The following is a 115,343-nucleotide window of genomic DNA, read 5'->3' on the forward strand; positions in this document are numbered from 1 at the left end:
GAGAGGTGGCTGAGTGGTCTATAGCGCGGGTTTGCTAAACCCGTGACCGGGTTAACCGGTCCGCAGGTTCGAATCCTGTCCTCTCCGCTGAACTACGACATCCGGCTTTGCCGCGATCAAAACCCCTGACAGCTCAGGGGTTTTGTCGTTTGTGGGGCTGGCACAAAGCGAGTTCGGCCAATAGTCTCCAATCGCCGGGCTACGGTTGATGCTTTGCCGGTACCGGCGTTCATCGCTCCGATTTTCTCACTCGCCGCAACATTCAAGCGATCTTTGTGAGTCATCAGCGCCGACAACGAAAGGACCATGCGTGATCCACGACTGCCGCCTGACGTTGCTATTCCTAATACTGCTACTGACGCCGACGTCGGTTCTTGGCGGTGAACCTGAAGTCGTGGATGTGTATGTGCCGAAAGTCGACGGATTTGCGTCGATCCGCATCCCGTCGGTCGTGGTCAGCAAGCAAGGCACGGTTCTCGCCTTGGCTGAAGGGAGGGCCGCCGATGCCGACCAGGCCAAGAACAAAATCATCCTGAAACGCAGCACCGACGGCGGCAAGTCGTGGGGCAAGGTCACGGTCATCGCGGAAGACGGCGACAAAGCGCTCAACAACCCGTGCGCCGTAGTCGAGCGTGAAAGCGGTCAGGTGCTACTCATGTTTCAGTCGTACCCGGCGGGTATTGCCGAGCGCAGCGGCGAGATCATGCCTGGCTACGAAGGGGAGCGGGTCGTGCGTAACTGGCTCATCACCAGCGACGATGACGGCCTGACGTGGACCATGCCGCGCGACATCACGCGAGAGACGAAGCGGGAGCAGATTGTCACGACGATCGCGGGCGGGCCGGGCATCGGCATCCAGCTTCGGCACGGAAAGCACGCCGGCCGCCTTCTGATGCCGTTCAACGAGGGACCCTATGGCCTGTGGAACATCTACGCCGTCTACAGCGACGACCAAGGTAAAACCTGGGCAATGGGCGATGTGGCGCCAGGCGGCCTGATTAACGCTGGCAAGAACAAAAAAACCAGCACCGTGAACGAGGCGCAGTTCGTGGAATTGATCGATGGTTCGATCCGGTTCAACGTCCGCCGCTGGTCGGGTAAGCCGGTGCGGAAGACATGCGTCAGCGGCGATGGCGGCGGTACTTGGTCGAAGGTGGAAGACGTCCCAGGCCTCGCCGATCCAGGCTGCATGGGATCGGTGTTGCGATACACTGACTCGGCGGACGGGGCCAAGAGCCGCATTTTGTTTTCGGGGCCGCAAGGCGCCAAGCGTGAGAATGGCACAGTGTTCGTCAGCTACGACGAGGGCAAGACTTGGCCGGTGAAGCGGGTGCTGTGCCAGGGCGGCTTTGCGTACTCCTGCCTGACGGCGCTGCCAAACGGAGCGATCGGGTGCTTGTACGAAGCGGAAGGAACGAGCAAGATCGTCTTCGCACGCTTCACGCTCGAATGGCTGACCCGCGGCAACGACATTCTGGCGGACGGACAGCGATAACTCGATTCGATCCAGCCTCGCGGAGTTGAGTCGCATTTTGCGGGCAACCAGCACTTCCGGCCATTCGACACTGAGGAATGTCAGCCAGTTTGCATGCCGAACTTTGATGGCACTTCGAATTGCTCCGCTGAGCAGACGATCGCAATCAACATGGATTTAATCACGCCCGCATACCGATCGACGCTCGCGGCCGTGTACCGCGACAGCTTGCTCGACGACGTGATCCCCTTTTGGTTGCGGCACGGCATCGACCAAGAACATGGCGGTTACCTCACTGCCCTCGACCGGGATGGAACGGTGATCGATACCGACAAGTCGATCTGGTTTCAGGGACGCGGGGCATGGATGTTCGCCACCTTTTACAACAGCGTCGAAGAGAATCCAGAGTGGCTCGACGCCGCGCGGAGCGGCATCAATTTTCTGCGGCGTCATGGCGCTGGCCCCGGTGGCAAGTTGTACTTCACCGTCACGCGAGACGGCCGGCCGCTGCGGATGCGGCGGTATGCTTACAGCGAGTCGTTCGCCGCCATCGCCAATGCCGCTTACGCGCGTGCGACTGGCGATGGCCAAGCCGCCGCCGACGCCGTGTCGCACTTTGCTTCTTTTCTGAGCCATTCGTTCGCCGCGAGCACGATGGCGCCGAAGGTCGATCCAGCGACTCGCCCGACAATCGGCATTGGCCCGCTGATGATCTGCATTGCCACCGCGCAAGAACTGCGTGAGAACATCGGCGAGGTGGAGGTGAATGGACGAACATGCACCGAGTGGATCGACTGGGCGATCGAACGAATTGAACGGCTATTCGTGAAGGCCGAGTACGAGGTCGTCATGGAGCAAGTCGGTCCAAACGGTGAGATCATCGACCACTTTGACGGACGGCAACTGAACCCCGGCCATGCGATTGAGTGCGCGTGGTTTATCCTGCACGAAGGCAGCCTGCGCGACGACTCACGCCTAGTGCGGCTGGGGCTGACGATGCTCAACTGGATGTGGAAGCGCGGCTGGGACGCAGAACTTGGCGGAATCTACTACTTCCGCGACCTGCGGGGATTGCCGGTGCAGGAGTACTGGCACGACATGAAATTCTGGTGGCCACACTGCGAGGCGATCATTGCCACTTTGCTCGCCTGGACGCTGACAGGTGATGAGACATATACCCACTGGCACCGGCAGGTCCACGACTGGAGCTTTGCTCACTTCCCCGACCCAGAGTTCGGCGAGTGGTTCGGCTACCTGCACCGTGACGGTCAGGTGTCGGCGCCACTCAAGGGGAACATGTGGAAGGGGCCATTCCACCTGCCGAGGATGCTTTGGTACTGCTGGCGGTTGTTGGAGGCTCGCGAATGAGGGCGCTTCTGATGCTCGCACTGATCGGCGCCAACTCGAACGCCTTCTGCGGCGAATGGACAAAGCTGGCGCCGCTACCAGACAAAGAAGGCTTCGCCGGTTCGTTTGCCGGAGTTAGCAACGGCGCGCTGCTTGTTGCGGGCGGGGCAAACTTTCCCGACAAGAAGCCGTGGGAAGGGGGCGCGAAGGTTTGGCACGACCGCGTTTTCGCGCTGGAGAGCCAGAATGAGGAATGGATCGAGGCCGGCAAACTACCGCGTCCCCTTGGCTATGGCGTCAGCGTGACGCACCGTGGAGGCATGGTGTGTGTTGGTGGAAGTGACAGCCAGCGGCACTACGCCGATGCTTTTCGCTTGGAATGGAACGACGGCAAGCTCGTCACAGCAAAGCTCCCTGAGCTGCCAAAACCATTCGCCAACGGTTGCGGGGCGTTAGTCGGCGACGTGTTGTACGTTGCCGGCGGACAAGAACCGCCAGGCACGGAACTCACTTTGAAAACGGCTTGGCGGATTGACCTGTCGGCGACGGAGCCGAAATGGGAGCGTATCGAAGACTGCCCTGGTAGCGGACGCATGTTGGCGGCCGCTGCCGCCTGCGATGGCTCGTTCTGGTTAATTGGCGGAGTCGAGCTGGTCACTGGCAAGGATGGTAAACCGCAGCGGCGCTATTTATCGGACGCCTACCGCTATACACCAGGAAAAGGCTGGCAGCGCGTTGCCGATCTTCCGCACGCCATCGCTGCTGCTCCGTCTCCCGCTCTGTGCGATGCTACCGGCATTTACCTCCTCGGCGGAGATGACGGCGCGCAAGTTGGCTTGGCCCCTGACAAGCACCGAGGGTTCAGCAAGCAGATCTATCGATACGACGCAATGACAGCCAATTGGGCCGACGCGGGCAAATTGTCCGACCCGCGAGTAACCGCTCCCGCTGTGTGCTGGGATGGGGCATGGCTTGTGCCGAGCGGTGAAGTGCGCCCCGGCGTCCGCTCGCCAGAAGTTTTGGTCTTTCGGCCAGAGATGAAGGAGTAACCGCGGATATGCCCGACTCGACTTCGACGATCGCCCGAACGGCCTGGCTGATCGTGTTGCTGCTCATGCCGGTGGCGATGTTGAATTACCTCGACCGGCAGATGCTCGCGTCGATGCAAACTTCGGTGATGGACTCGATTCCGACGCTTGGTGAAGCGGAGAATCGCGAGGAGCTATGGGGCTTCATGCTCGGCCAGTTCAAGTGGGTCTACGCGGCATTCAGTCTGATCGGTGGATACATTGCCGATCGATTTAGCCGCCGCTACACGATTTGCGGCAGCTTGTTCGTTTGGTCGGCAGTCACGTGGTGGACCGGTCACGTGACGACTTACAACGAACTACTCTGGACACGCTCGCTGATGGGCATTAGCGAGGCATTCTATATCCCGGCGGCGCTTGCGCTCATCACCGATTACCACACTGGCCAAACCCGCTCGCGGGCCGTGAGTTTGCACCAGATGGCCATTTACCTCGGCGTGATCATCGGCGGGTTCGGCGGTTACATCGCCGCCAATCCAAACCTTGGCTGGCGGTTGGCCTTCACGGCCAGCGGCGTTGGCGGAATGCTCTACGCCATCCCGCTGGTATTGTTCCTCCGCGATGCAGAGAACTCGAATGAACGCCAAGCGGCGCCAAAGATCTCCCCGTTCGCTGCCGGCCGCGCGTTGTTCGCCAACGTGTCGTTTCTGCTGTTGATCTTGTACTTCACTCTGCCAGCAATGGCTGGGTGGGTGGTGCGCGATTGGATGCCGGCGATCCTCCAAAAGGAGTTCAAGATCGACCAAGGTCTGGCCGGCGTATCGGCAACGCTCTACTGGCAGGTGGCCGCCATTATCGGTGTTGCGATTGGCGGTTGGTTGGCCGACTACTGGATGCAAACCAACTACCGCGGCCGGATCTACGTGAGCGCGATCGGCATGTGCCTGATCGTGGCGGCGATCTTTGGCGTGGGCAACGCCGGATCGCTGACCGTGGCAATCGCGTTTCTGGTCGTATTCGGCCTCGGCTGGGGCTTTTTTGACTGCAACAACATGCCGATCCTGTCGCAGATCGTCGGCCCGCATTTGCGGGCGACCGGCTATGGCATCATGAACTTTTTCAGCATCAGCATCGGCGGGCTAGCCGACTGGGGCTTCGGTATCCTGCGCGATCGACAAGTGCCGCTGAGCGTCATCTTCGGCGTTTTTGCCAGCCTCGCGATCGTATCCGTATTTCTGGTACTGCTCATTCGACCCCGACCCGAACTCGCTGCCCGAGAGAACGCGTCATGACCATCCGGTTGCACGGCCTCGTCGCCGCCACCCACACCCCGTTCCACTCCGATGGCCAACTCAATCTCGACATTATCGAGCGGCAGGCCGAACACCTGATTCGTAACCGTGTGAAGACCGTGTTCATCGGCGGCAGCACCGGCGAAAGCCATTCTTTGACGATCGACGAGCGACTCGCGCTCGCCCGGCGGTGGAGCGAAGTCGCATGCGACGCCGGGTTGCGTCTGGTGGTTCACGTCGGTTCGAACTGCTTGGCCGACGCTCGCGCGTTGGCGGCACAGGCTCAGCAGCTTCGCGCGGACGCGATCGCCGCCTTGTCGCCTAGCTACTTCAAGCCCAAATCGCTTGACGCGCTCGTCGCCTGCTGCGCCGATATTGCTGGCGCCGCCCCTAGTACGCCATTCTACTTTTACGACATCCCGGCGCTGTCCGGCGTGCAGTTTTCGATGCCAGAGTTTCTGATCGTCGCGGCCGATCGCATTCCGACGCTGGCTGGCATCAAGTTCACGAACCCCGACCTGATGGCCTTTCAGAACTGCCTTCACACGCATGGGGGCCGGTTCGATATACCGTGGGGCGTCGATGAGTACCTGTTGGCGGCGCTGGCGGTTGGCGCGGTCGGCGGCGTTGGCAGCAGTTACAACTTTGCCGCCCCCGTCTACAACCGGATCATCGCCGCCGTCGAGCGCGGTGATCTTGCGGCTGCGCGAGCCGACCAGTACCGATCGGTGCGACTCATCGAACTGCTGGCCAGCTTCGGATATATGGCGGCGGCCAAAGCGGTCATGGGCCTTCTCGGTGTCGAGGTTGGACCTGCACGACTCCCGCACGCGAATCTCTCCGCAGAGCAACAATCGCAGCTACGAGCGAGCCTCGAACGCCTCGATTTCTTTACTTGGATCCGGCCGTGATGCGCGCTGTTTAGCCTTTGGCGTGGGCGCCGGCCATCGCCTCGCGGCGAGTGGGATACGACGGCAAGCGGCCATCGGCCTGGGCCGCTTTGAGCAGCACGCGATTCGCCGGCGACAGGCCGCACAGCCGCAACATGCCGCCGCGCTGCCGCAACCGGTGCGACAAGGCGATCAACTCGCCCAGCAAGTGGTCGCTGAGTGTCTCCACCTGATCGAGTTCAATCACCAGCCGATAGACAAAGTGCCGCTCGAGCGTATGCCACAAAGTGTCGGCCAAGGGGCCGTCTTCGCTCGGCGAGGTGGTCGCGGCATGCAATCGCGCGAACAAGCAATCGGGGCCGCGTTCGATAGTCAGCCCCCAAATCTGGGTCAGATGCGTCATGGCGCCGTTCCTTCGACTGCTGGCATCTACTGAGTTTCTGCCGCACATTACGATAAGCTACCCGCCAGAATTGGCAAAGCCGATTTCGCGCGCCGTATGCTAGCGAACCGAGCGCCGCGCGCAAACCACTTGCACTGGTGACGCAGCCGTTCGAAAATCGCCTCCGCTTGGGCAACTAAAAGGGGAGGACCAAAATGACGGAGAACCCGTACGCCGCGCCACTGCCGTTTTCGCCGAGCCCGGCGATTGGCGTCAAAAGCGGCCAACTCGCCGATTTGCAGGCCGTGGCCCGCTATCAAAAAGGAGTCATGGTTTGCATCCTCCTGTATTTTTGCTCCTTGGTAGGGGCCGCTGCAGTACCACAGGAGTTTGCGTTCCTGTTCGGCCTGGCGATTCTTGCGGTAATCGTCACAGGCGCGGCCTGTGTCGTTTTGTTGGCGCTCAAGGTCTATGGCGCCTTGCAGGGAATCTTGATGGGGGTAATCGCCTTGGTGCCTTGCTTCGGGCTCTTGCCGCTACTGCTCATCAATGCCAAGGCAACCCAGGTGTTGCGGCAAAATGGCGTACACGTGGGATTTTTTGGCGCTGACGCTCGCTCGCTGCCGCAAAACCCCTTTGGTCCGCCATCGTAGAGTACCGCATCGATCGAGTAGAATAAGCAACAGCGGACACGGCGCCGTGGTGTTCGCTGCCCACAATGACTTTGCCGGAGACCTGTGCCGATCATGCTCGAATATCCTTCCATGTTTCGCGTGCGGCAAATCCTCGAGCGCCCGTTGGTCCAGAACCCAGCCGCCGAGACCGAGCGCCAGTTAGCGCGCCTCAATCTGGCTAGTCGCGTCAAGCCCGGCCAATCGGTGGCCGTCACCGCCGGCAGCCGTGGCATCGCCAATATCCAGCACATCACCAAGGCGATCGTTGCCCACCTGTTGGCGCTGGGCGCCAAGCCGTTCATCGTGCCTGCCATGGGGAGCCATGGCGGGGGCACGGCCGAGGGACAGCGCGCGATAGTCGAAGGTTACGGCATGACAGAGGCGTTTCTCGGTTGCCCGATTCGCGCCAGCATGGAGACGGTGACCATCTGTCGCACGGCTGAAGGTTTTCCGGTCCACTTTGATCGGCAGGCCTTTGAGTCCGATCATGTCGTCGTCTGCGGGCGCGTCAAGCCGCATACCAACTTCGTCGGCGAAGTGGAGAGCGGACTGATGAAGATGATGCTGATCGGACTGGGCAAACACGAAGGCGCCAAGATCTATCACCGCGCCATTCAGGATTACAGCTTTCCGCAGATCATCAAGAGCGTGGCGGGCGAGGTGCTGGCGCGCTGCCGCATCTTGTGCGGCGTTGGCATTGTCGAAAATGGCTACGACGAAACCGCCAAGATCGAAGCCGTGCACCCCGATCAACTCGAAGAGCGCGAAAAGGAATTGCTGGTGCAGGCCCGCCAATGGATGCCCAAGCTGCCATTCGATCGCGTCGACCTGTTGATCATCGATCAGATCGGCAAGAACATCTCTGGCTCGGGCATGGACACGAACGTGGTGGGTCGCAAGTTCAACGATCACCGCGCCGCTGAGGACGAATGGCCCAAAGTGAAGAAAATTTGGGTGCGGGGCCTCACCGAGGAAACGCATGGCAACGCCGCCGGCATTGGCATGGCCGACTTTGCCAGCAGCCGCGCCATTGAGGCCACCAACTGGCACATCACCAAGATCAACTGTCTGACGGGCGGTCACATCACCGGCGCCGCCGCGCCGGCCCACTACGACACCGATCGCGAAGTGTTCGACGCGGCGCTGCAATCGATCGGTCTGGTCGAACCGCCGCAGGCCAGGATCTTATGGATCCGCAACACGCTGCATCTGGCCGAGGTGGAATGCTCGGCAATCTATCTCGACGAGGCTCGCCAGCGCGACGACCTGAAGATCAAGAGCGACCCGCGCGAGTTGGAATTCTCGCCCGAGGACAACCTAGTTCACTTCGGCCCGGAACTGGCGCTGCATCACTAGGACGCTTGGCCGGATCGAATTGCGCCGACTCATCGCATTTCCGCGATCTTCTTTAATGACACGGATGATCTTTCATGCTCGTGCTTAGTCATCGCGGATATCACGTCTCGGCGCCGGAGAACACGCTGGAGTCGTTCTCTCAAGCAGTCGCCATGAAGGTTGACGGAATCGAAACCGACCTACGAGTTGCTCGGGACGGCGAGATACTGCTATTTCACGATCGGTTGGCGCCCGACGGTCAAGAGGTGGTCGCGCTCACCCGCGCAGAGTTGAGCGAGCAGGTGGGCTATTCGGTCCCGAACGCTGACGACGCCGTGGCCGCACACGACCGGCTGTTCTGGAACCTGGAGATCAAGACGCCCGACGCGGTCGACGGCGCGCTGGCGATTGTCAAGAAGCATCGGGCGAGCCGGCGCCTCTTTTTGCTCACTTCGTTCTGGCACAGCGCCATCGACGAACTGGCCTGGAAGATCGACGACGACGCGGCGCTACGTGGCGCCGAAGATGTCCGACTTGGCCTACTCACCGCCGACCGACCGTTGAATCTGTTCTCGTTTCTCGGCATCTCCGAAACCAACTCCAAACCTCCGGTGCATGCCATCGTGTGGTACTACGACGTGGTCGATCCCAAATTGCTCGAAGAAGCCAAGCAGCTTGGCCTGGCCAATTGCGTCTATGGCGTGAAAACCGTGGCCGATCACCGGCAATGCCTCGATTGGAAACTAGACGCCGTAATTACTGACCGTCCGGAGTTTGTGGCAGAGGCGCGCCGCAACATATAGCGCTGTTGCTTGCGACTTTTACTTTACGTCGCTAGGTTGTTTGCTCCCGCGCGGCAAGCGAGAGCGAAACACCGCCCAATCCACGGAGTGCCATCGATGAAGCTTTTGCGCCCTCTGGAGAATCTGCGGCGAGTGTACTGCGCGGGGCCGCTGTTCAATGCCGCCGAACGGCGCGAGATGACCGACATTGCCAAGGCATTGGGCGACGGCGGATTCGAGACCTTTGTCCCACATTCCGATGGCCTCGAGTTCTCCCAGGTTCTGCCATATCTCCAGCAGCAAGGCTGCGATCACGGCGCCGCGGGGCGACTATTGCATGAGGCGATCTTTGCCCTCGATGTCTATCACGTGCTGGTCGGCTGCGGCTCGCTTGTCTTCAACATGAACGGCCGCATCCCCGACGAAGGGGGCGTGGCGGAAATGTCGATGGCCTGGATGCTCGGCAAACCGATCGTCATCTATAAGGAAGATGTCCGCTCCAAGATTGCCGGCCGCGATAACCCGCTGGTGGTGGGACAGACTAGTTTCCTCACCATCAGCGATATGTCGCAGCTTGCCCCGGCCCTTTCGGCCAAGATCGGCGCGCTCGAAGCGCCAATGGATTGGCAAACCCCTTGCCCGCCCCACCTGACCGAAGTCCTGCTGGCGGGCGAGACCTTTTGGCGCCGCATTCAAACGCTAGGCGCCGAGCGTCCGGCCGACCAGTTGGGCGACTGGATGCTGGAACTGTTCGCCAGCCGACTCGATGTTTCAGCTTCGCCCGCCCTGTCATAATCGACTTGCGCTGATCTATTCACTTTTGCCGCAACGCATGACCGACCTTCGCCAAATCCCGGAACTGGCCGCGCTCGATTCGAGCGGCGCGCTGGTCCGAATTCCGCCCGAAACCGATGTGCCGCTGACGCCGCGAGTGCGTTCATTGGTCGACACCACCGAGTTCCGCCGCTTGGCGCGGATCAGCCAGCTTGGCTTGGTTTCGCTGGTCTATCCGGCGGCGCATCATATGCGATTCGAACATTCGCTGGGCGTGTATCGGCTGGCCTTGCTCTATCTGCGACGGCTATCGTGCGACGAACGCTTCGCCGCCGTCATTTCGCCAGCGGACGCCGAAATCTTCATCGTCTCCGCCTTGCTGCACGACCTGGGGCACTGGCCCTTTTGCCATCCGATCGAGGACATTCGACTCGACCGCGTGCCCGACCACGAGATGTTCGCCAACAGCTTTTTGCTGGAAGGCGAAATTGCCGACGTGCTCCGCTCTGAGTGGCAGATCAACCCGCGCGACGTGGTGGGCCTGCTCTCCGAGCGCCCGCGCGACGCTCGCGGCCGCATCCTGGCGAGCATGCTGTCAGGTCCCATCGACATCGACAAGATGGACTATCTCGGCCGCGACAGCCTGCACTGCGGCGTGCCGTATGGGCGGCACTTCGACCAGGGACGGCTCATCGCCAGTCTCTGCCTCAACCAAGCGGGGGACGGATTGGCCATTCTTGATAAAGGCAAAACCGCCGCCGAGCTGATGGTCTTTGCCCGTTATGTCATGTTCAGCGAAGTCTACTGGCATCATGCGGTGCGGGCCGCCACCGCCATGCTGCAACGGGCGTTCTTCCTGTTGTATCAATCGCTCGACCTGGACGCGCTTTTTCGCCTGGCCGAGGGCCCCTTTATCGAGGCCTTGATTCAAAAGGCCGATCGCGGGCCGGCGCGCGACCTGCTGTTGGGGCTCTTTGGCCCCACGCGCCGCGTGTACAAGCGGGTGGCGCAGTACAGCATTGTCGAGGAGAGCGAGCTATACGCGCAGCTTGCGCGGCGTCCCTATCCTTGGCTGGTGCGCTGCGCCGAACACTTCGCCACGCTCGCCAGTAGCGAACTCAAGCGGGTGATCGCCCCACACGAAATACTGTTCGACGCGCCTCCGTTGGCCCGCGAGGTGGAGTTCGACGTCGATGTCTACTTCCCCAAGCAGGGGAGCTATCGGCCGCTGGGCGAGGTGTCGCCGGTGGTGCGGACCCTGGCTCGCGAGCAGTTTGACGACTACGTGAAGCGGGTCCGGCTGTTCGCGCACCCTCGCGTGGCCAGCGAACTGCGCGAACTACCCGAGCTGGCCACTGTCTTGCAAGAAGCGATCCAGCGCACGGGGAAAAGTTGAAGTGGCGAAGTCCGAGTCGGTCGAACCCGTGAATCTTGCCAGCAAATCCCAAGATTTCGCACGATTGGGCGGTCAATTCATGGTCGCAATATCGCGCGAAAACGCGGTTGAGATTGCCGTTTGAGAAGCTAGAATTGAGCGATTCCGGCGCGCGGGCGAGGCCCCTCCTCCAACGCGTCGGTTGCGGACGGGTAGCTCAGTTGGTAGAGCAACGGACTGAAAATCCGTGTGTCGGCGGTTCGATCCCGCCCCCGTCCACTTGCTTTCTCTATCGTCGCTTGGCGATCGTCGATCCGATTCCAGCGTAAGCGCCGGGCCGATCAGCAAGTTGGGCACACTTGCGCTCCGACTACGGAGCCAAGATTTCGAGGCTGGCAGACTGAGGCCCAAGATTGAAGTCGCCGGTAAGCGAGCCTAGGTCAACGGCGTCAAAATCGCCGGTGAAGTCCGCGTAGTTGAGCAAAGTGAGCATCGTGCCGGCGGCTGGACTGAAGCCGTCGGTAAACCGGACGCTCAAACTTCCCCCGAGCGTTGCCCCTCCCACAATCTTTAGTCTTGGCGACCTGGAAGATGAATTCACTTCGAGCGTCAAGCTCCCCCCCGGCCGCTGCTCAAACGTGCCAGACAATTCGACGTTTGCAGTCGACCGAAGAATGATCGATCCGGAGTTCTGCCAGGACTTCATGTAGCGAGTGTTTCCCGATATTTCAAGAATACCTTCGTTGATCAGCAGTGTTCTATAACTGAACGAGGTATTGTATTCGGCGATAATGCGCCCTTGGTTCCGGACCACACTGGCGTCGATGTTGCCATATTTGCCGCTGATGATAATTCCGGGGGCAATTCGCAGTTCCCGATTGGCGGCGGTTAAGCTGATCTTATTCGAACCATAGCCGTCAAAAAGTATGACCCCCGATCCGCTCAAGGTTCGGTCTGCGTCATCGTCAAAAATGAGTCCTCCGGACTTGGTGTTCTGACCAAGTCGCGCGACGCCTATGAACTCCAAATCTCCTTTAATATGGAGAGTGAGGTTTGTGTCGGCAGCCAAGTCCAGATCGCAGGCGAGCACGACATGATCGAGCAAGTTATTGGGTTCGCCAGTTTTCATCTCCTGGGCCGTGATTCCATACCCGTCGTGGCCGGTAATTCGACCGTTCTGGATCGTCCCTCCAGCGAGGGTCCAAGAACCAGTCTGGGCATTGAGCTCCAAATCGCCTGAGTAAACCCCTGAAAGTAGAATGGTCGAATTCACATTCTGCAGTTCACCCACTCGCTCACGCGTGAGATTGCCTTTCAGCGTGACGGTCGCGTCTTGAGTCTGAATCAGGCCGAGGTTGGTCCAGTCGCCGTTGAGCAACAATTTGCCGCCGTTTGGCATGCGGATGGCTCCTTCGTTGACGAAGGTCCCTTTGCCATCTCCCAAGATGGTCAACGAATAATAAAACTCCATCGTACCTTGATTAACGATGCCTCGTCCCACCTTCAGAAATCCGCCGCGAACCAACATGGTCGAGGGAATGATCGCTGGAGTGGTCTGTGACCAGCAATTGATCGAGCTGCCATCTTGGTTCGAGAAGTGCAACACTCCTCCCCCGGTCAGCACCGGCACCAGGTTGCCGCTGGAATCCCCGAAAACAACGCCACACGAACCGCCCCCCACACCAAACGCGATCATGGCGTCTAATTGCAGCGCATTGTAGATGCCGAGGCTGGCGCCACCGGGGAACTTGAGGTCATAGGTGACGTGTACATTGTCGAATGCGTACCAACTGTCGCGCTCAAAGTTGAGTTGCGTCGTACCTTGTCGCGTCAGCGTGCTGTTTACGAACTTGGCGCCCGCCTTCACGTTCCACGCCGCCGCAACGTTGTTCACTTCCAAGTCGCCGGTCATGGTTCCCGCCAGGTTGACCACCGCTCCCAGGTAGTCAATTCTGGCGAGCTCTTGCGACGAATATGACCCATTGAGACTCAGTACGGCCGAACGCGCCAGAATTTGTCCTTCGTTCGTCCATGTGCCGCCCAGCGATAAGTTGGCGCTTGGTCGCACTTCCACGATCCCGGCCTGAACTGTGGTTCCATACGCGCCCAGTTGAAAGCTTCCCAACTCGAAAATGGTCGCGCGGCTGCGATTTGTGATGCGCCCTTTGGAAATGAAGCTGAGGATTCCCCCGTTCTCGACTTCCAGACTCACTCCCTCGATGATCAACTCACTCGCCAGATCGGTATTGCCCAGCGTCACGTTGGCTCCGACCAACCTGGCGGTCCCGCTTCCCGACCAGCGTTGCACGGTGTCTCTCGAATCAAACGCTAGAGGGCCTTCCAGCCGCAAATTGCCAACCTGACGCAGGCCATGCCTGACTTGGGCGCCTCCGCGCAGCGTGAAGTCTCCACTCAGCGTCGCATTGTCGAGCGTCAGGCCGCCGATGTCGGAAATCACATCTGATGCGATAGAACGGGTGATGATTCCGTCTTTGAACGTGGCGCGATTCAGTTTCCAAACAGAGGTCGCCGCGTCGAAATCAAAATCCCCTAGCACAACGCCCGACAGTTCGATCGACGCGGCCTGCAACTCGCCGACGTCCTCGCGCCGAAATTCGCCCCCCAGTACGATGGTGGCCTGATCAGCAGTGATTGTGCCCAAATTCTTCCATTTGCCGCCAACAGTCAAACGCGATCCAGGACGCGCCTCAATTATCCCTTGATTGACAAAGGAGCCGTAGTCGACGATCGAGTACTGATCATTGGCAGTCTCCGCGAGAATGCGCCCTTGATTGACGATCGTGCCGCGCGGATCGGAATTGGAAATCGCAAACCTGCGGCCGCGCAGCGTGATGCCTGATTCGATCGTCAACGTCCCTGCGGCGCCTTCACGCTGGCTGGTGTTTTGAATCAATGGTGAGGTTGTAAAGCTCCGCAGATTGGACACCACCTCGCCGCTACCGCGGAGAAATAATCCCGGCGAGTCGCCATCCACAAAGTACAGGAAGTTTCCGTTATCTCCTCCTTCGATCGTGCCGTTCAACGTCAGGCCATTGCGAATCTTCAGAAAACTACTGTTGGGCGCCAACAAGTAACCCTGGATGACGACATTGTCTAGATACGAATACCCTGTTCCAAGGCCCAGTTTTACTTCCGTCGTCAGGTCGATGACGCCGTTTTTGACGGTTCCGCCCTGCAGTATCCAAATTCCGGTGGATTGGTCTAATCGCACGTCGCCATTAAGGACGCCAACAATCTGCACGATGCCGGATTGACGGTCGAAGCTCCCTAGATCCGTCATGGCGAAGTCGCCGCCAAAATTCAATTTGCCGTTCAGCAATTGAATCGTGCCCTGATTACTCCAGTCTCCCCCGAGTCGCAGCTGTCCCCCCTCCTCGATCAGCAACTCCCCTTCGTTGCGGAAATGACCCGTGTCTCCTGCCAGCAGTTCCAATCCGGTTTCCCACCCGCTAGGCGACTGAATCCTCTTCGCCTCGATGCGCCCCCGATTCACGATCGTACCTGTCGCGTACTCGTTCGTTAGTTGGCCGCGCTGCCCACGCAGCACCACGCCGGCGCCGATTTCGAGCGTGCCCGGCGTCTCGGCATCGCCGCAGCGATTGACAATCAACGTGCCCACATTCGCGCCGATTTCCAGCACGCCATTGCCGCTGACTGTGGCCGACGTCCCATTGCCGAACCACAAAAAGCCGACCACAGTGAAGACCGAATTGATCTCTATTCGATCCGTGACGAGCAACCGCGAATCGAAGTTATTGGGATAAGATTTCGCGGCCGTGTTCAAGGTGATATTCGTCAGCGTGCCGCTCAAGAACTCGATCTTGCTGCCCCCCGCCCGCTCGTTAAGCGTGGCGTCGATGAGTGTTCCGCCGTTTACAGTCAAGGCGGCCGTTTCCAATGAATCGGCGACTCGTAATGATCCGCCCAACAACTCGATCGCTTGACCCGATTGAATGCCGCGAACTGAAATCTCGCCCGCGCGAATAATCACCGATGGTCTAGGATACTGTGAGCCCGCGATCAGCACGATATCGGCCGGACCGGGCAGCTTTCCGTTGATCCAGTTCGCGGAGTCGTCCCAGTATCGCGAATGAAGCCCCTCCCAGACGGCAACGCTTTGGTGAAAGTGATCCGACCATACGGTGTAGTCGGCGCCATCGACGACACCATCACCGGTGTAGTCGCCTTGACTATAAACTGCATCATGCGCGCGAAAATGATCGGCCCAATTCACGTAGTCGCCGCCATCAATTGCCAAGTCGCCGTTCGCGTCACCCGGCAGAAACCTTTGCAAATTCAGGATCGGCGGCGAGTAGGGTGATTCAACCCCCTGGGCGTCCGCGATTTTTGAGAAAAGATAAACGCCTTCAGGAAGCACATACGGAAATACCTTTTCAAAATCAGCAGTGCCATCCGCGCTGGCCACGATCGAAAGGGTTCCAAGAGTGACCTCTTGGCTGCTTTCCGTGCTTCCCCGGACCAAAGTGATCGTGTACGAAGCACTTGACAGGCCAGCGCCCATTCGACCCCGAACCGTCATAACTCCATCCATGCTGAGGGCGGAAACCAAACTCACCGATGGTGAAGTCGCGACGGCGCTCGCGATCGCCGAAGGCACGTTCGTAGCCGCGCTGATTCCGGCCTGGAAAGACGACGCTGAAAGTAAGCTGCGCGACTCCAAAATCTCCAATGCAGCGCGTCGCCCGAGCGCTCCCCGCATCGATTGTTGGTTGCAGATCGCAATTTGTGGTCTGCCCCGTCGACTCATCGTAATCACCAAAGCTTGGTCTGCGATGCTCGCCAGATGGCGGAACTAGAATGTCGAAGCGGGGACATTATAAGCTGGCAAATCGCGCGGCGACACATTAGAAGTGCCCTCGAATCGTTGGTTCGATCCCGCCCCCGTCCACTTGCACGTCTTGCAGCGTTTTCGCTCAGTGACATGATCTTCGCCACTGCCCGCGAGTGCGAGGCTGGGTCGAATCGACGGGCTCAATTGACCCGCGACGCTTGCTCAATTGGCTCGTAACGGGTCAGTGATTCGCCCGCGAAGGTTCGGCGTTGAATTCACCCAGGCGACCTTTTTCCGGAAGATGCTCGCTCAAAATGAAGTGAGGGCGGGCATGCTCATTCACAAACGCCGCCACGTCGAGCGCTTCCTGATCGGTCAAATCGGTTTCGTCGAGCGGCATCGAAACCTTCAGCCACGAGGCCAGCTTATTCACATTCGCCAACCCCGCACCGTCATTGTACGACCGATCGCCCCAAACTGGCGGGTTGTCCTCAATGCCTTGGCCGTCTTCGCCATGACAGGAGGCGCATCGCTCCGCGTATAAGACTTGGCCGCGGTCACTATCTGCCTGCTGGGCGTCTAACCGCAGTGGCACGACGGCGTTTGGCCCCGCAGGTCGAATGGCGTTCATGCGGATTGGCTGCTCGGCTGAGAGCCAGGTAATGTAGGCGGTGATCGCGACCGAGGCTTTGCTTCCCAACGGCGGCCGGATCCCGTTGCAGCTACGCATGAAGCAATTCAAGACGCGCTCCTCCAGCGAAATGACGCGGCCCTCGCGCGGCGACCAGGCCGGATAGGCCGTCGCAACGCCGATGAACGACGCAGCCTTGAGGTCCGTGCCATCCTTCAGATGGCACGAGGTGCAGTTAAGCGCGTTGCCGACAAAGGGCCTCGATAATGGATTCTCGGTTGTGTGCTCGATCAGTTCGCGCCCCAGTCGAATCGTATCGCCCAACTCACCCGGTGGCAGCGGCCGCTCAGTCACTGGCGCCCCGGCGCCTCGCGGTTGGGCTGCCGCCAGCAGGCCCGACAACAAACACGCGCCAGCCAGGATGCTCATTCGCCACGCGTACCACTGTGCGGCGAACTGCGTGGTGTTCGGCCGCCTCACGGCGCCACCTTCTCAAACACCACAAAATAATTCTCTTGTAATAGATCGCCTTCTTCGCGCGCCTTGCGAAATCCCGCTTGGGCAATCTCGCTTTCAAAGGTCTCCTGGCCGGCGCGGACATGCGACATGATCCAATCCGAACTCTTGCCTTCGACGCGTTGGAAGTCGATCAGTATCACTCGGCCGTCCGGCTTCAGGGCGCGATGGAGCGACACCATCGTCTTCTGCGGGAATTCAAAGTGGTGATACGCGTCGCAGATAAACGCCACATCGACCGACTCGGGCGGCAACTCGGTGGAATCGGCCTTGCACAGCAACGTGTCGACGTTCCGCCGCTCCGCCGCGCGGCTGTCCTGCGCGATGTGATCGAGAAACTTCTGGGCAATGTCGACGGCAATCACACGTCCTTTGTCACCCACCGCCTCGGAAAGCAGCCGCGTGAAAAGTCCGGTGCCGGCGCCGATGTCGGCCACCGTTTCGCCCGGTTCAATCCGACAGGCCGCGACGATTTCGTTACGCAGGTGGAATACTTCGCGGCTCTCCACCTCGAACTTGCCAATAAAGTCGTGCACGTCCGGGTTTTGGAAGGAGTCGTTGATTCCGGGCCGGACGCTCGTTTCCTGAGCATGCCCGCTCCGCGCTGAGCAGGCGAGGATCAAGCAAATCAAGAGTTTGCTCACTAATCGCATATCGAGGCGCTCCGTGGTTTCGGATTGTTCCGGTACTACGCGACGAGTTGTCGGCTGCACGCGCCATGCCGGACGGCGCGTATTCCCTTGCCGGTTGAATCGCGCCAGTTGTTTCACTCGTTATTCTGACGGCTACAACTGGTTGAATCCAGCGAGTTCGAGTCGTCCACTGGCCATCGCCGTCGATCGGCGATTTCGCGATCCATTAGCCACAACAAGATTTGTTCGCCTGCGTTGCGCAGGCCGTTGAGGAGTTCTCGCCGCCAGCTACCTGATTCCACGGCATCCGGGCAAGCAGCATGCCCATGGCGCAGGTATCGGTGACTCCGGCGAAGACGAGTCCGGCACCAACAAACGCAGCCAAACCAATCCAATACACGCTAACAAACGCGCTGAGCAGCGAAGCTGTCAATACTATTAGCCCTGCCGCAATGCGCACCTGCCGCTCCAGCGAGATCGTCTTCTTGCCGCGCGCGACGGGCAGACCGGCCTGTTCCCACGCCAGCGTGCCGCCATCGATATTCACGATGTTTGAGAATCCGGCGGCTGCGAATTTCTCGCAAGCCTTCCTGCTCCGGGCACCCGATCGACATATGACATAGAGCGGCCGCGCGGCGTCGTGGCTGGCGGCGCACTTCGCCGCATCCAATTGGTCCAACGGGACGTTCCGCGCGAGACCCACATGCGCCTCGCGAAACTCCGCTGGCGTCCGCACGTCGATCAAATCGACCAACGTGCCAGCCTGCGCCAAGTCGAACAGTTGACGTGGGGAAATCGTGTTGATCGTCATGTCGTCCTCCTGAATCATCTCGATGGAGACATCGATAGGCAAGTATTTTACGAACAGCCAGTCGAAAACAATTCAGCGGCTGGCCGCCGCGTCGAACCGCTCCTCGACGCAGCGCATGATGCTCTTCAGATGGGGATCCGCCACACGGTAAAACACCTTGCGTCCCTCCTTTTCGCTGGTGAGAAAGCCACAGCGTTGCATCAGCCGCAAATGTTCGGACGCCATTGCCGTTGGCAGCTCGCACGCCTCGGCCAATTCGCCCACGGAATAATCCCCCGCGAGCAACATTTGGATCATTCGCAACCGATGCGGATGCGCCAGCACGCGCAAGCACTCCGCCGCCTGGCTCAGGGCCTCCAAATCAGTCCAATGTTTCTTGGCCTTGCTCATGCGAACCTCTCTTGGACAATCTAATATATCGGAACATTCCGACTTGTTAACTCAAAGAATCTGGAATCTGGAATTACTTCTGGCGACGAGCATTTCTGAGTCGTCCCGGCGCTGGGTAACCACAACCTGCGGAATTCGGATTTCGGTAGTCGTTGTTTCCAGAGGCGCGGAGACATTTATTCGTCAGGCCGGCATGTCTGGCTCGGTTGATGCTCAAAGAATCAAAATGTTCACGATTTGCGAATTTACGTCAGCAATTATTGAAAATTGACTGCGCCAACTCTTGGCAATGGCTGCCGATGGACAATACTGGAGCGATGCGGTAGCTGACACCCCTTTGGCACGTTCAATGACCGGCCTCACTCAAACTCGGCCGACTTGGCATGACCTGCACGAGGCTCGGCTGGCGCGCCGCCTTCGCGAGGAATGGATCAACACGCTCACGCATGCGATTGGATGCGCGCTAGGGGTGGCTGCGGTTGTCGGACTGACCATCACCGTCGTGCAACACGGCAATGGCGCCCAAATCTTTGCCTGCGTCGTTTACGGCGCCGCCTTGATCTCTGTCTATTTGGCGTCGTCGCTTTCGCATGCGTTGCATCAATCGCGTTGGCGTCAGGCGGCGCGAATGCTCGATCAGGCGTTCATCTTTTTGCTCATCGCCGGCACCTTCATGCCACCGGCCATGACTTACCTGCCGCGAGGACGGTGGTGGATCGTGCCGGCCGTCATGTGGGGGATCGCGCTCGCCGGCTTCGTCTCCAAGGCCTTCTTCGCCCACCGAGTGGAAGCTGTCACGGCACGGTTGCATCTCCTTTTGGGGTGGATGCCCGTGTTGGCCGCCAAGCCATTGATCTTGGTCGCGCCGGTCGGCATGTTTGCGTGGTTTGTCGCGGGCGGAGTTTGCTATACGCTCGGCACCCTATTCCTGCATCGCGACCATCTGCCATATTTTCATGCGGTTTGGCATCTACTGGTCATCGCGGGCAGCATTTGCCACTTTATCGCCATTTGGGTGTACTGCACGGCGCCGCTTGCCTGATTGCCTTGAGTAGTGGAGCGTGAGCCATTTTAGTGACTTTGCCGAGCTTGTGCCGCCTGATTGCGTTACTGTGCGTGACCCAATTGACACTAGCCGGCGCATCAGTTGCGGCCACTGAAGCCGTAGCGGCTCCAGCGCGGTTCTTGTTCACGTCGCAAGGCAAGACCGCGATCGCGAATGCCGATGGAAGCGACTTGCGATACTTGGAATTGGATGCGCCAGGTCAGGCAACCTGGCAGCCCGGACCAAGTTTTGCGGATGGTCGGCACATTGTCCTGCTCAGCATGGAACCTCGCCGCGACGGCATCGGCAAGCCATTCGAAGAGTTCTATACCCAAACGCCGACACACCTATGGCGCTACGATCTGGACTCGGGAGACCTTGCGGAACTTTGCACCAAGAATCGGTTGGCCCCGTTTGTCACCCCGGCCTTGTTGCTATCAGACGATCGCCTGTTGGTGCAAGTAGTGCGCGACAAGGTGGGGCAAATATTCAGTGTTCGGCTCGATGGCAGCGACCCGCGCGAGTTCACCCGCGCGGGCGAGGGTTTGCCATATGGGTTGAGCCTGAGCCCTGATGGCCAGCGGGTGGCGTTCCATCTGGCTAGCCCGCAAGGTTACCAGATTTGGACCAGTGACCTCGACGGCCAGAATCGGATGCAAGTGGCAGGGCATCCAGATCATTTGTACTTTGGCACCAGTTGGTCGCCGGACGGCAAATGGATTCTGTTTGTCGATTGTCTCTACAAGAACGACCCGGGACACGATTGGTGTGATGTGTGCGTTGGCAGAGCAGATGGCGCTGAACTTCGCGTGCTGACGAGTGGGCAAGCGATGTGGTTCGCTGCCACCTATGGCGACCCGACGACTCGCGGCGGTGGATCGAACCTGCCCGCTTGGACGCCGGAGGGCAAGATTCTGTTTCCTCGACGACTGCCAGAATCTAAAGTCGCGTGGGAGTATCAAGCCAACCGCGTCGACGTGGATCATTTCAATCGCGATTTCAAGCCAGAACTAGCGCATGGCGGCACGGAGATTTGCCTTCTCGATCCGAGGAACGGCGAGCAAAAAGCGCTGACGCGGAACGCCCCCTCGATGTGGGACTTTCGAGCCAGCGCATCGCCCGATAGTCGGTGGATTGTGTTTTGCCGCGCGGCAACGGGTGGCGAGCCGAGCATTTGGGTGATGAACGCAAACGGCGAGAACGCGCGCCGAATTACTGGTGGCGTGGACGATCGCGGGGCCGATCATCCTCGCTGGCTGACCAGGTAACTACCTCCCAATCTGCACGTCCGCTAGCTCAAGCAGCGGACGCCAATCATTTTCTTGCAAATGGTGTTGAGCGCCGCAGCGCGGCCATGCAAGATGAATGACCGACGAACAAGACTTTCGCCGTCCGACGAATTCGCGGCTCAATGCTTCAGCTATATTCTCGCAGCAATTGAGGGGGTTCCCATGAGCACGGAAAGCGCAACGGTTCGCGACCTGCGGCGTCTTTGGAAGCCGCACAAGCTGCGATTGAATGGCGTGCAGTCCGACCACCCGACAGCGGTGCGTTTTCATCGCGCGTGCAGTTGGTTGGCGGAAGCCGAAAAAATGGATCCCAATGACCAAAGCGATTTAGTGCTGATCCAACAGTGGGTGGCCTTCAATGCCTTGTATGGACAATGGGACGAGGTGGCGCACGAGCCCGCTCCGGATCGCAGCCGCTGGATGACATTTCTGAAGGAGATCAAGGATCTCGATGAAGAACAGCGTCTGCCTCAGTTGCTGCTTGCCGAGCGCGATTTGGTGATCGAAATTTTGGGTAATTCGTACCTCAATCGGTCGTATTGGCGAGCCGAATGCCCTGAGCAGCAGCAGAAATTCGCGCGCGCAAAATTCGAGGCGCAATCGTGGTATTTTGAGAAACGCTATTTGGTCATTCTCGAACAGGTGCTCGAACGCGTGTATCTGCTGCGTTGCCAGATCATGCACGGCGCCGCCACGTGCGGCAGCCAACTCAACCGCGATGCGCTGGCCATCTGCACGCGCATCTTGCGACTGTTCATGCCAATTGTGCTGCAGGTTTGGATCGATCACGGTTCCGATCGCGATTGGGGAGCGCTCTGCTACCCACCCTTGTCGGCACCAGAGCGGCTGGTGCGCCCGCGATAACTGCTCAGCGGGCGCGGCCAGAATCAGCGCTGATCCGCTGATTCCAGATGGCCACCGCCACCAACATCAAACCGAGTATCACCAACCGTGTTTCCGCCGTCGGCTGCCAGACCGACTGCATGCCGGGAAGTTGAATCGCCAGCGAGCCCACCAACTGCAGCGCGATGTCGAGGTGCGCCACGACAAGCACGCCGATGAGCGTGCGCACCACGCCACCATAACCCCCAGTCACGCTGGTCCCTCCGAGCACTACGCAGGCTATCGCCTCCAGTTCGCGTCCCTGTCCGGCATGTGGGATGGCCGCGCCACTGCGCGCTGTATAAAAAACGGCGACTAGCCCCGCCACGGCGCCGCAGACAATGTAGATCGACGCCTCCAACCGGCGGACGGGCAGCACAGCAAACCGTGCGGCGGTTCGATTGACTCCCATCGCGTAGAGGTAGCGCCCAAAACGAGTGTGGTGGATGAACATGTAGGCCACAACAAACACAGCGGCCAGTAGCCACACCTGATTCGGCAAGCCGATGCCTCCCGATATCACTACGCTATCCTGACTCAACGCGGTAAATTCACTCGGCAAGCCGCCGATCCGTTCGCCACGCGATAGCGCCATCGCCAAACCAGCGTAAAAGGCGAGCGTCGCCAGGGTGGCGATGATCGAAGAGACACCGGCCACGACCAGGACCGCGTTGCCCGCGCCAGCCAACGCCCCAACTAAAACCGCGGCGACGGCCGCGAGTCCAATGGGCCAGTCATGGTGGCGCCAGAGCTGGCCAAGCGTGACGCTAGCCAGCGCCATTGTTGATCCGATCGACAGGTCGATTCCCCCGGTCAAGATGATTGGCGTCAGCGCCAGGGCCAGAGCGCCGGTCTCCAGCCAAGCAGGCCAAAACAACAGCACGGAACTGGGATGCTCCAACTCGCTGCCCAGCAAACCCAGCGCGAGGAGCAGTATCGCCATTGGCAGCGCCCAACTCAGGCGCCGCGTCGTGATAAGCGTTCGTCCAGTAGTCGCCAAAGTAAATCCCATACAACAGCCGCAAGAATCAAGCCACCAATCACCAGATCGCTGTGGTATCGCGACACTTGCCATAGAACGAGGGAGTTGTGAACCAAGCTAATCAAGAGCGCGCCGAGCAGGACGCCAAACGCCGAGCCACGACCACCGGTAATCGCGGCGCCGCCGATCACCGCGGCGGCGATTGCGCGCATCTCGTAGCCGGTGCCCATCGACGACTGCATGGCGCCGGTCTGTGCAAGCTCTAAGATGCCGGCCAGGGCCGCAAGGAGACCTCCAGCGCCAAAGGCAAGGGACCAAACCAGCTTTTGCGATATGCCGACAGTTCGGGCCGCCAGTGGATTTGCCCCGTAGGCGTAAAGAAAGCGTCCCCAAGTCGTGCGATTCTGAATAAACTGCGCGAAAGCCATGACACACAACATGAGCAGAATCGAGCTGTTTACCGCGCCCCATCGATAGGTTGCCAATTGATCGAATTGGCGCGGCAAATCGGTCAGCGCGTCCCCCCCGGTGAGCATGATCAGGCCACCGCGAAGCGCGGTCATCATGGCGAGCGTGACAACGATCGGATGCACTCGTCCCGCCAGCGCGAGTCCGGCGTTCAGCAGTCCGGCGGCCATACCGGCGGCTAGCCCCATTCCGATACCCAACGGAATCGACACAAAATCGGGCAACGACGATTTCATGGTCATGGCGGCCACCGCCGCGCCGAGCGCGAAGATGGCGCCAATCGAAATGTCGATGGCGCCTGCCACGATCACGAGCGACGCGGCCAGCGCCAAAATGGCCCAAACGGCCGTGCTGGCGCCAACTGCCGACAAATTTCCGGACGAAAGAAAATTGGGAGTCGTGACTGCCAGTCCGGCGACAAGTCCGGCGGTAGCCGCTAGCAGTCCCCACTCGCTGGACGGTAGTAGTCGACGAGACGGAGCGCGCGCGGCCTTCGCGCGCTGCGACGACTCGGCAGGCATCGCCATAGCGGCCACTCGATCGGCGGTTGCCTCCGCGGCTGTTAATTCGCCGGCCACACGACCTTCGCGAAAGACAATAATCCGATCGCTGTTTTCGAGAACTTCGGGTAAGTCGGAGCTAATAAGCACTACAGCGCGGCCGCCATCGGCCCACGATCGCAGCAGTTGATGGATCTCCGTCTTGGCTCCTACGTCCACGCCACGCGTCGGCTCATCGAGCAGCATGACGCGAGGCTGGGAAAGCAGCCAACGGCTGAGCACAGTTTTTTGCTGGTTGCCGCCAGACAACTCGCGCACCGGCTGCTCCGTCGAGCGGCAGCGAATCGACAGCGCCGTGATCTGGGCTTGGGTCACCTGCTTTTCGCGGGTTTCATTCGTCAGCGGTCCGTGACCAAGTCGATCCAGCGTCGCCATCACGGTGTTGTCACGCACCGACAGATCAGCGAACAGCCCCTCGGAACGTCGATCCTCAGGCACGTACGCAATACCTGCCCGCATTGCTGCTGCCGCGCTTCCCACTCGAATCGGCTGGCCGTCTACATACACCGAACCATTTTCAGCCTGTCGCAGGCCAACCACCGCCTGGGCGAACTCACTGCGACCAGCGCCAACTAATCCGTAGACGCCCACAACTTCACCGGCGCGCGCGACCAAGTCGACCTCGGAGAATCGACCGGCGGAGTCGGTCAATTGATGTGCCTGGAACAGAGCGGGGCCGGGCGCGGAGCAGTGTGGCAACCGCTCCTGGACAGGCGCAGCGTCGCGCCCCACCATGGCGCGAATCAAACCAGCGGCGTCCATTGATCCGGTCGCGCCCTGCCAGACCATTTTGCCATCGCGTAGCACCATGACCCGATCGGACAACTCGAATACTTCCGCCTGCCGGTGCGAGATGTAGATGATCCCGACACCACGATCCCGTAACGCGCGCACATGGCCAAAGAGCCAGCGCGCCTCCGATTCAGAGAGCGAGCTAGTGGGTTCGTCGAGCAGTAGCACGCGAGCTCCGTGCTGAATGGCTACCGCGATCCGGGCCATCTGTCGCTGCGCCAATTGCAAGCGTCCGGCGGGCGTGCGCGGATCGACGGGCTCATGCAGCGCCGCGACGGCCGAGCATGCGTCGTTGCCAATGCGATTCCAATCGACTAATCCCCAGAGTGAAGTCGGCAAGCCAATCGAAAGCGCCAGATTTTCAGCCAGAGTCAGCGGCGAAAACACTTCGGTCTCTTGATGCACGGCGATCAGGCCACTTTGGCGCGCCGAAACGGGGTTCGGCAAATGCAATTCGCGGCCGTCCAGCGAGATCATTCCTGCATCTGGTTGCAGGATACCGGAAAGAATATTGATCAGCGTGCTCTTGCCAGCGCCATTTTCGCCGACAATTGCCAAGACCTCGCCGCCGCGCAGTGCGAACGAAACGTCTGTGAGCGCGGCAAATTCGCCGAAGTATTTGGTAATGCCGGACAACTCTAGCAACGTCACGCGCACACGCTCAGGCGAGGGCTCTTATTCAGGACTGAGTGCGAGAGTAGCGCAGTTCGTCGGCAACTTCATGTCGCCGGCCATTCGACGAGATCCGCACTCAGTGTAGAGGGGAATAATAACGACAAATCCGTCGTACGGCGAACCTCGCGAGGAACAACGCGCCCAATGCACGATTGCAGTGATCGCGTTTCACGTCTTGGTAGCCAAAACTACAACGGCTGCAACATTGAGGGGCTGGCGGCGGGAGTCGCCGGGCCTTGCGCGCTCGGCAACATCGGAGTGCGAGGCGATTGGCCGGACCCCTCCTTGGATTCTTCCGCCAAATCGGTGAGCTTTACATCGGCAAAGCTATTGCGGAGCCGGTGGCTCAGCGTATCCAATGACCGCTCCAACTCAGAATCTTTGCCAGCGCCGTCGGGAAGCCTGAGTACAAATGGCCCGTCAATGGCTTCGATAATCTCCAAGAGTGTAATGTCGGCTGGGTCGCGTGCCAGACAATAGCCGCCGTACACTCCGCGAACCGAGGTAAGCAAACCGTGGGTCACGAGTGTTCGCAGGATTTGCAGCAGGAAGCGCTCCGGCATGTCACCGCCTTCCGCCAACTGCTTGCAGCAAACTGGCGACTCTTGGGTTTGGCTCGCTAATGCGGCCATGGCCTTAAGCGCATAAGCTACGGTGCGAGAGAGTTTCATCGGCGCACCCAGGTTCTTACTAAGTTCGCTTCTCCCCAGACGGCCCGCCACAATGCGGACTCGATTTGTCTATGTGCGCTATTCTACCCGTGCATAACGTGTGCCGTTACCCAAAAGAGGGGGTAATTCGACAGATTATCGCAAGCTATTGGTGTGATGAGCTTTGCGACTCCAATACCGATTGCGAACGAATGTCCGCATGACAGAATGGTCCATTGAATTGGTCGCAGAACGCCCAAATTCCACGTTCGATGGGTTAGTTTGGGCCAGCCGGGGAAGCCGCCGGCGTTGCAACGCGGTTCTCACCAACCAAAAAGGTGTGCAGTAATAGTACGCCCACGCCAATCACCAAGAGGCTATCGGCAATATTGAAGACGGGAAAATCAAACCAGCCTTCGATCTCAAAATGAATCCAGTCGCGCACGGCATGGATCCGCTCGCCCGCGCGGGAGGTGTACTCCGGCCAGCGGAGCCCTGGCATGCCAATACGGTCCCAGAAATTGCCGAAAATGCCCGCTGTGATCATTCCCAGCGCGATCGTAAGCCACAAGTCGGCTGCCGCGCCAGACCAAAACAACCAAACTAAGATGCCAAGCGCAGCCACTAGCGCCAGCGCGATGAAAATGGGCTGAAATCCCTGTCCCATTCCAAATAGCGCGCCTTCGTTGAGGTTGGTTTCCAGAACCAACACATTACCGAGAATTCGAATCCGTTCCCCGGTAGCGCCTGGCATGCCAAGTCTGGCGAAGACCCAGTGCTTGGTGGCCAAGTCAATGACGAATCCGCCCACCGCGAGCATTGCGAAAATTACATAACGATTGCGCGGAAAGGGGATTCGGTCCATCGAATTAGCCGCGTTCTAGCTGCTCGGCGCACTTCACGCAGGTGGTGGCATACGGAATGGCATTTAATCGCGCCTTGGGAATCTTTACCCCACATTCCTCGCAGGAGCCATAGGAACCGTCTTCAATCCGTTCCAATGCCGATTCAATGGAGCCTAACGTCGACTCCTCTGTCTGCATCAACGACAACGTGAACTCCTGATCGAAGTTCTCTGTGCCAATGTCGGCCATATGAATGGGCATACTCGAGATGTTCCCTGCCTCATTCCCGTTCTTCTTGAGCGCTGCATCGGCAAGCTGGTTCACGTCACCTCGCAGACGTGCGCGCAGGGCTACAAGTCGATCCCGGTACACCTTCATCTCAGGCTTCTTCATCTGCTATCTCCGGCAACCGGCGCCTAGAACGAGAGCACTCGCTCTCGATAGACTCTCGATTCTATTTGCTTAAATTTGGGGTGTCAAACTGGCCAATTTCAGACGCGAAAGAGCGCCTTATTTCGGACAGCGTCGATTGGGCAACGATCGTGCCACGGGGCGTGATCGTTCTGCTTTTTCAAATTCCAACCTGTGCGGTCGTGCGGTGTCCGTCGCAGCTGGTTGCCTTGCTAGCCGGCATGCGGCTGGCGTAGACTGGCCACCAGCCGCACACCCTGTCATTCGGCCGTAAAGGAGCGACGCCATTAGCGTTGCGATGAAAACCGACGTCGCCTTTCAGCGCTGCATTTCGCCCAACTGCGGCGCGACCTATTCGGTCGACGAAGTCCGTGTGGATTGCGGTGTCTGCGGCAATTTGCTCGACGTAGCCTACGACTGGGGGCGGTTATCGCCTCCCAAAACGCTGGCTCATTTTGAAAAAAAATGGAGCTGTCGCTGGGACCCCTTGGCCTTTAGTGGCGTCTGGCGGTTCCACGAGCTGCTCCCTTTCGCCAAGCCCGAGCAGGTGGTCACCATTGGCGAGGGGCAAACTCTATTGCAGCTTTCCAATCACGTGGGCCGTTTTGTAGGCGCTGCGGACGATGCCTTTTATCTGCAATACGAAGGGATGAATCCTTCCGGCAGCTTCAAAGACAATGGCATGTCTGCCGCCTTCACCCATGCGCGCTCGATTGGCGCCAAACGCGCGGCCTGCGCGTCGACTGGCAACACCAGCGCTTCGCTTGCCTTGTACTGTTCCGTGACGCACCTGCTCAAGGCCGTGGTGTTCATCGGCTCGGGCAAGATCTCATACGGCAAGCTGTCGCAGGCGCTCGACTACGGCGCCTTGACCGTGCAGATTGCCGGCGACTTCGACGATGCCATGCAGCGCGTACAACAGGTGTCGCGCGAGTTGGGCATTTACCTGGTCAACAGTGTGAACCCTTTTCGCCTGGAAGGCCAAAAAACGATCATGTATCGGGTGCTCGAGGCCTTGCGCTGGCAGCCGCCCGATTGGATCGTGGTTCCTGGCGGCAACCTCGGCAACTCCAGCGCGTTCGGCAAAGCGTTTGCCGAACTGTACGAACTGGGCCTGATCGATCGCATTCCTCGATTGGCGGTCATCAACGCGGCAGGCGCCAACACCTTGTATGAGTTGTACGAGCGCCGCGGCGTGCGTTGGAACAACGGCGCGCTCGATCCGGCGATTGGGGAATACTACTCCCAGCTCGACGCCGACTCGCGTCGTGCGTCGACCATTGCCAGTGCCATCGAGATCAACCGGCCAGTCAATCTCAACAAGTGCCTGCGAGCACTCGAGCGCTGCGACGGCGTAGTGCGTGAAGTCTCCGATCAAGAGATTTTAGACGCCAAGGCACAAGTGGGCGCGGGGGGCATTGGTTGCGAGCCAGCTAGCGCGGCCAGCGTGGCCGGCGCCAAGTTGCTTCGCACCGAAGGTGTGATTGGTCCTAATGATCGCGTGGTGTGCATTCTCACAGGGCATCAGCTCAAGGATCCCACCGCCACGATGGCTTACCATACCACCGACCAGGACCAATTCAACGATGTGCTCGGTAAACGCGGCGTCAAGCGCGCAACTTACGCCAATCGCGCCGTCGCCGTGTCCAACAACCTAGATGAGATCATCAAGGCCATTCGCCTCTATTCATAAACTCGCCGCGCTTTGGAAAGCAGAATGGAACCGCTTCGTTTAGTCATCAATGGCGCCGCCGGCCGCATGGGACAACGGCTCGTCGCGCTGGCTGCGGCCGATGCGCGATTGCGCGTGGTTGCCGGCCTCGATTCGCCAGCCAATCCGCGTCTGGGGGAAGATGTGGGGGCGTTGGCCGGGATTGGCCCCACAGGAGTCGCGCTGACCGCTCGGCTGGATGTCGACGCCGACGCGATGATCGACTTTTCCACCCCCGCCGGAGCGCTCGCGGCAATTGAGACTTGCGTTGCGCGCCAAGTGCCGTTGGTATTGGCGACCACCGGCTTTGAAAGTGGCGAGCAAAAACGGATTCAGGCGGCCAGCGAGCGGATCGCTCTATTGCACGCTCCTAACATGAGCCTGGCGGTGAATCTGACCATGAAACTGGCCGAGGTCGCGGCGCAAGCGCTCAAGGACCAATCGGCGGGCGTCGATGTCGAAATCATCGAACGTCACCATCGCTTCAAGGAAGACGCGCCCAGCGGAACCGCGCTGAAATTTGGCGAGCTCATCTCGGCCAAGATGGGGCAGTCGCTCGCGGCGCACGGTCGTGAGGGTCGACCTGGCGCCCGATCGCGCGACGAAATCGGATACCACGCTGTGCGCGTTGGCGACAATCCGGGCGAGCATACGATCATTTTTGGATTATTGGGCGAAACGATCGAACTCACCGTCCGCGCCACCAGCCGCGACTGCTATGCCCTGGGAGCGCTGGCCGCAGCCAAGTTCCTGGCTGGTCGCCCAGCAGGCATGTACTCCATACGAGACGTTTTGGGACTCTAACTAGCGTTGGGTCTCGCAACCATGGCCAAATGCGAGCAAGGTTATCTGTGCGAAGTATGCGGCGAGGACGTCGCCGAAATCTCTGACAGCGACCTGTATCTGCGGTATGTCATTGGTTTGGTCGATCCCGAGTCGTTGCATACCACTCCCGAGCGGCATATACGCTGCAATCCCAGCTTGGCGCAGTTCATCGTCGACGACGATTTTCCACCCGTGCGGGTCGATGGTCCCTTTGACAAGCGCCAACTCGACACCACAACCGTGCGCGAACGCGAGTCGCTGGTCAGCCGTGGTTGGCGCCGTTTGCGCGAGGTGTCGCACAGTGAACTGTCGATCATCGACTATCCGCTGGCCGAGGTGCAAGCGCGACTCCAGCGGCGTGCGCTGTGAGAGCGCCGCGTCTCACACCGATCGCTGTGCGACGAGAATCGATGCGCGCTCTTGGCCGCATTGACGCAGCGCTTGCTCAAGTCGACTTGTCAACTTTGCGCTGCTGGAGTTCGAACAGTCGCTCATTGACTCGACGAGGCGGCCTAGACATTCGCCGGCAATAGACCCCTGAGTTCCGGCTACGACAATCAAAACTTGTCCCGCCGCGAGCGATAACGATTCCGCTAAGAAGCTCGTCTCCAGATCACTGCCAATTGGCGGCGACACGCGAGAGAGATTGCGCCATTCGCGCCCTGGTGAAATCGTCATGACTAGCGGCTCGCCAGCACTGGCAATCCGTAACTCGCCGCTGTGTTGCTCGAACGATGCCAGGACCAGTGTGGCATTTCGATCGCCAGGCGATAATTCGCTGAACAAGCGATTGCCCCGTGTGGCGATAACGCCGGCGCAAGCACCGTCGGTGGCCAGTGTGCGGATCAGCGCTCGTAACGTGACCGCGTAAATTGCTGAACCAAGATCTGGGGCCGTCTCGTTACAGATCGCGCTGCCACTAGCCAGCATCAGTCGGCCATCGCCGCAGGAGCACCAGTCATGAAAGGTGATTGGCGGCTCGCCAGAAATCAATGTCGCTCCCGCAACGTCCCAACCGGCTAGTTGTGGCGCGATGTTCGGCAAGTTGCGTTCAACCGCCTGCTGCGCTCGCTGGATGCCTTGCCGCTGATCGGCTAGCGCCGCGGTCTCAGCCAATATCGCGTCGCGTTCCAGTTCGCAGGCCAACCGGCCGGCGATGATCTCCAACAATTCTGTCTCGCGGCTTGATGGATCTCGTTTCTGATCCGAGAAGAACCAAACCGTGCCGAGCGGCATCGACGGGCCCGAAATTGGCAGGCATACTGCCGATGCGCACGGTTCGGGACAGCTCCATTGCATTAATTGGCCTGGTTCGGTGAGCACCACCGCATGTCCCAGCAGAGCTTCGAGATCGGCCAATGAGCCGGATAAGGGGCGCGGAGACTCAGTGAGTTTGGAGCGCGACATACCATAGCAGGCGCGCAGCTTGAGATACGTGGTGTCAACATCCAACAAGTAGAGCGCCGCCGAATTCATGCCGATCGCATCGACCCCGCAGCGCAAGATTCCCTCGAGTCGCTCCGCCAGATGCGCTTCGTTCTCTCGCGCAATCGAAACGGGAACTCCCGTCGCCAGTTCCGCCTCGCGCCGCCAAAGGGCGTCCTGCGCGCGGCAGGTCTCGGTCAGCAGTCCGGCGATGGCCTGGGTCAGTTGAGCGCTCGTCCGGGCCGAACGATTTCCGGCGCGCCCCTCGCAATCAACCGTTAGGTATCCTCGCAATTGGCCAGCGATGCCGAGGATCGGGTAGCCGTCGCCCGCTCGCGATGGTTCGTGGTCGGGAGGCTGCACCGTCAGGCGATGCCCGGTGAGGCGCTCGACGGCATCGGCGACCTGCGCCATGGCGTCTTGTTGTCCAGCGCTGAACGCAAATCCTTCCGGGGCCGGCTCATCGGCCATGAGTCGCAGGTAGGAGGGGCGAGCCTTGGCCACGTTTTGTAGCGACGCCGAAGGGTGCTGTTTGACTTCGCTTCCTGCGCCAATGCAACTGCGCTGCCAGTAACCGCTGCCCAGCCTGAGCATCGCGATGTGCGGCGTAATGTTGCCGGCGAACATCCCTGCCGCCGCTACCAACAGATCGGCCGGCGCCAGCGTTCTGATTGAGCCAAGCTCGCTGCCGCGCGGGGACACGAGTTAATCCACAATTGCGGGCGCGGTCAGCCACCCTGGCGGCGCCGATTCTGGCGCCGATCGCGACTTGCTCGTCGGTCCCCCTTTTCGGGGCCGGCATCGGCCGCGCGAGCGCGGCGTTCTCCCAGGCGGCGCGTTGCGTCGTCGCGCTTCTCGATCAGGAAGTTCAATTCCTCTGGCAATTGCAAAGCGCTGCGGGTTTTAACGGTTTTTCGTTTGCGCGCTTCCACGTGATGATCTCCGGCCCAAATAGCGGGTCTGTTGCTGTGGTTGTTGCAGTGCTTCGTTCGCTGGCAGCACTGTTTCGGCTGGCATGTAGTATTGTTGATTCCCTTCCAACCACTGCGCCTGGTGCTGCTTCTGTTGTTGCAACTTTTGCTGCTCCTTAAAGCGTTTGGCCTGCTTTGGTGTGCAGCCCGGGTTGGTCCAGGGATCGGGCATCTTCGCCTCATAGGGGCGCGGATGCGGCACCAGTGGCCCATCAAGCAATGGCTCTTGGGCCTTGCACACCTCATGCGCGTGCTTCTGCTGATACTCGGGATCGAACGGCACAATCCGCGGCACCAACACAATCACCACTTCCGCGCGACTGCGCTTGATGACTTGTTTTTGGAAAAGCTTGCCCACAATCCAGACATCGCCCAACCAGGGTATCTTCTGCCGATCGTTCTGATCCTGCTCCTGAATCAGGCCGCCGATCAACATACCGCGACCACTGGGCAGCAGCGTATCGGTTTCGACCTGAGTGGTTTCTGATTCTGGCAGACCGCTGTCTTGGTTGACTTTTCCGCTGGACACCTCCGGCTTAACGTGCATCAAAATTTGGTTGTCGCGACTGATCCGCGGCGCGACTTTTAGCACCACGCCCACATCCAAGAAGTTCACACTCTGCAGTGTGCTGGTCTGCGTCGTGGTTGAGACCCGGAAGCCGAGCTGACCGCCCACCTGAAACCGCGCTTCCTGCCCATTGACCACAAGCACCTTGGGTGAAGCCAGTGTCTTGGCGTCAGTGGTTAGTTCCAAGCACTCGATGAGCGTGTCGAGGTTCGAGCCGTCAAAACTGGCGAACATTGCCTGCGACGCAGTGGCGCTGGCAAACCCCACGACCTGAAAGTTCACCGTGTCGCCCAACGGGTTGAAGAGTTGCCGCCAATTGACGCCATTGCGATCTTCGTATTTGAGATCAACCTTGAGAATATGCGCTTCGATCAGCACCTGTCGCGGCGCTTGATCGATTTCCATCAGATATTGCTCGATGCGCGCCAGCACCGACGGGAAATCCTCGACGCAGATCGCCTCTTTTGTTTTGCGATTGTCCGTGACGTCGGTCTCGTTGATGAACGCCCGCCCGACAGGCGACAGTAATCCGGTTATCGTTTTCAAGGCGTCGGACGCCGAAGCGTAGTCGAGATGGTATACCGCCAGTTCGCGGCCTTGCGCCTCTGACGAAATCGTGCCCGACGATTCAATCGAGGTCACCATAATGATGTTGTTGCGACGAGTCCACGTGTAGCCAGCGACCATCAAGACCGAGTTCAGAGCGTCTTCCAACTTCACATCGTTCAGCGTGATCGAAATGTGCGCGGTGATGTTCTCCGCGCACACCAGGTTCATCCCATGCTGTTCCGCCAGCGCCGACAGCACGGTGTTAAGCGCCGCGTCGCGCGCGATGAGCGTCACCAGCCCGTGGTTGGTCTTGACTTCAACTTGCCCCGCGTCGACCGACTCCGCAAAGGGAATACGCAGTTCTTCTGCATCGGAGTTTGGTTCCGTGGTCACCTGCGAGTCGCCACCAGCATTTGGTGTGGCCATCGACTCCTGCTCCGCGGGCGGCAACGCGCCGGAAGCGCCATCGTGACCCAATTCGTCCGGCGGCAGATCGGCTGACTCGTCTCCTTCCGGCAACGGGGCTTCGGGCGGTTCGTCGCCAGGCAATCGCAGATCGTCGCTAGTTGCGCTTGCGCGCCGTACATAGCGATCCTCATGAGGTTGTCGCGACGGCATCGGGAGAGTTCGCTTGATGTTCGCCTTCTTGGGCATCGGGGCGCGCGGCGCGGCTGTCGCCAGGCACGGCCACAGCGTGGCCAGCGCGAGCGCTGCTGCCGCGAGCGTCCGTTTCAGTACTTCGTTCACGATCCGCGACCTCCTTGCGCCCACTATTGCCCCGCTGCCCTTCGCAGCCTGACGCCCCCCTTGTCGATCGTCACTACCTCGAAGCCATCGATTATGTCACCCACTCTCACGATTCGGTCGCCCACGACGGCAGCGGCGCCTTGGCCGCCGCTGACCACCGACTGCACCCGTTCGTTGAGCAAGTCGGACTCCTCCTCGTTCGTCTCCACGGACTGGCCGGGCACCGGACCCGCCGCGACCTTCGCCATCTGGCTTTGATCATTCGCCGAGGATTGCGCGATCTGCTGTTCTGCGAATGGATCGTAGGCCAATGCTTCCTCCAAGCTGACGACAGGCCACGATCGTCTAGTCGACTGCTGTTTGTCCTTGCTGCTGGCGACCGACTTGGCCACCGGCGCGCTCGGTTCTGGCGCAGATCCCTCCTCGTTTGGCAACGTGTGCCGGTTGAACATCAGCACGCCGATCAGCACGATCGCCAGGCCGGCCACCAGCAACCACTGCTTAGTCGATCCTCCCAACTCCAGCCGTTTCGTGTTAGCCATGCTGCGCCACCTCCTGGGCTGTCGGCGGCGCCTGCTGCAACCCGAAGTACAGGACAAGCGTCATCGTGATCGAGTACGCCTCCGCATCCGGCTCGCGCACAACGCTCAATCGTCCCAAATTGGTGAAGCGTGGGAGCGATTGCAGCCCACCCAAGAACTGGCACAGACTGGCGTACGATCCTCGCGACGAAATCAAAACTTCGATCTCCGAATACTGCTCGCGGTCGATGGGAAGCGCCGGTCGATAGTCGACCAACTCGAGACCCACTCGCTCCGCCAGGCCGCTGATTTGCCCTAAGAACTCGGCCTCTTGTGGTTCTTGAGGAATGCGCTGGTAGAGAGAAAGCGCCCGCGCTTCAGCCGCGGTGTTCTGTGCCAACAATTGTTGGTGTTCGTTGCGCGCTGCTTGCGCGCCGCGCAGATAGCGTCGCAAGTGATCCTCGCGCGACACCAGGTCGAACACTTGCTTGTCCAGCGGCCAAAACACCAGGCATAAGAGGCCACCCATGACCGACAGCACCAACGTTGCTCCGGCGGCATGCAGGAGCCAGCCAATGACATGCAGTCGCTGATCGAATTTTTCGGAAAGCAGCGAAGTCATCTTAGAAGCGACAATCCACTTGATAGGTAATTTCGTTGGATTCAGGTTGGGCGCCTAATATCGCGGCTTTCAAATCCACTTGTGCGAACAGGCCCGTGGATCGCAGCGCGAGCACGAACTTGGAGATCGCGATATTGTCGCGGCCAATCCCTTTGAGCGATAACTCGCGCACAATCACAAAGGCCTTAGACGCTTGTGTCTTGCGGTCGGCGCTGTTCACGACAGGCGCTGGTTCACGCCGGCTGACATAGCTCAATTCCTGCAGCCACACGCGACCTTGGCCGCGGCGGGCGCTGGAACTGGTGGCCGCCACCGTGGCTAGTGCCGGCGGCTCCGATTGGAGTCCGCCGAGCACGTTTTCTTGGTTGCCCACGTCGTTCAGGCGAATCCGCATCCGGCGATTGTCGGCCTGCAATTGCACCAACGATGCATACGATTGCTCGAGCGGATCGAGCGATTCGGCGGCGGTTTCAAACTCCGACTGTTTGATCCACCAGGCAGGCAAAAGAATCGTCCAACACACGGCGCACATCACCGCCCATTCGCGCAGCCGCGTCCATAACAGGGATTGAAATCGATATTGTCGGGGAAGCAGATTGATGCGGCTCATGACTCCCACCTCAAAGCCGACAAAGCCGCCGCAACGCCGTACATAGCCTCTGCCCCGCCCTCATCGCTCGGTTGCAGTCGCCAGCATTTCACTGGGACTTGCAACCTGTGGGCCAGAAAGGCGTCGGCGTTGCGTATCATCGCGCCGCCGCCAAATAGCCAGAAACGCGCAGGCAGCAAGTGAGGCCGTTGCACGCGCAAGTAAGCGAGCGTCTTGTTCAATTGTTCCAGCAAGCTCTGTAACGTCGAGATCGCCAGTTCCGCAGCGATCTCTTGAACGTCCGCCGACTCGTCGGCTCCGCCATTTGCGCTCGGCAAGCCAATGCGAGACAGCACTTCGATCGCCTCGCCATGCGTCAAACCCAGGCCAGCGGCGACAGCGTTCACCATCGGGCCAAATCCGCAATCGCGCAGATAACGCGTGAACAAAGGCTCGCCTCCGCGGACCACACACAGCGTCGCGCCAGTGTAGCCCCAATCGATGGCGCCAACGGACTGTGTGTCCCCGCCGCGTTCGACCAGATCGACGGCGCGACCCAGCGACTTAGGCAAGCCGTCCAACACCTCACACTGCAGTCCCGCTGTGCGCGCGCAATCGATCACTCCCTGCACCGTGTCGCAGCGCGCCGATAACACCATGATGTTGTCGATCTGAAACTGCGCGGAGTCGCCCGCATCTCGTGTTTCCCAAAAGTCGAATTCGCGTGGCTCATCGTCTTGAAACACAGTGGCCAGCTCGTTCTCGATGATCGCACGCCGCTCGTTGTCGCCAACCGCCGGAATCTTCATCGAACGCAAGTCAACCCATGGCATCGGCAAGGCAATCGCGATCCGGCGCCCCTCAAAGTCGCTGTCCTCCAAGAGCGCGCGCACCCGCTGCCCCAGCGCGCGGCCGGCGATGCCTGGCCGGCCCAACGCGGTAGTCAGAAATTCGGGATCGAGCTCAAACGTGGCGTGGTTTAGCCGTAGTTCGTCACCAGCGCGAGCAATCTGCGCCAGCTTCACGGCCTGAACTCCCAGGTCGATCCCGATCCAACCTCTGGAACCTGCGGTCAACAAACTCATGGCCTCCGTGCGTTGTTCTCGTCGTTGCGACCACGCGACCGATTGGCGATCTCGGCGAGCCGCTGTTCGATGCGTCCGGTCTTGGTGTCCATTTGCTTGAGCGTGGGAATAATTTCGCGCTTGTAGAGATCTTGTATCTCGCGCAGCACGATCTCGCTGCGTTCGCCACCTGCCAGAAACGCCTTGTCGGGCGTGATCGTGCGGACATCGGCGCGGGCCGCGGGAGGAAACTGAACGGTCCCGCTTCCCCACAAAGCGCCGGCGCCGAAGATCGCCGCCGCGATCAGACCACGCTCGAACCGTTGCCGCAGCGGCGCTGGTTGTTCTGACATAAGACACCTCATTTCTGATGTTGCGCGAATGTGGCAAAATCGAACATCGGGATCATGACCGCCAGCACAATGCACGCCACGATCACGCCAAGAACTACGATGATGAGCGGCTCCATCACGGTCATCATGGCCTTCAGGCGACTCTCCCCTTCTTCCTCATAAAACTCACCCATGATTTGTGACACCGAGGCCAGGTTGCCAGTGCGCTCTCCGGTGGCGAGCATGTGCGCCGCCGCGCTCGGGACAAAGGAGTGCTCGGCAACGGTGGGGCTCATGTCCTGCCCCCCCAGCACCGCCTCTTCCAAACGTACGAACAATTCGCGGTACATCAGGTTTTGGACCGAAGTGCGCGTGAGCCGGAGCGCCTCAAGCAGCGGCACTCCACTCTCAAGCATCATTCCCAGCAGCCGGAAGCTACGTCCGGTGAGCAGTGCCCGTGTAATCTTGTTGATCAACGGATTGTTCAATTGCAGACCATCGATCCAGGCGCGGCCGCGTTGGCTGGAGCGAAACGACAATACGCCAACCACCAGCGCCGCCGCCAAAGCGATCCATAAGATCAGATAGTGGCGCAACTCGCCGGCAAACGCCAGCAAGGCCCGGGTGATCATGGGTAGAGGCATGTCAGCGTCGGCGAACACTTCGGCGAAACGCGGCAGCACGAAGAACAATAGCGCGCCGATCACAATCAGCGAAACACTGCTTAGCACCACGGGATACGCTAATTGGGCTCGCAGCGCGCCCGATCGCTTGAGCTCCGTATTCAACATTTCGGTCAATCGGGCTAACACCTCTGGCAATCGTCCCGATGCCTCGCCGGCCGCCACGATCGCCACATAGGCCCCGCCGAACACGTGGCCTTGCGCGGCCAATGCCGCCGACACCGGCTTGCCTGCGGAGACGTCGCCATGCACTTTTTGCAGTGCGTCGCGCAACACCGGCTGACTCACCTGCGACGAAAGCGTTTGCAGCGCGGTGGCCAAGTCAGTGCCAGAGCGCGCCATCACTGCTAGTTGCGAGGTGAAGGTGAGCAACTCGCGCTTTGGCACGCGCTTGCGGAGCCATGGCATTCCTTTGGCAGCGACGATCGCCGGCGCTCGCTTGGTCGAGGCGGTCACTTCGACTGCAAACAGGCCTTTTTCGCGCAGCAGCTTCCTTACGTGCGCAACTGAATCGGCCGCCAGCACCCCACGGGTGAGCTCGCCTGACATCGATCTGGCCGAATAAAGGTAGTTCATAGGTTTTACTCAAAGAACGCCACGCGCATCGCTTCATCGAGACTGGTCTTGCCCTTCTCGGCCAACCGAATCCCCTCTTCAAGCAAGGTATGTCCGCCGTGTTCTCGATAATGTTTGCGGATCGTGGTGGCGCCAGGATCACGAGCGATCAACTCGCGCAGCTCTGGAGTGCAGTTCAATACTTCATAGATGCCCAATCGCCCGTGAAACCCCGTGTCGTGGCACTTGGGACAGCCCTGGCCACGCACGAACGGCCGACGATGATCTCCTTGGTAGTGCAAGGTTTGCAACAAGTGAGCCGGCGGATAATAGGTGGTAGCGCAATCGTGACAAACAGTGCGCACCAAGCGCTGCGCCACCACTCCGACTAGCGCCGAGGCCAGCTTGAACGGCTCCACGCCCATATCCACCAGGCGAGTGACCGCGCCGGAGCTGTCGTTGGTGTGGATGGTGCTTAGCACCAGATGTCCGGTGAGCGCCGCCTGCACGGCGACTTGAGCGGTTTCGGCATCGCGGATTTCGCCCACCATGATGATATCTGGGTCTTGCCGCAGGATCGACCGCAGTGCGCCCGCAAAGCCGAGAGAAGTGGCCTCCTCGACTTGCACCTGATTAATGGTGTCGAGTTGATATTCCACCGGGTCTTCGACTGTGACGATGTTCCGCTGCGCGGACTTCACCAGATCAAGCGCCGAATAGAGGGTCGTCGTTTTGCCGCTTCCTGTTGGGCCGCTCACCAGCAATAGGCCATACGGCTTGGCGAGCATGGACTTCACTGTGCCGAGCAGGTCGACGGGGAAGCCGAGCAAGTCGAGGTTGAAGTTCACTCGCCGTTTGTCCAGCACGCGCAACACGGCTTTCTCGCCCAGCACCGTGGGCAGAGTCGACACACGCAAGTCGATTTCGCGTCCTTCGATCACCACGTGCATGCGGCCATCTTGCGGCAGGCGATGTTCGGCGATGTCCATTTTGGCCATCACCTTGATGCGCGAAATGATCGCCGGATGAAAATCGTTGCGCGGCCGCAGCACTTCTCGCAGCATGCCATCGACGCGAAATCGCACTGTGGAATTGCGGCGGCCGGCCTCGATGTGGATGTCGCTCGCCCCTTGGCGAATCGCATGCACCAACAAGTAATTGACCAGCTTGATGATGGGGCTCCCCTCCATCATCGTTTCGACGCTTTCCAAATCGACGTCGACTGTATCGGCGTCCAGTTCCACGGCCGACTCATCGAGATCGGCGGTTACCGTGTCGACCTGGAAGCCGTCTTCGTAGCAGCGTTCAGTCATCCGCTGAATATTGCTGCTGATCGCGAAGACGGGCCGAATCTTCAAACCGGTGATGCGCTCCAGTTCATCGACTTGCTGCAAGTTCTGCGGCTCGGCCATCGCTACAGTCAATACGCCGCGCACGCGAAACAACGCCAAGGCGCGCAACTGTTCCGCCATGACCCGCGGCACGAGCTTCACCACGGCCGGGTCGACAAGCCCCTCGCGCAAGCGCACCGCCGCCACTCCCAACTGGTGTTGGATGTACGGCAGAATCTGTTCTTCGCTCAGGAATCCCAGTTCGATCAGCGCCTCGCCCAGCCGAACCTGCTTTTCGGATTGCCGATGTAGCGCCGTTTCCAACTCTTCGGGCGTAATCAGATCGGCGCCCAGTAGCTGCTCGCCCAGCGAAGCGAACGAGAACGATGAGCGCTCGCCGTGCGGGGCGCTTTTGGATCGCGGGGGAGTGGCGGCAGGAGGTGTGTGCAGAGTGGCCGTCATTCGGCGAAACTCCCGACGGCCGTGACCGCTTCTGTGAAGATCTCAAAGTGACGATCGACGCCAGTGACCATCAGAATATCGCGGCATAGCGGGTTGGGCGCCGCCAGTTTTAGCGCGCCGCCACGCTGTTGAAACGAGTCTTGGTAGTTGAGCAGCAGTTCCAAGCCCACGCTGTCCACCAAGGGCACGCGCGACAGATCGACCACTGCCCGTGGCTGTCCGGCGGCCAGGCACTCGTCAAACAAGCGCGCGACAAACGGCGACTGGTCCACCGTGATGGCATCATCACCGCGAATCAGGTCCACTGCGCCTTGTCTGGCTCGTTCGAACGCCATGTTGAACTATCCCACGGGCAACGACATGGTGAATTTGCTCCCTTTGTCGAGCTCGCTATGCACTGTGAGTCGACCGCCGTGCAATCGCACCACTTCATGCGCGAGCGACAACCCCAGTCCGCTCCCGGTCTCCTCTTGCACGCGCGGGTCGGAGCTGCGAAAGAACTTGTCAAAAATCTTGTTGAGCTCCTCAACCGCGATGCCGTAACCGGAGTCCTCCACATGGACGTGGACCTGATTACCCCCGACTTCCAAACTCAGGCCCACTCGGCCGCCGGCGGGTGTGTATTTGGCCGCGTTGCCCAACAGGTTGACCAGGGTGACGGTGATTTTGTCCTTGTCGATCTTGAGATCGGGGATCTTCTCGGGCAGCGCACGTTCGAAAGTGATTCCCTTTTGATCCATTTGGGGACGGACATGTTCAATCGTCTCGTTGAGCAGTCGTTCGAAATCCGTTGGCTGGCGATCGAGCGCAAGCGACCCCGCTTGCATGCGGCTGATGCTCAAAAGGTCGTCAATGAACCGGGCGAGTCGCGTCGCCTCGTTGTTGATGATGTTGCAGAATTCCTTTTGCTTCTCCACATCCAGATCGGTCATGCGACCTAGCGTTTCGGCGTAGGCCTTGATGTTCGCCAACGGCGTGCGCAGTTCATGTGTTGCCGAGTAGACGAACTGATTGCGCATCTGATCTGCGAGCTTCTGCTGCGTCACATCGCGCAGCGCCCAGATGTGTCCCCCAGACAACCCGCTGTCGGCCACTCGCAAAGGGTAACGCGCGACGCGCAATACGCCTTGAGACATATCGCCTGAACGCCCCAACTCCGCTACAACGTCGCGCAGCAGCGCGTCGGAGGCGAGCAAGGACTGATCGGCCTTGCGAGTCGCGTCGAGTCCGAGACACTCCGACATCTGACGCCCCTCGATGGCGTGGTCCTTCCAGCCGATCAAGGCACGCAGCGCGGGGTTGGCAAAGGTGATTTTTCCTTCGGCGTCGGTCACACCCACTCCGTCGGGCAGGCCGTTGAGAATTTGCTCCGCCTTGCGATTTCGAAAGCCATCTAGCACTTGATGCAGACGATTCTCCAGCGAATTGTCGGCTGGGGCTTCTTTCCGAGTGGTCAGCAATTTGTTCCAGCCGTTCGCCAACGCTCCGCCCGCGCGAATTGCGTCAAACTTCAGCGAGTGGCCGTCTCGCGTTGTCGCCGCCTGCCTCAACTGACGCTCGACTTCGGCCAGGGGCCGCGCCAGTCGTTGCAATCGCATGGCGCCCGCCGCGATGACCACAGCCGGCGCAATGATTGCCAGCGGGACAAACTCCGCCGCGGCGTGAATCGCCGACTGAATGCCATTGTCCAGCACGGCGATGCATACCTCGCCGACGGGCTCGTCTTGACGCACCAACGGGCTGCGATACTCGCGCACCGCGAGTTGATCGGCGTCCACGTAGCGCGCACAAATCACTTCTCCCCAATGTTGATTCGCAATTTCATGACTCGGGGCCACCTGGCCAATCTGTTCACGAGTTGAATGCGCAAGGTAGCGACCATTCTTGTCAATGACCGCGCAGTACAGTAGCGCGCCGTCAGCGCGCAGCTTTTCAACGGTAGGCTGTAGCGCCGCTTCTCCATGTCGCGAATACGCCGACAGGACTGCTGTGTTGACGCGACCCAACCGGTTAATGCATGCCACGTCGGTTTGCGAAGTCACCAGGGCGCGCACAAGCAGTGGCAAACCCACAATCAGGCACAACACCGCGGCCAAGCCAAACAACAGGTACGACGCCACAACGCGGCGCGTGAAGTTGAGATGACGTGGCTTGTTCGACATGATCGAATGCGCCTTTAGGAAGTGGTCGGCGCAGCCGACAATGCCAGGTGCTTTTCGATCACCGAAACCAGCGATTGTGGGCTGAACGGCTTGACCATCACTTCACGCACGCCCAAGTCGGAGTAAAGCGCCGCCAGGTCCAACTCGTAGCCCTTGGCGGTCAACATGATGATTGGCATATCCGCGTGCTGACCGTCGTGTCGCAAATGCGCGCACAACTCACAGCCGGTCATTTCCGGCATCTGATGGTCAGTCACGAGGATGTCGAAATCGCGCTGTGCAAACAATTCAAGCGCCTCTTTGCCGTGTCGGGCGGCGCTCACCTGGTAACCAGCTAGCTCCAGATTGAAGCGCACAACTTCACGGAGCGCCACATTGTCTTCCGCGACGAGCACTCTTTGTTTCATGACCCACTCACCCCAGTTCGACTGAGTTCCGGTCGCAGGCGCGCCAATCCGACACAGCGGTACCGTTTATCGGCGGCGCCAACGAAAAAGTTCGCTCAATCGGAAGAGTTTCGCTAGATTTACAGCTCTTACGCTAGCTGCTCAGCGCAAGCATAGGTCTGAATCATGTGATGCGGATTACAGGTACGCTAGCACAGCGTTGGTCGCCGCCGAGTCACTCGTTGCACTTTGGCGTTTCCCCCCGCATGGGCCGGCCGCAAGGCGCCGCATTCGTTTGAATACGCGGTCACGATTGTGCCGCCTCTAGCGAAACCACTGAATCTGCGACTCACGCATGCCGCGCGGCCGCGTCATGGTGAGATGCGCGCCGGGTTTGAGTGGGTTGCTCAGCGGACGATGAGAGCTACGCTTGCCGTGAGCTTGCAATGTCCAGCGCAGCTTGCGGATTTGACAATCGGGTAGTCCGCGCGCGAGGCAACGACGGTGAATCGACAATGGCCGAGGCAAATGCTGACGAATCGCTAGCCACACTTCGCGCCGCGCTGCGCGACACCTTTAATTGTGATTTTGAATTCTGGCGCGAGTCGTCTCACGGCTGGGAGCGACTGCCCGCTGGCCACGGAGTCAACACGAGCGGAATCACAACGGCGCCGTTGACCGAAGCACCACGCGAGCCCATGTTACGGAAGACGAAACACGCGGATCAGACCGAACTTGCGATTCCGCTGCGATTGTCCAATGGCTCGCGCGCTGTCGCCATCGGTGAACTGCCTACGTCCGAGGCCGACCTGGCGCTACGTTGCGCGCGACTGTTCACTGGCGACTGGTCAAAACGAGCGCAATTGGCCGAACGCGATGAGGAGTTGCGCGCGTTCGTTGGCCAAATCAGTTGCGACTTTGAAGAACTGACCTATTTGCGTTGCCTGGCCGACCACCTTGAAATCGCCGAGATAAGCGACGACGATTGGCAGGTCGCCCGCGCCATCCTGCCGATGCTCCGTCGACTGATCCGCGCAGAATACTTGGCGCTAGTTGCCAGCGGTGCGGAAGGAGACGACTCCCTGACTTGCCAAGTGGTGGTTCGCGACGGCGCGCAGTGCGTGCCCGACGAGACATTGCTCGGCATGATCGCGGAGTATAGCGGCGCGTGCAATGGCCAGCCGATTGTCAAGAATCATATTTCGGAGCGCGAAGTAGAGGGGCACTTTCCCGGCATCGATGCGTTCGTCCTTCAATCGGTCGCGCGCGGCGAGTTTCGATTGGGTTGGATCCTGGCTGTGAATCGTCAGCCACTTTCTTCGTTGGCGCTGGCCAACCTCGATCCTGCCAATGAGTTCGGCACTGTGGAAGCCAGTCTGTTATCGTCGAGCGCCGCGATGCTCGCCACCCATGGCCGCAACGTGCAGTTGTTCAAGGAGAAAGCCGCCCTGTTAGTCTCGGTGGTTCGCGCCCTTGTTTCCGCTTTGGACGCTAAAGATCCTTACACTTGCGGGCACAGCGAACGCGTTGCCTTGATTTCACAATGCCTTGGACGCAATTTGAATCTGATCGACACCGCGTGCGAACGGCTCTACCTCACCGGCCTGTTGCACGATATTGGCAAGATTGGCGTGCGCGACGTCGTCCTACGCAAACCGGGTTCGTTGGATAGCGATGAGCTCACTGAAATGCGGCAGCACCCGCTCGATGGTTGGGCGATTTTGCAGGACCTCGATCAGCTCAAGTATGTATTGCCTGGCGTCTTGCATCACCATGAACATTTCGACGGCAGTGGCTATCCGGATGGACTGGCCGGTGAACAAATCCCGCTCGATGCGCGCATTCTGGCTGTGGCCGATTCCTTCGACGCCATGACCAGTGACCGTCCTTATCGAAAGGGCATGTCCCACGAAGTCGTCGACGACATCCTTCGCTCTGGCGCTGAGCGACAATGGGATCCGCAGGTCGTCGACGCCTTTTTTCGCGCGAAAGCCGACATTATCGACATCTGCCGGAGCTACCAGCCCCATGCGCGCAAAGAGCGTGAATCCGCATGTCTGCCAATCGCGTAGCCGTCGCGCGGTGTCGCTCGTCGAATTGATGATCGCCGTAGCGGCGTCATCGATGTTGATGGCGGGGCTGGCGTCCACGATGTTCATTGCGCGGCAGTCAATTAACGTGGCTGCGGTGAATCCATCGATCGTCCGCGCGACAGCGGCCATGGAGGATCTGACGCACGATCTCATGTTCGCCGACGGCTTCAACGTGCGCACAACCACCGCCGTGGAATTCACCGTTCCTGACCGCACCGGTGATTCGAACGCAGAAACCATCCGTTACGAATGGTCGGGCAGTCCGGGCGCCCCGCTTTTGCGCCGCATCAACGGTGGTGACTGGGTCGAGACGGCCACTGCGCTCGAACTGCTGCAGCTCAGCTATCAACTGCGAACGGTCTCCACCTCCACAGGCGCTTCAAACCAATCGGCGGAAATGCGCTATGCGGAGGCCAACGCTCAGCAAAACCTGGTCAGCCATAATCTGACCAGCACCACGCCGGTCGGCAATTATTTGATTCCCGTCTTGCCCGCCAACACCACCAGTTGGCGCATCAGCCGCGTGCAACTGCGACTCAAATCCGCCGGCGCGATCGACGGTGTGGCGATGTTGCAGGTGCGCACCGCGATGGGAGGAGTAATGACGCCGACCAGCGTAGTGTTGGCCGACGCGACGATTTACGAGTCGCGGTTGACTAACAATTACCTATGGCACGAATTTGTCTTTCGCGATAGCCCGGAAGTCGGCGCCGTGGTGTCGCAGTGTATCGTGATTGTCTGGGCCAAAGGAGCGACGGCCTGTTCATTGGAATATCGCAGTTCAGGCTGCAACAATCCCAATACCGGACTGTTGAAGAGCAGCGCCAACGGCTTGGTCTGGACCGCGCGAGCCGTCGACTCGCTACAGATTCGAGTTTTTGGAACGGTGACCACTTCGACTCCCGCGGCCGCCAATAGCTTGTATCGGGTTAACCAGGTGGGAGTGCAGCTTCAGGTCGATGGCGCCGACACGCGAGTCGAATCAACCATTCCGATTCTCAACGCGCCGGAGGTCCAGGGGACATGACGCGACGACGGGAAGGCCAGCGATCTGGCTTCAGCCTGGTGGAAGTCTGCTTCTCCACGGTGATCACCGGTGTGCTGCTGGTGTCGGCGCTTGAGGTCTTTCGATCCTCAGTCTTGACGGGCGTTCAGACTGCGCGACGCGGGCGTGCCGACGCGCTCGCCAACGATCTCTTAAGCGAGATACTGTCACAGCCATATGTCGACACAGCCGGAACCGGCCCGCTGGGCTGCGACAGCGGCGAATCCTCAGTCAATCGCGGCGACTTCGACGATGTGGACGACTACCACAATTGGGACGAGTCGCCCCCGCAGTACAAAAATGGAACTACGCTGACCTATTTGGAAGGCTGGCGCCGGCAGGTCTCAGTTCAATATGCTTCCGCCACCGATCCCAACGTTAACGTTGGTTCCGATCAAGGGCTGAAGCGTGTGACGGTGACCATCAGCCGCCAGGGAGCCGTCCTCGCGACGGCCGTGGGTGTGCGCGCCAATATATGATGCCATCTACGCATACAACTTGGCTCGGCTCGTCAATGCGCCGCAGGGGTGTCACGTATATCGCCGTGATGGGCACGGCCGTGCTCGTATCGCTGCTCACTGTCACGGGTTTGTCGGTGGCGCGACTAAAGAACCGCGCATTCCGCTCTGCCAATGAGGCATACGAAGCGCGCAGGTATGCGCAAGCCGGATTGCAAATGGGGCTCTTGAAGATCAAGCAAGACTCCAATTGGCGAACGCTCGTTCCCAATGGAGACTGGGCCGTCAATCGCGAGATTGGCGCCGGCACGGTCACACTCTCCGGCGCCGATCCGGTCGATAACAACATTGCCAACTCGCAACTCAATCCACTGGTGCTCACCGCCAGTGGGCAAAAGGGAAGTGCGACGCAGAAACTGAAGATCACTCTTGTGCCGAATATGGTCCCCCTTGCCGCGCTCAACACTGCGCTGCATGCCGCTGGCACAGTTACGATCGACAATGGCGATTCAGCCGATCCCGACAACGGTCCGATCTCCACCAACGGGCAAATTGACAACAACGGCGCGATTTATGGCGACGCTCATTGCCAAAGCTTCCTGAACGCCGGCTCGGTGTATGGCCAGCGCGTCACCGGCGCGCCGGCCAAGCCCATGCCAGACTCGACTGTGATACCAGCCTATATCGCTATGGCCACCGCAATCGGCAATCCGGGTGTCATCGAGCACCTGACACTCGCGCCGGGTCGCAACCCGATCTCAGGTTCGCTCAACTCCGATGGCGTCTATTACATTAACGCCAGTTCGGGCGACTTGACGATCCGCAACTGCCGCATCAACGGCACGCTGATCGTTCGGCTAGGCATCGGACGCAAGTTGAAAATCGACAACGCCGTGTTAATGCACAACTATCGCCCCGACTTTCCCGTGCTGATTGTCGACGGCGACCAAGGTCTGGTTGAGATCTCGCTTGGCAGCACTCTCTTTGGCCTGTCAGAATTGTTGAACTTCACCAACTTCAATCCCAGCGGCGCCCCCTACAACGGCTACACCGATGGCCTGACGGACGACTTTTACCCCAACGAGATACAAGGGCTAGTACACAGTCGCAGCCCGATCACGTTCAAGGACTCGCCACGCATCAAGGGCGTGGTGCTTTGCGAAAGTTCCGTGAGCTTCGAGAGCTCCTGCAGCCTCATCCAAAACAGCGCCATCTATCGCAATCCGCCGTATCTCTATTGGACCATCGACGGCATGAAAGCCTTGCCGGGCGAGATCCGCCAATTGGTGGACTAGCGGCCGCTATCTGCTTCGGCGGTTGTTTATCGGTGAGGTCGAACTACACGCGCTTGCTTAGCTTGTCGGCCAATCGATCGAGCGCCTTGCTGCGGTCTTCGACACCGATGTGCGCTTGAATCAAACTCATCCCCTTGCGATCGGCGAGCGCCGCGACCAGCGCTTGCTCAAACTCGTCCTCTGTGCGCACATCGTAGCCCGTTCCTCCCCCCAGTACTTCCGGCAGGCGGTGGTATCGCCAGGGGTGAATGTCGTTGAAATCGCCGGGGTGCAAGAACCGCTCGGTGCCATATCCCTTGTTGTCGAGCACGATCACGATCGGATCGAAACCGTAGCGCACAATGGTCGATAGTTCCATGCCGGTCATCTGAAAAGCGCCGTCTCCCACGATGCAAATCACGCGCGTCGAGGAGCGCGCAAAACTGGCGCCCAGCGTCGCCGGCACAGCAAACCCCATCGACGTGTAGTAGGCTGGGCTAATGAACTCTGTTCGCTGCCGAATCACCAGGTCGCTTGCGCCAAACAGCGCGTCGCCCACATCGGCGATGACAATCGTGTTGTCGTCCAAGGCGTCGTTCAACCGCCGGAACAAATTCGCGATTGTCAGCGCCGCCCCTGCTTGAGGCGCAAACGGCTTGCTGCTTGCGCCCGCGCGCGCCGGCAACCCGCGCTGCCCGGGCGCGGGTTTACGGGCCGTTAGCTCGCGAATGAAATCGCCTAGCAACACGTTGTCGAAGCGGTGATGTCGGATTTGCAGGGTCTCGCTGTTCGCGAGTATGCATCGATTCGGATCGAGCTTGGCAGTGAAGATTCCCAGGTTGATGTCGGTCATGAACTCGCCGAGCAAAATCACGCAGTCGCTGTCCTCCACGAACTGCGTCACTTCGTCGCGGCTCATGGCCCCTTCGTAAAGTCCCACGTACAGCGGATGCGTCTCGCTCACCGCGCTCTTGCCCAGCAAGGTGGCGGCAATCGGTATCTTCGACTGTTCCGCAAAGCCAGTCAGTCGATCGGCCAGCCCAAAGCGATGAATCTCCACCCCCGCGATAATCACGGGCCGCTCCGCGCGCGAGATCATCTGTGCCGCTTCGTCCACGGCTTCCGCCAGGGCCGCCGGTTCACTAGTGAGCGCGGGAAAGGCGTAACGGTAAGGAGTCTCCGGCACGGCGCGAACCATGTCGCGCGGAATCTCGATGTAGCCCGGCCGCTTGTAACGCGCCACGGCGTTGAGTACCCGGTCGATTTCACGAAAGGCCGTAAACGGATCGTTCAGTTCCGTGGCTGCAACACAAATCTTTTCAAACACTTCGTACTGCGTGCGAAAATCGCGGACCCGATGGTGCAAAAGCGGGTTGTTCACCCGCTCCGCCAGGCCGGGCGATCCGGTGATCATCACCACCGGCGATTTCTCCGCGTAAGCGCCCGCGATCGAATTGCAAACACTCAACCCGCCGACGCAATAGGTCACGCAGACGGCGCCCATGCCATGCACACGCGCATAGGCGTCGGCGGCAAAGCCCGCGTTGTCCTCCCGTGTGCAGCCAATCACCTGAATCGGGCTTTGACTCAACTGTGCGTAGAACGCCAGGATATAGTCTCCCGGTATCCCGAAGACATGGCCGATGCCGTAATCTTGCAGCCGACGAATTAGATAGTCGGCGATAGTCACGCCCGATACGAATGGAACAGGAACGCCTCCGGCCGCCGCTTCAATCGTCATGTCGGCTCCCGAAAATCCAAGTGGATATTGTACGCCGATGCTCCGGATCGGCTCGCCACAAATGAATTATCGCCAAAGGAGCAGTTGGGACAATGCGAAGCTCCAAGGGCAGCGGCATCTGACCATTGTGGTTCATGCATGAAAATCACGACCGCCGGCAGTATCATGCAGACCCGCTTAAAATAGAATCGCCTACCAACCCACTTTGCGGATGGCTCAATGTACTCCTCTGCTATTCTCCAACAGCGAGCTTGGTTCGTTCTCGCAGCGCTGGCCACGTTTTGTCTTCAGTTTCATTTGGCAATGGCTGTTCAATTCCGCGCGGGCTGCGCGGCGATTGATGTGTCGCCTCGCGTCTTGCCGGCGATTCGGAACGGCGGATTTCTGGAGGCCACCAGCAACCGGGTGGACGATCCACTGTATGCTCGTTGCCTCGTGCTGGCCGATGACCATTTGACGCTGGCAATCGTCGTGGTCGATTCTTGTATGATTCCGCGCGACATCTGCGACAAGATCAAAATTCGCGCTGAAGCGGCGACCGGCATACCCGCGAATCGCATCTTGATTGCGGCCACGCACACTCACAGCGCTCCGAGCTTGATGGATTTCTGTTTAGGCGCGCGTCAGGACGCCGCGTATGTCGAGTACTTTGTCCCTCGCGTGGCGGAAGGAATCACCCAGGCGCACGCGCTGCTCGCGCCCGCCCAAGCGGGTTGGTCAAAAACTACGGCGCCCGAGCACACGCACTGCCGCCGCTGGCTCGTGCGGCCGGAACACACCGCGGTCGATCCGTTTGGCGACAAGACAGTTCGCGCGATGATGCATCCCGGTTATCAGAACCCCACATATCTGTCCCCCGCCGGCCCGGTGGACGCCGATCTCACGCTGTTCAGCATCCAAACGATGGATAGTCGGCCATTGGCCGTGCTGGCGAACTTTTCGATGCACTATTTTGGCCACGGCGACGGGTTCTCGGCCGACTACTTTGGGGAGTTCGCTGGCTATCTCGAAGGCAAATTGCGGCGCGACGGCGCGATGCCGTTCGTCGGCATCATGTCGCAAGGAACCAGCGGCGATTTGCATTGGATGGATTATTCGCGTCCTCAGCGAATCGGCTATTCGCGCCAACAGTACGCCCAAGAACTCGGCGATCTGGCCCTGACCGCCTTGGGCCAAATCGCTTATCGCTCTGATGTCTCGCTGGCAATGGCAGAATCGAAGCTGACACTCGCGCGTCGCCTGCCCTCGCCAGAGCGAATCGAGCGGGCCGCAGCGATCAATCGTCAACGCGGCGAGCGACGCCCACAAGACTTGCCCGAGGTCTACGCCGAACAGGCGATCTGGATGCGCGATCATCCCAATACTGAACTGGTGCTGCAGGCCGTTCGCCTTGGCGAGTTGGGAATCGCGGCGATTCCCAACGAGGTCTTTTCGATTACCGGGTTGCGGCTCAAGGCGCAGTCGCCTTTCCAACCGCTCATGAACATGGAACTGGCCAATGGCGCCGAAGGCTACATTCCGCCACGCGAGCAGCATTTTTTGGGTGGCTACACCACCTGGCCTGCGCGCAGCGCCGGTCTGGAGGTCGACGCCGAATCGAAGATAATTGCCGCCCTGCTCGACCTGCTGGAACAAGTTTCGGGCGGCACACGGCGGCCCGCTCCTGCCGATGAAGACCTCTACACCGGGGATCAATTGGCGGCGCAAAGGAAGGCGGAGGCCGACGACAACAATCGCGAGAATCGCGGCGCCGCGAACGTAACCAATTAGGCGCCGCCGCAACTTTCGTCGGCCTTCTCCTCGGCGGCGCTGCGACGATAGTAGTTCGGGGCAAGAGCCCACAGGTCATCGCGTCGGCCAGCCATCCAATCGCGCGCCGCCAACTGTCCCACCGTGCTGGCCCGTGGATGCCACGTCCGGGGATCGGCCGGCGCGGAATGCGCGGGTAGTTGCTGACCGATCCGCTCCAGCATCGGCCCACTCACTCGCATTCCCGGCGCCAGCAACTGCAGCCAATCGTCGACGTTGATGATTGTCACGGGCGACAACTCTTGCAAGATCGCATCCGGCCGCCTCTCGTAACAAGAGCTAAACAATTGTTTTCGCTGCGCGTCGAAGACCACGGTCACGCAGCCCGGCTCAGTCAACGATTGCTCGGCGATCGCCTCTAGGGTGTTCACACCGAGCACGGCGCCTCCCGTAGCGTAGGCCCACGTCTTGGCGGTCATCACTCCCACGCGCAATCCGGTGAATGATCCGGGGCCAATAGCGACCGCAGTCAACTGCACGTCCGCCGAACGCCAGCCGACCTCGGCCAGCAACTGCTGGATCGCTGGCGCGAGCGATTGCGCGCTGCGCTGTCGAGGATCAAGCGCAGCTTCGTGCAGCAACTTTTTACCGGAAAGCGCCGCCACACTGCCGGCCGTGCCGGTCGTCTCCAGCGCCAAGATCCGCAGGTCGCCACTCATGGCGACCGCGCCTTCACAAACTCTGGCAGCAACTGCGCCAGCAGCGCGTCGTGCGGGTAGGGATGTCCCACGTGCTGACGAAACGCCTCGGCATGTACCGCACCACATTCCGTGCCGCGCGCGCGCGACCAGCGCTCCTGGCTCTCCAGATATTCGTCGACGCCATGCTGAGCCCGCAACCAACCGCGCTGGCTATCGTGGCAGGCCAGCATTTGGCGCTTGGTGTCGAACACACTCGTGACATCCACATAGAAGTCGGGCACGATGGCGTTGCCAAACAGGTCTTCGCCCTGCAACGGATCCACGTAATACAGGTGAGGAATCTTTGCTGTGGCAGCCGCCGGTTCCCATTGACGAGTCGCGTAGTTTGGGCAGCTTGCGTTGAATGCGGCGTCACGCACCAGGCGGCTGGTCGCTTCGTGGTCATCCATGTAGTCGACGGGGGGCGCAGTCAAGATGACATCTGGTCGCAAGCGCCGAACGAGTTCTGTGACTCGCCGTTTGGAGTCGTTGTCGATCACAATCGAAAGATCACGAAACTCCAAACAGCGGTATTCCGCGCCGATCAGTTCCGCCGCGCGACGCGCTTCCGCGCGTCGCACCGCCGCGATCTTATCCGGACCCAACTCGCGGCTACCACAATCGCCCGGCGTCATGGTGCCGATCGTTATCTGGTGGCCACGTGCGGCCAATAGCGCCAACGTGCCTGCGCATTGAAATTCCACATCGTCCGGATGGGCATGGATCGCTAGTACGCTCAAGGTTGTCAAATCGCGACTCCGCTTTTGAGCCGATAGTGCCCCGGCTGAGTTTAGTGGGGAGAATGGAAATTCGCGACTACTACCACCCAGGACGCTATGATGGCCACAAGTTCGCCCAGCAGCACGGCGGCGCCCAGCGGCATGGACAGGCGAAATGCCGTCACTGCCAATCGCGCCGCCCAGAAAATGGCGACTACTAACGCCGCTACTCCGCCAATACCCCCTCGCGATACCCATAGCCCGCCAGCCACCAACAATGGCGGACCGGGTAGCGAGGCGGCCATTACCGCTGCCTTGAGATAACTTGGCAACGAACTATTCGTGTCCCCGACTGGCGCTAAATACGGATTGTCGTCGCTTCCGGGATGCATGACAGGCTTTGCTGTAAGGTTGCCAACCTCAACTCTGCATGGAAATATTGGACCAACAATGCCATACTATCCAGTTCTGTCTTCGGCACGAACCATTCGAGAGGACAACTGTCACCAGGCATGGCGACCACACTTTCTAGCACGGCCGCACAGCCGGCCGCCCGCCCCGTTTCCGGCACCCACATTCCCTCCTACGTATTCGACTCGCACGGCGATCTGGCCCGGCTTGTCGCCCAAACCATTTCGCGGTTGATTCGCGAACGCAATGGCTTTGGTCAGGCAGCCGTGCTGGGACTGCCGACTGGTTCCACCCCAGTCGGCGTCTACCGCGAGTTGATCCGCATGCACCGCGAAGAAGGGCTCGACTTCTCCCATGTCGTCACCTTCAATCTCGATGAATACTTCGGGCTCGATCGCGATCAACTGCAAAGCTACCACCGCTGGATGTTCGAGCACTTCTTCGATCATGTGAACATCCCGCGCGAGAACATCCACATTCCGGACGGCACGATTCCCCCTGACCGCGTGGACGATCATTGCCGCAGGTACGAAGAACTGATCGAGCGCGCCGGTGGCATCGACTTGCAACTACTCGGCATCGGTCGCAATGGACATATCGGTTTCAACGAACCCTTTAGCCCGCGGCATAGCCGGACACGGCTTGCGACGCTGGACCCGATCACTCGCAAAGACGCCGCCAGCGACTTTTTCAGCGAGGAGAATGTGCCCACCAGCGCCATCACCATGGGCATCGGCACCATTCTCGATGCGCGCAAGATCATTTTGATGGCGCTGGGCGAACATAAATCTACAATCGTTCGCGAGGCGGTCGAAGGGCCACTCACAGATCGTGTGCCCGCCAGTTATCTGCGCGAGCATCCAGACGCCGCGTTTCTGCTCGATCGGGCCGCTTCGGCCAAGCTGACGGGCGTAGCCACGCCGTGGCTCTTGGGGGGCGTCAACTGGACCGACGCGCTCATCAAGCGAGCGGTGCTCTGGCTGGCCGAGCGCACTGGCAAGGCGCTGCTGAAGCTCGACGACAACGATTTTCGCAACCACAACTTGCATCAATTGCTGCGGCATCACGGCCCGGCGCAAACGGTGGCGCATCGCGTGTTTCGCTGGATGATGGACACCATCGAATACCATCCCGCCGGTCGTGAACAAAAGCGCACACTCTGCTTTAGCCCCCATCCTGATGACGACGTGATCAGCATGGGCGGCACCTTAATCCGCCTGGTCGAAGACGGACATGACGTGCATATCGCCTACATGACCAGCGGCAACATTGCGGTCTTTGATCACGACGCCCGCTGGCTCGCCGATTTGGCAGCCGAGTACAACCGAATATTCAGCATCGATCAGTCGCGCTCGCAACAGTTGGAGGACGAAGTGGGGCAGTCGCTCAGGGACAAGAAACCTGGCCAGCCCGATTCTGAGACCGTGCTCCGCATCAAGGCCCTGATTCGCTGGGGCGAGGCCAAGGCGGGCGCCACTTCGATCAACGTGCGCGAGGAGAACCTGCACTTCCTCGATTTGCCGTTTTATCGCACCGGCACCATCGCCAAACGGCCCATTGGTGACGACGATGTGCGATTGATCCGCGAGTTGATCGAGCGTGTCGATCCGGGCCAAGTGTATGTCGCGGGCGACCTTTCCGATCCGCACGGCACCCATCGCGTCTGCGCCGAAGCGATCTTCCGCGCGGTAAAGCAGATCGAATCCGATCGCGGCAGCCGTCCCGATGTGCTCCTCTATCGTGGCGCTTGGCAAGAGTGGGCCCCACACGAAATCGAAATTGCGGTTCCGCTCAGTCCGCGCGATCTGGAACAAAAGAAACTCGCCATCTTCCGCCACGAATCGCAAAAGGACACAGCACTCTTTCCTGGCCCGGACGATCCGCGCGAGTTCTGGCAGCGGGCCGAAGATCGCAATCGCGGCACTGCCGATGTCTACAATCGATTCGGACTGCCCGAGTACTACGCCATGGAAGGATTTGTGCGCTGGAAGGGCGAGCCCATTTGACGTGCGCGCATTACTGACGTTGGCGACTGTCTTTTTCCAGATTCGCCATTCTTCCTGATCGCGCGTTCTAGCGGCGTTAAATTTTTCTCTTTCTTGCTATTTTCACGGCAGCCCCCTGTTGCTGGCGGGAGGTGTCTGCTCACATGGTCGGACCCTACCTAACACATCAACAAATTCGCATACAACGATTTGAATTGATGGCTCGCTTGAACCTACCCAACCGAATGGGGCATGTCTCTCGCCCTAATTTGCGACTCTCTCGTCGCGCGCGTCGCACGACTGTGTGACGGCTGCCATTGGTTTTCTGTTTTTCTCACCCCTCGCGTACGGAGGCGACCTCGATGAACCCCCTTTGGATGCTCTGTCTGACTCTCGCGAGTCTTGAGAAACAAGGAAGTTTCGAAAAGCCGACTATGGAACAACCGGCCGTCAAGCTCATGAACACCGCCACGGAAACGCTCTATCGGCGGCTGCTGCCAAAGGTCGACGATCCGCATATTCAAAGCGTGCTCGACGATCCGCAACTCATCATCTACACCGATTCTGAGATGCCGAAGGCGTATCAGTTTTGGGACGGCGCATTCCCCGGAGTGCATAGCGCCACCTACAACATCTCGGCAAATGACAGCGAGCCGTTTGGCAACGGCAACGTGGAATTTCCGTGGGGCACACCAGCAGGCGCTCATCGCGCTGCGAGTGTCAAGCCGTTTCGCTTTCTGCTTCTGCCCAAGGATCAACAGGGGCGCCGTTTGCCAATTGTTTGGTATCAAAAGCCAGGCAGAACCGATGGCGCCACTGGCTATGGATGGACCTATCCGGTCGGAACCATCTTTGGAGAAATCCTTACGCTGCGTGGCCCCGACGGTTACGACTACGCGTTTGAACTGCGTGTTCGTACGCGCGAATCAGGCGACTGGGCCGTAGATGTCTTTCGTCCCTTCCCCACAGCCGACGATCTGGCGAAACGCATCACCGAGTTGAAGCCGAACTGGCAGCAGCAGCCTCAACTGGCACAGCTCATGAATCACTTATCACAGCCATTGCCGGCGCGTCGGTTTTCGCTGACCGACTATCAGCCAGGTCGCCGCGTGTTTCAGCAATCGATGGGGCAGGACGTGCTGCCCGCAGTCGGCGACGATCAACTTGTCGCCACACTGTTGGAAACCACCACCTTTCGCTCGGCGCACAGCACTGCATGGCGCGTGGGGGCGGGTGGTGTATCGACCGCCGCGCCCACCACGACGGCGGCGTTCCACATTGTCCCCGCCAACTACGACGCCGGCTTTGTGGAAGTTGATCGTCAATCGTGCCGCCGCTGCCATGAGACGACCAACCAGAACGTTGATCGCTTCAACGCGGGGCGCGACTGGTACGGACGAATTCGTGGCTCGGATGGCATCTTCTCGTTCCATCCCTTCTCGCGCGAGTCGATTAGCGGCAACGGTTACTCCGTCGGCGTGCGGATTCGGTACGATCTGCAGCAAGCGGGCGTCATCGCCAAATACGATCCCGCCCGCCATCCGCAATCGATCTATAGCTCGATTCCCTATTTGGTCGAGTAACGCGGGCGCATTGGATGCTGCTGACTGACTTATCAGCGTAGCGACGCGATGAATTGGGCAGCGCGGCCGTGACGAACAGCCACGCCGCGCTGCTCTTTGCTTGTCGAGAATTCGCGCAGGCGCTTGGCAGATGGACTTTCCGCTCGCCGGGCAACCTTAACGGCCAGCAGAACCACGAGGACTCAGGGCTTTTCTGCGTCTTGCTTGTGGTCGTGACCGATCGGGATGGCGAAATCGCCCTGCATGTCGCGCCAGACCGAATGAATATGATTGGCGGGGTTGCCTGCTGAATCAGGCTGGGTGTTGACGAACTCGATCAGGAAGGTCGGCCCCTGCACTCGGTAGTAGTGACCGATGCCGGGCTGGAGCGCGCCGGCCCAGGCGAAATGGATTTTTTCGAAGCCCGCATTTCCGATTTCTTCGATTCGCGCGGCGGCGACCGCTTGCGGCATGTTGGCGGCGTACGCGGCGATGAGTTTGCGGAGGGTTTCTTGCTGCTCGACAGAGAGGTTCGCCGCAGAGATGCCTTCGGGCGCCGTTTGCGGAGGCTGGGGCTCGCCGGCCGCGCGCAGGTCGTGCGGAGCCTTTTCGCCAATGATGGCCTGCTTGCGTGAATCGTCTCCCAGCGAGTTGATCAGTTCGAAGGCGAGCAATTCTTCTTGGGCCAAGACGCGCGTGCCCCGTTTGGGACCAACGCCGACCTCGGCTTGCACAACGGCCGGGTTGGCGCCGAAGAACGCAGGCGTGTGCGAGACGATGCGATTCTTATCAACCACGAAGTTGAGCGACAGATGGTGGCCTTCGACGCTGAGGCCCCATTTCGACTCCAGTCCAGGTTCGCCAAAAATGGTGAAATAGTAGCGCTCGGGGTCGCGGATGGGACTGTCTTTGCGGTCATGCTCCAGCGCGCGCAAGATCGACTCAAGCTCCATGATGGTCTGGGCCTTGCCGTAGCCTGCCTCGCTGAGCGCTGCGGACAGAAGCGCGTGCGCCGCCTTGCGCTGGGCGTCGGCCATTTCCTTGATTTGCAACCCCTTGCGGGTGGGCATGGGAATGAAGTGCCAGGCCACGCGCCGCTGATCGTCGAAGGGCGCTTGCGCCTTGGCCTTACCGGCATCGTCGAGAGAGGACAAGAACTGCTGGGCGGCCTCTGTCATCTTCGGTCCGGGCGAAGCCAGATAGATGGCCCCGGCGACCAGGCCAACCACAGCCAAGGCAAGAGTCAAAGCAGCAAAATCTCGTCCAGTGCCATAGCGGCAGAGTGATTGCGAACTTGTCACGCGGGTCACCTGTCTTGCGAGTACCGTGGGAGTCCGCGGCCAGCATAACGACCCGGTAGGGCCGAGGCCAACTTCATAGTGCAAGTGTCGCGACAACCGCTTTTATCACAGGGCGCGCTTTGTTAGGTTTCTAGCAGTAGCCTACGAGTCTCGGTGAACTAAACCCAACAAAGTAGCACATGCCCACGCTTCCCACCTTTACGCCCATTCGCAGCGAAATTGCCGGAATCAACATCGTTGAGTTGGCGCGGCGGCATGGCACGCCGACGTATGTGTATGACGCGGCAAAGATTATTGAGCGGATCGAGGATCTACGCGAATTTGACGTGATTCGCTATGCCCAAAAGGCGTGTTCGAACATCGCGATTCTCGATCTGGCGCGGCGGCATGGGGTGTTGGTCGACGCCGTGAGCGAAGGGGAAGTTCATCGCGCATTGGCAGCGGGCTACTCGACGGCTGGCGATCCGCCGCCGATCGTCTACACCGCCGACATTTTTGACCGCGGCGCGCTCGACTTGGTGATCGACAAGCGGATTCACGTGAATTGCGGATCGCCCGACATGATCGACCAACTTGGCGCCCACGCGCCGGGGCGCGACATCACGCTACGGATCAATCCGGGGTTTGGCCATGGGCACAGCCAGAAAACGAACACCGGCGGCGAACAGTCGAAGCATGGCATCTGGCACGAACAACTAGCCGACTGCCTCTTGCGCGCCGATCGGCACGGGCTATCGATCAGCGGCCTGCACATGCACATTGGCTCGGGGACTGATCTGGAGCACTTGTCGCAAGTGTGCCAGGCGATGGAACGAGCCGTGGCGGAAGTGGGGCGAGTTGTGCGTACGATCAGCGTCGGCGGCGGTCTGCCGATTCCATACCGCGAAGGACAGAGTTATGTCGACCTAGACGCATACTACCAATTGTGGAACGCGACACGGCAGCGGATCGAGCAGCAGGTGGGACATAAGATCACGCTGGAGATCGAGCCGGGCCGTTACTTGGTGGCAGAGAGTGGCTACCTGGTGTGCGAGATTCGGGCCGTGAAGCAGTCTGGACGCAACACCTTTTATTTGCTTGACGCCGGATTCAACAACTTGGCGCGGCCGATACTGTACGGGGCTTACCATCCCATGTCGATCGTGGCTGTGGATGGGCGCGGCGAGGAGCGGCCGCTGCGAGATGTGGTGGTGGGAGGCCCCTTGTGCGAGTCGGGAGACATCTTTACGCAGGAGGAAGGGGGCTTCGTCTGCACGCGCGAACTGCCCGCTGCAGGGGTGGGTGACTACCTCGTGATCGAGTGCGCCGGGGCCTACGGATTTGTTATGGCGTCGAACTACAACTCCAAGCCGCTGCCAGCGGAAGTGCTGGTCGTGGACGGCAAGAGCCATGTGGTTCGAGAGCGGCAGACGTTCGCCGACTTGGTGCGCGGCGAGTCGGTGCCAGGCGGTTAATGCCAATGGGCCATGTGTGGTGGCGCTATCACGCCGGAGATGCTTTTGGCGATATCTATCACTGGTTCAATCTGGCCGAGGGCGTGATTTGGATGGCGCTTGCCGCGCTCGCTGCGGCTCGCTTTGTCCGTTACAATCGATCACCGATTGAATTGGTGTACGCCGCAAGGCAAGCTATTTCACTTTCGGCGTGACCGACTTTATCGAGTCGCAGCTTGTGCCAACATGGTTAATTGCCTTGAAGGCAATCAACCTGGCAGCAATCCTGACGCTGCGGCGATTTGTTTTGAAGCACTACCGTCCGGCCTCGCGAACCTTCTGAGCAATCTTCGTTCGTGAGCTGGATACTGCACATTTTTTCAGTCAGTGCTACATGTGCCCTGGAGGGCGTTGGCGAACCTGCTGAGGGCGCCATGCGTCGTAAGCGGCAGGCCGCCTGGCTCTTATCGCGGTTGAAACGGGGCGCTGGTCCCAATATCCTGAAGAGTTCGCAATCCGGGTGATTAGTTCGCACCCAGATGGATGGCAAACGAGCGATTCAACCTCCCCACCCTGGAAAGGCATTCTCGTGGCAACTATCGCTGCTCCAACAACTTCCGCCTCGACCTCTGGAGAATTGGTCAATGGGGCCGATATTCTGGTGCAGTCGCTGGTGAACCACGGAGTTGAGGTGATCTTTGCCTATCCGGGCGGAGCCAGCATGCCGCTACACCAAGCGCTGACCAAGTTTCGGGACTCGATACGGACAATTTTGCCGCGACATGAGCAGGGCGGTGGCTTTTCAGCCCAAGGATACGCCCGCACTACCGGCCGGCCGGGGGTGTGCATGGCGACCAGCGGACCGGGCGCGACCAACCTGGTGACGGCGATTGCCGACGCCAAGATGGACTCGATTCCGCTGATTGCGATTACCGGTCAGGTGCCGACGCCGGTAATTGGGACCGACGCGTTTCAGGAGACGCCGATCGTCGAGGTGTGTCGCGGGATCACCAAGCATCACTATCTGGTGACCGACGTGGCCGACTTGGCGCGGGTGATGCGAGAGGCGTTTCATGTGGCCACCACCGGTCGGCCAGGGCCGGTGCTAGTGGACGTGCCAAAGAACGTGCAGATTTCGAAGATCGTGCCCGACTACGACGAGCCGTTGCAATTGCCGGGTTATCGGGTGGAAGTGCGGCGAGCGCGGCCGGAGCAGATTGCGCAGGTGGCGGCGGCGATCAAGCGCTCGAAGCGCCCCGTGATTTACGCCGGCGGCGGGGTGATCGCGTCGGAGGCGTCGCCGGAGTTAAACGATTTGGTGCGGCGGACGGGGATTCCGACCACTATGACGTTGATGGGGCTCGGCGCTTTTCCTGGAGATGAGGCGCTATCGCTCGACATGCTGGGGATGCACGGCAGCGTGTACGCCAACTACGCGGTGGATCAGTGCGATTTGCTGATCGCCTTGGGTGTGCGATTCGACGACCGCGTGACGGGCAAGGTGGCGGAGTTCGCCAAGGGAGCGAAAATTGTCCATATCGACGTCGATCCCTCGGAGATCAACAAGAACAAGGCGGCGCACATTCCGATCATCAGCGATGTGAAGTACGCGCTGACTGAGTTGAACAAGATCGTTGAAAAGCCGGACGATATTTCGGCCTGGGTCAAACAAGTCGCCCAGTGGAAGCGCGACGAACCGTTTAGCTACGACCGCGAGTTTGCGGGCATTGTGCCGCAACACGCCATTGAGGTCTTATCTCGGTTGTGCGCCCAGCGCGACACGATTGTGACGGTGGGTGTGGGGCAGCATCAGATGTGGGCGGCGCAGCACTTCAAGTTCCGCAAGCCGCGCACATGGCTATCTAGTTCGGGGTTGGGGACGATGGGGTTTGGTCTGCCCGCGGCGCTAGGCGCGCAGGCGGCGCACCCCGAGAGTCTGGTGATCGACATCGATGGCGACGGCAGCTTCTTGATGAACGTGCAAGAGATGGCGACCGCCACCTGCGAGAAGTTGCCGGTCAAAGTGTTGTTGCTCAACAACCAACACCTGGGGATGGTGATGCAGTGGGAAGATCGATTCCATGCCGGCAATCGGGCGCACACTTATCTGGGGCCGATCGACAATCCGGAGGCGATCGGCCAGGGAAACGGCATTGGCCCGCAGTCGCGGTATCCCGACTTTGTAACCATCGCCAAAGGGTTTGGGTGGCAGGCGCGCTTCGTGAGCGAGAAAAAAGAGTTGGAGCGGGCGCTGACGGAGATGATCGACTCCGACGGCCCCTACTTGCTCGACGTGCAGGTGCCGTATCAGGAGCATGTGCTGCCGATGATACCGTCGGGCATGACCGTGAAGGACATGATTAAGTAGATCCAGGCACTAGCCGGGTTGTGGCTGTTTGCGCTAGGGAACGCCCGCTGTGGCGGCGGCGGTTTGCACCACGGGAGGCGGATCCGCCTTCTCGTCGGAAGAGGTGTTTGAAGTATCGGCGGCAGTGGCTCGGTCTCGCCGGGCCAAGAGCGGTCCGCGTTGGCGCTGACGCTTCTTCCACCGGAGTAGGCGCGAGTCGGCCATGACCTCCTGACCTTCGATCACATGCACGCTTTCGACGTAGTAATTGGCGTCGTAAGAGACTTCAACCTTGACAGGTGTGCCGTCGGCCATGATCTCGATAGGGGTGCCGGCCGCTTCCCAAAGGCCCGCTGTTAGAAAATCTGCGGTGGCGTGCCCCATGGCACGTAACGCCTTGGCGCCTTTGGAATAGCCTTGCTTGAAGGCGAAAACGTCAGTGGTGCCGCCGTCACGTTCTTCGGTCCAAACTGGCGCGCCGAGTTCGGCAATGACATGCGTGCGCGGTACACCATCGGTGAGCACGGAGAGGTCACGCTTCGATGGCTGATGCGCCGCCTTCATGACGGCGCAGCCTGAACCCGCGGCAAGTAGCCAACAGCAAGTGGCCCAGACGCCTAAGACCCGGACCAGCGACAAACGACCCATCCGTGGCGGCATGCGCTACCCGCTAACGACGCCGAGACACCTTCGAGAGCGCGGCAGATTACAAAACCGCGCCGATGCAATCCAGTGCGCGCGGACGTTTTCCGCCCTTAGTTATCGGTTGATCTAATAGCGGTAGTTGAACACCGCTAGCACGACAACTGGCGGGAATCCGACGCGTCGGCAAGCCAGGCAATTAGGGCAAACACTACGGCGCGGGACGAGCCCAGTCGGGTAATCCGTGCAGGCTAACACCAAGGGCCGGGACGCCAATTACAAATACAAACAGCACAATCGCCAACACGCAGACCAGATCGAGCCACAGGCCAGCCCACAGCATTTGGCGGGCGGAGATACGGCCCGTGCCGTAGGCAATGGCGTTGGGCGCGGTAGCCACCGGCAGCATAAAGCCGCAACTGGCGGCCAGCGCGGCCGGCAGCATCAAGAGGCGCGGATCGCATTCGATGCTCTGCGCCAACGAGGCCATGACGGGCAAGGTGATGTTCACGCAGGCGATGTTGCTGGTGAGTTCCGACAGCAATGTGACCCCAAGCGCGAGCACGATCGCGATGACGACCGGCGACATGCCAACGAGTCGGTCGCCGATGGCGCCGCCCAGGTATTTGTCGAGCCCGGTGTGGGCCATGCCTTGCGCTAGCGCCAACCCACCTCCAAATAGGAGCAACACACCCCAAGGAACATCGGTTGCGCGCCTCCATTCCAAAAGGGGGCGACCGACTAGTCGATCGCGCGGAATGATGAAACAGACGAGCGCCATGAAGACGGCGATGGTGGCGTCGTCGACCGGTTCGGCGCCGCTGGAAGACTTGCCCCAGCCGATCAAGGGCGCCCAGCCCCAGCCGGCGAGCGGTTCGCGAAAGACCCATAACAGCGCGGTGATCACGAAGATGGCGCCGGCGCGCCATTCGACGGGGCGCAGCGGGCCGAGCCGAGCGCGTTCGATGGCAATCATTTCGTGGCCGCCGACACTTTCGTTGCCGACAGGGAACAGCAGCTTGGCCAAGAGCGCCCAGCAAAGGACGAGCAAGGTGAGCGACAATGGTGCGGCCATGAGCATCCAGCCGCCAAAGGTAATGGGCGGGGCGCGCTCTCCCAGGGTGGCGATATATAGTTCCTTGAACAGCACGTTGGTAGGGGTGCCGATCAGAGTGGCCATACCGCCGAGGCTAGCGGCGTAGGCCACACCAAGCATGAGCGCCGTGCCAAAGCGGCGGCGCAGCGCTTCGTCGGCGACACAAGCGTCGACATGGGTCATCAGACTGGTGGCGATGGGGAGCATCAGGATGGTGGTGGCGGTGTTCGACATCCACATCGATAAAAGGCCCGTCGCGAGGATCATGCCAAGGATCAATCTCGATGCGCCGCCGCCAACCCAGGCTATGACGGCTAGCGCCAAGCGGCGGTGGAGACCGCTTTCCTCCACCGCCAACGCGATGAGAAAGCCGCCCAGAAATAGAAACAAAAGTCGATTGCCGTAAGCGGCCGCCACATCGCGGGCTGGCGCAAGATCGAGCAGTGGAAACAACACGAGCGGCAACAGGCCGGTAACTGCCACGGGAATCGCTTCTGTGACCCACCAAAGCGCCATGAGTGCCGTGACAGCGGCCACAGCGTTGAGCGCCGGGCGAGCGGGATCGAGCAGCCAGCCCGAACGTTGCCCCCAGAGAAGCGCCACGCAAAGCATTGGACCCGTAAAGAGGCCAAACCAGCCCAGCGGCGTGCGATGGTCAGGAGCGCCTTCGGACACAAGCGGCACTCCGCGTTTAGTGATCTGTCGGCGGCGTCGAACCGCGCCCGCGCGTGTTCAGCAAACTTTCATCAATTACGAGATCGTCCAGCACACGACCGCCGATCAATGTTTCTTCCACGATCCGAGGCACGTCGGCGGGTGTGACGTGACCATACCAAATCCCTTGTGGATAAATAACCACGGTCGGCCCCAGTTCACATTGTTCCAGGCAGCCCGACTTGCAGGCTCGCACCAGCGGCCCGAGACTGCGGCGCTTGATCTCGCTTTGAAAGGCGTTTCGCAGAGCATCGGACGCGTCGGGGTTGCAGCAGCCGCGTGGATGACTGGTTTCGCGCGTGTTGCAGCAGACGAACAAGAGACTCTGAAAACGCGGCATCAGAGCCACCGAGCGACGAGGTATAGCAAGACGAACAAGAGCGACAGAAAGAAGATCGTCCACCAAGCCATCCGAGCGGCGCGCGGCAGGATGTCTTCCATGTGCTCCAAGCGCGTGCCGGCGTAGACGAGGCTGATGCTGACGATCAGCGGCAACGCGTACCAGAGATCGGCGACATGACTAGCCAATAGTGGCGTGACCATTTCGAACGGCTCCTAAGACCCCTTGCCGGCGCTCGGCGCGTCTTGCTCAGAATCTGCATCCGGTTGCTTACGGCGGAGGGCGAAAGCGGGACCTGCCCAGGCGTCGTAGATGACAAGCATATTCAAGAGGCCCGCGATCATGGTATAGACCGAGCCCAGCTCGAAATAGCGATTCAAGTTTTTGTGCAGCAGATGCAGTTCGTTGGAGCCGTCGGCGTTATACGAAGGAGGCGCCATGAAGCGAGAATCGCCGAATAGCGGTTTCTTGCCGGCGCGTACTCGCTGCCATTGAATTACGGCCGGCGCGGCGGGTAGCCCCACGCCAACTTGCGAGAGAAAATGCCAGCGATTCTCTTGGGGACCCCAAGCAGCGTAGACGACACGCCCTTGTCCCAAGACAAGGCCAAATATGAAGATCGACAAGATACAGACGGAAAACATCACCCCCTTGGCGGGACGGCCTTGATAGATGTGCCCCAGGCCAGGGATGAGCCAAGCCAGCAGGGCGGCGGTTGCCGGATTGCGCAGGGCAATTGCTTGCCGCAGGTCGGCGCCGTCTGATGTTGAATCGGTCGATGCGGTGCTGGTGGCCGATGGAATCGCCAAGTTTCGCTCACAGATTGAGTAATGCCGCAATAACTACGTTCTGCCGTGCAAGCCATCGATTGTATGCGACGCCGGCGGCTTGGCCAGTCTTTGGTGGCGTATCACGAATTATTCGCTATTACCGCTCGGATCTTGGCGATTTCAAAGTAGCCGCATGACGCACAATTTCGAGAAACTTCGGCGACCACTCTGACCAGCGATACCTTTGGGCACGCTGGCGGCCGAGACCAATTAATCGCTCGCGCAACTCCGGCTCTTCGAGTCGCTTGACGGCCGCGGCCAACTCTTCTGCGTGGCCAGGCGAAAATAGCAAGGCGGCGTCGCCTGCGTATTCTTCAAACGCGCCGATCCGTGTGGCGACCACTGGACAGCCAACGGCCATCGCTTCGATCAGGGTGAGGCCGCTCGATTCCAGTCGACTGCTGGCCACGAGGCAAAAAGCGGCGCGCAAACGCGCGTTCAATTGGTGGCGATCGAGAAATCCCAGCCAGTCGATGTGCGCGGCGACTCCAAGTTGCTCGGCCAGTTGCCGGACCGGCGCCCAATCGGCACGACCGGCGCTGCCGGCGAACTCGAGCCGCCAATCGAACATTGGAGCGGCGCCGCGAAGCTGAGCCAGCGCACAGACCAAGGTGAGGTTGTCTTTGTGTGGATTGGCGCTTTGCACCGCCAGCAGCGTGCGTGTATCACTGGTCGGAGCCGAACTTACTGGGGCGCCCACTCTGACGTCGTCCAGGCAGTTGGGAACTACGTGATAGCGCGACGAGGAATCCGGAACGAACTGCTCGGCCTGCGTGCGTAGAAATTGCGAGACAAAGACATTCGCCGCGGCGCGATGAAGCGCGCGACGCGCGGCGCGATCGCGCAGCCGATCGCGCCAACCTCGGCCCGCTGCAATGCCGAGTTCGGGGGTCATGAATCGCCACAGGTTGTGATGATGCACCACCTGCGGGCAGGATACTCCCGACAGGTAGTGATTGTTGTTGATGAGCACGTCGACGTGATGGTCGCGCAGCCAGAATCCTGTGAAGAATCGCTGCCAGACGGCACGCGAAATGGGGCCGCGCCGCGCTGCGTTTGATTCAACATGGATGTCAAGCTGGAGATCGTGAAGTGTTTGAATGGTCTGCGGCACACTGGCGAGCACCATCAACTCCACGTCATCCGCGCGGCGCCACGCCCGGAGCAATCCAGCGAGCACCGTGAGGGCGCCGCCGGGCCTGGTGGTCATTGCATTGATCGCGATCCGCATATTGATTTTCAGCCAAGCTAGCCGGAGAGAGATTCAATGAGAACTCATGCCGGCAATTCGCCAAGCTCCTGCAGCACGCGCCGCAATTCAAAAACATGGCTGCCCGACTCAGCCGTCGGATTGAGAACTGCATAGCGCAGTCCAGAGCGATAGACGAGCTTCAGCACTTGGACCAGCTCAGCGCGAGGGGGGCGCGACGCGCGCCATTGTTCGCCGCCCGCCGCCGCTGAACAATGCTGATTGGCCGCAGTTTCGGTGAGAAACATCGCCAACGCACCGGCGCCGTCGGGCAATGTCCACAACGCGCACTCGATCGCCGATGCGCCCACTCGATACAAGAGATAGGGTTCGAACTCGTCGTTACTAGCCATGGCGTTCTCGTGGTCGCAGTTAAGCAAGGCATGAGAAGACGGTCGATTATTCGGCATCAGCGTCGAACGCGTCGATCCGCGACATCACTTCATCGTATGTCAGCGGAATTTGCGAGAACATGCGAGATCCGGAATGTGCCACGTTGCCGGACTCACGTTGCGCGATCGCTTGCCCTGCCTCGCGTTCCAAGGCGTGAAGCCACGAGGGAAGCTCGAGCCCCGATCCGGTGGGGTCCTGGGTGAACCGTTCGAGTTCCTGTTCCAGGCTGGCAAAAGCAGCGGACCGTTCCGATGGATCCTCGGCCGTAGCGGAAACCCGCAGCAACGCTCGCATACGATCAAGCACTAGCGGAGCGACAAACCGTTCGGCGATGCGATCGGCAACGCTGGGCAAGCGAATGCCAAATTTGCGCTCTAATTCGGCCAAGCGGCGAAGATGCCAGTCAGCGGCTTGCTCGGTCTTGCCGCGGAATCCGCGTTGCCATATTTCAGCGGCTTCGTGCAGCTGCGAGCCAACGAGCACCTCGTGCGTAAAAAGCACCGGGCGCAGGTTCCAAAGGACACGTTCGTAACGGACTTTGAGGCGGAGAAAATCGAGCAGGATGTACAGCAATCCCCCCTTGTCGGACTGAGTGGCGATGTGGTTGTAGTCCTTGTACTCGCCATAGTGCTCCAGGATCGCCTCGCAGATCAACTCGATGTGCTCCGCCGCCTCGCTGCGTGGCATACGCCCGTCGAGGTCGTCGAGAATCGCCCAGCGATCGTCGTCGTCGCGGTCCTGCTGCGCGACAAGCCAGCTTTCGACCCCTTGCTGTAAAATGCCGCGCAGGTTACCCACATGAAAAAACGACTGTGTGAACAAGTCGTCGCCGTAGCGCTGAATGAACTCGACCAGCCGATCCCATTGTTTGGGCTCTGCCACTTTTTCCAGCACGGACAGACGGAGCGAACGGCTATGCAGCAGCCAACGTTTGAGCAGCTTTTCGGTTAACGGTTCGAGACACTCGACGAGTCGCTCGGCACGTTCGGCGCCGACGGCCCATAGTTGCGAGGCGTCGACCACGCTCTGCACGAGTGCGCAGAGCCCCAGGCGAAACAGGCGATCGAACTCGCTCACCGCGCCCCGGCCCACGGGGTGGCGCATCTCCATATTCTGGCTGGTCTTGAGCAGATCGCACGTTTCTTGAATCAGTCCGAGACGCGGCAATGCAGTCACGACATCGGCCACAGAGCGCTGCAACTGCTGTGAGCGCAACACCTGATCTGGCGCGCCGCCCGTGGCCAATGGGCGATATAGCAATGGTAGTTGTCCCAACTGTCGGCAAAGCATTTGCGCCTCCGGCCGGGCAGCGACTGCGTCACGCCGCAAGATGTGCCCCAAAAGGGCGCCCAGAGAATCTTGCCAGCATTCTCGCGGCATCGTCGTGCCGCCAGCGCTCAGCCGGGCAGTTAGCCAACGACGAGCATCGCTCCAGTCAATCACCACTCCGGCAACTCGATCCATCAAGGAAAGTTGCGCCATTCGCAGGCGATCGAAGTCGAGCAGCGATTCGCGAGAGCTTTCAGGAGAGGGAATGGATCGAGAATAAACCGATTGCAATAAGCGCGTAAGCGCCTGTTCGGTGGCCAGGGCATGCTCGTGCCAAGCGGCCAACACTTCGCGCGATTCAGCGTTGGCGGCGAACGAGGAATCGAGTCGCTCGCTGGCGGCCAAAGCGCGCCACAACCTGGCAATCATGGATAAGTACGCGAGATGATCGCCGAGGCGTTCCGTCTCGGCATTGAACTCGGATTCGCTGGCGCCTCCCTGCGACTCGATCAGCGAACCCTCATTGCCGTCGGCGGCGCTATCGCGGTAGACCATGCCTTCGTAGGCCGCTTGAAAAGTCGGTCCATCGGCTTCGACTTCTTCGTCTTCCACATCGACCACTTCGACCCGCTGCTCCGGCGCGGCACTGGTTGGCGCATTCCATAAATCCTCGGCGTTGGCTTCCAAAAAGTCGAAAAATCGCTGAATAAGTCGCCAGCGATCGAGTGATTCCAGATCGTCTTGGCCGAGCACATCCTGTACCCATCGTGTGGCTGGGATGGCGAACGCGTGATCGCGCTCAGCGAGCGGCGCCCGCGCATGTTGACTGGCCCACTGCACCAATAGCGCCATGGCGGGCATCCGCCGTCCGCCGTCGATAAGCGATTCGGCCAGCAATGCGTAAGCCTTGGCTGATTGTGCTTGCACGAGGTGCTCGCGCCACCAAGCCACCTGATTTGCCGCTTCGCCCGCGGCGCGAGCGGCGGCCAAGGCGCCGGCCACTTGCTGGGTAGATTGCCAGCCGGCACGACCGGCTATGTGCTCCAGACCGCTGATATCGAGGGTGGCGAAACGGTCCCACCATTCGGCCAAGTCGCGATGCTGCGTTGAAAGTCGCTCATTCGCTTCATTGTCGCCGGCGATTGCCGCGCGACATTGCAGGCGAGCATAGAGCTGAAACATCTGACGCACCAATTCGAGCAAGTCATCGACCCGATGATCGTGAATGGTGTTTTCAAGCGCGGAGAAGATGCTGAAATTACCTTGAAATCCGAGTATGTTCCAAGGATCGATCAACGCGCCGCAAGCGATGCCGCGAGAGAGCAAATCGCGAGCCGCCGAGAGGTTGTCGCCCGCGGCTGATAATTCGCCGCGCGCCACTTCTGCTTGCGCCGCGATCAGGCGAATTTGAATCTCGCAGCGCAGGCGAGCGGACGCCACGGGTACGGCCTGCGCCTGCCGACGAGCCGCTTCTGGATATCCGATACGCGAGAACAACATCGCCAGATGGACGTGCTGTAACTGCTGAGCGCGGCAACGCGCAAGCTGGTAGTTAAGGTGTTGCCGGACGGCGCCAAAGGGTTGGCGCAGTCGCGCCGCCTCCGCTTGCAGACGTTCGCCATGCGCTCCTTCAACGCATGCGAGTAGCGACTTGTAGAAGACATCACGATTGCGAGCGATTCGTGGAAGCAGCGTAGCCAAAGTGACTGAGGAGTCGTGCGCGTCGGGGCGGCCGCCGCTCACAGCCGACGCCATGAGGATGATTCCGGCGAGCGCAACCGCCGCCTCGAACAGCCGCTGTGTTCGCTGTTCGTCAGGGGACGAGTTTACCCAGGCCAACAGCGCGTCGAGCGCGACCTGTTGTACTACGAAGCGGCGATACCGCCCTGCGTTGTCGAGGTGATGCGGATCCCAAAGTCCGAATTGATAGTTTGGTCGTTTGCTTGCTGGGTGATCGAAATCGAAGGCACGAGGATCGAACGCCAGTTCGTCGAGCAAGTCGGGATTGAAGCCAGCCTCGCGTAGTAGCGATTCGTCGGCGGCGCGCAACAGTGCCAACGTTTGCTCGATCAGCTTGAGGTAGCGTCCGGTATCGACACCGGCGCCAGCGACAAACAGCGGAACGGGGCGCACGCGTTCGTGGGGATAGGGCTCCATCGGCCCGGAATGGAGAATGGCGACCGGACGATAACCGACATAATCGTTTAGCTGCCGCAGTGCGCCGGCGACGATACGGTCGGATTCTTCCCAAGGCGCGGCCTGGGCCAGAATGGCCTCCATGGCCCGGCCAATGAAAAAGGGACGGAACAGTTCTTCCGCTGGCAGATGTCCCAGCAGGTCGCAGTGAAAGGATTGATATTCGATCAGCAAACGATTGACGAGTGACAGGACGGCCGCCGCCTGGGAGATGTCGTTAAAGGCAGCGGAAGTGCCTTTGAGCCGGGTAAGCTCATCGGAGAGCAACTGTCCCAATTGCCGCCAGGTTGGTTGGTCTGCGGGCCGGTGAACGCAATGCTCGAACAACAGGTTCAGATTGGCGAGAAACTTGGGATCGCTGGCGCCGGACGAAAAGTTGAGATACCCGAGCACCTCCGAAATGGCGCGTGTGAGGCGATCTTGGGCCGTCATTCGCAGTCCTGGGCCTGGCGGGCATCGGTTTTCGATCCGTGACGCCGCCCATCCTACGCCGCGTTGTGGCGAATGGTCTAGGGCGTCGCGGCAGGGGCTGGTTCGCTGCGACTCGTCTTTGCAGGGGGGTACCCGGCCAACTAAGATAGCCAACGCCGTAAATCGTTGTGGAGCCGTACTGTGTCGCGTTGGTTGACGCTCGTCATCATGTTGTTGGTGGTTGGCGCCATTGGCGTTGCCGCATGGCGTTATCGCGCTGGTCGCGACATCTCGCCAGAGAACCAGGCGGCGCGCGAGGCAGCCGTGCAAGGCATGCCTACCAAGCGAGATTCGATCGCCGCGCTGGGTCGACTGCTCCCCAAGGGAGGCGTGATCGACGTCGGCGCGCTGGCCGGTTCACGCGTGGGCCAAATCTTAGTCGCCGAGGGTCAAACCGTCGCCTCCGGCGATCCACTGGCGCATATGCAAGAGCATGCGCTGCGGGAGACAGAATTGGCCTTTGCACGGACGCAGCTTGCCGAGGCGGAAGAGAAGCTCAAGGCGGAACTTGCCTACGCTGAGTCGGTGGTGCGCGAATCGCAGATTGGTTTAGAGCAGTCCAAGCTGCAGGTGAACCAGGTAGCGATGCAGCAAAAGAAGGTGGAGCAGTTGGCCGCCAGCGCCGAATTGGCCAACAAGAATCTCGAACGCTTGACGGGCTTGAGTGAACGTGTCGTGTCTGCACAGCAACACGAGGAAGCTGAGTTGCGAGCGCAGCAGGCGCGCATGGAACTTGCCGCAGCGAAGGAACAGCTTGAGCAATCGCACACGTCTCAGCAATTGGCGGTGGTAGGCGCCAAAGCTCGTTTGGCGGCAGCGCAGGTCAAACTCGACCGCACGCCCGCGGCTGCGCCGCTGGAATCACTGCGGCAGGGAGTGAAACTGGCGGAGCTGAAATTGGAACAATCGATCGTTCGCGCGCCGATCGACGGCCGCGTGCTGCGGATCTTGCTGCAACCGGGCGAAGTGGTCGGACAACAACCAATCATGCAGTTGGGCGCCGTGCAGCAGATGGAGGTGGTAGCGGAAGTTTACGAAACCGACATTGGCCTGATTCGATCGGGCCAGCGGGCGCTCATCACGAGCCCCGCGCTACCCGAAAAGCTTGACGGCACAGTCGAGCAGATTGGCACAATGGTCGCGCAGAACGAGGTCATGAGCCTTGATCCGGCGTCCCGGGCCGATGTTCGCGTGGTGCCGGTGCATATTCGATTGGAGAACAGCGAAGCAGCCGCGCGGCTGGTGAATCTGCAGGTGGACGTGTTGATCCAGGTCGAAGCGACGCCTGCCAGTGGCAACGAACGCGTGGGGTCGGCACTTCATACGCCATCGTCCGAATCTCAATACGCACGCGCGCCCGTCGAGTGAAAACGCCGCTTGCCTGGCACAACTTGATCCACGATTGGCTGCGAACGCTGGTGGCACTGGCGGGCGTGGGATTTGCGGTGGTGCTGATCTTTTTGCAGCTTGGCTTCTACGGTTCAGTGCTGGAGACCGCCACGCTGATCTATTCGCGATTGAATTACGACTTGCTGCTTCGCTCGCGCGAGTATCTGCATGTATCGCGACCAGGCGCATTTCCGCGGGTGCGGCTGTATCAAGCGTTGGGGCTTGTAGAGGTGTCGTCGGTGGCGACGCTGGAAGTGGGATATGTTGCCTGGCGTAACCCGGATACAAATCAGCGCCGCGCGATCTTGGTGATGGCGTTTCCGCCGGACGAGCGCGTGTTCACGTTGCCCCAGATTGAACGGCAACAATCGGCGCTACAAGAGACGGGCAATGTGTTGCTCGATCGGCGCAGCCGTCCAGAATTTGGGCCGCAGTCGATTGGCGTGTCGACCGATGTGGGACGGCAGCGGCTACGAATTGCCGGCCTATTCGACATGGGGACTGGTTTTGCAGCCGATGGAGCGATTCTGACGGGAGAGGGAACCTACCGGCGATTGTTTCCGGGGCGCCCGACGACCGATACGAGTCTGGGACTGATTCGACTGCGCAGCGGCGACGACCCTGTCGCCGTGCGAAACCAGCTTGCCGCGATTCTTCCGCCCGATGTGGAAGCGCTGACTCGGGCCGAAATTGAGCGGCAGGAGCAGCGACATTGGACGACGCAAACCTCAGTGGGAGTGGTGCTGGGCACGGGGGTGGTCGTGGCGGTGATCGTGGGAGTGGCGATCGTCTATCAAGTGCTAGCGAGCAGCATCTCGGCGCATATGGCGGAGTACGCCACGCTGAAGGCGATTGGCTACAGTTCACCGTCCATGTCGTGGATGGTGATACAGCAGGCGTTGATCCTGGCGGTGATTGGGTTTGTGCCGGGGTTGGTGGTGGCGCAGATCTTGTATTGGGTCACGCGAGCTTGGGCGCATATTCCGGTGGATATGACATGGAGCCGGATTGCGGCCGTGCTGTGCGGATCGCTAGCCATGTGTTCGTTGGCGGCGGTGTTGTCGCTGCGCAAAGTGTATTCGGCCGACCCGGCGGAGCTGTTCTGAACCCTTGCGCCGCGCGAGCGCGATTCGCGGAGCCAACGCTTGAAGAGACCTCGAACCAATCTGGCTTGGAGCAATCTGACACATAGTTGGCGTACGTTGGCGTTGGCCGTTTTCGGCATTGGCTTCGCCGTGCTGCTGATGACCATGCAGATTGGCTTTCGCAACGCAATGCTCGATAGCACGGTAGCCGCCATCGAGCAGTTGAACGCCGATCTCGTGATCACCAGCACCGCGCGTTACGCGTTCGGCGTGCCAGAGCGATTTTCGCGACGCCGATTGCAGCAATCGTTGGCCATGGAGGGCGTGGCGGCTGCTTATCCCCTGTATGTCGAGACGAGAACGGCGATGTTGGAGAACAGCGCTACTGGCATCGGACATCCAATTAGGGTGTTCGCGTTCGAGCCGAACGATCCGGTGTTTCGTTTGCCAGAGATTCGCGAGCAACAAAGCGCGCTCGCCACGCTCAACACAGCGCTGTTCGACATCAAATCGAAGCGCGAATACGGCGCCATGGACACGGGAACTCAAACGGATTTGAGCGGTCGAACGATTCGAATTGTGGGCACATTCGCGCTCGGCACCGACTTTGCCAACGACGGCAACTTGATGATTGGCGCCAGGTCCATGGCGGCGATTTTTCGCCGTCCCCGCGCAGGTCAGGATGGGATGGGAGAAGTCGACATTGGGTTGATACGATTGAAAGAGCCAGGGCAAGCCCATGTGTTACAGGCACGCTTGTTGGAGGTTCTGCCCGACGACGTCAATGTGCTGACTCGGGCCGGCTTTGGCCGGCAAGAGCGCCAGTTCTGGCAACGAAGCACTCCGGTGGGGTTTGTCTTTGGCTTGGGGACCGTGATGGGCTTTTTGGTGGGAATCATCTTCTGCTATCAAATTCTGTATTCCGATATTTCAGACCATCTGGCGGAGTTCGCCACCTTGAAGGCAATGGGGTATTCGAAGGGTTACTTCGTCGGAGTGGTGTTTCAAGAGGCGCTGCTCTTGGCACTATTTGGGTTTGCGCCGGGAATCGCGGTGGCCGGAATATTGTATTGGATCTTGGGAAGTATGACGGGGCTATTGTTGGATTTAACCGTGCCGCGTGCGCTGCTCATTCTCGCACTGACCTTGGGCATGTGCCTGGCGTCGGCGGCGCTGGCGGTGCGAAAGGTGCTCTCCAGCGACCCCGCGGAGTTGTTTTGATGGCAGTGTCATTCAATGAATCGTTTATTGTGCCGTCAGCGACCACCGGCGCAGCTTCCCGAGCTTTGCGGCCGAGCGAGGCGCCAAGCGTCGCTGTGCGCGGGCTGAATCACAGCTATGGCGACGGCGAGCTTGCCAAGCAAGTGCTGTTTGACAATCAGTTGGAGCTTTTGCCGGGTGAGATCGTCATCATGACGGGGCCTTCGGGTTCGGGAAAAACCACCTTGCTCACGTTGATTGGCGGACTGCGGAGCGTGCAGCAAGGTTCGTTGCTAGTGCTTGGATCGGAAATGCGAGACCTGGACGAGGCGGATCTGACGCGAGTGCGGCGCAAAATCGGCTTCATCTTTCAGGCGCATAATTTGTTCGAGTCGCTGACCGCATTTCAGAATGTGCGGATGGCGCTGGAACTGGAGCCGCGCACGGCGGAGGAAATGAAGCGCCGCTGCATTGAGCTGCTGACGCAATTGGGGTTGGGACAGCGGCTCGATCACAAGCCGGCGGCGCTCTCTGGCGGACAGCGGCAGCGCGTGGCCATAGCGCGGGCGCTGGCGAGCTCACCTCGCTTGATCTTGGCCGACGAACCGACAGCCGCACTGGATCGTCAATCGGGGCGCGACGTGATTCAACTGTTTCAGGACGTGGCTGAGCGGCTAAAGACCACGATCTTAATCGTGACGCACGACAATCGCATACTAGACGCCGCGCATCGCATCGTGAATATGGTCGATGGCCGCATTATCTCGAACGTGCATGTGAAAGAATCGGCGGAGATTGTGGCGTTCTTGCGGCGCTGCCCTTTGTTCAACACGCTGACGCCGGGACAGATCGGCACCATGGCCGACGAAGTGGCCTACGAGCGGCATCCGGCAGGAACGACCATTGTGCGCAAGGGAGATCCTGGGGACAAATTTTATGTAATCAAGAGCGGCACAATCAAAATCGTGGACCGAGAAAAGCTCGGCGCCGAGCAGGAACCGCACCTCAAGAGCGGAGAGTTTTTTGGCGAAGTGGCGCTCATGACGGGCGAGCCACGCAATGCGACCGTAATCGCCGAAACCGACGCGGAGTTGTACTCGCTGGGCAAGTCGGAGTTCGCCGCGGTGCTTAAGGGGAGCGAAACGTTCGAAGAGGAGTTTCGCAAGGTCGTCTTTGAACGACAGTGATGACGCGCTGCGGGTGTTTACGGCAGTTTTTGGGCCAGCAGCCAGTTTTCCAGGTTCACCTGTTCAACAAACGGCGCTCGCAGTAGGACGGCGCGGCTCGATAAGACCTTGTTCAGCCATTGCCGGCGCACAATGCGCGAGATGGCGCGGCGGCCTAGCCGCGCGGGCGAGCGGCCACGGAGTTGCAGGCTGACGTTATCGCTCAACCGCTGAAATGTCGCAGGCACCAGATTAGGATCGGGGCCGACGTGAATGACGGTTTCGACGCCGGCGGCGAGTGTCTCGCAGACCACGTCCCAGAGCCGCTGGGGATGATCGATCCACTTGTTGAGGATCTCGCGGCTGTTGTAGTCGTTGTAACTGGCCTTGCCGGTGACCATGGAAATGACGGGGGGCTTGGGTTCAACAAACCCGCCGGGCATGGTGTGCTGGATGACGGCCGCTCGGTTTGGCAAGCCAGCCTGCCAGAGGATCGGCGTGTGCAAAGGCGGCCAACGATGATCGTTCTTGCGAAGGTGCACCTGATCGGAGACCTTTTCTTTCATACGTTGTTTGAACCGGTCGACAGTGGAACCTTGGCCGAGCAATAGCAATGTGTTGGGAGAGAGCAAGGCCGAAATGCCGATAATACCTTGCCCTTCGGTATTGATTTCAAGGCAGAGCCGTTGCACCGCGTCGTAACTGAGCTCGGCGCCGCGCGAGAAGAGCACGCCCATGGTGCAATCTCTAGCCAGTTCGACGCATTCGCGGGCCAACGACAGCGGCGGCTCAAGAATGTGCTGAGCCTTGTAAACACCGCAGGCAATCAATGCGGCGACTTCGCCAAGGCTGTAGCCGAAGCTGACTTTGGCTTTTGTCCAGTGGACGTCGAAGAACCGCTCCAGTATTTCAAGCTGGGCCAACTCCATCGCCACAATCAGGCCGATATCCTCGCCAAACGATTCGAGGGTTGATTCGCGTTGATCACGAACGCGGGCGACAAGGTCGAGCTTTTCGTGCGTCGATTCGCTGGTGATATCCGACAGCTCACGCAAATGACGTTCGACGATCGGACCATATGCCGCATGATTGAGGAACTCAGTGCTGCGGCCGAGGTTGGTGACATTGTATCCGCGAAAGGCGATGGCGCCGGTTTTCAAGCGGTCGCGCAAGTCGTTCGGCGTTACCCAGTTGATGCGGTCCAAGGCAGCGGCTGTCCCTTGCTGGCAAAATATGAAGTCGGTGAGCCGGTCCAGTATTTCTAGAAAGATAGCAGACGAAAAGCCGTCTTGCGGGAATAAACTGGCCGGTTGAGCAGCGACACGCTGGGGAGTAGAACACGAAGGCTGCTAAATCTCGATGTTTTTGGGCGCCTTGGTCGATGGGGCCATTGTTCGGCGCTTGGCCGGAAATCCACAACTGGGCAGCGGATGGTCCATGGAATTACTTGGCAGAATCGCGGTCGTTACAGGTTCAAGCAGCGGCATTGGGCGGGCAGTCGCGTTGGAACTGGCCCGCGCCGGAGCGGATGTTTTGATTCACGCCCGTGAGTCATGGGAGGCGGCCGAGGAGACTGCCCGTTCCGTGGCAGCGTTGGGGCGCCAAGCAACCGTGGTCTTAGCGGACCTGGCTCGCCACGGCGACCAAGACGCATTGGTGGAGGCGGCTTATCAGTGGCGCGGCGAAGTCGATGCGTGGGTGAACAATGCGGGCGCCGATGTGTTGACCGGCGACGGCGCCGGATGGGGCTTTGAACAGAAGCTGGAAGCGGTTTGGCAGGTCGACGTGACGGCGACAATGCGCCTGACGCGAGCCATTGGCGAGCGGATGAAGACGCGCGGGCATGGCGCAATCATCAACATCGGCTGGGACCAGGCGACCCAAGGCATGGCGGGGGACAGTGGTGAGTTGTTCGCTGCCAGCAAAGGGGCCATTATGGCGTTTTCGAAAAGCGCTGCCCTATCGTTGGCGCCTCAAGTGCGTGTGAATTGCGTGGCGCCGGGCTGGGTCAAGACAGCCTGGGGAGAACAAGCCAGCGAGGCGTGGCAGAAGCGCGCGGTTCGCGAGTCGCAACTTGGCCGCTGGGGGTCGCCAGAGGACGTGGCAAGGGCAGCTCGCTTTTTGGCGTCACCAGAGTCGAGCTTTCTCACCGGGCAGGTAATCAACGTGAACGGCGGCTTCAGGCCGCGCTAGCCGGCCGAGACTGCAGCTTGGTTCGCGGTTTGCGGTGATCCTTCCAACGGCGGTGCAACCACCAGTATTGCTCGGGCGCCTCCCGAATCATGGATTCGAGCTGTGTGCTGTACCATTGAGTCAGTGGCCGCACGCCGACAATCTCGCTTTCAGCCTGAGGATCGAGCCAGGAATGAATCGTGAGCTCGTAATGCAGCGGCCGGCCTAGTCGCCGCGCGCAGCCAACAACGAGATGTGCGTTGTGCTCCATCGCCAAGAGCGCAATGGCCTTATGCGCCGAGGCGGGTCGGCCGAAGAATTCGATCCAGCAGCCCTTGGTTCCGGCATATTGATCGGCCAGAAAATTCATCGTGCCACCGGCCTGGAGAACCGTGAGGATTTGATCGTAGCCTCCTTTCTTGGGAACGATAAACTGACCTGTGAGTCCGCGAAAACGATTCAGGAAGTCGTCGAGATAGGGATTGTCGAGGGTGCGGGCGACCGAATAGGTGGGGAATCCGAGCACCCCCAGGATATAGCCGGCGAGCTCGAAGTTGCCGTGATGCGCTGTGACCATCATCACCGGGCGATCGGAGAGCAGCCGCTGGACTGCGGGTCGAGAGTTGCGCAATTGGGCGAACTCGCGCCAATTGGTATCGTGGATCTTGCGCGGAATGTGGGCGATTTCGGCGACAAACAAAAACAAGTGCCGCCACATGAGGCGGGAGACTCGCTTGCGGCGATCCGGAGACCAGTTTGGGTAGGCGTGCGCCAAGTTCTCGTCGATGAGCTTAGCCCGCATTCGGAAGACGCCACCCACCAACCAACCTAGCCAATCAGCGGCCTGCGCGCAGGATTCCAAAGGCAGGGCCTGTACCAAGCAAATCGCCAGCCGCACGGCGACGTAACCGAGCCATTGCAGCCAAGTGCCTCGCGGCATCGTGTCCCTCCCTGGAACCAGTGCGGATCGTCAGAACGAGATTTTCGCAGGGAAGGCCCGATGCTCAAAGAGCGGTTTCGAAACGCTATTTGGCCTTGATTTTCCGCGCCTTGAGCGATGGATCGGATGCGAGCGGCAACTTTACCGGTCGACCGAGTTCGGCTGATTTGTAGATTGCCAGGATGATCTCAACAGACCGGCGGCCTTCGGGACCATCAACCTCCGGTCGTGTGCCTTTGTCGATCGCGGCGCAGACGTCCCGAAACTGCAGGGCATGGCCGTGATGGCCGATGGCCGTGGGGTCGCTGGCGCCGCCACCTGTGCTGTGCGACTCTTCCATGCGCCGGCGCACTTGGGCGTCGCGCCGCCCAGCCTTGGCGAAGTCCCATTTGACAATGTCTTCTTCTTCCATCACCGCGGATCCGGCGGAGCCGTGTATCTCGATCCGCTTGAGATACCCCGGATAGGCTGCGGTGCTCGCCTCAATAACGCCCAGCGCGCCATTGGCAAAGCGCACCGTGGCCACGGCAGCGTCTTCGACCGCAATGCGCTCATGAGCTAACGTGCCGGTCATCGCGCTGACTTCGATCACCGGCCCCATGAACCAAGTGAGCAGATCGACGCTGTGAATGGCCTGATTCATCAGCGCGCCGCCGCCATCCAATTCCCAAGTGCCGCGCCAAGCTCCGCTGTCGTAATACGACTGAGGACGAAACCATTTGACATAGGCGTCGCCAAGCGTAAGCCGTCCGAAACGTTGCTCGGAGATGGCGCGCTTGATTTCGATACATGATTCATGGAAGCGCGAGGGAAACACCGTGGAGACGTGTACGCCCGCCTTGTCGCAAGCGTTGATGATTTGATCGCAGCGCTTGAGAGTGATTTCGAGCGGCTTTTCGACGATGACATGCTTGCCCGCCTTGGCTGCGGCGACGGCGGGCTCTAAATGCGCTCCACTAGGCGTGCCAATCGTGACGATCGTGACCGCCGGATCAGCAAGCATTTCATCGAGTCGATGGTAAGCGCGGCAACCGGTGGCTTGAGCCAGCCGATCCGCGGCGGCAGGGACGGCGTCGAAACACGCAACCAATTTGGCGCCGCGAATATCGCGAATCGCCTTGGCATGAAAGTTTGAGATCATGCCACAGCCAATTACGCCAAAGCCATGTGCCATTGCAACTCTTCTCCCATACCGATATGTCCAAGACGCGGATTATAGGCATTCGCGGCAGCCGGGTGAACATCGCAAGGCGCGCCGCGAATGGCATGTGTCGAGTTAGCTCGGCAATTCGCCCGATTGCAAAATGATCCAAAGCGTCAAGAGACTGGCGCCGTTGAAGCACATGTGCATGACCATTCCAGGCCAAAGCCGATGAGTTTGGCGATAGAGGTAGCCCAGTCCTAACGCCAGTGGGAAGAGCGCGATCGGATCGGGACCTTGTGAACTGTGCAATAGCGCGAATAGCGCTGCGCTAGCGGAAACGGGGAGCACACCACGGGGTACAGCGGCCAGAAAGGAGTGATCTGCATACCACTCGTCTTCTTTGCTTTCGAGCCAGCCTTGCAAGATCACGCGAAAGAAGAATTCTTCGACGACGGGCGCCACGAACACGGCGAGCAATAGCGCGATGGCGAGCATGTCGCTGTCTGGTCGCTCTTCGAGCGATTTGAGCAGCGGATGTTCGGAAGGAGCCAAATATCTAGTGACTAAGCCGTGTATTGCATAGACCGGGATGCTGGCCAGCATGCCGGCGACGCCGAGCGTGATGTCGTTGAGTGGGCGTGCGGGCAGGATCCCCAGGTCGCGCCATGATGCGCCGGCGAAATGTCGAAAACCCAACGCAACCACTATGCAGGCCCCCAGAGATGCCATCGCCTGTGTGAGCCCGACAAGCGGTGAGATGCGAAGCGGCGGCGGATCGATTTTGGACTGGTCGGTTGCGCTGGTGGTGACTTGCGGTTGAGTGATTGAATTCTTCTCCAACAGCGCCACAATTGGCGCGAGGGAGTAGGCGCAGAACAGCAAGAGGGCCACCGCGATCAGATCGGGGCCTGTCCAAGGAACCGGGAAGCGTGACCCATAGGGGACGACTGGCTTGCCGGCGCTGCGGCGCGAAAAAATAACGCCCCAAGTCGCCAAGCAGCCGAAGACACAGGTCGTCGCCAAGAGACCAAATAGATTGGCGGGCTGCATGTCGGCTCTTGATACGCGAACTTCAGAACTTGCAGTTTCTCTGGCAGCAGCGTTCTACCGGCGAATCAGGCTAATTGCGGCGATGACGTACACCGCTCCAGAATAGATCGTCAGCACCACCGCGGACCAGACCGAAGCTAGCACGAGATACCAGAGCCATGCAGGCGCCACAACGCCAATGGCATCGTACGAGAGATAAAACAATGACATGCCAACCGCCACACACTGCAGCACCATCTTGAGTTTGCCCGACATCGCGGCGGAAAAGTTCACCCCCTCTCCTTCGAGATGACCGCGCAGCGCGGTAACGAGCAGCTCGCGGGCGACGACAACCACGGCCATCCAGGCCTTGACGCCGGAGTTGGCCTCGGCGACCAGAAAGATGAACGCGCCGCAAATAATGACTTTGTCGACGAATGGATCGAGAATCCGCCCCAGCACTGTCACCAAGTTGTATTTGCGGGCAAAGTAGCCATCGAGCCAATCGGTTGATGCTGCGATGATGAAGACAATGGTGCTGGTGAGATGGTAGCGAAAGGCCATCAAAGCAAAGAGAACGACTGACAGGATTAGCCGCAGCACGGTAAGTTGGTTCGGCAGGTTGAACACCGCAGCGCCCGCTGTGTTCTTTGCAGAGACCGACATGGCAACCTCCTGTCTAACCGCCTGGAAAAGCAAACCGTCGTGGTCTCCTTCCCCGTCGCCGCGAGCGCAGCTACGCTGCTGCGAATCGCGCAAGCCCGGCGAATGCTACCCCGGACTGCTAGCTCGGACGACCGACTGCAGCCCCCACTAGATCATAGCCGCTGGCGGCGACGATTTCACAGCGCGATAGTTTGCCGGGCTGGAGATTTCGTCCGGTCACGTAGACCACTTGATCGATGTCGGGCGCGTCGGCATGGCCACGGGCGATCCAGGCATGGCGTTCGCCTTCTACTGGACGGTCGATAATCACCTCAATCTGCTTGCCGAGCTGCCGCTCGTTCCACTCGAACGCCACTTGCTGCTGAATGGCCATCAGCTCGTCGCGCCGGGCCGATTTGACTTCTTCGGAGACATGCTCCGGCAATCGGGCGCTGGGTGTGTCGGCCTCGAACGAATAGGTGAAGACGCCGGCGCGCTCGAACTTTTGCTCGCGCACGAAATCAGCGAGTTCGGCAAAATGCTCGTCGGTTTCGCCAGGAAATCCGGTAATGAAGGTGGTGCGCAGCGTCAAATTGGGGATGTCTGAGCGCAGGCGCTTCAAGAGCGCCTCGGTCTCGGCGCGATTGACGCGGCGCTGCATGCGTTTGAGCATCACATCGTTGATGTGTTGCAGTGGAATATCGAGATACGGCACGACCTTTTTGCTGTCGGCGATGCGGCGAACCAACGGATCGTCGATGTACATGGGATAAAAGTACATTAAGCGGATCCAATCAATCCCGTCGACCTGCTCCAGTTCTGCCAACAACTCGGTGAGCCGCGGCTGGCCATAGAGGTCCATGCCGTAATAGGTGGTGTCTTGCGCTACGATGATCAACTCGCGCACGCCACTGGCGGCCAGCTCGCGCGCCTCGGCCACAACGTCTTCCATCGCCTTGGTGGCGTGTTTGCCACGCATCTTCGGGATAGCGCAAAAGGTGCAAAGCCGGTCGCAGCCTTCGGAGATTTTGAGATACGCGAAATGGCGCGGCGTGATGCGCAAGCGATCGCGATCGGAAAGTGCCCGAGCCGGAGCCGGTTGAAACACGGTGCGCTGCTCGACCAACCCGCCCAGCAGGCGATCGGCGACCTTGGTCACCTGATCGCGGCCGAAAACTCCGACCAAATGATCGATCTCGGGGCACTGCTCCAGGAGTTTCGCTTTTTCACGTTCTGCCAAGCACCCGGAGACAATCACTCCCTTGATCGCGCCCGCGCGCTTGAGGGCGAGCATCTCCTCAATCGCGGCGAACGACTCGTTGCGTGCTTGTTCGATGAAGCCGCACGTGTTGATCACGACAAAATCGGCCTTCTGCGGCTCGAATACCAGTTCGTAGCCATCGAGTTGCAGGAGGCCGAGCATCCGCTCGCTGTCGACCAAGTTCTTGGGACAGCCGAGGCTGACAAAGGCGTAGCTGCCCTTTGTCGCGGTGGGAGCAGCTGGTTCAAAAGCGATGGACAATGGTGGAGACGCCTATAAGCAACGAGGAAATATGAACCATGAATGGTACTCGCTCGTGGCCAACCGGGTAAGGACGCTCGCGATTCACCGCATCGAGAAATCGACTTGCGATAGCAGCAAGGTGCATATACAAATATACACCATCCAGGGAGCGAGCCGAACGATGCAACGCACTGCGACGACGCAAGAACGCCTTGATGTGTTTGTTGAGGAGTTTTTGGGAACTTTTGGAATGGAGGAGCCCCCCATCAACGCTTTTGCTTGCGCTGAGAGGCTGGGATTGACGGTAGCTCGCGACGTTTCGCAAGCATCGCGCGGCCGAATCGCTAAAGCGGGCTCGACAGGAATGGCCGTATTACTGGCAGACGAACCGCGCCCGGAACGGCAACAATGGACGGTGGCGCACGAGATTGGCGAACACTTGGCGCCCGATTTGTTGGCGCTTTGCGAATTGAGCGCAGCCGATCACCCACGAATGCGCGAGGATTTGGCGAACCAGTTCGCCAGCCGGTTGCTGCTACCCGCAGTTCGATTCCAGGAAATTGGCGGCCAATGGGATTGGGATTTATTGCGGCTCAAGGGCGTTTTCAGCACCGCCAGCCATGAATTGATCGCCCGGCGAATGCTCGATTTTGGTCCGGTATGCGTGATCACGATTTTCGATCACGGCCGGCTGAGCTGGCGTTTGGGGCGGCAGGGGCGATGCTGTCCCTTGTCGCACGAGGAACGTGAGACGCAGGCGGACGTTCATCGTTTGTCATTGGCGCGCGCATGGCGGGGAGAGTCATTGCGCGTGCGCGGCTGGCCGGTCCATGAGCCGGCCTGGAAGCGGGAGATATTGCGGACCGAATCCGCATCTTGGGACGACTGACGAAGATTTAAGCGCCGACTACTCCTCGAAGCGTATTTCGCGAATTTCAAACCGCAACTTGCCGGCGGGGACGTCGATTTCGACCTTGTCGCCGATTTTGTGACCCACCAGACCTTGCGCGAGCGGGCTGCTGAAGAGGATTTTGCCTGAGTCGTAGTCTTCTTCACCGGCGCCGACGAGGATGAAAGTTTCCTCATCGCCAAATTCCAGGTCTTTGACGACGACGGTGGCGCCGAAGGAGACCTCGCTCTTGTTGACATTTGCGGTATCGATGATCTGCGCGCGATTGAGCTTGTCGCGCAGTAGATTGATCTTGGCTTGCAGCATGCCTTGCGTTTCGCGGGCGCCGTGATATTCGGCGTTTTCGCGCAAGTCACCCTCGGCGCGAGCAGTGGCGATTCGTTCGGCGGCCTTGGGCATTTCCACCTGCTCCAGATGGTCGAGCTCGGCCTTGAGCTTGTCGTAGCCCTTGCGGGTCATGTAGATCGCTTCGGACATGCGGGGCACCCTTGAGCGGAACGAGCGAGCGCGAAAAAAATGCGGCCTCCCCCGGGGAGGCCGCACAACTATTTTGCCCTGACGAGAGGAAATGTAAAGAGATTTTCACCTAATGGCCGGCCACAGTGCGATCTTCCGGCAGGTACAGCAATCGGCCGCAACTCTTGCAGAACACCACATGGCTGAGGCACAGCGAGTTATACATATTTGGAGTGATCTGTCGGTGGCAGCCCGTGCAAAACTCGCCTTCGACTTGCGCCATTCCTTCTGACCCCTTAGAGCGAATGATGCGATCGTAGTCGGCGCGGACATCGGGAGGCAAGCGATCCTCGGCGAGCTTGAGCTCGGCTTCCAAGCGATGGACCTCGCTGATGAGGCCATCTTGCTTGGCTTGCACCGATTGCTTGGAGCCTGCAAGGTCTTCGCGGCCCTTGGTCAGATTCTGCTTCGCTTCGGCAATTGAGGCTTCGATCTGATCGCACTTTTCCAGTGCGTCGAGGATTTCATCGGCCAGTACGCTGTTCGCCATTTCGGAAGCGGCGATCTGTTCCTTGAGCAATTGATACTCTTTGTTGGACTTGGCCTGATTCTGTTTGATTTGGAGATCGCGGATCTTGGCTTCGTCGGACTTGAGTTGCAGTTGCTTTTGATCGGCGGCGACGCGCGCGGCTTTGGCGTCGGCCTGGACCTGTGCCAAGGCTTGTTCGAGTTTGATGACCGTGGCATCGCGAGCTTTTACTTGTCGCGGTCCACGTTCGACGCGATCTTTCAGATCGCTGAGTTGCTGGTGCAGGCGGTGCAGTTCCCGCAACGTGTCGGCTGTAACGCTCATCGGATTGGAATGGTTCCTCTTGGAAGTGCCTAGCGTGTCGCCATCTGACTCCATTCTACCGACTGGGAGAAATCTTGCTTGAGAATTGCCAGGAACACACAGAGCCGCCCAACTCGCGTTGGGCGGCTCTATACGGATTGATCCACCGACCATGCCGAACTGCCGGTAGAAGGCGTAATTGGCGAGTACGCGGGACGTTAGCTGGCAATTCCCTCCAAGAAGCCTTCGAGCTGCTTGCTCCGCACTGGGTGCTGGAGCTTGCGCACCGCCTTGGCCTCGATCTGACGAACGCGTTCACGGGTAACCCGGAAGATGCGGCCCACCTCCTCCAAAGTGTAGGTGTAACCGTCTCCCAAACCATACCGTAGGCGAATGATTTCTCGCTCACGGAAGGTGAGGGTCTTGAGCATGGCCTCGATCTTCTCGCGAAGCATGCCTTGCGCGGCCGAACTGAGGGGGCTTTGACTGCCGGAATCCTCAATGAACTCGCCAAAGGAGCTGTCTTCGCTTTCGCCAACTGGCCGATCGAGACTGACCGGATGGCGGCCAATGTTCATCACGCGGCGGACTTCATCCAAGGTGAGCCCGGCGGCAATCGCCGTCTCCTCGGTGGTGGGTTCGCGTCCCAACTCCTGCAACAAACGCTTCGAAACGTTGCGCAAGCGAGAGAGGACCTCGATCATATGCACCGGAATGCGGATGGTGCGAGCTTGATCGGCGATCGCGCGAGTGATCGCCTGGCGAATCCACCAGGTGGCATAAGTGGAGAATTTGAAACCGCGCCGGAATTCGTACTTGTCCACGGCTCGCATGAGTCCCGTGTTGCCTTCTTGGATGAGATCCAAAAAGCTGAGGCCGCGGTTGCGATATTTCTTGGCGATCGACACAACAAGGCGAAGATTGCCGCCGGAGAGGTCGCGCTTGGCTTGCTCGTAATCACGGAACAACTCGCGCATCGTCTGGCAGCGGCGGCGGAGACTGGCGGGACTCTCTTGGGTGATAAGCACGAGGTCTCGCAGTTCCTTGCGAAGATTAGCTCGCTCATCCTTTGCCGAGGGCTGGTCGGACAAGCGGGCCAACTTGGACTTGATCAACTCCATGCGCTGCGCGATTTCGTCCAGTTTACGGATCAAGGGCTGCACACGGCGCGTGCGGAGACTGAGTTCCTCGACCAACGTGAGCGCCTTGAGGCGTCGGCTGAAGAAGCGAGCCAGTGCGGCCACACGTTCCGCGCGCGGCAACTTACGACTGATGATTTGATGGAAGTCGCGGGCGTTCGCATCCAGTAGATGCCGCAGCGTCTTCAGATTGTGCGGCATTCGGGCGCTAATCTGCTCCTTGGTGAGCTGCTCGGTAAGCGACACTTTAATAGTGCGATCGAACGGCAAGAGGCCTTGATGAACCTTTTCCAAGGTTTCGACCGTAGCCTGCATGGCAAAGTTGCACGACAACACCGCGCGGCGGAAGCGACGGCGCGTCTTTTCGATGCGGGTGGCCAGCGCGATCTCCTGACTGCGTTCGAGCAGCGGGATCTCGGCCATTTGGGTCAAGTAGAGGCGAACCGGGTCGTCGCTCCATTTTTCCACTTCGCCGACGAACGCGGGAGCAGCCTCCTCAGCGGCCAGTTCCTCTTCAACTTCACGGCTCTCGACGCGATCGGGGCGCGACTCGTCGCCCAACGGAGCATCAACCGCTTCGGCGACGATTTCGATGCTTTGCTCGTCCAGCGCGGCGAGCACCGCCTCGAGCTTGTCGGGATGGATCACATCGTCGGGGAGGAAATCGTTGACCTGATCGAACGTCAGGTAACCTTGCGATTTCCCGAGCGTGATTAATTCTTGCAGGTCTTTTTCAGACAGTTCCACCTGCGTCTCCTTAGAGCGCGTGCGCGCTACCCTGTCCTGATTATGGTCTGGCCGAGCAGCGCGCGGCAACGCGCGACCAAGCCAATCCACGGCCCGCATCCTCATCCATCCGTGGAGTCGGAAATGCAGTGCCGGGCGCGTCCCTGCTCGATGGCATCTAGCAAAAAACGCACCCCTTCCTGATCGTCGACGCGCCGCTCCCGCAAGGCGGTGAGCCGCTCGCGACGCTGATCATCCTCTAGACGTCGGCCCACCCTTTGGAGCACCTGCTCCAAACGTTCGCCGCCGCCCCCTGGGGTCTTTGACTGGCCCGCTTCGTCCAAGTCGACCAGCAGGCTTTTTATTTCCGGCTCATCGAATTCGAGAAGCAGTCGTTGAAAATCGATCTGCCCTTCTGTCTCCAAGACATCGTGGCAGACTTGCACAATTTCTCGGCACGTGGCCGATTCAAAATGATCGGGACCAATCACTTGCAACACACGCGGGGCCTCGAACGGTTGTCCGACTAACAACTCAAGCAACTCGCGCTCCCACGCCGCCAGCGGCTGGAGCGATGGCGTATCGGCTTGGGTCTTCGTCAGCCGCGATGACGCATGGCCAGCGCCGCGGAGCGTGGCCAAGCGCTGTCGCAAAACGTCTTCTGGCAATTCGAAGACGCGCGCCAAGCGATGAACCACTTGTTCTTCACGCAGCCGCCGGGCGGTCGCGCTGTTGCTGGTCAATCGCGGTGCTTTTGCAAGTGTGCCCAGGATTTCCTCCACAGCTTGGTGGGCCGCATGCGCCCCGCGCGCGGCGCCGAGTCGCGTAACGTGCGAAAGTTGATGTTCCAGCGCGTCGGCGGCCCTCTCCAGCAGTTCGCTAAAAGGCTCCGCGCCGCGCTGCTGTAGAAAATCGCATGGATCGAGCGATTGAGGCAAGGCCAAAACTCGCACATTCACTTCGTTGGCGACAAAAAGCTCTAGCACTTCGTTGGTGCGGCGTTGGCCGGCTTCGTCGCCGTCGAGCACTAGCACGATTTCTTCCGCATAACGCCGGAGCAGGCGAATGTGCCGCTCGCCGAGCGCCGTGCCCAACACGGCCACCGTATTGGCAAAACCGCATTGATGGGCCACGATCGTGTCGGTATAGCCCTCCATCACCAGCACACGCTTCGATTTCGCGATCGCGTCGCGAGCCACGTCGAGTCCGTAAACCAAACTGCTTTTGGAAAACAGGGGGGTCTCGGGAGAGTTGATGTATTTGGCGGGCGCATTTTCGGCGAATTCGGGCAAGATCCTGCCGCCGAGCGCCACGGGGCGCCCTTGAGGATCGCGAATGGTGAACAGGACTCGACCACGGAACCGATCGTAAAAACCGCTGGCGCCGTCGCGGCGCACCGCCAACCCGACCGCTTCCAAATATTTGTGCTGCACCGAGTTGGCCGATGCGCGATCGAGCAGCCAGCTCCAACGATCGGGAGCGAATCCGAGTTGATATTTACGGATACTTTCGGGCTGGATTCCGCGCTCTTCGAGGTAAGCCCTGGCCGCGGCCGCTTCGGGAGATTCCAAGAGATATCGATGATATTGCTCGGCAGCCCAGGCCATCACTTGGTAGAGGCGCCGCTTAGTGTCTTGTTCTTCGGCTGGCGCACCGGGCATGGCGCCGCGTTTGGGAAGCGTGATGCCAGCACGATCGGCCAAGAGCTGCAGCGCTTCGGGAAACGGGACATTCTCCATCTTCATGATGAAGCTGAAGGCGTCGCCTCCGATATCGCAAACCCAGCATTTGAACGATTGCCGCTCGGGATTCACTTGTAGGCTGGGGCGAGAATCGTCATGCCAGGGGCAGAGCGCGACGTAGTTGCGACCACTGCGGCGCAATTGCAGATATTGCCCGACAAGATCGACAATGTCGACCGCACGGCGCACTGCGTCCTTGGCATCAAACGAATAGTCGTGTGACACCGACTGCTCCGAGAATTGAGAAGGATGTACGAGCGGCTCGTAGAAGGGACAGCGAGCCCGCGCGATAAGCACCCCTCCGTGGGTCGACCTGTTCCGGGGGCATCGGAGGAGCCGATGCCGTAAGACGCGCGGATTATAAGAGTGCCGGAAAAATGGGTCAAGCGCGCATGATGCGGCGGCCAACACAAGCTACCACGTTGAATAAATTGCGGCGCTAGCACGATAAAAATCGGCTTGACTTTCCGCCCAGCGGTGCGCTATTTGAGCTGTGGTAGTTGCGTGGGCCGGGTGCCAACTTTGATTTCGACCTTCTGTTCCTCGCGACCGCGGATGATCAGCGCGGTGACGCTGGTGTGGATCGCCGTGCCGGCCACCTTGAGGGTTAGGTCGCTGGCGTCTCGCACCGGCGCGCCGTCCCACTTAATGATGACATCGCCATCCTTGAGTCCTGCCTGATCGGCGGGCGAATCTGGGACGACGCGGGCAATGACCGCGCCAGTTGTCCCGCGTACGCCAAGCTGGTCGGCTAACTCGGGCGTCAGATCTTGTGGCTGGACGCCCAGCCAGCCACGCGCCACGCTGCCCGATTTGCGCAACTGATCAAACACTTCTCGCGCCATGCGACTTGGGATAGCGAAGCTGATCCCTTGATACGCTTCCCCTACAATGGCGGTGTTAATGCCCACAATCTCGCCGGCGAGATTCACCAAGGGGCCGCCGCTGTTGCCAGGGTTCACTGCGGCGTCGGTTTGCAGAAAGTCTTGATAGAGGTTTTGCCCGATGCCGTGGCGGCCTTTGGCGCTGATGATGCCCGCAGTGACCGTACGGTCGAGTCCGTAGGGATTGCCGATGGCGAGCACCCAGTCGCCGACTTGCACCTGGTCGCTGTCTCCCCAGACGGCGGGGATCAAGCTGTCGGCATCGATCTTGAGCACGGCCAGATCGGTGGCGGCATCGGTGCCTATGATAGTGACTTCGCGAATTTCGCGCCCATCACTGAGACGCACACGCAGCCCGCTGGTCTGAGCGATGACATGAAAGTTGGTGAGGATATAGCCTGACTTGTCGATGATCACCCCAGAACCCTGGCCGCTGAGGCGGCGCGGCGCGAAGAAATAGGCCATTTCATCGCCGATGGGTCGCGCGCCGCGGATGATTTGCTCGGTATCAATGTGCACCACGCTGGGACCAATGCTTTGCGCAACCAATCGAAATGACTCGGTGGTGTTTTTGAATTCCCCAATGGCTTTGCGGGCAACTTCGACATCGGCCTGCTGACGTCCGAGCGTGGCGCGATACATGATTTGTTGGGTAAGGTACGGAGAGGCAATCGCCAGCACTAATAGTGTCAGCAAGAACAACAACCCCGAGCAGCCAAAGCGGGTTGGCGGAGGGTCGCGAAACGGGTCGTACGCATTACCAGCCATGGATCCCAACCTGCATCAGCCAACCAAACGCCCGAGCTTTCCGTGCTGCTAGTATAGATGGCAGTCAACTGCGCGAGTAGCAAACGGGCAACTTGGTTTCAGCGGAAATGGCCTCTACACTTTGAAATCGCAAGCTCGCACTGCCCTCCAACACCGCGCCGCGATGATTCGCACTGGACCGTCACGATATTTTCCGCCGGCGGCTTCGGCCGGTAGTGATGGCCTGTTGCTGATCGGCGGCAGCCTGAGCGCGGATTGGCTGATCGACGCGTACACACACGGCATCTTTCCCTGGCCAAGCGGCACGGTGCTGGCGTGGTGGTCGCCTGACCCTCGCGCAATTCTAGAGCCGGCGGAACTGCACGTACCGCGCCGGCTTGAGCGGACAATTCGCAGTGGGCGATTTCGCGTCACAATGAACCAGGAGTTCTCACAAGTGATCGGCGGTTGCGCTACCGCGCAATGCCGCGCGCGGCACACTTGGATCACGCGCCCCTTGCGTCTAGCCTACGAGCATCTTCATAAATTGGGACACGCGCATAGCGTGGAGGTTTTTCGCGAAGACCAATTGGTAGGCGGGGTCTATGGGGTCGCCATTGGCGGGATGTTCTCCGCTGAGTCGATGTTTCATCGCGAGACCGACGCCTCGAAAGTCGCCTTAGTTGCCTTGGTTCGGCACTTGCGAGATCAGGGCTTTGGCCTAATCGACATCCAGCAACTCAATGCCCATACGGCGCGGTTTGGCGCCAAGACCATTCGACGCTCCGAGTATCTGGGAAGACTGCAACTGGCGCTTCGGCTGCCGGTGGCTTTTGCCGGCGTCGACTCCTCAAGGGGGTGAGTTTGGCTTTGTGAAGTTTGCTCGTGCTACGCAGTTTGGTCTCTCGATTGCTATCGACTCGCGATATTGGCACGGATACCCACGATTGAGCCGGTTTTTCCGGCTTGCGGGCGATTGTAAGGATTGCCGGCCATTGTCCGTAAATGGTCTAGCTGCCCAATAGTGGCACGTACCAATTGCGGCTTCTATCCTATTAGGTAAACCCCTCATAAGAAGGGCTTGTGGACCATGAGACTTATTTCGCGTGATCTTCTCTTGAGCGGGGCAATTGGCCTCACAGTGCTTTCGATCGCCCTTTTGAAGGCGCCGTTTAGTTGGGCACAGCCGCCTGCCGCGCCGCCCGCCGGCGGAGGGCAAGGCGCGCAGGACGAAGCACCGGCGCCCGAGGCGCCAACGGCCGACCCGTCCACCGCGCCAGCGCAACAGCCAGCGCCGACCGGCGCACCGGACCTTCAGGCGACGGCACAAAATCAGCAGCCGGCGTTTTTTGTACATGCCGAATTGACGCGTCCGACAAACGATTTTCGCGAGGGCGATAGCTTGTCGGTGCGCGTGCGCTGCGAGATCGACGCGTATCTGTATGTGTTGTACCAGCAGGCCGATGGCGAGGTGTTTCAAATCTTCCCGAACAAGATTCAACAGCAAAACAAGATTGTCGCCAAACAAGAGGTGGTGATTCCCGCCAGCGACGATTTGTTTCGCTGGAAGGTGGGACCGCCGTTCGGCAAGGAGGTAGTAAAGGTTGTGGCCTGCAAAGTCCCGGTGGACGAGCTAGCGGAGCCAACGACGCGCGCCAAGAACTTTAACCCAATCACAAAGAGGCAACTCAAAGACGCCGCGGGACAGATCGCGCAGATGCAACCGAGCGATTGGGCCGAAGTCGACCTGGAGCTCTACACCTACGCCGCTAGCGCCGCGCCAGCGCCCCAAGGGGCCAAGCGGATCGGCGTCTTCTTTGGGGTTTCGGAACATCAATTCGACGCGCAACAACGCGCGGGGACCAAAAAACGTGGCAAGGAACGCGGCCTCAACCTGCGGGCGGCCGCGAAGGACGCTCAAGCGCTGGGCACGATTCTGCGCGAAATAGGCGGGCTGAATCAAGCGAGAATCTTCATGAACGAGCAAGTGACGCGCGCCACCGTTGAAGAAGTGATTACTCGCTGGTTGCCGTCGGTGTCCAAGCCGGGAGACACGGTGATCATTCACTACTCGGGGCACGGTAGCCAGATTGCCGATGACAATGGCGACGAAACGCGCGATCAGCAGGACGAGGTGCTGGTGCCGTATGACCTGGTCAATCCGCTCATATTGGAAGAACTGCTGACAAGCGAGGGACAACTTGATGGCCCCACCGCGCAGCGCGCCGCGGAGTTGCTGCAACTCGCCCGGCAGAATCCCAACAAGGAGTGGGACGCGCTGGTGCGGGCTACTGGCATATCAGACGATCTGTTTGGCCGCTGGCTGCAGAATTTGAATGGCCGTCAGGTCGTGGTGATCCTTGACACCTGCCACAGTGGCGGCTTCGCGACGGCGGAAAAAGGACTCCCCACGCGGGGCGGCGCTGGATTCGATTTTTTGGAAGGCGAGTTGACGCGACTCAAGGACATTGGCGCTCAAGATCAGGCAATGCTATCTGCGGCGATGACCGATGAGCTTGCGATGGAGCATTACTCGGGGGAGTTTGGTCTGCTCACAGGCTATCTCTTAAAGAGCTTGGTGGACATCAAGGGGCCGGTGAAGTTGGAAGACTGTCACGCGTACTGCGAGCGCGAGTTTCCCAAGTACTTTGAGATGGTCAATCAGGCGCTGGAGCAGGAAGGAAGCAGCGAACGAGTGAAACCGCATCACGCGTTCCTCACAAACAGTTGCTCGCGTCCGGTGTTCCTCAAGCCGTGATTTCGAAATGGGCGTATCGACCATGCGCTATCAGAAAGCGACGCGCACTTGGGGGCTTGTCATCTGGGCGCTCGTCTCGCCGCTGGCGGCCCGCGCGCAAACCACCGACAACCTGAAAACCGAACTGGATGAATTCAGTCGCCTGTTGGCGGCTAAACAATGGGTGGATGTCGAACGGCAAGCGCACCACCTGGTGCGCACCGCCGATCGAGTGCTGGCCGGACAACCAGAAAAGTTGGCTGGCTACTACGACCTGATTGGCGCGCTCTACGCGCAACACGAGGTGTACGACAACGCGGAAGAATTCTATCTGCGCGGCGTGCAGTTGCATCACGCGGCCAACTCCTATTGGCAAACGGTGACCGCCGATGCCTATTCGGGATTAGGCGATGCGCGCTACTATCAGGCCAAGTACCTGCCGGCGATCGAAGCGTATGAACGGACATTGCAGATCCGCGAACGCCTGCTGGGAAAGCAGGATTTGACAACGGCGACCAGTTATCGCGATATCGCCTGGTGTTGGTACAAAGCGGACGACAATGCCAAGGCAGCGCAGAATTTTCAGCAGTGTTTTCAGATTCGCGCCCAGGTCTTGGGCGCCGAGCACCCCAGCACTCTGAATATTCTGAGCGAATTGGCCGACGCGCGCTACTTCGAGGGCCAATATGATGTGGCCCTGCAACTATATGGAAAGGCGCGCGCCGGCTACGAAAAGCAGTCGGACAGTTGCCGCGCGGAATTGGCCAAGTCGTTGCGCGACGAAGGGCTTACGCTAGAACAACTGCGCCGCATGGAGGAGGCGGAAGAAAAATATCGCCAGGCGATCGAACAGCAAAGCGCGGTGGAAGAACCCGATCCGGCAAGGACGTCCGGGATGATGCGCTGCTTGGCCGATCTGCTAGAAGACAAACTCCAATTCGCCGAATCAGAAAAGTGGTATCGCGCGGCGCTGTCGATCGCCGAGAATGAACTGGGCGACGATCACATCGACACCGCAACTTGCCTCAATGGCCTGGCCGGTTCCTGGTACGAGCAAGGACGCTACGCCGAAGCCGAGCCGCTTTATCGGCGCTCGCTCGAGATCCGCGAGGCGCAGGACGAGCCCGATTCATTGTCTATCGCGTTGGCCTGCACCAACCTGGCGGGGGTCTATTTTCAGCAGAGCCGCTACCAACTGGCGCATCCCCTTTTTCGACGAGCGCTGGAGTTGCGACAGGAAAACCTGCCCGAAGACGATCCGCTGATTGCCGAGGCCCTCAACAACCTGGGAGTCGTGTTGCGTACGCAACGGCGCGTCGAGGAGGCGTTGCCGCTGTATGAGCAAGCGCTGGCGATCCGGCAGGCCAAACTTGCTGCCGATGATCCTCTGGTGGCGGGCAGTCTCGAGAACCTGGCCAACTTGCAGAGCGAACTGGGGCACAACGACGCGGCGGAAAAATACTTCGTGCAAGCGCTGGCGATCTACCGCCAAGCGCACGGCGAGACGCATCCCGATGTTGCCGGATGCTTGGCTCGATTAGCCGATCTGCGCTATAACCAAGGACAACCAATCGAGGCCGAAGCGCTGTCGAAACAAAGCCTGACGATTTTCGAGCAGACGCTCGGACAGGCGCATCCGCGGCTGGCAAGTTCGCTATACGATCTGGCCTGGTTTCAACTGGAGGGAGACCGCGCCTCCGAGGCGCTCGCCACGCTGGATCGCGCGGTGGATATCACGCGGCAGGCGGCTGTGTCCGCGCACGACGCCTTTACCATCTATTCGCTCCGCGGGAAGTGTCATTGGACGCTCGATCAACGCCCTGACGCAGTGCGCGACTTACAACACGCCATGGAATTGGCCGAACAACAGCGCGAGCAAACCTCCGGCGGGGAGCTAGAGCGGGCAAGTTTTTTCGCTCGGTTCTCCAGTGTGTTCGATTTGATGGTCGAGTGGCAGTCGGAATTGGGAGACCTCGAACTCGCGCTTAATGCGATTGAAAGATCGCGCTCGCGGTCGCTGCTCGACGAAATTGGCCTCTTGGGCGCCGACCTGACCGCCGGGCAAACCGGCAGTAGCCAGCAACAAATGCGCGAAGCGGCGGATCAATTGCGCGAGCAATTGAGGTCTCTCGAAGCCCAATTAGCGGCGGTGCTCAAGCAGCCTGCGAACGACGAAACTGCGGCGGAGCGAACCAGAATCGGGGCGGCCATTCAGCGGACCCAAGAATCGCTGTATCGCAATTATCGCGATGCGCGAACATCGAGCGAGGTATATCGCAACAAACTAGCAGACAGCGCGCGGCTGTCCGAACCGCTCTCGCTGCGCGACGTGCAACGCAAATTGCTGGGGCCGAAGACGCTGCTCTTGGTGTACCACATTGGCAGCGATGCCGGCTATCTGCTCACGGCCCGCGCCAACTCGGCCCGGCTCGACGCGTTGTCGCTCGACGACGCCGCAGCGCAATCGCTGGGCGTGGAGGCGGGACCACTAAACTATGATCGCGTGCAGCAAATACTACTTTCCGATAACGGCGTGATGCAGGCACTGGCCAGGCCCAAGACAGCAGTGGGGGCCGTGCCCTATTTGTCGGCGCTGTGGGGAGTATTGATCGGCGATGCGGAGCGCCAATCAATTGTAGCTGGCGAGATTGAACGACTAATCGTGGCGCCGAGCGGACCTCTGTCGCTACTGCCGTTCGAAGCGCTGGTGACGGCGCCAGGGGGGACGCCAAAGTATTTGCTCGACGTGGGGCCGCCGATTTCGTACGCACCCAGCGTGACGGTGCTCGACGCATTGCGGATTCGACCAGCCGTGGACCTGGAGGCCGAATGGGAGCCGGTGCTGACGCTGGGGGATCCGTCCTACGCAGCGGAGGGGGCCGATATCACTGCCGAAGAAGCGTCGCGGGCAGTGCTGCTGCGCAATCGGTTGACGCCGCTTCCGCATTCCGGAGTCGAGTCGCAATGGGTGAGCGAGGTGTTCCAGAAGTCGGGCATGACGGCGGTGCAATTGCGCGGCGCGGAAGCGACCGAAGGATACTTGCGAGAGTATGGCCCGGGGCGGCGCATCCTGCATCTGGCGTGTCACGGTTTTGCCGACCAGTCGTATGGCAACGTGTTCGGCGCTTTGGCTTTGGCGCGTCCGGCGGAAGGAGAGTTCGATCCGTCGGACGATGGCATGTTGACTTTGGGGGAGTTGTACGAACTGGACCTGCGGGGGTGCGAGTTGGCGATCTTGAGCGCGTGCCAGACGAATTTCGGTCCACAGCAACAAGGGGAAGGGGTGTGGGCGCTTTCGCGGGGGTTCTTGGTGTCTGGAGCGCGGCGCGTGGTGGCCAGCAACTGGGTGGTCGACGACGAGGCAGCGGCCAGCCTGGTGAGCTATTACTGCGGCGCACTGGCCAAATCGGCGGTGGAACAGCGGCCGCACGACTATGATTTGGCGCTGCGCGATGCAAAACGTTGGATTCGGAGTCAGAAACGCTGGGAGTCGCCGTATTACTGGGCGTCGCTGGTGCTCGTCGGCCCGCCGTGATCCGCCGTGGTTCGCGACGAACAGGGCTAGTTATCGGTCGCCAGCTTGAACTCATAACGAAAAAGGCACAGTTATGTCTCAAATCTTTACCAAACGCTTTGGGCGGCTGCTTACCAGTCTCGGCGCCACCGTGTTAGCGCTGGCCACGGCCACGGTTGCCTGCGGCCAAACCTCGCTACCGTATCCGGAATACAACCCCAACAACGATCCACCACGCGAAGACGCGCACCTACACGCAATCTTGATCGGCTGCGAGCGGTACCAGAACTTTCCCGAGTTGCGCTTTTGCGTGAACGACTGCACACAATTGGCGAAGACGCTCAATGAACGCGGCGGTTACTCCGCCTACAACGTGACTCTAGTTGTTGATAACGCCCAGTTTCCAACGGAAGGACCAGTCCGCGCGACGGTTATGCGCTCGCTGGAACAGAAATTCAGCGAGCTCAAGGCTGACGATCAGGTGCTGGTGTTTTTCAGCGGCCACGGCTATCGCGACCCCGATGGCAGCCTCTATTTGTGCACGCTAGATTTTGACGCCGAACGTCCCGCCGAGACGGGAGTGCCGGTGTCTTGGCTGCGCGATCAATTGGCCGCCTGCCCAGCTAAGTTAAAGCTGCTGGTGCTCGATGCCTGCCACGCGGGCTCGGAGAAGGGCGCCAGCGAGAAGAGCGTGCCGTCGAAGGACCTGGGCGAGCCATTCCGCGATATTGCGGGAGTGGTGACGCTGGCCAGCAGCGCCGCGGAGGAAAAGAGCCAGTTGTGGGAGGAGAAAGAGCAATCGCTGTTCACTTACTGGCTCAATCAAGGATTGAAGGGGCACGCCGACGAGAACGGCGACAGCGAAGTGGATATTGACGAACTGAACAAATACGTGCATCGCAACGTGACGCATGTGGCGAAGGAGAAGTTCAATCGCGTGCAGACGCCGGTGCGCATTTTACGATCGACGCCGGGTTCGCCCGTGGTGCTGCGGCTCAGCGCGTTGTCGCTCAAACAAATGTTGTCCGACATCGCCGACCAGCTTTCTTGGGCGATCGAGGACCAGAAGCTGGAGAAGGTGGCGGTTTTCGACTTCACCACCGAGACGAGTTTGGGCGAGGTGTTGGGCGCTAATTTTGGCATGTTGGGCAAGCGCTGCGCCTCGGATCTGGAGCAATTGTTGATTCAGCGCGGACGTGGCGCCTTCAGCGTGATCGATCAGCGGCGACTGCAAGCAGTGCTCAAGGAGCGCAAGTTCCAGGTGGCCGATCTTGGGTCGGATAAGGCGATGCAAGACCTTTCCAGGACGCTCGGCGACCTACCCGCCACCGCGTTGGGGATGCTCCGCAACCGCAATGGCCGAGAGATCACGCTGCAATGTCGCGTGGTGAACACGCAGGATGGCTCGATCATCGCCTCGGCCGGCGGCGTGGCCATGCTGACGCCAAGCCAATGGGCTGAGCTAGGGCACAGCGCGAATATCATCCATGAGCAACAGGAAGAGCTTGCCCCGTCGCCAGACAACCAGCAGCAGGAGGAGCGCACGCAGGCGGAGCAGATAGTGTACGACCTGGACAAGAAGTCGAAGCAGGAGCATCCACTTGCCGATCCAAACACGCCGTTTCGGGTGAAGTTCATGGTTGGCGGAAAAGAACGCAAGGGGAAGTTTCACGGCAACGATTATCTGATCCCGGTAAAGAAGGGGGAAGTGTATGAATTGGAAGTTGAGACCCGCTACGAATACCCGGTGATCATGCGACTGTTGGTCGACGGCTTGAACACGCTGCCGGAGGCCGAAACCGGCGAAAAGGGAGTGAAAACCTACGCGGTGGCGAAACGAGTGGACCTGGAAGAAGCTCGCTGGTGGCTGCTTGATCCGGCGGTGTCCAAGCGATTCTCAGTGCGCGGATTCGTGACCGAAACTGGTACTCAAGGCAAGATGCGGCGATTCACGGTGGTGGACGGGGAAGAGTCGGTCGCAGCGCGACAGAACTTCACAGAGCAATTGGGCTACATCACCGTGGCGTTCTACGCGGCGGACAGTGGGCCCCGCGCGGCCGGCAGTTCGATTGGCAGCGCGGGCACTGGCTTTGGCGAAGAGATTCAACAAGACCTTGCGGAGGCCAGCAACTTTTCCCTTGGCAAGTTGCTGGCAGTGATGAATCTACGATACGCCAGCCCCGAGGCAATCGAGGTGGCAGTGAACCAACCGCCCGACGCGCCGGCGCCCGCCCCGCAGAACTAAAGCGACGACTGAGGCCCCGATCAACCAACCGGCCCACTTCATCGAATGCAGATGGGGTGGGCCTTTGTTGTTTCACGGCAGCAGATTGCGCGGGAAGGGGCGCGTGAATCGCGCCAACCGGCGCCTGAGTTCTGCCAGATCTTGGGCGGCGTCGACCACGGCAATCAGCTTGGGACTGGCGGCCTGCAATCGCGCAAACTGCTGAATAGTGGCCAGTGGAGTGTTTGTCGGCAAATCGGGCGCGATTCGAGGCCTGAGCCATGTTTCACCAAGACGGGTGAGGCGCAATTGGCCGGCGACGAAAACTGGCTCGACAAGCGCCCAATCGAGTGGCGACAGGCCGGCCGCTTCGATCGCTAGGGCTGCATCGGCATAGTGCAGTATGTATTGCGCGCAAGTTCGTTGGTTGCGATTCTCGTTCTTCAATTCTCCTTGCATTGTGGCGGGAACAAACGCCTCGACGACGAAGGGCTGTCGACCGAAGAAATCGAAATCGAGCACACGTTCAACCGCCGGATGGTTGAACTGCACCAGCGCTCGCGCCGCCTGCGATAGCAATTTGGGGTCGTCGTCGAATTGCGCCTTGGAGAGCGCGACCGATACCTCTTGAAACAGCACGGCGTGCGCGCCGCGATACACGATGTGCCAGTCGTCGTCTCGCAGCACTCCAGCGATGAAGTAGCGGCCAATGAACGCGGGGCGACCGGCGCCAGAACCGCTCGTCGCAACCGGCCTGCCAGCCGGCAGCACCAATCGCAGGGTGGAGACCTCCGCCTTGAGCGCGGCCAGCGCGCGCTGACAATCGGAGCATTGATCGACGTGAGCCCGCAGCTCAGCCGGGGCAACATCGTCGCTGGCCAGCGCCAAGAGATCGGACTCGTTGAGACAGTCAGCGTTCATTCGGCTACCGCCTCCTCGTACTGTTCCAGGCAACGACTACGCACTTCTTTCAGCACCCGCGCGGAGTTTTGATAGACCAGATTGGCGTTGACGCCAAGTTCGGCTGCGACCTCCGCGGCCGGTTTGCCCAGCAGTCCGTGCCGCTCGAATGAGGCCCACTTGTTGGGGTTAGTGGCCTCAATCTCGGCGCGAATTTCCTCGAGCACACGATTGAGGATCGCTTGCCGGTAGGCGGTGATCCAATCGTCGTCCTCTTCGCTGGCGGCGGCGATCTGGCGCAGGTCGACCTGGCCTTCATCATGCACTTTGGGCCGCTTGGAAGGCGTGGACTTGCCAAGATCGCTTTCGCCGGCCTGTCCGCTGGCGAATGCCTTGCGGCCGGGGACGCGATCCAGAATGGCATTGGTCGTGATTCGCCATAGCCAGGTGCGAAAGCGGCCACGGGCGTGATCGAGCCGAAAGCCCGGCAGCGTGCGGTAGAGTTTAATGAAGATGTCTTGGACAACCTCTTGGGCCTCGGCGTCGCCGTAGCCGAGACCACGGCGGCGACTGGAGCTTTTGACGTAACTCAACAGCAGAGGCTCGTAGACAGCGAAGAACTCTCCCCAGGCGTCGTTGTTCGCCGAATCACGAACTCGCTCGAGCAGGGTTTGCCGTGTCGTCGACATGGGTCGGAAACGCGTGTATCGGAAGCGATTGGGGAGGAGCAATGCGGAGCGATTGAGTTCATAATGTACTCGCCCCAATGAGGGGTTGGCACGATTTTCTTGCTGGCCGCTATCAGAAAATGTCAGAGGCTACGGGGACCAGCCGTATCAACAGGGGGCGGACAGGCGCGCAGCATCCACAGAACGAGTCTTGGCCATGACTTCCGATCGACACAGCGACGAAACGGCACTACTTGCTGGCGCGGGGGGCACGGCAGCGGCGATGAGCGGTGCGCCTGACGATGGGGCAAACGCCACCACCTTGCGGCCCGACGGGGCAGCCACTCATCGGGCGGCACAAACCGAACCGGGTGAAGCCATTCCGCCAGAAATCTCCGGATATCGACTGTTGGAGCGATTGGGCGAAGGGGGAATGGGGGTCGTCTACAAGGCCGAACACCTGGCGCTGCGGCGGTTGGTGGCGATCAAGATGATTCGCTCGGGCGCGCTAGCGTCGAGCGATGAGTTGATGCGCTTTCAGATCGAGGGGGAGGCAGTCGCGCGGCTGCAGCACGCCAACATCGTGCAAATCTTCGACGTGGGGCAACAGCAAGGACTGCGGTACCTGTCGCTGGAGTTTGTCGAGGGGGGGACGCTGGCGCACAAAATCGGCGGTCGCGCGCAGCCGCCGCGCGAAGCCGCGACGATGGTCGCGCACTTGGCGCGTGCGGTCCACGCGGCACACTTGCGGGGCATCATTCATCGCGACCTCAAGCCGCACAATGTGCTGGTTACCACAGACGGCGTGCCAAAGATCAGCGACTTTGGCCTGGCTAAACTGGCCGGCGACACAAGCGCCGCCGACAGCTACATGATGGTTGGCACCGCGGGATACATGGCCCCCGAGCAAGCCTGGGGGAGCGGCGCGGCGAACGAAATCGGGCCCGAGTCGGACGTGTACGGCCTCGGCGTGATTCTTTATGAAATGTTGGCCGGGCGAGTGCCCTTTGTCGGCTCCACGCCGCGCGAGACGCTCGAACAGGTGTGGACGAAAGATCCCCCGCCGCTGCGCCATTTGCGGCCCAATGTGCCAATCGATCTGGAGACGATCTGCCTGAAATGTTTGGAGAAACTGCCGCATCGACGCTATGCCAGCGCCGAGGCATTGGCCGACGACTTGTCGCGATTTTTGGCTGGCGAGCCGATACACGCCCGACCGGTCGGCGCGCTCGAACGCGCGGTGAAGTGGGCCCGACGACGACCGGCGATTGCGTCGCTGGCCGGAGTGGTACTGCTAGCCTCTGCGATGCTGATCGCAGTCGCGACATGGTACCAGATTCGCGTGAACGCCAATTATCGCCGGGCAAAGAGCAACCTGGAGCAAGCGCAGAACGCGATCGACCAGCTTATTAACCGCGTCAGCGTGGAAGGACTCAGCCCAATTCCGCAGACCGAGGGGCTGCGGCGTAACCTGCTGGAAACGGCGCTCGACCTGTGCCAGAAGCTGCAACTTGCCAATCCCGACGATCCTGATCTGGCGTGGCAGACCGCTCGCGCGCAGCGACAGGCCGCCGACCTGTACCAACTGCTGGGACAGACCCAGCGCGCCAAGGACGCGTATCGCCAATCCGCCGCTGATTTCGCCGCGCTGATTGAAACTGATCCGGCGCCACGCAATCGCCGTGAACTGGCGGTAACGTGGAATAATCTTGGCAATCTGTATGCAGCGCGCGGACAAGCGGCGGCAGCAATTGGCGCATTGGAGGAGTCCGCATCGCTTTGGGAGAAGCTGGCGGCCGAGTCGCCGGACAAGAATCGACTACAACAAGGTCGGGCAGCCGCGCAAAACAATCTGGGATTAGCGCGGCTAGCGGCGGGAGAAACAGAGAAAGCAGTCGCCGCATTGCAAGCTGCGCTGACCGTTCGCGAGAAGCTGGTAGCCGCGCAGCCGACCAACGCCGACTATCCCTTGGAACTAGCGGCGACGCTCAGCAATCTAGCCGACATCGATCGCCGCCGAGGGGAACGTACTCTCGCCGAGGAACGACTGCGCCGCGCGCTCGACGTCACCCAGCCGCTTGCCGCGACACCTGAATCTCGCTATATCCGCGCCTCTTTGGCGAACAACCTCGGCGCCATCCTCATTGGAAATGAGGAGAGTGAAACATCCGCCGCGATGTGCCGAGCGGCGGTCACCGGCTTTGAGACGCTCGTGGAACAGTACCCCGGCATACTGCAGTATCGGCGAGGACTGGCCGACTCGCTGTCGAACTTGGGCGGAGCGTTGATCGCGCGCCGCGAGTTGGATGATGCGGAGCGGCAGCTTGCTCGGTCGAAATCGGAGTTCGATCAACTGATCGCGAAATCGGGAACGATGACAAACCGGTTAGGGCTAATGTCGACACTTCAGCGACAGTCGCAATTGGCCAGAGAGCAAGAGCGCGAGCAGGATGCGCAAGAATTGAGCCTGGCGGCAGCGCGGTTGGGAGAGAGTCTGGTTGCCGAGGCGCCCGACAATCTGGCGGCGGCGGAAGCGCAAGCGGTGGCGCTGCTGACCTTGTCGGAACTGTTGACGGAGCGCCAGCGCCATGGCGAGGCACAGCGCCAGCTAGCCGATGCGTTGGCGCTGGCGCAGCGGGTACAGGCGCGAGCAACGACGTTGGCAACCACCACCACTTTGCGAAGAATTCTCCGGCAGTTGGGCGCGACGGCGCTCGAGAACGGCGACCCTGAGCAAGCGGCCGATGCCGCGGAGCAATTGGCCGCGCTCACCGGCGGGGCTGACGAGTCGTTCGCGGCGGCGCAACTCTTGGCGCAGTGCATTCCACTGGCCACGGGGCTCAAGGGATCCAAGGGGAATCAGGCTGCAGCCGACCTGGAGAGTCGCTGGGCGTCGCGCACAGCGGTGCTGCTGGAAGGGTTGCGGCAACAGGGCAAATTGAGCGAAGAACAGCTCAAAGAGGCGGCTTTTTCCGCATTTCGCGAGCGCCCCGAAGGTCGAGCGCTGCTGCAAGCCCCCTGATTCGGCGGTCGCCAAAAAAATTCCAGGCGATGCTGTCAGGACTGGCCGGGTCGGCCCGTATCTGCCGGTGAACAGCAGTCGAACGGACGTCAAACGTTGACCCTCCGAACGACAAACACACCTCCGCCGAATGGGAGACCCAGTCATGACCGTGTCCAAAAAGTTCTTCGCCTTGGCAACCGCCGCTGCCCTGGGAATTGGCGCCGCCACGCATGTCGTCGCGGCCGATCCGCCCGCCCAAGACTCGCAAGCAATCATCAACTCGTTGATTCAGAACCTGAATCAACTGCAAACCGCGCAGGCCAGTACGACACAGCAAACTCCGACTAACAGCAACACACAGGTCGCCCAGGCGCCGACTCAGCCGGTCGATCCCGTGGCGAACCCCAATCAGCAACCGGTCGCTTCGGCGCCGCCGGCGGTCAACAGCCAACCGCAGGTCAACTCGGGCACGGCTCCGAGCAGTGCCGGTGTGCTGACGAACGACAACATGATGAGCTTTTTACAGTCGCTTGGCTACGACCAGGTGGAGAAAATCGCCGACAACAAGTTCAAGCTCACTATGGTCCGCAGCGGTTGGTACTTGTACAGCAACGTGTTGATCGACACTTACGCCAACAAGGTGTGGTTGTTCAGCTACATGCGAGAGATCAAGGATGCAAGCAACGTGTCTGCCGACAAGTTCGTAAAGATATTGGAAGCGAACAATCTGATCGGACCGTCGCACTTCTACATGCTCAACGGCTCCCTATACCTGGGCCGCGCCTTTGAGAACAGCGGTGTCACTCCGGCCCGCTTCCGCGCCGAACTGGATCAGTTCTATGCCGATGCCCAGCGGACTGAAGAACTGTGGACGGCCAGTGCTTGGGAGACCACCAATCCGGCCCAAGTGACGACCACCTCCCCGCCCGCGGCGCCTGCCCCCACCCCGTAAGCTCAAATGAACTTGAATCGGCTGGGCAGACCGGCGGCTTGCGAAAGCGAGTCGCCGGTTTTCTGCGCGCGCCTCGGTTTATCACCAAGACTGTGAGTCGCGACTGGACGTGGCCAGCGCTCTAGACCGCGGCGGTTGCTGGCTTCCCTCGCGCGGCGGACGGTTGATGCTGCGGTTCGATGGTGACGAGCACGCATTTGAACGCGGGAGTGCGCGACGCCGGGTCAACACTGCGCGGGACCAGCGCATTCGCCTCGGGATAATACATCAAGGCGTTGCCGGCTTTGATCTCGGGGAATTCACGCGCCAAGATGTTTTCCAACACACCGATGGCGGATCGTACGGAGACTCGTTGGTTGTGGGCCAAACCAAGCGCGCGAAGATCGTCGGGATGGAGCAGAATGACGTCGCGGCGATCCTGTGCACGATACAGGTCGTAATCTTCGTAGACGACGGTATTGAATTGCCCTTCGCTGCGAACGGTCATCAGTCGCAGTTGGCCAGGGCCACCAGCAAGTTCTGGCAGTGGATGCGTGTGCAGACGAGCTCGCCCTGAGGGTGTGGAAAACCGCGGCTGATGAAAGGTGCGCCCCGCGATTTGAAACTCGCCGCGAGTCTGATCGATCTCGCCAATTTTTTCGAAGCCGGGGATGATCTTGGCAATCGCTTCGCGGATGCGGCGATGATCTGCCAGGCCGCGCCAATCGATCGGCCCATTGCTGGCAAGCACGCGATCAGCGATGGTCGAAACGACTTCCACTTCGCTCTTTGGTCCCGGGTGGCGAGCTGGGCCGCCGTCGCTGTAGCGCACGTGGTTGAACATCGACTCTTGCGTGGTGGGCTGCGGCTCCTCATCTCTGGCGAGTACGGGCAGAATCAACGTCTCTTTCGCCAAACCATGCGCATGGCCGGTATTGAGAGTGGTGTTGAGATAGCACACCATTTCGAGACCGGCTAGCGCCCGCACGGCGAAATGCGCATCGGGGTTGGAGCCGTAGAGGTTGCCGCCCAGGCAGAAACCTAGTTTCAGTTGGCCATTGGCGGCGCCTTCCATACAGCCCAAGGTGTCCAGCCCGACCGTAGTGGGCAGTTCGACGCCGAAATGTCCTTGCAAGCGATCAAAGATGGCGTCGCGCAAGCGTGGCGTCACCCCCACGGATCCGATGCCCTGCACGTTGGAATGCCCACGGATGGGCAGCACGCCGGCGCCCGCGCGACCGATCATGCCGCGCAGCGCCGCCAAGTTGACGATAGCCTGCACATTCTGCACGCCATGCGCATGGTGCGTGATGCCCATCGTCCAAGCAAAGACGACGCGTTGAGCTTGAACGTAGCGTTTGGCGATATCGTCAATCACCTCCATGTCGACACCGGATCGGGCGACAATGTCCTCCCAACTGAGGCTCGACAGGTGCGCGGCGAGGTCGGGCCAATCTTCGCAGTGCTGCTGGAGAAACGGTTGATCGACGGCGCCAAGTTCCAGCACGCGCTTGGCGATGCCGGACAATAAGGCCAGGTCGCCGCCGATGTGAGGCTGCACATAGAGGCTGGCGATCTCGCTCCCTAGGAGCATGCTGCGTACATCACTAGGGACACGAAAGTTGACTAGCCCGGTCTCGATCACCGGATTGATGACGATGACTTGCCCGCCACGGCGCCGGCAGCGCATGAGCGTGGTCATGAGGCGGGGATGATTGCTGGCCGGGTTGCCGCCGATGACAAAGATGAGGTCTGAGTGTTCGAGGTCGTTGAGTTCGATCGTCGCCGTGCCAGTGCCAAGGGCGCTGGCCAGCCCAACTCCACTTGCCTGATGACAGTAGTAGCTACAGTTATTGACGTTGTTGGTGCCGTACATACGGGCGAAAAGCTGCAACAAGAACGCCGCTTCGTTGGAGCTGCGCCCGCTGAAGTACCAAAAGGTCTCATTCGGGGAGGCGGACTTGAGGTGGTTGACAACGCGATCGAAGGCTTCGCTCCATTCGATGGCGCGATAGTACGAAGCGCCGCGCTCCAAGAGCATTGGCTGGACGATCCGCCCGCACGATTCCAGCTCTCGTGGCGAGAACGCCTGGAGCTGCGACACGGAGTAGGTGGACCAGAAGTCGGGACGGATGGCGCCTTGCATGTCGGCCGCCATGGCCTGGAGCGATTTCTTGCAGACCTCGGGAAAGTGCCCTTGCTCGTTGACCATGCCGCCCCGCTGGCCGCCCATGCCGACCGCACAGGTCTTACAGGCGTTCTTGGAGCGCATAGCGCGCCACAAATTCCAATAGCCGACCTCGCGCCCTTTGCGCAGCGTGTAGGCGATGGCCTGCCAACCGCCACCGGAAGAGAGCTTTTTCATGGCGGTTCGCCTCGCGACTCGGCTGATGGCCCCATTCGACGCGGCTTAATCATACCGTGCGGCGCGCGCTGACGAGCGGTTAGAGCGCCGATTCGGCGGCTGCGGGCTCGATCAGGTCGGCATTTCCGAGCACCAAACTTTTCTGCCACTGCGCGGCGAGCATGAGCACGTTGATGCCCGAGCCAATGCCCAACAACGCCACTTGATCGTCGGTTACCAGCCAACCACGCTCGGCGGCCATCGCCAAGGTGATGGGCAGCGCCACCGAGCCGGTGTTGCCAAGCTGCTCGACCGTCGTGAAGTCGATCGCTGGATCAAGCCGCAAGGCGTCGAACAGCAACTTGCGATGCGCGAGCCCGACCTGGTGGCAGATGGTCTTGTCGATGGCGCCGCGCGTCCAATCGGCCGCATGTAAGAACTGATCAAAGGCGCCTCGCGCCAGCTCGACTCCGGCGGTCATCATCCGTTCGGAATCTGTGGACATGAGAGGCCGCATTTCGCCGGCCACGGCCTCGTCGCGCCCACTGTGACATAATGTGGAAAGGCTGGTGTCGGTGGCGAAGATTCCGCCCAGTAGGCGGTTGTTGGCACGCGTCAACTCTTCGTCCACTACAACGGCCGCCACGCTGCCCGAGCCGATTGTGAGCGAAGCGACCGCGAGTTTGACGCTTTGGCGAGTGAGCGACTCGTCGGCGTTGAGCGTGGCGATGGTGTTTTCGACCAGCTCGCGGCTTCCTTCGCTGGCGACCACCAGTCCGGCCTTGATCTGGCCAAGTTCGATCATGTTGGCCAGATGAACGATGCCGTTGAGAAATCCCAGACAGGCGTTGCTTAGATCATAGATGAAGCAATTGGGCGAGAGGCCGAGTCTATGATGCACGACCGTCGCGGTGGCCGGTTCCAGGTAGTCGCGGCAGACCGACGCGTGAACCAAGGCACCGATATCGCGGCGATCGATGTCGGCTGCTTCGATGGCGCGCTCGGCGCTGGCCACGCTCTTTTCGCTCGGCAGTGTGCCAGGCGCCCAGAATCGGCGCTCGCGAATACCGGTCATTAGTTCCAAGCGGCCGACGGGGAGCTTCAAGCGGCGATACAACGGTTCGAGTCGGGCCTCGATCTCGTCGGAGGTGACCACATTCTCGGGCAACGTGTAGCCAAACGCTTCGAGACAGACGCGGTGATAACGCATGGAGGGGTAGCGCCAGCGATAGAAATAGGTGCAAGTGTGTTGGTCGCTTCAACATACGGCTCCGAAGGATTGTCGTAAAGCCGCGCTGGCCTGGCGTAAGGCACTTTTGAACGAATGATAAAGTCGCTGCTGGCATAGCACTGCTGCTATACCGAATATCGTGGTTCGCGGCGACAGCGACGCAAAATAAGCGATTTGCTTGAAGACGTATTTGCAGACCGATACATTTCGCCCCCGTGGTTGTGATTCATGCCGCGTGGGCATGCACAAGCTCAAGAGGCCAGTACTTAGGGAGGCACTCACAGCGTCCAGGGACGGATGCCGCAAGTGCAGGCATCTCGCGCTGCTCTTTGAGTGAGTCACGGATGACAACTACCCCCGCCGCACAACACGCCGCACCACGTCATCTCGGCTCGCACGTTGTAGCCCTTGCCATGATGGGCAAGGTTTGTCGACAGCGACATTCGTCCTGATAGCGCCAGCCTTTCGGTTCGCCTCACATTTCTCCACTGTTGCGTGAAGCACACGATGTGCTTCCAGGAGGCCAAGATGATCGCCAAGCCGCTTATCGGACTCAACGCCGACTTCCGCAGTGCACAGAAGGACACTCCGGCATTCAGCTATATTCAGTCAGGGTACTACGACGCCATTGTGCGGGCCGGCGGCTTGCCGGTGATCTTGCCGCCACTGGAAGAAGAATCGGACCTGATCGCAATTCTCGAGCGACTCGACGGTATGGTGATGGTCGGAGGCGCCGACATCGATCCGCGACGTGACGGCTTTATGCTACATCCGTCGCTGCGACTCTTGGATCCGCGGCGTGAGACGTTCGATCGCATGCTGATCGACACGATCGCCCGCCGAAGGATGCCTGTGCTGTGCATTGGCGCGGCGATGCAACTATTGAACGTGTCGCAAGGGGGCAACTTATTCTTGCACATCGCCGAAGACCTGCCGAAGGCGCTACCACACCGCGATCCGCTCGATCCGGCCCACCGGCACGCGCTGGAGGTAACGCCGGGTTCGCTGATGGAGCGAGTGTACGGCGAAGGCGAAATTCGGGTGAACAGCTTCCACCACATGGCCATCGACGAAGTGGCGCCGGGCTTTGCAGCTACGGCGCGCTGTCCCGACGGCGTAGTCGAGGCGATCGAGAGCGAGATCCCCGGTTGGATGGCCGTGGGGACGCAATTCCATCCAGAAGCGGATACCGCATCCGCGCTGGACCAGCGGATCTTTGAGGAATTCTTGGCCGGCCTTGGCGCCGAGACGTTGCCAATGAGGTTGGTGGCGTAACGACCCGCTGTACGCCGCAGCCTAGTGAGCGGCCGAGGGATTGCCCCCGCAGCGATCCCTCGGCCATTTTCTTTTTGAACGGCGCGCTATTCGTTGAGCAGATACGCGAAGATCAAGGGCGCGACGATTGCCGCATCGGAATTGATCATGAATCGCGGCGTGTCGGCGTCGAGCTTGTTCCAGGTGATCTTTTCGTTGGGCACGGCGCCGGAGTAGCCGCCGTAGGAGGTGACCGCGTCGGAGATTTGCGCGAAATAGCCCCAATAGGAGATGTCTTTTTCCAAGTCTTGAATGATGAGCGGCACGGCGCAGATGGCGAAGTCGCCAGCGATGCCGCCACCGATCTGAAAGAAGCCGATCTTGGACTTCTTTTCGGTTTCGAGATACCACTCGACCAGCCGCTGCATTTGCATCGTGCCCGACTTGACGACGTGATGCGAGGAGACTTTCTTTTCCATCACACGAGCGGTGAAGATGTTGCCGAGCGTGGAGTCTTCCCAACCCGGAGAATAGACGGTGAGCCCCTTCTCCTTGGCGGCGAGTATCCAGGAGTGCTCTTTGGGAATCTGGTAGTGCTGCTCGAAGGTGGGATCGTCGAGCAGTCGATAGAAGTACTCATACGGAAAGTACGATTCACCCTTTTTCGCTGCGTCTTGCCAATAGCTGAGCAGGCGCCCTTCGATGTGGCGAATGACCGTTTCGGGAATACAGGTGTCGGCCACTCGATTGAAGCCACGATCGCGCAGATCGACTTCATCTTGCACAGACAACTCGCGGTAGTTGGGCACGACACAGTATTCGCGATTAGCCACCAGATTGAAGATGTCCTCTTCGAGATTAGCGGCGGTGCAGCAGACGGCATGCACCTTACCGGCGCGGATCATCTTGGCCAGCGAAATACCCAGTTCGGCGGTGCTCATGGCGCCAGCCATGGCGAGCAGCATTTGGCCGCCGTCGTCAACGAATTTTTCCCAGGCTTGGGCAGCCGCGACCATTTCGCGGGCATTGAAGTGCCGGTAATTGAATTCCATGAACTGGCGGATCGACATGATCTAGCTGGCTCCCGAAGTAGCGATGACTCGATCGATTGCGGTCGATTAACCGCGGCCCCCTTCGCAGCACGTTTCACAGATGCGGTGGCACATGCTGCATTGCAGCTTGCCGCGCAATTCCATCAATTTGCCGCCGCAGGCGGGGCAGGCCGGCGCACATTGCGCCGTCCGATCGACATCGAATGGCGCCTGTGCGGGCGCGAATTGTTCTGGCGACGGGTTCGACATGCTGCAGTTAGCTCAGGCGAATCGACTGGAAATAATGGCGGGCGATCGAAAAACCCAAAGGATTCGCGCGATTGTAGAGTTCTGATCCTCAGGCGGCAACGGCCTGTAATAGCCGCAGTCCTCCGACGCTCACCACCAGCGCCAGCGAAGCCATGTGCGAAGCAAACCGGCGACTCGTGGCGTGAGACGCGTGCGGTTGAATGCGTCGGCCAGTTTGCGAACCGCCTCTGCCTGCGTGGGATAGGGGAGAATTGTGCGAGCGACGGATTTGAACCCCAGTCCGGCCGTCATCGCCAAGCTAATCGGCGCCATCAAGTCACCGGCGCGCGAGGCCACGATCGTAGCGCCAACCATTTGGTCGGTTCCCGCGCGTACCAGCACGCATGCCTGGCCAATGGCTTGATCGTCGAGCAGCGCGCGATGGACGTCGCTCAGCGGCAAGTCGAAGCGGTCGACGCGGATGCCTTGCTCAGCGGCTTGGCGCTCGGTAAGCCCGATATGCGCCAACTCGGGATCGGTGTAGGTACACCACGGGATCACCAGTTGGCTGGCCCGCGCTCGGCCCAGGAATAGCGCGTTCTGAATGACAATTCGGGCCATTGCATCGGCGACATGAGTGAATTTGTAACGCGAACAGACATCGCCCGCGGCGTAGACTTGGCGATTCGATGTGCGCAGATAGTCGTCGACGTGAACCCCATTCTGGGCATCAAAGTCGATGCCGGCCGCTTCGAGATTCAAATCGACATTCGGCGCCCGGCCCGTCGCGACCAGAACGGCATCGACCTCGATGGACAACGGACCGGCGTCGCTTTGCAGATAGAGACGCTTCGCGGCGCCGGTCGATTCGATCTGCGAAAGCTCAGCCAACCGGTGGAACCGCACGCCATCGGCCGCCAGGGAATTGGCGACCAATGTGGACGCCCAGGGCTCATCACGCGGCAATATACTCGGGCCGCGTTGGATTAGATGAGTTTCGGCGCCCAACCGAGCGAACGCCTGCGCTAGCTCGCAGCCAACTGGACCGGCGCCAAGCACCGCCAGCCGACGCGGCAACTCCGTCAGTTCAAAGATCGTCTCGTTGGTAAAGCAACCAGCATCGGACAGGCCGGGAATCTCTGGCACGCGAGCACCGGCGCCCGTGGCGACCATTGCGCGGTGAAAGCGCAACCGCTGCTCGTCTACAGTTAAGGAGTCTTTGTCGGCAAACTCAGCTCGGCCAAAAAAGAGATCGACGCCAAGTCCTTGGAAGCGGGTCGCGGAATCGTCGCGGCTGATTTCTGCGCGGATGCGGCGCAAACGCCGCATCACCTCTGGAAAGTTGGCGTTGGCGGCGGACGGAACGTCGAGCCCAAATTGCGCGGCTTGATGGACAGCGCGCATGGCGCGAGCGGCGCGGAGCAGGGCCTTGGACGGCACGCAGCCAAAATTGAGGCAATCGCCGCCCAGCAGTTTGCGTTCGACTAGCGCTACGCGAGCGCCGAGGCCAGCGGCTCCCGCTGCGGCAACCAGGCCGGCTGTGCCGGCGCCAATAACCACCAGGTCGTAGCGTGCGGCAGGAGTACGGGGCCGCCAATCGTCCGGGCGCACATTGGCGATCAGTTGGCGGTTGAATTCGTCAGCTGGCGGTATCTTGATGGGGTGCTGAGTTGGCACGAATGTTGGCGGTGGCTAGAGCGGCGGGTTCGTCGATCGCTTGGCGAATTGCGCGCCGAGCAATCTGCGCCAAGACAAGGGTGACCAAGATCGTAGCAGCGAGTCCCACCGCAAGCAGCACGTATTTCACCGTCGCGTCCTCGCGCTCGCCAGACATCAACTCGCGCAGACTCTCGGCCGCGGTGCCGAGATAGACATACATGATCGTGCCCGGCAGCATGCCGAGCCACGAGCCAAGAATGTATCGGCTGGCGGGAATGCGCGTGACGCCGAGCGCGTAATTAAGCACGTTATAGGGAAAGACCGGCGAAAGCCGCATGAGAAAGACAATGCGCAGTCCGGAACGGGCCACCGCGCGATCAATGGCGGCGAATTTCGGGCCACTCAGCACACGCGCGGCCACGGCGTCGCGAAACAGGGTGCGGCCCAGCAGAAAGGCGATTGTCGCCCCCAGCGTGCTGCCAATCGAAACCGCGACAACTCCGACGGGTACTCCAAATAGAAATCCGGCGCCAACCGTCAGGGGCCAGGAGGGGAGCGCCAACACGCAAGCGGGAATGTAGGCGGCGCTGAGGATGACCGGCCCCCAGGGACCAAGATCGCGAACCCAGGCAAGAAAGCGAGTGAACGGTTCCTGGACCGGAAGGACAAGCAGCGCGACCAATAGCGCCAGAAGCGCCGCGCCAATCAACATTCGACGCCAGGGCCAGCTTCGCGTCGAGTTGCTCATGCGCGGGTGAGCCGATGGAACTGCTCACGCAGCTTGATCGAAATCGATCCGGGGACGCCATCGCCGATCTGACGGCCATCCACCTTGACGACCGGGATCACCTCCGCCGCGGTGCCGGTCAAGAAGCACTCGTCTGCAATGTAGACATCGTGACGTGTGAGGGGGTCTTGGTGGACCTGGATGCCGGCGGCCAATGCGAGTTCGATCACCGCATCGCGCGTGATGCCTTCCAAGATTCCGGCGTCGAGCGGCGGCGTGTAAAGCTCGCCATTCTTGACCAGGAAGATATTGTCGCCGGTGCACTCGGCGACTTCGCCCTTGGTGTTGAGCATCAGGGCTTCGATGCAGCCGGCCTGCAATCCTTCGATTTTCGCCAGAATGTTGTTGAGGTAATTGAGCGACTTGATGCGGGGACTGAGGGCCGCGGGATGGTTGCGCAGCGTGCTGGCGGTGACAATTTCCAAGCCGCGCTCGTACAACTCCTGGGGGTAGAGCGCTATGTGATCGGTGATGATGATCACTTGCGGGTCGCTGGTGCGATTGGGGTCGAGGCCCAGGCTGCCGGCGCCACGTGACACGACCAGGCGGATGTAACCATCGTCAATCTGATTGGCGCGCAAAGTGTCGTTGACGCCCTTGGCCATCACTTCGCGAGAAATGGGAATCTCCAGCCAAATGGCTTTGGCTGATTTCCACAAACGGTCAAGATGCTGATCTAGCCGGAAGACGCGACCACCGTAGCTACGCAGGCCCTCAAAGACACCGTCGCCATATAGAAAGCCGTGATCGTAGACGCTGACCTTGGCGTTCTCTTTGTCGTAGAGCTTGCCGTTGATATAGACCTGAAGCGACATCGATCTCGCATGGGAATAGGGTTCGCCAGCGCGCGACCCGAGAAGCAAAATGCTATCTTGCGAGACGGATCGCGGCCGCCATTGCATCGAACATGGCACACCATGACGCGCGGACCGGCGGGCTCGCCACACCGCGAAATGTCGAGGCGGTTAGGCGGCGGTCTGCACCCGGCCGTCGGCCAGGCGTACAATCCGGTCGGCCTTGGCGGCGATCGCTTCGTCGTGCGTCACCATGACTATAGTGAGACTCTCCTGGCGATTCAAGGTTCGCAGCAGGGCCACAATTTCACGCCCAGTGGCGTGATCGAGATTGCCCGTCGGCTCGTCGGCCAACAGCGCCTCGGGCCGGTTTATCAGGGCGCGGGCAATCGCGGTGCGCTGCATTTCGCCGCCCGAAAGCTCACGCGGCCGATGCTCCAAGCGGTGCGACAGCCCCACCAGATTCAACAACTCTTTTGCCCGGGCGTGATGCTGGCGGCGCTCGCGCATGTAACGCCAAAAGCTCTGTTCGATCATCTTGGGGGAGAGGACATTCTCGAGCGTGGTGAGTTCGGGCAGCAGGTGATAGAACTGAAAGATCATGCCGATCTTCTGGTTGCGCAGGGCGTCGCGCTCGCGAACCGGCAGATTGTCGATGCGGCGGCCCGCAAAGTGAATCTCGCCGCGCGCCGGAGCGTCTAGCAGCCCCAGCAGGTGCAGCAGGGTGCTCTTGCCGGAGCCGCTTTGCCCGATGATCGCCAGAAACTCGCCGCGCCGCACAGCAAGATCAACGCCGCGCAGCACGGGAATTTGATGCTTGCCTTTGGTGTAAGTGCGCTCCAATCCGATGGCGGAGAGCTGCGCGCCTTTGATCGCGGCTGCCGCGGCAGGCAGCGCGATGTGTGGGCGGCCCGGCGAACTGGCAGAGGCGATGCTGGTAGTGGTCGCGCTATTCATAGCGAAGGGCCTCCACGGGATGCAGCCGCGCCGCGCGGCGGGC

The 115,343-nt window shown here is 60.1% G+C and carries 95 protein-coding genes and 2 tRNA genes (1 of these 97 running past the window's edge); 41 read left to right on the forward strand and 56 right to left on the reverse strand.

Annotation, left to right across the window (positions count from 1 at the left end; all coding sequences use genetic code 11):
- The 6 genes from K1X71_03575 (at window position 1) to K1X71_03600 (ending at window position 6,052) form a co-directional block, all read left to right on the forward strand.
- A tRNA-Ser gene (locus tag K1X71_03575) sits at window positions 1-87 on the forward strand.
- Window positions 88-310: 223 nt separating this feature from the next.
- Complete coding sequence (locus tag K1X71_03580) at window positions 311-1,495, forward strand: glycoside hydrolase (GenBank protein MBX7072204.1); 1,185 nt, start codon at window positions 311-313, stop codon at window positions 1,493-1,495.
- Between the two features lie 159 nt (window positions 1,496-1,654).
- On the forward strand, window positions 1,655-2,842 hold the full coding sequence (locus K1X71_03585; protein ID MBX7072205.1) for an AGE family epimerase/isomerase: 1,188 nt from the start codon (window positions 1,655-1,657) through the stop codon (window positions 2,840-2,842).
- 11 nt (window positions 2,843-2,853) lie between these two features.
- Window positions 2,854-3,870: a hypothetical protein gene (locus tag K1X71_03590; GenBank protein MBX7072206.1), complete on the forward strand. Its 1,017-nt coding sequence runs from the start codon at window positions 2,854-2,856 to the stop codon at window positions 3,868-3,870.
- A gap of 8 nt (window positions 3,871-3,878) precedes the next feature.
- The gene (locus tag K1X71_03595; GenBank protein ID MBX7072207.1) at window positions 3,879-5,141 is read left to right on the forward strand and encodes an MFS transporter; all 1,263 of its coding nucleotides are present in this window, start codon (window positions 3,879-3,881) and stop codon (window positions 5,139-5,141) included.
- Window positions 5,138-6,052: a dihydrodipicolinate synthase family protein gene (locus K1X71_03600; GenBank protein ID MBX7072208.1), complete on the forward strand. Its 915-nt coding sequence runs from the start codon at window positions 5,138-5,140 to the stop codon at window positions 6,050-6,052. The genes K1X71_03595 and K1X71_03600 overlap by 4 nt, the downstream gene beginning before the upstream one ends.
- A 10-nt stretch (window positions 6,053-6,062) precedes the next feature.
- Here K1X71_03600 and K1X71_03605 read toward each other — a convergent pair whose 3' ends face one another.
- Window positions 6,063-6,434, reverse strand: a complete 372-nt coding sequence (locus K1X71_03605) for a hypothetical protein (GenBank protein ID MBX7072209.1) — start codon at window positions 6,432-6,434, stop codon at window positions 6,063-6,065.
- 194 nt (window positions 6,435-6,628) lie between these two features.
- Between K1X71_03605 and K1X71_03610 the strand changes: the two genes are divergently transcribed.
- The 6 genes from K1X71_03610 (at window position 6,629) to K1X71_03635 (ending at window position 11,632) form a co-directional block, all read left to right on the forward strand.
- A complete protein-coding gene (locus tag K1X71_03610; GenBank protein MBX7072210.1) occupies window positions 6,629-7,066 on the forward strand; it encodes a hypothetical protein in 438 nt (145 codons plus the stop codon).
- Window positions 7,067-7,156: 90 nt separating this feature from the next.
- Entirely contained in the window at window positions 7,157-8,443 is a 1,287-nt protein-coding gene (locus tag K1X71_03615; protein ID MBX7072211.1) for a DUF362 domain-containing protein, read from the forward strand.
- Between the two features lie 74 nt (window positions 8,444-8,517).
- A complete protein-coding gene (locus tag K1X71_03620; GenBank protein MBX7072212.1) occupies window positions 8,518-9,225 on the forward strand; it encodes a glycerophosphodiester phosphodiesterase in 708 nt (235 codons plus the stop codon).
- A 96-nt stretch (window positions 9,226-9,321) separates the two neighbouring features.
- On the forward strand, window positions 9,322-9,999 hold the full coding sequence (locus tag K1X71_03625) for a nucleoside 2-deoxyribosyltransferase (GenBank protein MBX7072213.1): 678 nt from the start codon (window positions 9,322-9,324) through the stop codon (window positions 9,997-9,999).
- Between the two features lie 37 nt (window positions 10,000-10,036).
- Window positions 10,037-11,374: an HD domain-containing protein gene (locus K1X71_03630; protein ID MBX7072214.1), complete on the forward strand. Its 1,338-nt coding sequence runs from the start codon at window positions 10,037-10,039 to the stop codon at window positions 11,372-11,374.
- Between the two features lie 185 nt (window positions 11,375-11,559).
- A tRNA-Phe gene (locus K1X71_03635) sits at window positions 11,560-11,632 on the forward strand.
- 91 nt (window positions 11,633-11,723) lie between these two features.
- Here K1X71_03635 and K1X71_03640 read toward each other — a convergent pair.
- Window positions 11,724-15,800, reverse strand: coding sequence for a hypothetical protein (locus K1X71_03640; GenBank protein ID MBX7072215.1), 4,077 nt, complete (start codon window positions 15,798-15,800; stop codon window positions 11,724-11,726).
- Between the two features lie 124 nt (window positions 15,801-15,924).
- Between K1X71_03640 and K1X71_03645 the strand changes: the two genes are divergently transcribed.
- The gene (locus K1X71_03645) at window positions 15,925-16,191 is read left to right on the forward strand and encodes a hypothetical protein (GenBank protein MBX7072216.1); all 267 of its coding nucleotides are present in this window, start codon (window positions 15,925-15,927) and stop codon (window positions 16,189-16,191) included.
- Between the two features lie 216 nt (window positions 16,192-16,407).
- Here K1X71_03645 and K1X71_03650 read toward each other — a convergent pair whose 3' ends face one another.
- The 4 genes from K1X71_03650 to K1X71_03665 form a co-directional block, all read right to left on the reverse strand.
- Entirely contained in the window at window positions 16,408-17,226 is an 819-nt protein-coding gene (locus K1X71_03650) for a c-type cytochrome (protein MBX7072217.1), read from the reverse strand.
- 47 nt (window positions 17,227-17,273) lie between these two features.
- Window positions 17,274-17,966, reverse strand: coding sequence for a methyltransferase domain-containing protein (locus K1X71_03655; protein MBX7072218.1), 693 nt, complete (start codon window positions 17,964-17,966; stop codon window positions 17,274-17,276).
- A gap of 205 nt (window positions 17,967-18,171) precedes the next feature.
- The gene (locus K1X71_03660; protein ID MBX7072219.1) at window positions 18,172-18,750 is read right to left on the reverse strand and encodes a DUF2892 domain-containing protein; all 579 of its coding nucleotides are present in this window, start codon (window positions 18,748-18,750) and stop codon (window positions 18,172-18,174) included.
- Window positions 18,751-18,828: 78 nt separating this feature from the next.
- Entirely contained in the window at window positions 18,829-19,146 is a 318-nt protein-coding gene (locus K1X71_03665; GenBank protein MBX7072220.1) for a metalloregulator ArsR/SmtB family transcription factor, read from the reverse strand.
- A 349-nt stretch (window positions 19,147-19,495) separates the two neighbouring features.
- On the opposite strand from K1X71_03665, the gene K1X71_03670 reads away from it, so the two are divergent.
- The 3 genes from K1X71_03670 (at window position 19,496) to K1X71_03680 (ending at window position 22,344) form a co-directional block, all read left to right on the forward strand.
- Window positions 19,496-20,188, forward strand: a complete 693-nt coding sequence (locus K1X71_03670; GenBank protein ID MBX7072221.1) for a hemolysin III family protein — start codon at window positions 19,496-19,498, stop codon at window positions 20,186-20,188.
- Between the two features lie 284 nt (window positions 20,189-20,472).
- Window positions 20,473-21,459, forward strand: a complete 987-nt coding sequence (locus tag K1X71_03675) for a hypothetical protein (protein ID MBX7072222.1) — start codon at window positions 20,473-20,475, stop codon at window positions 21,457-21,459.
- A 183-nt stretch (window positions 21,460-21,642) separates the two neighbouring features.
- The gene (locus K1X71_03680) at window positions 21,643-22,344 is read left to right on the forward strand and encodes a hypothetical protein (protein ID MBX7072223.1); all 702 of its coding nucleotides are present in this window, start codon (window positions 21,643-21,645) and stop codon (window positions 22,342-22,344) included.
- A 4-nt stretch (window positions 22,345-22,348) separates the two neighbouring features.
- Here K1X71_03680 and K1X71_03685 read toward each other — a convergent pair whose 3' ends face one another.
- The 5 genes from K1X71_03685 to K1X71_03705 form a co-directional block, all read right to left on the reverse strand.
- The gene (locus K1X71_03685; protein ID MBX7072224.1) at window positions 22,349-23,305 is read right to left on the reverse strand and encodes an ABC transporter permease; all 957 of its coding nucleotides are present in this window, start codon (window positions 23,303-23,305) and stop codon (window positions 22,349-22,351) included.
- Window positions 23,306-23,319: 14 nt separating this feature from the next.
- A complete protein-coding gene (locus K1X71_03690; GenBank protein MBX7072225.1) occupies window positions 23,320-25,815 on the reverse strand; it encodes an ATP-binding cassette domain-containing protein in 2,496 nt (831 codons plus the stop codon).
- Between the two features lie 212 nt (window positions 25,816-26,027).
- Window positions 26,028-26,510: an Rrf2 family transcriptional regulator gene (locus K1X71_03695; protein ID MBX7072226.1), complete on the reverse strand. Its 483-nt coding sequence runs from the start codon at window positions 26,508-26,510 to the stop codon at window positions 26,028-26,030.
- Window positions 26,511-26,766: 256 nt separating this feature from the next.
- Window positions 26,767-27,354, reverse strand: a complete 588-nt coding sequence (locus tag K1X71_03700; GenBank protein ID MBX7072227.1) for a signal peptidase II — start codon at window positions 27,352-27,354, stop codon at window positions 26,767-26,769.
- Between the two features lie 4 nt (window positions 27,355-27,358).
- The gene (locus tag K1X71_03705) at window positions 27,359-27,727 is read right to left on the reverse strand and encodes a TraR/DksA family transcriptional regulator (protein ID MBX7072228.1); all 369 of its coding nucleotides are present in this window, start codon (window positions 27,725-27,727) and stop codon (window positions 27,359-27,361) included.
- Between the two features lie 316 nt (window positions 27,728-28,043).
- Here K1X71_03705 and thrC point away from each other — a divergent pair, with 316 nt between their 5' ends.
- Genes thrC through K1X71_03720 form a run of 3 tightly spaced genes read left to right on the forward strand, consistent with a single transcriptional unit; the run spans window position 28,044 to window position 30,650 of the window.
- Entirely contained in the window at window positions 28,044-29,438 is a 1,395-nt protein-coding gene (thrC, locus tag K1X71_03710) for a threonine synthase (GenBank protein ID MBX7072229.1), read from the forward strand.
- A 24-nt stretch (window positions 29,439-29,462) separates the two neighbouring features.
- Window positions 29,463-30,260 (forward strand): 4-hydroxy-tetrahydrodipicolinate reductase, encoded by a 798-nt coding sequence (dapB, locus tag K1X71_03715; protein MBX7072230.1) that lies wholly within the window; start codon window positions 29,463-29,465, stop codon window positions 30,258-30,260.
- Between the two features lie 21 nt (window positions 30,261-30,281).
- Window positions 30,282-30,650, forward strand: a complete 369-nt coding sequence (locus tag K1X71_03720; GenBank protein MBX7072231.1) for a hypothetical protein — start codon at window positions 30,282-30,284, stop codon at window positions 30,648-30,650.
- Window positions 30,651-30,662: 12 nt separating this feature from the next.
- On the opposite strand, the gene K1X71_03725 is transcribed toward K1X71_03720, so the two are convergent.
- The 12 genes from K1X71_03725 to K1X71_03780 all read right to left on the reverse strand — a co-directional run bounded on the left by K1X71_03725 (window position 30,663) and on the right by K1X71_03780 (window position 43,269).
- On the reverse strand, window positions 30,663-32,408 hold the full coding sequence (locus tag K1X71_03725) for a SpoIIE family protein phosphatase (GenBank protein MBX7072232.1): 1,746 nt from the start codon (window positions 32,406-32,408) through the stop codon (window positions 30,663-30,665).
- 201 nt (window positions 32,409-32,609) lie between these two features.
- A complete protein-coding gene (locus K1X71_03730) occupies window positions 32,610-34,541 on the reverse strand; it encodes a hypothetical protein (protein ID MBX7072233.1) in 1,932 nt (643 codons plus the stop codon).
- 23 nt (window positions 34,542-34,564) lie between these two features.
- The gene (locus tag K1X71_03735) at window positions 34,565-35,083 is read right to left on the reverse strand and encodes a hypothetical protein (GenBank protein ID MBX7072234.1); all 519 of its coding nucleotides are present in this window, start codon (window positions 35,081-35,083) and stop codon (window positions 34,565-34,567) included.
- Window positions 35,076-35,684, reverse strand: a complete 609-nt coding sequence (locus K1X71_03740; protein MBX7072235.1) for a type 4a pilus biogenesis protein PilO — start codon at window positions 35,682-35,684, stop codon at window positions 35,076-35,078. Before K1X71_03740 ends, K1X71_03735 begins: the two co-directional genes overlap by 8 nt.
- A gap of 1 nt (window position 35,685) precedes the next feature.
- Entirely contained in the window at window positions 35,686-36,294 is a 609-nt protein-coding gene (locus K1X71_03745) for a PilN domain-containing protein (GenBank protein ID MBX7072236.1), read from the reverse strand.
- Window positions 36,291-37,358, reverse strand: a complete 1,068-nt coding sequence (gene pilM / locus K1X71_03750) for a pilus assembly protein PilM (protein MBX7072237.1) — start codon at window positions 37,356-37,358, stop codon at window positions 36,291-36,293. Before pilM ends, K1X71_03745 begins: the two co-directional genes overlap by 4 nt.
- Window positions 37,355-37,690, reverse strand: a complete 336-nt coding sequence (locus K1X71_03755) for a hypothetical protein (GenBank protein ID MBX7072238.1) — start codon at window positions 37,688-37,690, stop codon at window positions 37,355-37,357. The genes pilM and K1X71_03755 overlap by 4 nt, the downstream gene beginning before the upstream one ends.
- A gap of 8 nt (window positions 37,691-37,698) precedes the next feature.
- Complete coding sequence (locus K1X71_03760) at window positions 37,699-38,928, reverse strand: type II secretion system F family protein (protein MBX7072239.1); 1,230 nt, start codon at window positions 38,926-38,928, stop codon at window positions 37,699-37,701.
- A 5-nt stretch (window positions 38,929-38,933) separates the two neighbouring features.
- Window positions 38,934-40,700, reverse strand: coding sequence for a Flp pilus assembly complex ATPase component TadA (tadA, locus tag K1X71_03765; protein ID MBX7072240.1), 1,767 nt, complete (start codon window positions 40,698-40,700; stop codon window positions 38,934-38,936).
- Window positions 40,697-41,035: an STAS domain-containing protein gene (locus K1X71_03770; protein ID MBX7072241.1), complete on the reverse strand. Its 339-nt coding sequence runs from the start codon at window positions 41,033-41,035 to the stop codon at window positions 40,697-40,699. Before K1X71_03770 ends, tadA begins: the two co-directional genes overlap by 4 nt.
- Window positions 41,036-41,041: 6 nt before the next feature.
- Window positions 41,042-42,862, reverse strand: coding sequence for a cell wall metabolism sensor histidine kinase WalK (locus tag K1X71_03775; protein ID MBX7072242.1), 1,821 nt, complete (start codon window positions 42,860-42,862; stop codon window positions 41,042-41,044).
- 14 nt (window positions 42,863-42,876) lie between these two features.
- Window positions 42,877-43,269 carry a response regulator gene (locus K1X71_03780; protein ID MBX7072243.1) on the reverse strand — a complete coding sequence of 131 codons (393 nt, stop codon included), beginning with the start codon at window positions 43,267-43,269 and terminating at the stop codon, window positions 42,877-42,879.
- Window positions 43,270-43,763: 494 nt separating this feature from the next.
- On the opposite strand from K1X71_03780, the gene K1X71_03785 reads away from it, so the two are divergent.
- The 4 genes from K1X71_03785 (at window position 43,764) to K1X71_03800 (ending at window position 48,139) form a co-directional block, all read left to right on the forward strand.
- Window positions 43,764-45,320, forward strand: a complete 1,557-nt coding sequence (locus K1X71_03785; GenBank protein MBX7072244.1) for an HD-GYP domain-containing protein — start codon at window positions 43,764-43,766, stop codon at window positions 45,318-45,320.
- Window positions 45,277-46,368 carry a hypothetical protein gene (locus tag K1X71_03790; protein MBX7072245.1) on the forward strand — a complete coding sequence of 364 codons (1,092 nt, stop codon included), beginning with the start codon at window positions 45,277-45,279 and terminating at the stop codon, window positions 46,366-46,368. The genes K1X71_03785 and K1X71_03790 overlap by 44 nt, the downstream gene beginning before the upstream one ends.
- Window positions 46,365-46,865, forward strand: coding sequence for a hypothetical protein (locus K1X71_03795; protein MBX7072246.1), 501 nt, complete (start codon window positions 46,365-46,367; stop codon window positions 46,863-46,865). The genes K1X71_03790 and K1X71_03795 overlap by 4 nt, the downstream gene beginning before the upstream one ends.
- Before the next feature lie 68 nt (window positions 46,866-46,933).
- Window positions 46,934-48,139, forward strand: coding sequence for a hypothetical protein (locus K1X71_03800; GenBank protein ID MBX7072247.1), 1,206 nt, complete (start codon window positions 46,934-46,936; stop codon window positions 48,137-48,139).
- A gap of 43 nt (window positions 48,140-48,182) precedes the next feature.
- On the opposite strand, the gene K1X71_03805 is transcribed toward K1X71_03800, so the two are convergent.
- Window positions 48,183-49,859, reverse strand: coding sequence for an alpha-keto acid decarboxylase family protein (locus K1X71_03805; protein ID MBX7072248.1), 1,677 nt, complete (start codon window positions 49,857-49,859; stop codon window positions 48,183-48,185).
- A gap of 303 nt (window positions 49,860-50,162) precedes the next feature.
- On the opposite strand from K1X71_03805, the gene K1X71_03810 reads away from it, so the two are divergent.
- On the forward strand, window positions 50,163-51,629 hold the full coding sequence (locus K1X71_03810) for a hypothetical protein (GenBank protein ID MBX7072249.1): 1,467 nt from the start codon (window positions 50,163-50,165) through the stop codon (window positions 51,627-51,629).
- Here the strand turns inward: K1X71_03810 and tsaB are convergent.
- Both tsaB and K1X71_03820 read right to left on the reverse strand, forming a co-directional pair.
- Window positions 51,626-52,327: a tRNA (adenosine(37)-N6)-threonylcarbamoyltransferase complex dimerization subunit type 1 TsaB gene (gene tsaB, locus K1X71_03815; GenBank protein MBX7072250.1), complete on the reverse strand. Its 702-nt coding sequence runs from the start codon at window positions 52,325-52,327 to the stop codon at window positions 51,626-51,628. The genes K1X71_03810 and tsaB overlap by 4 nt on opposite strands.
- Entirely contained in the window at window positions 52,324-53,097 is a 774-nt protein-coding gene (locus tag K1X71_03820; protein MBX7072251.1) for a PIG-L family deacetylase, read from the reverse strand. Before K1X71_03820 ends, tsaB begins: the two co-directional genes overlap by 4 nt.
- A 482-nt stretch (window positions 53,098-53,579) precedes the next feature.
- Between K1X71_03820 and nagB the strand changes: the two genes are divergently transcribed.
- Together nagB and K1X71_03830 are read left to right on the forward strand one after the other, a co-directional pair.
- Window positions 53,580-55,484 carry a glucosamine-6-phosphate deaminase gene (gene nagB, locus K1X71_03825; protein ID MBX7072252.1) on the forward strand — a complete coding sequence of 635 codons (1,905 nt, stop codon included), beginning with the start codon at window positions 53,580-53,582 and terminating at the stop codon, window positions 55,482-55,484.
- A gap of 341 nt (window positions 55,485-55,825) precedes the next feature.
- Complete coding sequence (locus K1X71_03830; GenBank protein MBX7072253.1) at window positions 55,826-57,046, forward strand: hypothetical protein; 1,221 nt, start codon at window positions 55,826-55,828, stop codon at window positions 57,044-57,046.
- Between the two features lie 182 nt (window positions 57,047-57,228).
- Here the strand turns inward: K1X71_03830 and K1X71_03835 are convergent, their stop codons facing one another.
- Window positions 57,229-58,203, reverse strand: coding sequence for a DUF3500 domain-containing protein (locus K1X71_03835; protein ID MBX7072254.1), 975 nt, complete (start codon window positions 58,201-58,203; stop codon window positions 57,229-57,231).
- 302 nt (window positions 58,204-58,505) lie between these two features.
- On the opposite strand from K1X71_03835, the gene lysA reads away from it, so the two are divergent.
- Both lysA and ilvB read left to right on the forward strand, forming a co-directional pair.
- On the forward strand, window positions 58,506-59,780 hold the full coding sequence (gene lysA, locus K1X71_03840) for a diaminopimelate decarboxylase (GenBank protein MBX7072255.1): 1,275 nt from the start codon (window positions 58,506-58,508) through the stop codon (window positions 59,778-59,780).
- 562 nt (window positions 59,781-60,342) lie between these two features.
- Window positions 60,343-62,127 carry a biosynthetic-type acetolactate synthase large subunit gene (ilvB, locus tag K1X71_03845; GenBank protein MBX7072256.1) on the forward strand — a complete coding sequence of 595 codons (1,785 nt, stop codon included), beginning with the start codon at window positions 60,343-60,345 and terminating at the stop codon, window positions 62,125-62,127.
- 33 nt (window positions 62,128-62,160) lie between these two features.
- On the opposite strand, the gene K1X71_03850 is transcribed toward ilvB, so the two are convergent.
- From K1X71_03850 to K1X71_03885, 8 genes are all read right to left on the reverse strand, one after another.
- Entirely contained in the window at window positions 62,161-62,670 is a 510-nt protein-coding gene (locus K1X71_03850) for a hypothetical protein (GenBank protein MBX7072257.1), read from the reverse strand.
- A gap of 289 nt (window positions 62,671-62,959) precedes the next feature.
- Window positions 62,960-64,360, reverse strand: a complete 1,401-nt coding sequence (locus tag K1X71_03855; GenBank protein MBX7072258.1) for a DASS family sodium-coupled anion symporter — start codon at window positions 64,358-64,360, stop codon at window positions 62,960-62,962.
- Window positions 64,361-64,535: 175 nt separating this feature from the next.
- Window positions 64,536-64,898: a (2Fe-2S) ferredoxin domain-containing protein gene (locus K1X71_03860; GenBank protein MBX7072259.1), complete on the reverse strand. Its 363-nt coding sequence runs from the start codon at window positions 64,896-64,898 to the stop codon at window positions 64,536-64,538.
- The gene (locus K1X71_03865; protein ID MBX7072260.1) at window positions 64,898-65,101 is read right to left on the reverse strand and encodes a hypothetical protein; all 204 of its coding nucleotides are present in this window, start codon (window positions 65,099-65,101) and stop codon (window positions 64,898-64,900) included. The genes K1X71_03860 and K1X71_03865 overlap by 1 nt, the downstream gene beginning before the upstream one ends.
- Window positions 65,102-65,113: 12 nt before the next feature.
- A complete protein-coding gene (locus K1X71_03870; GenBank protein ID MBX7072261.1) occupies window positions 65,114-65,707 on the reverse strand; it encodes a hypothetical protein in 594 nt (197 codons plus the stop codon).
- A 118-nt stretch (window positions 65,708-65,825) separates the two neighbouring features.
- Entirely contained in the window at window positions 65,826-66,938 is a 1,113-nt protein-coding gene (locus K1X71_03875) for a glycosyltransferase family 4 protein (protein ID MBX7072262.1), read from the reverse strand.
- Window positions 66,939-67,003: 65 nt separating this feature from the next.
- Entirely contained in the window at window positions 67,004-67,330 is a 327-nt protein-coding gene (locus K1X71_03880; protein ID MBX7072263.1) for a hypothetical protein, read from the reverse strand.
- Window positions 67,331-67,376: 46 nt separating this feature from the next.
- Window positions 67,377-71,267, reverse strand: coding sequence for a hypothetical protein (locus tag K1X71_03885; GenBank protein MBX7072264.1), 3,891 nt, complete (start codon window positions 71,265-71,267; stop codon window positions 67,377-67,379).
- A gap of 180 nt (window positions 71,268-71,447) precedes the next feature.
- On the opposite strand from K1X71_03885, the gene K1X71_03890 reads away from it, so the two are divergent.
- Genes K1X71_03890 through K1X71_03905 form a run of 4 tightly spaced genes read left to right on the forward strand, consistent with a single transcriptional unit; the run spans window position 71,448 to window position 76,167 of the window.
- On the forward strand, window positions 71,448-72,674 hold the full coding sequence (locus K1X71_03890; GenBank protein MBX7072265.1) for an HlyD family efflux transporter periplasmic adaptor subunit: 1,227 nt from the start codon (window positions 71,448-71,450) through the stop codon (window positions 72,672-72,674).
- Window positions 72,671-73,801: an ABC transporter permease DevC gene (gene devC, locus K1X71_03895; GenBank protein MBX7072266.1), complete on the forward strand. Its 1,131-nt coding sequence runs from the start codon at window positions 72,671-72,673 to the stop codon at window positions 73,799-73,801. Before K1X71_03890 ends, devC (K1X71_03895) begins: the two co-directional genes overlap by 4 nt.
- A gap of 39 nt (window positions 73,802-73,840) precedes the next feature.
- Window positions 73,841-75,001 (forward strand): ABC transporter permease DevC, encoded by a 1,161-nt coding sequence (devC, locus tag K1X71_03900; GenBank protein ID MBX7072267.1) that lies wholly within the window; start codon window positions 73,841-73,843, stop codon window positions 74,999-75,001.
- Window positions 75,001-76,167, forward strand: a complete 1,167-nt coding sequence (locus K1X71_03905; protein MBX7072268.1) for an ATP-binding cassette domain-containing protein — start codon at window positions 75,001-75,003, stop codon at window positions 76,165-76,167. The genes devC (K1X71_03900) and K1X71_03905 overlap by 1 nt, the downstream gene beginning before the upstream one ends.
- 17 nt (window positions 76,168-76,184) lie before the next feature.
- On the opposite strand, the gene K1X71_03910 is transcribed toward K1X71_03905, so the two are convergent.
- Window positions 76,185-77,351, reverse strand: a complete 1,167-nt coding sequence (locus tag K1X71_03910; GenBank protein ID MBX7072269.1) for a hypothetical protein — start codon at window positions 77,349-77,351, stop codon at window positions 76,185-76,187.
- A gap of 232 nt (window positions 77,352-77,583) precedes the next feature.
- Between K1X71_03910 and K1X71_03915 the strand changes: the two genes are divergently transcribed.
- Complete coding sequence (locus K1X71_03915) at window positions 77,584-78,339, forward strand: SDR family oxidoreductase (protein MBX7072270.1); 756 nt, start codon at window positions 77,584-77,586, stop codon at window positions 78,337-78,339.
- Here K1X71_03915 and K1X71_03920 read toward each other — a convergent pair.
- From K1X71_03920 to rimO, 5 genes are all read right to left on the reverse strand, one after another.
- Window positions 78,326-79,258: a lysophospholipid acyltransferase family protein gene (locus tag K1X71_03920; protein ID MBX7072271.1), complete on the reverse strand. Its 933-nt coding sequence runs from the start codon at window positions 79,256-79,258 to the stop codon at window positions 78,326-78,328. The two genes, K1X71_03915 and K1X71_03920, sit on opposite strands and share 14 nt — an antisense overlap.
- A gap of 85 nt (window positions 79,259-79,343) precedes the next feature.
- Entirely contained in the window at window positions 79,344-80,432 is a 1,089-nt protein-coding gene (locus K1X71_03925) for a Gfo/Idh/MocA family oxidoreductase (protein MBX7072272.1), read from the reverse strand.
- Between the two features lie 102 nt (window positions 80,433-80,534).
- Window positions 80,535-81,452, reverse strand: a complete 918-nt coding sequence (locus K1X71_03930; GenBank protein MBX7072273.1) for a CPBP family intramembrane metalloprotease — start codon at window positions 81,450-81,452, stop codon at window positions 80,535-80,537.
- 54 nt (window positions 81,453-81,506) lie between these two features.
- Complete coding sequence (gene pgsA, locus K1X71_03935; protein ID MBX7072274.1) at window positions 81,507-82,097, reverse strand: CDP-diacylglycerol--glycerol-3-phosphate 3-phosphatidyltransferase; 591 nt, start codon at window positions 82,095-82,097, stop codon at window positions 81,507-81,509.
- Between the two features lie 118 nt (window positions 82,098-82,215).
- A complete protein-coding gene (gene rimO, locus K1X71_03940) occupies window positions 82,216-83,598 on the reverse strand; it encodes a 30S ribosomal protein S12 methylthiotransferase RimO (protein MBX7072275.1) in 1,383 nt (460 codons plus the stop codon).
- 163 nt (window positions 83,599-83,761) lie between these two features.
- Here rimO and K1X71_03945 point away from each other — a divergent pair, with 163 nt between their 5' ends.
- A complete protein-coding gene (locus K1X71_03945) occupies window positions 83,762-84,469 on the forward strand; it encodes an ImmA/IrrE family metallo-endopeptidase (protein ID MBX7072276.1) in 708 nt (235 codons plus the stop codon).
- Window positions 84,470-84,487: 18 nt separating this feature from the next.
- Here K1X71_03945 and greA read toward each other — a convergent pair whose 3' ends face one another.
- The 5 genes from greA to K1X71_03970 form a co-directional block, all read right to left on the reverse strand.
- Window positions 84,488-84,967: a transcription elongation factor GreA gene (gene greA / locus K1X71_03950; GenBank protein MBX7072277.1), complete on the reverse strand. Its 480-nt coding sequence runs from the start codon at window positions 84,965-84,967 to the stop codon at window positions 84,488-84,490.
- Between the two features lie 109 nt (window positions 84,968-85,076).
- Window positions 85,077-85,799: a phospholipase gene (locus K1X71_03955; protein MBX7072278.1), complete on the reverse strand. Its 723-nt coding sequence runs from the start codon at window positions 85,797-85,799 to the stop codon at window positions 85,077-85,079.
- A gap of 197 nt (window positions 85,800-85,996) precedes the next feature.
- Window positions 85,997-87,763, reverse strand: coding sequence for a sigma-70 family RNA polymerase sigma factor (locus K1X71_03960; GenBank protein ID MBX7072279.1), 1,767 nt, complete (start codon window positions 87,761-87,763; stop codon window positions 85,997-85,999).
- Between the two features lie 2 nt (window positions 87,764-87,765).
- Window positions 87,766-89,610 (reverse strand): DNA primase, encoded by a 1,845-nt coding sequence (gene dnaG, locus K1X71_03965; GenBank protein ID MBX7072280.1) that lies wholly within the window; start codon window positions 89,608-89,610, stop codon window positions 87,766-87,768.
- Between the two features lie 257 nt (window positions 89,611-89,867).
- The gene (locus tag K1X71_03970) at window positions 89,868-91,037 is read right to left on the reverse strand and encodes a trypsin-like peptidase domain-containing protein (GenBank protein ID MBX7072281.1); all 1,170 of its coding nucleotides are present in this window, start codon (window positions 91,035-91,037) and stop codon (window positions 89,868-89,870) included.
- A gap of 163 nt (window positions 91,038-91,200) precedes the next feature.
- On the opposite strand from K1X71_03970, the gene aat reads away from it, so the two are divergent.
- From aat to K1X71_03990, 4 genes are all read left to right on the forward strand, one after another.
- Window positions 91,201-91,878: a leucyl/phenylalanyl-tRNA--protein transferase gene (aat, locus tag K1X71_03975; protein MBX7072282.1), complete on the forward strand. Its 678-nt coding sequence runs from the start codon at window positions 91,201-91,203 to the stop codon at window positions 91,876-91,878.
- 228 nt (window positions 91,879-92,106) lie between these two features.
- The gene (locus K1X71_03980) at window positions 92,107-93,774 is read left to right on the forward strand and encodes a DUF4384 domain-containing protein (GenBank protein MBX7072283.1); all 1,668 of its coding nucleotides are present in this window, start codon (window positions 92,107-92,109) and stop codon (window positions 93,772-93,774) included.
- Between the two features lie 22 nt (window positions 93,775-93,796).
- Window positions 93,797-97,288, forward strand: coding sequence for a CHAT domain-containing protein (locus K1X71_03985; GenBank protein MBX7072284.1), 3,492 nt, complete (start codon window positions 93,797-93,799; stop codon window positions 97,286-97,288).
- 73 nt (window positions 97,289-97,361) lie between these two features.
- Window positions 97,362-99,512: a caspase family protein gene (locus K1X71_03990; protein MBX7072285.1), complete on the forward strand. Its 2,151-nt coding sequence runs from the start codon at window positions 97,362-97,364 to the stop codon at window positions 99,510-99,512.
- Between the two features lie 72 nt (window positions 99,513-99,584).
- On the opposite strand, the gene K1X71_03995 is transcribed toward K1X71_03990, so the two are convergent.
- Window positions 99,585-100,412, reverse strand: a complete 828-nt coding sequence (locus K1X71_03995) for a hypothetical protein (protein MBX7072286.1) — start codon at window positions 100,410-100,412, stop codon at window positions 99,585-99,587.
- On the reverse strand, window positions 100,409-101,080 hold the full coding sequence (locus K1X71_04000) for a sigma-70 family RNA polymerase sigma factor (GenBank protein ID MBX7072287.1): 672 nt from the start codon (window positions 101,078-101,080) through the stop codon (window positions 100,409-100,411). The genes K1X71_03995 and K1X71_04000 overlap by 4 nt, the downstream gene beginning before the upstream one ends.
- Before the next feature lie 196 nt (window positions 101,081-101,276).
- On the opposite strand from K1X71_04000, the gene K1X71_04005 reads away from it, so the two are divergent.
- Window positions 101,277-104,081 (forward strand): serine/threonine-protein kinase, encoded by a 2,805-nt coding sequence (locus K1X71_04005; protein ID MBX7072288.1) that lies wholly within the window; start codon window positions 101,277-101,279, stop codon window positions 104,079-104,081.
- A gap of 145 nt (window positions 104,082-104,226) precedes the next feature.
- Window positions 104,227-105,015 carry a hypothetical protein gene (locus tag K1X71_04010; GenBank protein ID MBX7072289.1) on the forward strand — a complete coding sequence of 263 codons (789 nt, stop codon included), beginning with the start codon at window positions 104,227-104,229 and terminating at the stop codon, window positions 105,013-105,015.
- Between the two features lie 121 nt (window positions 105,016-105,136).
- Here the strand turns inward: K1X71_04010 and K1X71_04015 are convergent, their stop codons facing one another.
- Together K1X71_04015 and K1X71_04020 are read right to left on the reverse strand one after the other, a co-directional pair.
- On the reverse strand, window positions 105,137-107,359 hold the full coding sequence (locus K1X71_04015) for an FdhF/YdeP family oxidoreductase (protein ID MBX7072290.1): 2,223 nt from the start codon (window positions 107,357-107,359) through the stop codon (window positions 105,137-105,139).
- Window positions 107,360-107,438: 79 nt separating this feature from the next.
- Window positions 107,439-108,548, reverse strand: coding sequence for a 3-oxoacyl-ACP synthase III (locus tag K1X71_04020; protein ID MBX7072291.1), 1,110 nt, complete (start codon window positions 108,546-108,548; stop codon window positions 107,439-107,441).
- Between the two features lie 549 nt (window positions 108,549-109,097).
- On the opposite strand from K1X71_04020, the gene K1X71_04025 reads away from it, so the two are divergent.
- Window positions 109,098-109,844: a gamma-glutamyl-gamma-aminobutyrate hydrolase family protein gene (locus K1X71_04025; protein ID MBX7072292.1), complete on the forward strand. Its 747-nt coding sequence runs from the start codon at window positions 109,098-109,100 to the stop codon at window positions 109,842-109,844.
- A gap of 86 nt (window positions 109,845-109,930) precedes the next feature.
- Here K1X71_04025 and K1X71_04030 read toward each other — a convergent pair whose 3' ends face one another.
- From K1X71_04030 to K1X71_04055, 6 genes are all read right to left on the reverse strand, one after another.
- Window positions 109,931-110,893: a deoxyhypusine synthase family protein gene (locus K1X71_04030; protein MBX7072293.1), complete on the reverse strand. Its 963-nt coding sequence runs from the start codon at window positions 110,891-110,893 to the stop codon at window positions 109,931-109,933.
- A 360-nt stretch (window positions 110,894-111,253) separates the two neighbouring features.
- Entirely contained in the window at window positions 111,254-112,762 is a 1,509-nt protein-coding gene (locus K1X71_04035) for a mercuric reductase (GenBank protein ID MBX7072294.1), read from the reverse strand.
- Entirely contained in the window at window positions 112,743-113,510 is a 768-nt protein-coding gene (locus K1X71_04040; protein MBX7072295.1) for a TVP38/TMEM64 family protein, read from the reverse strand. Before K1X71_04040 ends, K1X71_04035 begins: the two co-directional genes overlap by 20 nt.
- Complete coding sequence (ilvE, locus tag K1X71_04045; protein ID MBX7072296.1) at window positions 113,507-114,364, reverse strand: branched-chain-amino-acid transaminase; 858 nt, start codon at window positions 114,362-114,364, stop codon at window positions 113,507-113,509. The genes K1X71_04040 and ilvE overlap by 4 nt, the downstream gene beginning before the upstream one ends.
- Window positions 114,365-114,514: 150 nt before the next feature.
- Window positions 114,515-115,300: an ABC transporter ATP-binding protein gene (locus K1X71_04050; GenBank protein ID MBX7072297.1), complete on the reverse strand. Its 786-nt coding sequence runs from the start codon at window positions 115,298-115,300 to the stop codon at window positions 114,515-114,517.
- On the reverse strand, window positions 115,293-115,343 hold the 3' portion of the coding sequence (locus K1X71_04055; GenBank protein ID MBX7072298.1) for an FtsX-like permease family protein. Its footprint extends 1,545 nt past the window's final position; only the last 51 of its 1,596 coding nucleotides appear in the window; its start codon lies beyond the right edge, outside the window — the gene reads right to left on this strand; its stop codon occupies window positions 115,293-115,295. The genes K1X71_04050 and K1X71_04055 overlap by 8 nt, the downstream gene beginning before the upstream one ends.

This window comes from Pirellulales bacterium, assembly GCA_019694455.1.
GTDB lineage: Bacteria > Planctomycetota > Planctomycetia > Pirellulales > JAEUIK01 > JAIBBY01.

Excerpts from the sequence above, each read along its gene's own strand:
- K1X71_03805 (MBX7072248.1), bottom strand. The coding sequence starts at position 49,859 with ATGACGATTGAAGCGGCGGCCGGAGGCGTTCCTGTTCCATTCGTATCG.
- greA (MBX7072277.1), bottom strand. The coding sequence starts at position 84,967 with ATGTCCGAAGCGATCTACATGACCCGCAAGGGCTACGACAAGCTCAAG.
- K1X71_03850 (MBX7072257.1), bottom strand. The coding sequence starts at position 62,670 with ATGAAGGCGGCGCATCAGCCATCGAAGCGTGACCTCTCCGTGCTCACC.
- pgsA (MBX7072274.1), bottom strand. The coding sequence starts at position 82,097 with ATGTCGGTCTCTGCAAAGAACACAGCGGGCGCTGCGGTGTTCAACCTG.
- K1X71_03775 (MBX7072242.1), bottom strand. The coding sequence starts at position 42,862 with ATGTCGAACAAGCCACGTCATCTCAACTTCACGCGCCGCGTTGTGGCG.
- K1X71_03855 (MBX7072258.1), bottom strand. The coding sequence starts at position 64,360 with ATGGCGCTTTGGTGGGTCACAGAAGCGATTCCCGTGGCAGTTACCGGC.
- K1X71_03590 (MBX7072206.1), top strand. The coding sequence starts at position 2,854 with ATGCTCGCACTGATCGGCGCCAACTCGAACGCCTTCTGCGGCGAATGG.
- K1X71_03830 (MBX7072253.1), top strand. The coding sequence starts at position 55,826 with ATGAACCCCCTTTGGATGCTCTGTCTGACTCTCGCGAGTCTTGAGAAA.
- K1X71_03970 (MBX7072281.1), bottom strand. The coding sequence starts at position 91,037 with ATGGCTGGTAATGCGTACGACCCGTTTCGCGACCCTCCGCCAACCCGC.
- K1X71_03990 (MBX7072285.1), top strand. The coding sequence starts at position 97,362 with ATGTCTCAAATCTTTACCAAACGCTTTGGGCGGCTGCTTACCAGTCTC.
- K1X71_03670 (MBX7072221.1), top strand. The coding sequence starts at position 19,496 with ATGACCGGCCTCACTCAAACTCGGCCGACTTGGCATGACCTGCACGAG.
- K1X71_03645 (MBX7072216.1), top strand. The coding sequence starts at position 15,925 with ATGCTGAGGGCGGAAACCAAACTCACCGATGGTGAAGTCGCGACGGCG.
- K1X71_03785 (MBX7072244.1), top strand. The coding sequence starts at position 43,764 with ATGGCCGAGGCAAATGCTGACGAATCGCTAGCCACACTTCGCGCCGCG.
- K1X71_03930 (MBX7072273.1), bottom strand. The coding sequence starts at position 81,452 with ATGCAGCCCGCCAATCTATTTGGTCTCTTGGCGACGACCTGTGTCTTC.
- K1X71_03790 (MBX7072245.1), top strand. The coding sequence starts at position 45,277 with ATGCGCGCAAAGAGCGTGAATCCGCATGTCTGCCAATCGCGTAGCCGT.
- K1X71_03745 (MBX7072236.1), bottom strand. The coding sequence starts at position 36,294 with ATGAGCCGCATCAATCTGCTTCCCCGACAATATCGATTTCAATCCCTG.
- K1X71_03680 (MBX7072223.1), top strand. The coding sequence starts at position 21,643 with ATGAGCACGGAAAGCGCAACGGTTCGCGACCTGCGGCGTCTTTGGAAG.
- K1X71_04010 (MBX7072289.1), top strand. The coding sequence starts at position 104,227 with ATGACCGTGTCCAAAAAGTTCTTCGCCTTGGCAACCGCCGCTGCCCTG.
- K1X71_03605 (MBX7072209.1), bottom strand. The coding sequence starts at position 6,434 with ATGACGCATCTGACCCAGATTTGGGGGCTGACTATCGAACGCGGCCCC.
- K1X71_03595 (MBX7072207.1), top strand. The coding sequence starts at position 3,879 with ATGCCCGACTCGACTTCGACGATCGCCCGAACGGCCTGGCTGATCGTG.
- K1X71_03705 (MBX7072228.1), bottom strand. The coding sequence starts at position 27,727 with ATGAAGAAGCCTGAGATGAAGGTGTACCGGGATCGACTTGTAGCCCTG.
- K1X71_03960 (MBX7072279.1), bottom strand. The coding sequence starts at position 87,763 with ATGCGGGCCGTGGATTGGCTTGGTCGCGCGTTGCCGCGCGCTGCTCGG.
- K1X71_03795 (MBX7072246.1), top strand. The coding sequence starts at position 46,365 with ATGACGCGACGACGGGAAGGCCAGCGATCTGGCTTCAGCCTGGTGGAA.
- K1X71_04040 (MBX7072295.1), bottom strand. The coding sequence starts at position 113,510 with ATGAGCAACTCGACGCGAAGCTGGCCCTGGCGTCGAATGTTGATTGGC.
- K1X71_03835 (MBX7072254.1), bottom strand. The coding sequence starts at position 58,203 with ATGACAGAGGCCGCCCAGCAGTTCTTGTCCTCTCTCGACGATGCCGGT.
- K1X71_03760 (MBX7072239.1), bottom strand. The coding sequence starts at position 38,928 with ATGAACTACCTTTATTCGGCCAGATCGATGTCAGGCGAGCTCACCCGT.
- K1X71_03740 (MBX7072235.1), bottom strand. The coding sequence starts at position 35,684 with ATGACTTCGCTGCTTTCCGAAAAATTCGATCAGCGACTGCATGTCATT.
- K1X71_03800 (MBX7072247.1), top strand. The coding sequence starts at position 46,934 with ATGGGCACGGCCGTGCTCGTATCGCTGCTCACTGTCACGGGTTTGTCG.
- K1X71_03980 (MBX7072283.1), top strand. The coding sequence starts at position 92,107 with ATGAGACTTATTTCGCGTGATCTTCTCTTGAGCGGGGCAATTGGCCTC.
- K1X71_03610 (MBX7072210.1), top strand. The coding sequence starts at position 6,629 with ATGACGGAGAACCCGTACGCCGCGCCACTGCCGTTTTCGCCGAGCCCG.
- K1X71_03770 (MBX7072241.1), bottom strand. The coding sequence starts at position 41,035 with ATGGCGTTCGAACGAGCCAGACAAGGCGCAGTGGACCTGATTCGCGGT.
- K1X71_03625 (MBX7072213.1), top strand. The coding sequence starts at position 9,322 with ATGAAGCTTTTGCGCCCTCTGGAGAATCTGCGGCGAGTGTACTGCGCG.
- K1X71_03905 (MBX7072268.1), top strand. The coding sequence starts at position 75,001 with ATGGCAGTGTCATTCAATGAATCGTTTATTGTGCCGTCAGCGACCACC.
- K1X71_03695 (MBX7072226.1), bottom strand. The coding sequence starts at position 26,510 with ATGAAACTCTCTCGCACCGTAGCTTATGCGCTTAAGGCCATGGCCGCA.
- K1X71_03700 (MBX7072227.1), bottom strand. The coding sequence starts at position 27,354 with ATGGACCGAATCCCCTTTCCGCGCAATCGTTATGTAATTTTCGCAATG.
- tadA (MBX7072240.1), bottom strand. The coding sequence starts at position 40,700 with ATGACGGCCACTCTGCACACACCTCCTGCCGCCACTCCCCCGCGATCC.
- K1X71_03810 (MBX7072249.1), top strand. The coding sequence starts at position 50,163 with ATGGCTGTTCAATTCCGCGCGGGCTGCGCGGCGATTGATGTGTCGCCT.
- K1X71_03880 (MBX7072263.1), bottom strand. The coding sequence starts at position 67,330 with ATGGCTAGTAACGACGAGTTCGAACCCTATCTCTTGTATCGAGTGGGC.
- K1X71_03650 (MBX7072217.1), bottom strand. The coding sequence starts at position 17,226 with ATGAGCATCCTGGCTGGCGCGTGTTTGTTGTCGGGCCTGCTGGCGGCA.
- K1X71_04005 (MBX7072288.1), top strand. The coding sequence starts at position 101,277 with ATGACTTCCGATCGACACAGCGACGAAACGGCACTACTTGCTGGCGCG.
- K1X71_04015 (MBX7072290.1), bottom strand. The coding sequence starts at position 107,359 with ATGAAAAAGCTCTCTTCCGGTGGCGGTTGGCAGGCCATCGCCTACACG.
- K1X71_03780 (MBX7072243.1), bottom strand. The coding sequence starts at position 43,269 with ATGAAACAAAGAGTGCTCGTCGCGGAAGACAATGTGGCGCTCCGTGAA.
- K1X71_03955 (MBX7072278.1), bottom strand. The coding sequence starts at position 85,799 with ATGAGCGTTACAGCCGACACGTTGCGGGAACTGCACCGCCTGCACCAG.
- K1X71_04030 (MBX7072293.1), bottom strand. The coding sequence starts at position 110,893 with ATGTCGATCCGCCAGTTCATGGAATTCAATTACCGGCACTTCAATGCC.
- K1X71_03675 (MBX7072222.1), top strand. The coding sequence starts at position 20,473 with ATGGAACCTCGCCGCGACGGCATCGGCAAGCCATTCGAAGAGTTCTAT.
- aat (MBX7072282.1), top strand. The coding sequence starts at position 91,201 with ATGATTCGCACTGGACCGTCACGATATTTTCCGCCGGCGGCTTCGGCC.
- K1X71_03885 (MBX7072264.1), bottom strand. The coding sequence starts at position 71,267 with ATGACGGCCCAAGATCGCCTCACACGCGCCATTTCGGAGGTGCTCGGG.
- K1X71_04025 (MBX7072292.1), top strand. The coding sequence starts at position 109,098 with ATGATCGCCAAGCCGCTTATCGGACTCAACGCCGACTTCCGCAGTGCA.
- ilvE (MBX7072296.1), bottom strand. The coding sequence starts at position 114,364 with ATGTCGCTTCAGGTCTATATCAACGGCAAGCTCTACGACAAAGAGAAC.
- K1X71_03995 (MBX7072286.1), bottom strand. The coding sequence starts at position 100,412 with ATGAACGCTGACTGTCTCAACGAGTCCGATCTCTTGGCGCTGGCCAGC.
- pilM (MBX7072237.1), bottom strand. The coding sequence starts at position 37,358 with ATGAGTTTGTTGACCGCAGGTTCCAGAGGTTGGATCGGGATCGACCTG.
- K1X71_03920 (MBX7072271.1), bottom strand. The coding sequence starts at position 79,258 with ATGCCGCGAGGCACTTGGCTGCAATGGCTCGGTTACGTCGCCGTGCGG.
- K1X71_04020 (MBX7072291.1), bottom strand. The coding sequence starts at position 108,548 with ATGCGTTATCACCGCGTCTGTCTCGAAGCGTTTGGCTACACGTTGCCC.
- K1X71_03875 (MBX7072262.1), bottom strand. The coding sequence starts at position 66,938 with ATGACCACCAGGCCCGGCGGCGCCCTCACGGTGCTCGCTGGATTGCTC.
- K1X71_03655 (MBX7072218.1), bottom strand. The coding sequence starts at position 17,966 with ATGCGATTAGTGAGCAAACTCTTGATTTGCTTGATCCTCGCCTGCTCA.
- K1X71_03630 (MBX7072214.1), top strand. The coding sequence starts at position 10,037 with ATGACCGACCTTCGCCAAATCCCGGAACTGGCCGCGCTCGATTCGAGC.
- K1X71_03865 (MBX7072260.1), bottom strand. The coding sequence starts at position 65,101 with ATGGTCACGCCACTATTGGCTAGTCATGTCGCCGATCTCTGGTACGCG.
- K1X71_03665 (MBX7072220.1), bottom strand. The coding sequence starts at position 19,146 with ATGAGCAAGGCCAAGAAACATTGGACTGATTTGGAGGCCCTGAGCCAG.
- K1X71_03735 (MBX7072234.1), bottom strand. The coding sequence starts at position 35,083 with ATGGCTAACACGAAACGGCTGGAGTTGGGAGGATCGACTAAGCAGTGG.
- K1X71_04050 (MBX7072297.1), bottom strand. The coding sequence starts at position 115,300 with ATGAATAGCGCGACCACTACCAGCATCGCCTCTGCCAGTTCGCCGGGC.
- K1X71_03945 (MBX7072276.1), top strand. The coding sequence starts at position 83,762 with ATGCAACGCACTGCGACGACGCAAGAACGCCTTGATGTGTTTGTTGAG.
- thrC (MBX7072229.1), top strand. The coding sequence starts at position 28,044 with ATGAAAACCGACGTCGCCTTTCAGCGCTGCATTTCGCCCAACTGCGGC.
- K1X71_04000 (MBX7072287.1), bottom strand. The coding sequence starts at position 101,080 with ATGTCGACGACACGGCAAACCCTGCTCGAGCGAGTTCGTGATTCGGCG.
- K1X71_03720 (MBX7072231.1), top strand. The coding sequence starts at position 30,282 with ATGGCCAAATGCGAGCAAGGTTATCTGTGCGAAGTATGCGGCGAGGAC.
- K1X71_03925 (MBX7072272.1), bottom strand. The coding sequence starts at position 80,432 with ATGGCACATGGCTTTGGCGTAATTGGCTGTGGCATGATCTCAAACTTT.
- K1X71_03755 (MBX7072238.1), bottom strand. The coding sequence starts at position 37,690 with ATGTCAGAACAACCAGCGCCGCTGCGGCAACGGTTCGAGCGTGGTCTG.
- tsaB (MBX7072250.1), bottom strand. The coding sequence starts at position 52,327 with ATGAGTGGCGACCTGCGGATCTTGGCGCTGGAGACGACCGGCACGGCC.
- dapB (MBX7072230.1), top strand. The coding sequence starts at position 29,463 with ATGGAACCGCTTCGTTTAGTCATCAATGGCGCCGCCGGCCGCATGGGA.
- K1X71_03915 (MBX7072270.1), top strand. The coding sequence starts at position 77,584 with ATGGAATTACTTGGCAGAATCGCGGTCGTTACAGGTTCAAGCAGCGGC.
- K1X71_03860 (MBX7072259.1), bottom strand. The coding sequence starts at position 64,898 with ATGCCGCGTTTTCAGAGTCTCTTGTTCGTCTGCTGCAACACGCGCGAA.
- K1X71_03985 (MBX7072284.1), top strand. The coding sequence starts at position 93,797 with ATGCGCTATCAGAAAGCGACGCGCACTTGGGGGCTTGTCATCTGGGCG.
- K1X71_03600 (MBX7072208.1), top strand. The coding sequence starts at position 5,138 with ATGACCATCCGGTTGCACGGCCTCGTCGCCGCCACCCACACCCCGTTC.
- lysA (MBX7072255.1), top strand. The coding sequence starts at position 58,506 with ATGCCCACGCTTCCCACCTTTACGCCCATTCGCAGCGAAATTGCCGGA.
- nagB (MBX7072252.1), top strand. The coding sequence starts at position 53,580 with ATGGCGACCACACTTTCTAGCACGGCCGCACAGCCGGCCGCCCGCCCC.
- K1X71_03685 (MBX7072224.1), bottom strand. The coding sequence starts at position 23,305 with ATGGCGATACTGCTCCTCGCGCTGGGTTTGCTGGGCAGCGAGTTGGAG.
- K1X71_03620 (MBX7072212.1), top strand. The coding sequence starts at position 8,518 with ATGCTCGTGCTTAGTCATCGCGGATATCACGTCTCGGCGCCGGAGAAC.